This is a genomic window from Bacillus cereus group sp. BfR-BA-01355 (assembly GCF_022663675.1).
GTDB lineage: Bacteria > Bacillota > Bacilli > Bacillales > Bacillaceae_G > Bacillus_A > Bacillus_A thuringiensis_S.
In genome coordinates, this window is the sequence record NZ_JAKUFY010000003.1 from 1 (window position 1) to 115,343 (window position 115,343).

The window sequence follows — 115,343 nt, forward strand, 5'->3', positions numbered from 1 at the left end:
TACGAAACGGATTAAGGCAAAATTAAAAATGAGCCCGGTACAATACCGGACTCACTTTTATCAAGCTGCCTAATGAAATAACCGTGTCTAACTTTTAGGGGTCACTTCATACCATCTCTATTTTTAAACAACTATATTATTTTTTAAACATCTTTATTATTTGTGAACACTAAAGTTGATATGATAATCGTTCACCTAATCCAGATAAATAGAAAAAAAGCTCGAAAACAGAGTTTTCTGAGCTTTTTATATCATGACTTTCATTAAAAAATTCGTATATGTGGTAACTATCAATATCTATTAAAATATATACTTATATATGCTTTTCTTCAAGAAAAGTCCTCTGCATTTTTGTAAAAATCTTCAGCTTCCTGACGAATTACACTCCAATTTTCAAATGCTAATTCAAGCTCTAGTGCAGCAATAATATCAGGAAGACTAACTAAATTCTCACTCATGTTCTCCCCTAATTCTTTTAAATCATAAGAGATAGCACTCCATATTAAATGGATTTTTCGAATTACAGGTAAAATCTTTGTTTCAGAAGGGATCACGCTACTAATTGCACCTAATAAAAAAGTTACCGTATTATGTACAACGGCATATTCAAGATGATCTCTTATCGCTATCTGTGAAATTAGATTTAGACAACTTTGATGCGTATCTTTACACTCTCCAATGACTGTATAAAAATTAGATAGATATGTCAGCATCGTTTGAGACTGCAGATGATACCTTAGGGCGTGTTCAGATAAATCATTACATATATTTATAAACTTAGTTTTAGTATTTGGAGACATATTTCCATTATGTGCTTCTAATAGAACTTGATTAAGATCATCACGGTGTTTAATACAAATCAGATTTGCATAAGCTACAATATTTTGAGCAAGAGTAATTATTGCTGCACGTCCTCCAGTGTCCCAAAACCTAGAGGCTTCTTTTACCTTAGTGGTCATTTCTGTACCTGTTAATACCAATGTAGAATATGCGGTACTTCTTTCTATGAGGTTAAACCAACTTTGTGTTAATTGTCCGTTATTTATATTAGATATTCTCTCCTGTAGAATGCTTTGAGTAGTTGGTAGTGAGATGCATTTTTTCATATAATTAGAAAAATTTCTCCATTCTTCTACTGAAAGGAGAAATGGAGAACTTTTCCCTCCCAATTCATGTGTTGAAAAAGCTGCAGCATAATTCATATAAAACACCTCACTATTCCTTTTTTGATTAATAAATCATTTTATTTTAAAAATTTATCTATACATGTTTAAATAAATTAGGGATTTTTTCTTATAATTAGTAACAAGAGAACCTGCTAATGCCATTATGATTTTTGTCACATTAGAAAGGTCTGGCCCTAACACAACTTTAATTTTCAAAGTTGTGTTAGAGTTAGGAATAAAGTAATCGTAAGCAAATTCCTCCACAATGATTCCATCAGTAATAATTGTATCTCCTTGATAACTAATTCCTCGATTAAAGGATTCCAAATTAAATTGAAAATTTTCTTCATATAATTATTATAATAGTGTCCTGAATTCGTAATCCGTATTTGTACTTTAGAAGTAGCGTCAATTCCATCTAACCAAATTCGCACTAATTTGAGACGAACACGATACTCATTTTCAAAAAGAGAATGGTTTAAGTTGATTTCCCACGAAGCTCTCTTTGTTCCTTCAATGACTCTAAAATTTTTGAATCTGTAATTTCTACTATTCTATTTTGAAAGAGTTGAGGAGGTAGATTAAATTGTTTAAAGGCCTGCATACAATCCGTTTGTATTGTTGCCACATCCACTTTTAGTTCGGATACATCTTTGGATCAAAATCTAGATACACAGATCGAACAACTCATTAAAAAATCGCATTTATGGTAACTATCAATATTTATTAAAATATCTACTTATAAATGCTTTTCTTCAAGAAAAGTTCTCTGCATTTTTATAAAAATTTTCTGCTTCATCCCGAATTGCTTTCCAATCTTCAAAGGCCAATTCTAGCTCTAAAGCAGCAACGAACGCTTCTAGATTTTTGATATCCTCAATATTGTCTGCTAGTTCTTTTAAATCATAAGATATAGATCCCCATATTCTATGAACTTTTCGAATAACAGGTAAAACGTTCTCCTTATACTTAACCGAATGCTCGACTGGAATTACTAAATAGAGATTTGTGTGTTGTGCAACAGCTAAATCATCTGAGGTGCGCAGTGCTAATTGTGACCTCAGATACGACCAATTCTGTACTGTGTCTTCATGTTTTTGAATCTCTGAATATAATTGGGAAAGGGATGTTTCCATAGATTGAGACTGTTGATAATATGTTTGTGCATGACTAGATAAATCTTTACAAATATTTATAAATTTAGCTTTAGTATTTGGAGATAATTTACCATCTTGAGCTTCCAAGTTTATCTGATTAAGATCATTATAATATTTAATAGTAATCATATCTGCAAAGGCTACAATGTTTTGAGAAAGAATAAGTATATCTTTACGTCCACCATTGTCCCAAAACCTACATTTTTCCCTAATGATTAACTTAGTTGCCATTGATTCTTCAACCAATCTACGAAATGCAGAGGTTGTGATGAGTCTATCCCAATTTTGTTTGAATATCCCGTCGCGTATGTGATATATTGCCTCCTTCACTTGATCGATACTAGTAGGTTCTGACATCCAATCGTTTAAATATTTAGCAAACTTATGCCACTCTTCTATTGTAAGGAGAAAAGGAGAATCTTTCCCTCCTAATTCACGTGGAGAAAAGGCTAAATGATTCATATGAACACTCCTCTAGATATTTTTCAGTTATATTACCCATCCTATTTTAGAGCGATTCTATTAAATTATTTAAAACAGGATTATTTTTCTTATAATTAGTAACAAGAGAGCCTGCTAACTCCATTCTAATTTTTGTCACATTGGAAAGATCTGGACCATCCTGAACTTTAATTGTCCAAGTTGTATAAGGGTTTGGAATAAAGTAATCGTAAGCAAATTCGTCCGCAATAATTCCATCAGTAATAATTGTATCGCCTTGATAACTAAAACCTCGATTAAAGGATTCCGAATTAAATTGAAACTTTTTCTCCATATAGTTATCATAATAGTGTCCTGAATTCGTAATCCGTATTTGTACTTTAGAAGTAGCGTCAATTCCATCTAACCAAATTCGCATTAATTTAAGACGAACACGATACTCATTTTCAAAAAGGGAATCATTTAAGTGTATTTCCCACGAAGCTTCTCTTTGCTCTTTCAATGACTCTAAAATTTTTGAATCTATAATTTCTACTATTCTATTTTGAAAAAGTTGAGGAGGTGGATTAAATTGTTTTAAAGCCTGCATACAATCCGTTTGTATTGTTGCCACATCCACTTTTAGCTCGGATACATCTTTTAAGATATTTGGGTTTACGTCTGAGTCTCGGAGAGCCCAATATTTATAAGCATGTTTGTAATTTGATAATGCTACAAATAGAATTTGCTTCATGTCTATATAACGTTGATACAACTTTTGCTCCATTTCTTCATTTTCAGATTCTTGCCCCTCGAGATTTCTAATATACTCTTCTATTCTTGCAAGATCAGCTTGATGGATATGTTTTTCAATTAACAAACGGAATAGTTCTTGACTACAACGAATGACAGCTACTTGATTTGAAGCGAGTGTTTGTCCATATACAGCTAAAATGTCCAACTCTAGTAGATATGTCCTAGCACCTTCAATTTCTTTCTTAATTGCATCATCTAAAGCTGCAGCTGTCTTTAACTTAAATATATCCCAAGTTACTTTACCAGTTAAATCTTCTTGAGGAATATCCCACTCAGAATCTTTAATTTTTTCAAATAGATCATCTGGGAATTGCATATCTCCTGATGCCTCAGATATATCTTCTGCTAATGCATATACCTTGTTAATTAATTCAACGAGGTCATTTAGTTTCTCCATATTTTCTTTTAATGCTTGAGCTAATGCTGATAGCTCATCACCAGCTTCTATAATTTCCTTTAGGGCATTAATTATCCCTATTATCTCTCCAGGGGCAGAAGCTCCTCCTGAAGCAATTATGGAACCCATAGATTGTGCGAAATTTAGTACAGTACTTACCATTTTAAAAGCTAATCTCATCTGTTGTTCATATTCATATTTCTTAAGTCCATACTCGAACTCAATTTTAGCTAATGTTAATACATTTTGCTGTTTGTCAAATTGGCGTAAAGATGTCTCAATTGCATCTCGAGAATTTTTCAAATTGTTTTTTGCTTGATTAATTAATGTTTCTTTAAATAATAAGGTATCTTGTTCATGCTTTAGCATGAGCAAGGCTGCATTTTTACGATCATCAATTGCCAAATTTTTATCTAAGTAACGATGATATTGCGCCTCAAATTGCTGCGCAGCTCCTAAAAAAGCATTAATTTCATCTTTGTAGAGTTCTTTATCTAAACGGGGCACAAACGTATTATCACCACGATTAGCAGTTAATATAGCCATCAATGAAGTGCTTTGTACACACAATGAAGTTAGTCCGTCATATTGGGTAGTAAACATCTTTAACCAATTTAACTGATTGGCTGCAATATCAGGTCTTGATTCAAAAAATAGACATGCTACTTGGAAAACTGAAGTAAAAAGCTTTGGAAGTTGTGATGTTGGGACTACGTGTGTAATTTCTTCTGCAGTAAATATTCCATCCTTATCGGACAATCTTACACCTTTATTTGTGAGCTCTATAGAATAAGGAGGTGGAGAACTTTGATTATAAATTGGAGTTGCATGTAACACTCCAGAAAGTTCAATACCATATATGGTCAACTGAGATAACTTCCCTCCATTCTTATAATCCAGTAAAATCTCTGCGGCCCCTTCTGATTGTATTTCCACTCTTCTTGCTCGAATAACTAATTGCATATCTTTTAAAGTACAGCTGAATTTGTTAGGAATTTGGACTACATCCGCAAAAATTGAAATCATACTTGGTGTTAATTCACTGTCTTCAATAGACTTAAATACTTCTCTTAAATCAACGAATAAATCACGAATCTCATATTTTGTTCTTGTTGCATTTAAGTAAGATGTTCCGGGAATTTGTTGATTTGTTAACAATTCCTCATACAAAACTTTATAATCAATACTACTGACCATTATGAATTCCTCCATTTAAAAAATGAGAGACAAAAGAAAGAATGTATGGAATAAATGAAAATTTATCCTTCTTATTCTTCTTTTGTCTCTAGATTTTTATATCCCGAACTGTATTTTTATCATTTATTCCTATATAAGAGCGGTTTATATTATAGGTGACATTACTATTTCATACTTAAGCTGTGTATTGTTCAACAACAAATCCAACATCTGCATTAACTCGGAAGTCATCCGCTTGTTTTCCAACAGCTTCCCACTGCATAATAGCCAATTCAACTCCAAGATCAGCAAATTCTGGATCATCACGAATATCTTCCATAACAATTTTAGATAGTTCATCAAGATCACTATGAAGAGAATTCCAAATGCCATGAATTTTCTGTATGATAGGTAACGCAGCAGCCATTTGTTCTTGGATTTTATCTGTTCCTGTATCTGTTTTATCAAGTAAAGACATCAGATAAACATTTCTTTGTATTATTTTACCGGATTCTTCAATTTGTTGTTTTGTAGCATCAATTCTCGCTTTTAATGCTTTACCTTTTGTACTGTCGAGAATTCCTTTTAATGCAAATCCAAAAACAGGTCCAAGTAACAGCGATAACCATGATTGAGATTGATAGTCTTCATACTCATCCATATATTTCTCTAGATCTTCTCTTAATCGTTCTACCGAAGCTCTAAGCTGTTTTACTTCGTCACTATGTTCTCCATACTTTTTATCATATTTATCCTTAACCACTGTTAAACTCTGATAATCATTTGCCGTATCATTTGCAAATGTTCCAATCATGGTTGCCAATGCACCGGCATGATCACCAAATTCAGCTGCTTCCTTTGCTAACCGCTCACATATTTTCTTAAACATTTCTAAAGCTTCAGTATCGCCATCTATAATAGCGGGTAAATAATCGAGTAATGGCTTATAGTAAACTTTTGCTCTCCTTGCATAATTTACAATTTCATTAGCAACTCCAAGAACTTCTCTATATGTGTTATCTGTCCAATTTTGACAGTGACTTTTAACATTTGTATAAACAGAATATAATTCATTAAAATCCGGCATCTCATCTGAAGATGAAAGTGCTAAAGCTTTACGCATCTCAGCTTCATTCACAGGCACATATGCTCCATCACCTGTATATTTTTGAATCGTAATCCATTCCTCTTTAGAAAGTAAAAATGGGGAATCTTCTTTACCTCCAAGATCTCTTGGAGAAATATCTCGTTTTACCATTACAATACACCCTCTCTAATGTATGAAATATTATATATAAACTTTCTATTTACAAATTCATATAATTACCTCCAGTGTAAATATTTGATAATGAAAATTATATATGAATCCGAAGAGGAATATATCTATGATATGAAAGGTAGGTATGTTTTTCGTTAAAATTCAAAATATTCAATTAAAAATAAAGTGTAATTCTGTGCAATACATATTTATCCCAATAAAGTAAACCCTGTTTGGATGTTCTATTGAATCTGGTAAAATGCTACTTCAGAGTGGCCCATATGCCTTGTTTCAAGACTTTTGTTCCGTACCTCCCAAAAAAACTGCCACTTTTTGTTTTTAACTGCTCCTAAAATGACATCTCTAAGGCGGCTTAATTTATGGTGATTTTTTAGCGTACGATATTCACATTTTGTTAACGATAACCCTATGAATGAAAGTAAACTTCTGGCTAAAAGTTTACATTGGATTTTTGAATCATCTTTAGCTAATTCGACAATAAATTTCTCAATATTGATATACTTTTTAATTACGATTTCAATATTCTAAATTAACAAAAAATAAAATATAATAAAAATATGATGGTTATCCCTTTGTTTACTCCTTGTGCTGAAGATAAGATCGTGTTCCCGGATCTTATCTTTTTATTTGTAGATTTTAGATACAAAAAAGGAATCCTCAGCAAAAGGATTCACCCCAGGAAATATGCATAAATAAAAAGAACTAAGTTGATTATAATATAAAAGTAAACAAAGCATATTGAGAAAAAATAAGATTGAAGTTTGATAGGAAAGAATAATGTTTGTTATACTAAATGTGCAAAAATATATGCAAAATCACAAATAAAATAAGGGCAGCCATATCAGGCTGCCCTTATTTTATCTTTAATCTTATAATCTGCTATTTAGTTTGAGCTAATTATAAACCTAGTACACTAACAATCTGGCATGCTTTGGAATTTGCAATATGATAGTACATCTCTAACCCTTTTCTTTCCGAGCGTAGAATCTTGCCACGCATCTTAGATAAATGCTGAGATACGGTTGATTGCGGTACTTTTAATAGATCTGTTAACTCTGTTACATTACAAACTTTGCGACGTTCTAGTTCTTTCACGATCTGTAATCTAACTGGATGGGCCATAATCTTTAATAATTCTACATCCGCCTCTGGGATTTTGTACATGTCATTACTTACTTGCATTGTTGTCATTTCTAATTTCTCCTTTTTTAATTTCATTTTTATTATCAATTCATAAGTATTTTTTCGTTTAAGTATATAGTTCTTAAATACTATATTGTTTGGTCTCTGTCTCCCTGTCAGGTTTAATATATAAAAGAATTATGATGGCTAAAAACCCAATAAAAGATAGCATAGGAATCGAGATGAAACCAAACAAATTCAAATGATCTTCTGTACAAGAAACACCTACTGAACATATCTTCAGTTCACTTGTTGGAAAAGCCTGAATCGTAATTTGATAGACAGCTATTATTAATCCAATACATGCAAATGGAAATGCATATACACTTACATTAGGATCTTTTCTATACATTCCTATTCCCAATATTAACACTAATGGATACATGGCCATCCTTTGATACCAGCACAAATCACATGGAGGCAGCTTCATCCACCCACTAAAAATCAAACTTATGAGCATTGCACTAGTAGCTATCGTCCAAGCAATTGCAATGTGATACTTTTGAATGATCGACATCTTATTTTCGCCTCACCTGTTTTTTTAATGCAAAACATTTGCTAATATATGACTAGTTTATTTCCGTGTTTCGAGTACCCTATTTCAATAGACTGTATCCAATTGTTGATATCTTCCCAGTCATCCCTTTTTTCTTTTTAATACGGGTAAGGAAACTATGAAACCTTACTGTATTAATTCAACAGATTTCCTGTTTTTCCGCTTTGAAAATACAAGAAAACGCTCATCATTACAATATTAATTACACCAGCTGCAGCACCAATTTTTAAGATAACATACACATATTCATTACTACTAAATGGCAATAGACTCGCGAAAATAAATATTATTGAAATAATAAAGGATAAGATCATATTTCTTTTGTTCTCATTCATTCATGAAACCTCCATTTTTATACGAGTAGTTGTATTACAACTGATTAAGTATACATTGAGCACTAAGCCACATCATGATGGTTATAAAGCTGTTAGCTGTTTCTTTTCCTCTACAACATCTTATATACTCCACACGCCAACCTTTGATACTTTTGCTTCCTTTTCGCTTTCTATCATTTATGGCAGCAGCGTAGTGTTAGTTTTTAAAATATAGGCTACAATGCCATTTCCTAATTTGACCTTCAATTCGTCTATATGTATTACTTCACAAATATATATGCTAATTTTCTGTCATACTTGTCCGCTTTTAGTCCACGATCATATTACCTTTTAGTTGATTCTTTTATAATTAAGATGCTTCCTTTTACATCTCTTCAGTTTAAATTTTTGAGATACAGATTCAAGTCTATCTAGTAAAAGTAATTTAACGATATGCTTTTTCCTGTTTATGTTCACGTCTGTATCTCCATCTTTTCCATTTACTACCTTACCTTTAACTGTTTCTAAGTTTTTTAATTTAACCCTTATAGGCTTCTGGAATATCAACAATACGTTGCCCTTCTACACTCTGTTGTATACCCTTTTGCATGGTTTGGGCAGGTCTCGAGTCATTTGTTGTTTGCGTCTTACTGCTACATGCAGTCATTTAAAAAACTAATGATGCAATGCAAATAAACTTAATCCAAGATTTCATTAAGTATTATTCTCCTAATAAACGTTTCGCTCTACCTAATAAACAAATGGAATATAAATTGAATTGACCGCTCGATAATTACAACTACAAGTCTGAATCCAATTCGGGTGATCGTTAAAAACAAGTTTAAATGAGGGATTTTCAAATTCCGGACATTCCAATACTGTGCCTCTGTCATTCTTTTTTTGCTTTTACAATCTTTTTAAAGGTATATTTACCGGTGTAATTTCATTAGTACACAACATATATCTCCCCTTTTGTTTCCGAGGTTTTAAAACAAATAAAAGGACACACCTATGGCATATGTATGCGTAGGTGTGTCCTTTTGCAAGATAGTTTTAGAAGTATTTTGTTACTTTCATCATATCATAATTCTTATTAATTTTATATATAAAATTAAGGATTTTATAATATTAAATTCTTATATAAAATAGTATGTTTGGAAACTTATTTAATTTCTACCTTGTACTTTACATGAGACACGTTCAATTAATTGAGTAGGGTATACCGAGTGTATTTTTGTAAATAATAAGGTTGTGAAACGTTAAGTTAAGGAGGAGTTTTATGCAAGATCATAAAAAAGCTATAAAAAGTCCTGGTTCTGTTATGAAAGCAGATTTTGCTGAAACTGATGCACAAAAAGTGAAACAAGAAATTCAAAATGATGTAAGAGCCGGACAAGGAGCAATGACTTCCCGAGAGGCAGGGGCAATGCGCGATTAAGAAAACACTCCTTATTGGTTTTTTCTTCTCTAGAACTTTAGCCAGTAAGGAGTTATCCCAAAACTATTTTAGCTTTTTACGTTTATCATTTAGAAACATAATACGTTTCTGTTGTAGGTCATATGTTAATTTCACATCAAATTTCTCTCCATTAAATCTCTTTTTTCAAACTAAGATTATTTTCTTTCAGATAATTTATTGCATCTTTGTTCACCGCCCGTAAATCTATACCTTGTTTTTCTGCTGCAAATGAGCATCCACAATAACATTGACGAAAAACATCATATTCATTACACATTTCAATAGAACGCTGATATCCATTACTTTTTTTAAAATCACTCGGTAAATAACGTGAATCATAATTTTGTTGCACACCAACTCCAAGTTCGTTTATTAATTGACTATTTTTATTTTTAGAAAGAGTAATTGCACTACCAAAGTAATCAAATCCTCTTTCTTGTGCTACCTCAGCTGAACGATCCAATCTCATATCAAAGCATGCTGCACAACGAAGTCCACCTTCTGGCTCTTCTGCCAAACCTTCTTTTTTTACCATTTTAAAAAATACATTCGAACGATAGTCATCTTCAATAAATCCTACTGTGTGCCCTGTACGGTCATTGAACTTTTCTACAAAAACCTTTTGTTCATTCGAGCGGCGCATATATTCACTTTTCGGATGGATATTCGAGTTTGAGAAGAAGATTGTAACATCTGCATGTTCTGCAAGAAATTCCAATGAAGCAGTACTACAAGGAGCACAACATGAATGAAGTAACACTTTTGGTCTTTCGTTCCTTGCCCCCCAATCTTTAATCATTTTTCTTAATACTTTGTCATAATTTATTTTCTGATTCTTCATTTTCTTTAAATACGTTTCAACATCTAACACTTCTTTCACAACTAAACCTCCTGTTTATTTTTATTTATTTTATCACCTACATCCATCAATAGGTATATAGTGAGATATGTATTTATTGATTGTAAAACGGTTCTTATGGCCTTTTGGTGACGTCCAAAATAATATACGTATTCTATTACCTCTATTACTAAAATATATCCTTAATCCTTCTTTTTCATCACAAAATCTTTTGAGTTTCCTTTTAACTGGTAATACTTCATGTTAAGACGAATAACTACTACGATAATTACCAAAAATCCAATTATATATACCATGTTCCTATCTCCATTTCTTATTGTTTAGCAAACTTATTCTGTAAATACTTCACATGTTTATTCTTAATATCCTTATCGGTAATATTTGCTCGCAAAATAGTTTGGTAGATATGCTCGACCTCGTCCTTTGTTAGTTTCACATCAATATAGGATTCGACACATTTTTTTAGATCGTTATAATATAGGACATGTTTATGTTTAGAATGAACATTTACTCTTTTTAGACTGCATTTTGAATGAAACGCTGCAATAGAAATACATGGCAGCTGTTGATCCATCACCCATTCAATTGCTTTCATGTGTTTATAGTTTTGTCGAAATGGATTTTGAAAAGAGTGTTTCTTTCTAAAAATACCTTGTGTCCATCTTGCTGCCTTCTCACTTCCATAGATCCGGCCCTCATAGTTCTTCGTCTCTATAACAAATATACCTGTTTCCGCGATTATAATATGGTCAATTTGAGTTGTATCACCATACTCTGTATGAACCGTCACATCATGTAACACCCGATACCTTTCGTGATCTAATTTGCTTAATATACGTTTTACCATCTTTTCTCCGGCTTTCCCTTTCCATTTTGGTGCATGTTTTTTGACCATAATATTAATCGGTATCAGAAGCACAATTAGAATTAATTCAAATATTAGTACTTTCATAATATAAGCCTTCCTTTCACACTCTTGTGTTTCTACGCATTAAACGATATACATGAGTTTCTAATCCTAAAATATAATATGAGATACATAAACCTTTTATCACCATCTCTATGAATCCTAATGCTAATGAAACAATGAGTCCGCCCCGAAATTGAAACGGTCTTGTCACCCTCCGGTTCACTGGCTTTTCAATTACTCCAAAATTAGCCCAAGTTGGCAAACGCTTTTCTACATTCTTTATAGTGCCCATTAATCCGTATTTTAATGACAAAATGAAACATCCAATTAGTAAATATACAATAGAAGAAAAATAGATAGATAGGCCCATAGTGATAATTGTGAGCAGCCAACCTATCAAGATAGAATTTCGTAAAGCGGCATATTCTTGATTTCTTTTCAAAACAAGCAATCCTTTCAAAATAAATTAAGTCATTTTTAAACACGAGAAATACTTTTCTAAGTAAAATATTATTTTAGTTTCTATCTTCCTCGTCTGTTTTGTAGGCATACCAACTCTAATACAAGGAGTGTTCATTCTACAAAAGGAAATCCTTTACAAAAAAAAACAATTAAAAATTGAACGAATTATCCCCTATATCAGAGGAAATATTTGCAAAATATGAAAGGAAAAATCAGATGGGTTGATAAAAGGTACTGAATGTTCATTCAGTACCTTTTGTATCTATATATATTTCTTTACATATTCGCAAATAACCATGGAGCCAGTACGGCTAACATACATAGCAAACAAGATCCCGTTATAACGCGATTAGACCAACGATAATACTCAGGTTGTTTTGTACTCTCATGAATTCTTCGTAAACGAATTCCTGCAATTAACATAAAGGGTGTAAAAATAAGTGCTGTTGATTTAAACAGGTCTAAAAAATCCGTAAAAATGTTCATAAACGAAAATACATCCGAACTAAATAAGAAATATACACTTAATCTCATCGCCATCATACTAACGAACGAGAAAATCATACTCCCTGTTGCCCATTTCATCCATTGACCATTCTTTGTTATTAACGCCATAACCATGACAATAACACCTAATATGAAAGAGATAGAAAAGATATTTACCCCTACTTTAAAAGCTGGTGCATACATACCCTCAACTTTTTGTATAATTGATGACCCAAATGAATCGTCTTTCTCTGTCGTTTTTGTTCGATTGTTTAATCCTTCTTTAAAAGATGAAGAAACATCATTTCCTTTCAATTCATTAAAATCCACTTTTACAGATGCATGAGCTGTATGTAAAGGTATGAGTACTAAGATCATAAAAACAAATGTACATAAAACTCCAATCATCCTTTTTTCTCGCTTCACAACACATCACCCGCTAATTTTGGCTTAATGCTCTTTAATTTGATTTCATTTCCTTCTGCAACATAACGGAGATCTGCGGAATAATAGATATTGGCTTTTGTATACGCCCCCATAATCGCATTTGCAATTTCTTCTTTTTCTACTGCTACATATATTTCTTTTTCATTATAAAACTCTATTTCGATTCGATTAATATTATTATTTAATACTGTTATATGTAACTCCTTTAAGCTATTCAAACGATTTCCTAAACCACACACTAGCTTAAATACCTTACTCGCAAGTGTAGGTGGCTTAACATACGTCGTATTAAAATGAATAGTTTCATCATCTATAACACCATCTTCCTCAACTGCGCACGTCATAATGAAAGAATGGTTTTGTTTTTCAATTTCTTGCTGATTTAACTTGCGGTCAATGACATATTTCAGACTTGTTGAAAGGTTTTCTATATATTCATCCAGTTCGGTATTTGAAATTTTAACCTCTGAGAATTCTGGGAAAATCATGTAAGCGTGCATATTAGAACTACTTTTACTTACACGTAATACCTGTACCTGTTTCTTTTCATAGCGCACCGTTTGTTCCAATTTTTTTACTACATTGTTGCTTATATGATCTATTATCATATTTCATCAGCCTCCAGTAATTTTAATAAAATAATTTTTACAATCTCATGTATATAAAGCATTGCAATATTTTGCTGAGGTCTCGAAACTCATATTTTATGACTAATAATCACTTTAATCTTAAAACATCTTAATATTACAATGACGTACAATGTTTCATTATAGTCGAATATTCTTATATGGTGAATCGTTCTGTTTCACTCATTTTTATAAAAATAAAATGATATTTTATCCTTATAAAAATGAGTGAGAACATACTATATTTCATGCTATTTATCTAAGAAAATTCAACTGAGAAATGGATGTTAGATAATCCTGAGTTATCTATTATTTCATTCAACTAATGTATAGAAATTGGGTAGATTCACCTCAAATTTTACATACATTCATATATTTTCTAGTAATATTCCTCCTTCTGTATAAATCCGATAGCACTTCTTATTAGATATGTTTATAACTAATGTTAGTCCTTGTTCTCTTTCTGTCACTTTTTCAGTCCACTTTAACGCTTTTATCTCTTCTGCTTCTAATTTTCACTATTTAACAAAAAGAACAATTTCTATTATTGGTGCAATCACAATTGTTCAAGTTCTAGAAATGTCGTTCATGTTCTCACTTAGCATTTACTTCTCCATCCAAATTCTTTTAGACCGATGTAACAAATAAATTGTAAACACTGACAGACCCTTTTCTAATGTAATTTCCTTTATAAGAGTAGTAATACGCTCTTACTCTCCACTAATCAGTCTGCATTCTCTTGGTCAGCAAGAAACAAGACGTTTCACCAATACATTTCCCCTCTCGATTATGCAAATGAATCGTACTTCAACTAGCCCTTTATGAATTTTTTTACTTTTTCTTCTATTCATTGAAATTAAATGAAATTTTTCCGCTAAATCATTTTTATATGTATAATCATTCATTCTAAATCTCTAGTTGCAATAAAAAAGGAAGATCCAAGTATTCCTATCACTTAGTTCTTCCTTTTCCCCTGTATAAACTACCTTCACATGATTAAAATCGTAGTTCTTCAATCGTACTCTCCGCTAACTTATCTATATCAGTAAATATATCATTCGGCTCTTTAGATTACTCTTTGGATCAACTAATACTATTCAAACATTATCTCTTTTCATCTTGTTATGTTATGAATCATAAATAACCCCACCTGCAAACTTGAAAACAACAAAAAAAGGCTTCTTCAAGTCGATTAAAAATGTGCATAGCAAAACAAGCTATATGTGCACTAATCGGCTCAAAGAAGCCCTTTCACAATTGAAACAAGAACAAAACTTGCTTCTACAACTCAACCACAACACATAAGGTGTGGGAATAAACAAAATTAAACGCAATAATAATATACCTATATAGTATACAATTTAGATTTTCATATCAAGATTTTTTTAATATAAATGCACTCTTCTCTTAAGAGCTACCTTAAAAATTCTTATACTACACCACTATATCAGAAAATTTCTAATTGAAGACACTCAATTTCTTAAATTACATGTAGGCTTATGCCTACCAAGATTCATCTCTCCGCTAAAATTGGTGTTTCACCCCTTCACATTTTAAAGAAGAAATCTTATGTTAAAAAAAGGATAAATAAAAATATGCTATTAATTACAATCTATAGCTAAGAATACAAAATCATATTGTAGGTAAGATTTAAAAATAAATTAAGGAGAAAATTATGCAAATTCGTTGTGGAACATTTAACTTATATCAATTTTCCAAACCACCCATGGCATGGTATAAGCCTGGTTCAGTTTATTCAAGCGAAGCATGGGAAAGTAAGAAGAAATGGATAAAAGACCAACTTTTAAATATGAACTGTGATGTTATAGGTTTTCAAGAAGTATTTAGTGTCGATGCTCTAAGAGAATTAATTAAAGAGGCTGGATTTACTTATTTCTCAACAGTTGAGATGCCAACTACAGATCCAGCAAATAATACAGTATATACCTCTCCTGTAGTTGCAATTGGTTCAAAATACCCTATTACTTCTGTAGATCCAGTAATAGTCCCACCTTTCACTAGAGACGATCTCCCTATAACACATGATTTTAAATTTAGTCGAACACCAATCAAAGCAAAAATAAATATTCAAGATATTGGAGACATTATTTTTTATGTGGCTCACTTAAAATCTAAGCGTCCCGTAATTAAAACTCCCGATTTTATACCTAACGAAGCGTGGGATAAAATCGTATTGGACACACTAAGAAGCAGATCCCAAGGACATATAGCCTCCTTATTACAGAGAGGTTTAGAAACAACAATTTTATATCATGACGTAACAAACGTATTACAAACGCATAACCGCATTCCAATTGTAATACTAGGTGACTTAAATGACGATGAACATTCAATTCCTTTGGAAGCGTTAACAAATAGAGAACGTGTGTATGAAATAAATGGGATACCCTATAATAATCTTACATTGGAAGCAAAACAAAGTATATATAGTTACACAATTTATGATGCTTTTGATATAGCCCCTAACCCTAGTGGACAAAAAAGGATACCAACACATTATTATAATAAACTTGGTAATGTTTTAGACTATATCCTTGTATCTAATGCTTTTAATGAAAGAAACCCTTATAAGGTTGGCCGAATTACAAACTATAAAGTTTTAGATGACCATTTAAAAGCTGATGGGATTAAGGATGACAAACAATCTGATCATGCTCAAGTCGTTATAACAATAGAAACTATCTAGCTGAATTACTTACCTCTTTACGACTTTTAACAAATCAAACGAGCCCAAAGTCAGTTTCGTTCAATTATCTATCCTGACAATATTCCGCTTTCTTTGACTTGTTGTATAAAACCAGACTTTTGTTCGTTTAAGATTCAATTGTGAAGAGGTATGTTGTTTCTTTGAAAAGCAGGTAACAATATCTGCTAGTTATTTTCATATAGATTGAAATGCAAGACTTTTTACTTCTATTAACTATACCCTATTTTCATTCTTTTTTAATTTAGTCATTTAGGAGAAGCAAGAATTAACTGTTGATTAGATCCAAACTCATTTATCTTTTTCCACACATAGCCAGAAAATAATTTAATACTATATACCTGCAAGAGCTGCAATGAAAGAGTAGCCGGAACAAAAAATCCCGCTAAACAAGATTTCGGATATCACAAAGCTGGATCCGATTTAGTTGATACTTTAAAAGCTAGGCTTGTGTTATAAAATTAAATAACACCACTTCAAAATGAAATTTTTCAAGCTTCCATACTAACTTTATTTTATACTTTTATTGTTTGGATCATCATATGTTCGGAAGAATTCTTTCCCTACCTGTTTGCCAGATGTTATTAATTTCTCTTTTAAATCCTGAAATGATTAGCTGTAATTGCTCCTGCAGACATATCTCCAAACCTTTCAATGCTTGATAATATATTTTTACAGTTTCTAAATATTCTAAAGCTCCTACATATCCAATACCTTTGATTCCCCCTCCCTCAAAAACTAAATTTTCAAAAGGATAATTCATTTATATACCTCCTGAAAGATTTTCAAATAATCACGTAATGCCAATAAATATAATCGCTTTATTACAAAAATAAGTTAACTATTACTAAAATGGTTTACGGCTATATAGACACCTATAAACTAAATTTTTATATTCATATTTTTATATGTTCAACTTTGAATCTCTCTTCACTTATTTTTATTAAATACGCATCTGGTGAAGTTAAGCTCCATGCTTTATCAAAGCCAAATTGCTTATCAAAATAATGTAATAAGAGTAAAGCGGGAATTCTGTGTGTTACTAAAATATAATTATTTTTATTATTTTCATTTATTATGTCCCTTATCACTTGATGTGTTCGTTCCATAACTTGATGAATTGATTCTCCGCCTTCGCCTTCAAATTTTGAATTTACACATTCAAAGCGTTTTTTTAATTCTTCCTTCAAATTTTCTTTACTACTTCCGATATTAATTTCATTTAATCTCGGATCTTTACAAAAATCCAAATCCAAATGTTTAGCAAAAATTTCAGCTGTTTCCACAGCCCTTTGATATTCACTAGAAATTATTTTGCATTCTTTTATCTCTTCTGTTTGTAGAAGAGATACTACCATATTTTCCACTTGTTTTATTCCCTCTGATGTTAATGGACAATTGAAATCATTATCTTTCGCTTCACCATGACGAATAATAAATATCTTTTTTTCACGCATTATTCTTTCCTCCAATATATGTTGATTGAGCATATCAACATATATACTCACCCTCTTTTAATTTTTATATTCCTATGTAACTTAACAAAGCCAATTTTTAATTTAGATTGTCTAATAGTACACACTTATACTTTCCATCTCTGTATTAATTTTTATCCTAATCTATTTTTTGAGAAACATATAACTGATTATTCAAACAGGTATATTCGATTATTTTCAGGAGATACTGGGGGCTGAATCTTAAATAAAAAGGAGTGTTTTATATGTGTCAAAATCACAAGGGAGTTAAATGTAGTTTTATTCCCCCATCTATCCTAGCCCATATGGCAAGAGCTGGCGTAGACGGATCACAAATGAGCATTAAAGAGAGTAAAGACAGTCGTACAAAAAGAAAACAAAAAACGATTCATGTAACAGAATTAGAAGCAGGTTTTACTGATAATACAACTGTATCATTACAATCAACTGGCGGATCTAGACGTGAAATATATGATTGCCAAAATCAATGGGTACAACGAATAAAATTAGTTCGCTCTGAAGGAGAACCTGATACTCAAGATGACATAGTTAATAAAGTATATGAGTACTCTGGTATTGTACGCGATTATTTTAAAAACGTTTTAAATCGAGATTCCATTGATAATCGGGGCTTAGATTTAATTTTAAATGTACACTATGGCACTAACTTTCTAAACGCCTTTTGGGATGGGGATGAAATGACTTTTGGTGATGGGGATGGTAACATCTTTATTAATTTTGCTAATTCTAAAGATGTAATTGGTCATGAATTAGCACATGGAGTAACACAATACACTGCTAATCTAGAATATTCTTGTCAATCTGGTGCTTTAAATGAACATTTCTCTGATGTTTTTGGCACCGCTATTAAACAACATTCAAACGGTCAAACAGCTCACGACGCAGATTGGTTAATAGGAAATGATATTATGGGCCCTAGTTTATTTGGTGAGGCATTACGCTCTATGAAAGCACCAGGAACAGCATTTGATAATCCATTAATGGGCACAGATCCACAACCAGATCATATGAAAAACTATTATGACGGATGTTCTGATAATAATGGGGTTCATATTAATAGTGGTATCTTTAATAGAGTTTTCTATTTGGTTTCTATGGAAATTGGTACTGATAAGGCTGCAAAGCTATGGTACCAGGCATTACAGAATCTATGGCCAACTGCCAACTTTAAAGATGCTGTAAAAGTATTGGTCAGAGTCGCTCAAATACTTACGAAAAATGGAGATGTTCCTTTTGGTACAACACAAACAGTGCGTTCTGCATTTAGAGAAGTAGGTCTATAGAGAGTGCATTAAGAAAAATAGAAGATTATATTTTTGAACTCCCCCCACTTTCACTTCTAAGCGAAGTGAAAGTGGGGATTCCTTGCGGTTAGAAGTCTTATCACTTCATTTTTTGAATTGATACAAGCAAATCCCCTATACCAATAACATTGTGTTTTTTGATGATTTCAGGTAATAGTTAGTACTCCACTCCCCCTCTTTTTTTACTCCTTATGCCACCCTTGAACTTTACAAGAGACAAAAAAAGAAGAGGGATTTCTTCCCTCTTCACCAATAAAATCGAACATATTTACATTTAAGGAAGGGCATACATTCATCAAAAGATGAAAGGAACAATAATAGTTCACCTAGTGAATTATAACATAAATACACTCCCATTAATAGATAATATTAACATTTATGGGGTGATTGTGACAGAATTGTTAAACATCTTAATATTAAAAGGCCTTAGATGTATATAAATAGAAAACGGATAGTGTAGGGATAAAATATAAGGGGGATATATGATGTTTACAAAAAAACAAAAATTAGTAACAGCCGTAACAACCTTAACATTAGGATGTGGATTTACTTTCGGATTAACACCAGCTTTTGCAGATTCCAATAAGTCGTCGGTAAGCGCTACACCAATTCATTCTATTCAGAACCAAGAACAAGAACCTTTTACTGGATATGTTATTTCAGTAGATAATCATTACTTTGTAGTTGCTGCTACTTCTACAAAGGACGAAGCACTTGCTTATCAAAATGATTGGTGGGAGTTAGTTTCTCAGAATAAGATTTTAAGAGTTCCTATTTCAAGTGGTGAAGACTACACAATAGGTGATAAATTAAACGTATATGCAGTTGGTTGGACTGCATCATTACCACCAATTGCTGTAATGCCTACAATTGAAAAAGTAACTCAGTAAGTAATGTATAACATGATCAGGGCATCATTCATAGAATGATGCCCTTTATTTTATCAACGTTTCCCCTTTTTAATAACTTTGTCTATTGTTAGATAAGGAAATGCTTACCGCAAGTAAATCCCACACCCTTTATTTAACGAATTCCCCGAAAGAATTCTCCTTCCTCAAGCATGTGAAGGGCGTAGACCAACGGTAGGTGGGAGATGAATTTCAGTTTGGCGTACCCAAAAGGTTTTGCATTTTATGTTGCCTCTGATATAATCAGTCTTATAAATGATAAAGGTTGGTATATTAATGAAATTAGATAGTAATAACCATTCAGTATTCTTGTTGTATTATCATCTTGTATTGGTCGTAAAATACAGAAGAAATGTATTTGATGATGGTATGTCAGACTATGCAAAAGAGATGTTTGTTCGACTATCTGAAAGCTATAACATAACATTAGTTGAATGGAATCATGATATAGATCATGTTCATATTTTGTTCAAGGCACACCCTAATACAGAAATGGCAAAATTCATCAATGCTTATAAAAGTGCAAGCTCTCGTCTCATCAAGAGGGACTTTCCACAAGTGAGAAAAAAACTATGGAAAGAGATGTTTTGGTCAAGAAGTTTTTGCTTACTAACCACTGGTGGTTCATCAATAGACGTAGTAAAAAAATATATTGAAAATCAAGGTGAAAAGTGAGGTGAAATGATATGACAAAGTATAATAAAGCGTATAAATTCCGTTTGTATCCAACAGAAGAACAAGCACATCTTATGCGTAAAACCTTCGGTTGTGTACGTTTCGTGTATAATAGAATGTTAGCTGAACGAAAAGAAGTGTACGAAAAATACAAAGATGATAAGGAACAACTCATGAAACAAAAGCTTCCCACTCCTGCGAAATACAAAGCAGAATTTGAGTGGTTAAAAGAAGTTGATTCATTAGCATTGGCAAATGCTCAACTAAACTTACAAACTGCCTATAGGAATTTCTTTCGTGGTCAAAATGACTTCCCAACATTCAAAAGCAAAAAAGACAGAAAGTCTTATACAACGAATGTAGTGAACGGAAATATTATATTGCTTAACGGTCATATCAAATTGCCAAAACTGAAAATGGTACGTATCAAGCAGCATAGAGAAATACCACAAGACCATGTAATCAAGTCATGTACGATTTCTATGACACCTACTGGTAAATACTATGTGTCTATCTTGACTGAATACGAAAAAGCGATTGTACAAAAAGAAGTAGAAACAATTGTTGGATTAGACTTTGCGATGGATCGATTATACGTTAGTTCTGAGGATGAGAGAGCCAATTATCCTAAGTTCTATCGTGAAATGTTAGACCGATTAGCAAAGGCACAACGAGTATTATCAAGAAGAACAAAAGGTTCTATTCGTTGGAATAAACAACGTATCCGTGTAGCTAAGTTACATGAAAAAGTAGCGAACCAACGTAAGAACTTCCTTCATCATAAGTCTAAAGAGTTAGCTACTCATTTTGATGTTGTAGCTATTGAAGATCTAAATATGAAAGGAATGTCGCAAGCACTTCATTTTGGAAAAAGTGTCGCTGACAATAGTTGGGGTATGTTCACTTCTTTTTTAGCTTATAAACTACACGAACAAGGCAAACAACTTGTGAAAATAGACAAATGGTTTCCTTCCACAAAAACATGTAGCAGTTGTGGAAATGTGAAAAATATGTCATTGTCTGAGCGAGTCTATTCTTGTATATGTGGTGTAAATCTCGATAGAGATTATAACGCAGCTATCAATATCAAAAATGAGGCAATACGCCTATTAGCGTTAGCATAGATAGCAATAAAATAACCCTTGGAACGAGGGAGTTAGCTCGGTTGTCTTAGGACGAATTCGTTAGCTATCAAAAGTAACGACTAACCGAGAAGCCCCCACTTCAAACAGTCCATTAGGACGTTAAATGGCGGGTAGTTCACTAGTTTCAGTATTATTCTCCAACGATACAGTTCTCTCAATCTCTTCAACAGAAATACTTTCCAATAGTTTATCACAACTATTAACATGTTTAGGTGCTAAAGGCTCAGAAGAGCTTTCTGCAAAACTTACTGAGGATGTCTGCAAAATAAAAATTAAACATACTAACGACGACACAAACTTAAAAAGAAAATCTCTTTTTTTCTTCACATAACCACCTCTCTTGTGAATTTTTAACATAAATTAACCATACCTTTTATGGATATATTTGCAAACTGATTTAATGTCATAAAATTTTAACGGAATTTTCCGTTAATTAACAATTTCATTCTTATTATTCATCTGCATAGTTTATCGATATTATAGTGGAACAGCATTCGAAAATCTCCCTAACAATATAAATCCCCCCCTTCTCCAATTCCCCTGAAGCTGAGAAATTCGTACATCCTTACTGCTCTTTTGTTTTTATCGTCACCTTTTCAAATCATCTTCATATGTTGTATATAGATATCTCCTTTCAAATTGCAATGATGCCTCTTTCAAGTCCTAATGTACGCCGTACAAAGAGCACTTTTGAAAAGTGCTCTTTGTACTTTCTAATACACTCACTCGATAATAAAGTAATTTTAATGTATGAATTGTAACGATTTGCACACACTATAATTGGAAGGCTTGAATCATTGTCATTGCAAAATGTTCAGCGCTTCCGCTCCTTAAGATAACAGTCTACGCAACTGTTCTCTTTTCCTTTTTTTACAAAAATAACAAGGACAAGCATAGTTAACTATGCTGCGATCGATTGCATTGCAATATTTTCAACGTTCCCTCAACAATTTCTCAATATTTTTCATGGACAATAGCACACTTCCTCAACGTTATTAATATCTTAATATTAAATACTGAAGGAGGTGCTAGAAAATGACTTGGTTCATTATTTTAGGATTTATGCTTATTTTAAGTATAGGTGGCTTTCATACACATAGTATTCATATCATTTTCAAAATAGATTCAGATATAAAAGCTATGCCAAGTTGGTCTTTCGTTAATAAAATAAACTTTCGAACATTTAAAGAATTGTTAAAAAACCCAAACAGGAATAAACTCAAAAGCCTTACCATAGGAGAGCTGTTTATCCCTTTAAGTCTATTCAATAAATTATTTGGCAAAACATTAATTTTTCTAATCCTATTCTTCTATTCTCAATTCTTAAACTAAATATAATATGAGATGAGTAAAAGAATAGCAGTCGCCGACCATAACAAACAACAGACCGCCTATTACAGACGGTCTGTTTTAAAACAAATTGACTATATCAACAAAATAAGTACGCCTTTATTATTCACGAAAAAAATCGTAGTTAATTATAAACTATCTATTTCCTGTTACTATCAGATCAAGCCTTTACAGAGAAAAGGGGGATATTATGACTGTTCAAGAAAAAAGTAATAAGCAATTGATGGAATTATTAAATGAATGGTATGAAAAAATTCGTTTATAACATGTAAAAGAAAGCTTAAAAGTAATAGAAACTGATCCATATTTATCATTTTATTACTCACTACTAGATTTTAGATATAAAGTCTTGGTAGATGGAGTGAGTATTACAAAAGATTCCTTTAAGAATATAGAAAAATTCCCTAATATCGAAGAGGATTTTTTATTTTTAGCTTATTATTATCATTTCTTTAAGGCAATCCACTTTACAATTATAGCAAATTATACTGAAGCGAAAACACATTATGAAAAGGCGGAAAGGCTTTTCATTGATATACCTGATGAAATAGATCAGGCCGAGTTTGAGTATAGATTTTCAACTTACTGTTATCAATCTTATCAACCATTTGAAGCGATTCAACATGTAGTAAAAGCCAAAAAAATATATTTGAACCATGTAGGATATGAAATTAATACTGCTTTATGCGACAATGTATATGGTTTAACCTGTATAGATCTAAGAGAATTTGAAAAAGCGGAAGAATGTCTCAATACGGTTATTGATGTTTTTAATAAGCATAATGAGGAACATTTATTATGCTTACAATGTATTAGCTAGATTACAAGATCGCAAATTATACCCACCCTTTGGATACCTAAAGGCGATGGGCTTTCTCGTTCGGAAAGGACTGTAATTTCTTCTCTTTTTGAACTAAGGCCTTTAACTTTTTTAAATAATCGATTTCCATACGTAAACATTCATTTTCATCTTTTAATGCCGCTATAACCCCTTCAATAGCTGCATTATTTAACTTTGATTTTGTTTTTTCCATAGCTGCCCCCCCCCCTTTCTTCTTTTTATATAGGAATTCCACGACTTTTAAATCATATATTTCCCTTCATCTACGAACTATTCCAATAAATCCTTTAACAAAAACAATTAATTTATTTCATTTGTTTTTATTTTATTTATCAAAATTTCAGATATATCTTTTGAAAAATCCTCTGTATCCCTTCCATATCTATCTCCCCTAGATGAATCGTAATACATATTATACCTAACACATTTATAAGCTTAATCGTATTTTTAACAAAACCTACTTAATTTTAAGCAGATATAACACTTTATTCTGTCAACTCCCCCTATATCGATAAATATGAAATATAAAATATATTTGACATTTCCATGACTTGTGACAGGAAAATATATACATTAAATTAAACCTTATGTATCTTTGATTTGTAAGTCGTAGTTAGTTGGCCAACTTTCAATACACTTTAATAATTAAAAATAAGGGGGATTTAAAATGAATCAAGTATTAAGGAAAAGTAAGAAAAAAATGATGTATCTAGTCGGTTCACTTCTAATTTCTCTATCAATGTTTTCAACTACAAGTTTTGCAGCTACAGAAGGTGCTGTAAAAAGTGTCACAAATGGTAGCTATACCGGTATTGCAGCTGATATAAATCTACCATAATCAGTTGTTGTCAAAGATGGATATGTGAATTGGTATTTAGGTATTGGAGCATCTAAAGTTGAAGGTGGTATTTCAAAAACACCAAGTGGATATAAAGTATTTCTTAATTCAGGAAATAATGAATCAGGTCAAAACAATAAGTATTGGAACACACAATATGATACATCAATTAAAGATGGTGATCGAGTAAACCTTAAAATAATTAATAACGGCAATGGTACGGTTACTATGTATGTAAATGGAAACCCTAGATATACAAATCAGCCTGTATATGGCTCATTTTCTCAATACGAACCAGTAAAAATGGTTCAGGGCGTTGAAGATACTGGACGTAATTCTTTTAGCCAAGCTAGCTTTTCAAACGTACTTCTAAGAGCAGATACATCTGGATCTATCTACAAGAGTTGGAACGGTTCAATTTCTTCCTCATTTTCTAAACATGGTACTTATAGTAACAATTTCACAGTTTATTCTCAAGTACCATTAAGCGCAAGTTTACGCTAAAGTTGTTCTTGTATACGAATGATTTTGTAAAAAAAGGTAGCTGTACTTTTTGTACAGCTACCTTTTTCATATGGTGAATTTTTAATAGATATTCTATCAGCCATAAGTTACATTCTTCATATTTTAGCTTCTTTGAATTAAATAGTACTTAATCAGCTTGTCTTATTACTTCACTTAACGTAACGAGATTCAGCTTATAGCAACCACAACACGCTTTATTATTAATACTACTATTATTATTTTAACTTTAATTCCATCGCATTGATTTTTTAATAATAAATATACAACCTATTAATGATAATACATATACAATAAGAATAATATACAACTGTTTTGGTTCAATGCTATCGATATAAAGACTCATAATTGGATATGACCAAGGAAATAGTATCCAATAGTTTGTATGGGAGATAAAAAAACTACCCAGTCCACCTATAACTCCTACTAATAACGAAAGTAAGGGGATTTTATAGAATATTATATTTATTAAAAAATGTAGATTCACTATAATTAGAGAGCTAATTACCATAAAAAGTATAGAAAAACTTAAACTTTGATAAACAGTCCCGAGACTATCAACCGTTAATACTATAGGTATACTAGTTATGACTAAAGCACATATTAAATAACAAAAAGTAATTATTAAACAAAACAAAAACTTATTACTTAATATAGTTTTTAAAGTAACTCCATGATAAATAGCAGACATATATCCTTTTCTTCTGAATTCGTTTACAAAAGAAAATGACACTAATAGACCTATCGCAATAGGTAAAAATAATCTACAAAAAAGGCTTAGAATCGCTATATGCATGAAAACGCCATCTTTTGATTGAGATGATACAGTTAGTAAGATTTGAAAACTAATTGGTGTCAACAGAAACAATAGTAACAGGATATACAATCCATTATGAAGACTTTTTTTATATTCACCTAATATACCCACTTATTTCACCCTTTATTATTCATATGTATAATATTTAAAACTCACAGTCAATAACATAATCCCCAAAATATAGATTGAAGAACTTGCAAGATATAATAAAATAGTTGTTTCTTTCATCATTACGTCACTTACTATATTTAATGCATAAAATATTGGAAATATCTTTGTGAATACTGCAGGAAATAATCCATATGTTACGCTAAAAAAAATCCATATAACTGATAAGGACGCCGCAAGAATTCCCTTTTTTATAATTAAATGAAAAAGTAATTGAGAATATGGTATTGCTAAAGATAGAATTGTACAAAGTAACAACATTTTCAAAAAATAAAGTATAGATATTTCATATCCATTTATAAAAATATAGATACCCATAACTGAAAAATTTAAAATATTAAAGATTAAATAGAACAGTATAAACAATAAATTTTTAGCTACCAATAATTTAAACTTTGAAATTGGCTTTGTATAAATAATGGCCCAAGTGCCATATTTATTTTCAGAAGAAATGATAAAATACCACATACAAGCAGAAAAAATGCTTAACGTTAATGTATTAAAGTTTACTGTAATTGCTATAAGATTCGTAGATTGAAACATGTCAGGATTATTCTTGTTAAAAATAAAATAACTTATACACAAAAAGCTTGATAATAATGAAAAAAACAAAGAAAATAACAATAATTTTCTCCCACCAATTTTCCTCATCTCACTATTCACACTTTTAAAGATAAATTGCATTATGATAGTAACTCCTTTTGTTTAGTTAAAGATAAAAATACTTCCTCTAATGTTAGCTTTTTAGGGCTAACTTCAAAAATATCTATATCATTTTTAATTAATATTCTGGTTAAATTAGGAACACTATTTTGATCTATCATTAGTTTGAATACCCCTTCTTTTTCTATGCTATAAGGTATATCCTCTGTATGTAAAATCCTTTCTGTGGCAGTAGTGTCATTAACATGAACAATATATTCTCTAGAAGTAATAATACTGTTTAAATTCCCTTCATAGAGTATGTTACCCTTATGTAGTAATGCTATGTGATCTGCTATCATTTCAATTTCAGCTAAATTATGACTAGAAATAAATATTGTCTTCCCCTCATTTTTTACTAAATGAAGTAATAAGCGCCTTATCTCGTGTACTCCCTCTGGGTCTAATCCATTTGTCGGCTCATCAAGAATTAGTATTTTAGGATCATTAAGAATAGCAAAGGAAATACCTAGCCTTTGTTTCATTCCTAAAGAAAAATCTTTCACTTTTTTATCTTTTGCTTTATATATTCCTGTGATTTTTAATACTCTGTCTATTTCATCTAAAGGCTTATTAATCATTTTTTGTACATAGGCTAAATTTTCATATGCTGTCAAATTAGGATAGTAGGTAGGTGAATCAATAAAACAACCCACATTTTCAAATAATTCTTCTTTCCATTCTTTGATATCTTTATTATTAAATAATATCGTTCCTTTATCTAATGGTATTAACCCTAATAGCATTCGCATTGTTGTTGTTTTTCCTGCACCATTTGGTCCAATGAAAGCATATAAACTTCCTTCAGGAACAGATAAGTTTAAATCTCTTACAATGGATTGATTTTCAAAAGATTTCGTTAAATTTTTTGTTTGAATTGCTAATTTCATTTTGTTCCTCACTTTCTCATTCTCAAATAAAAGTAAGTATCTATTATATTCTTGATCAATTAGATATTCTATTTATCCTTTACCTGATGTTTGCAATTTGGATTTAGAAAAGGTTTCTCTTTGTTCTAATTTTTTATCAGTAAGTTCATAAACTCTATCTACACGCTCTAAAATATTTTCGTCATGAGTGATAATAATTTTAGTGGATGGTATGGCAAATATACTTTCAATAACGGCATTTGCCGTTTCTCTATCTAAATGGTTAGTTGGTTCATCTAAAATAAGAATTGGATATTCTTTCATGAACAGGCGTAACATAGATAATCTTTGTCTTTGACCACCAGAAAAATTTGTTCCTCCCTCAGTGATAAAAATATCATTTATACTTTGAAATTGAATATAATTACTTAGATTCAATTTATCTATAGCATTCTGAATTTTTGAAGGATCATAATTTATATCAAAGTAAGATAAATTTTCGGATAGACTTCCTCTAAATAAAACTCCATCCTGGGTCATTAGTCCTACCTTTTTTCTTAGTTCCTCACTATTCCAATCTTTAATATCTCTATCGTCTATTAATATATTACCCTTATTAGGAGTATGCAATTTTAATAATAAGTTAGCCAAAGTGGATTTACCACTACCACTTTCTCCAACAATAGCAATACTTTCGTTATTTTTAATGTTCAAACTTAAGTTTTCTATTATTTTTTTGTCATCAAAACTAAACGAAATATTATTAAATTGAATTGAGCCTCTAAGAATGTTTAATTTAGTATCTAATCCATCTTTTTCTAGTTCCTCTTCCAAGATGTCTAAAGTTCTTAATAAAAGTGGTTTAACTGAATTCCAATTTAAAATTGATCCTATAATTGTTGCAACCGGAGAAAATATAATACTAGATATGGCAATAAAGAAGAAAATATTACTTAAATCCCCTTCTCCTTTACTAAAATTATAAAATCCTACAGCAAGCATTATGATAATAAATATTGTTGATAGGGAACTATTAAATGATTCTAAAGCATTTTGTTTTAGCACTCGTTTATGTACCGTATCTAGGTATTTATCATAATCTTTTTTCCATACAGATTTAATTCTAGAAAAAATCCCTGTGGCCTTTACATAATACATTGCTTTTAATGATTCATTAATTTTCCCTCTATGTTCTCCTAGGTAATACGTTTCGACTAAATTAGCATTATATATAAATTTCCCTAAAGAAATATTGATAAATAGAGAACTAGCAATAAAAAACATCAATATTAAAGTATAAAAAGTCTCAGTATATAATAGATACATCAATAACGGAATGATAACTACTATTGATATAATCATTTCAATTAGATCTTCTAAAATATATCCTCGTATTGACTCTAAACTCATGATTCTTACATTTAAATCCCCTGCATGACGTGTAGTAATCTTCTCTATGGGGATACTAAACATATGCTCAAAAACTTTTGTTGTACTTTTTCTATCAATTTCTTTTTGAAATTTTACTTTTATAATTGAAGTTATAGATTTTATCCCTATAACAACTATTAAACTCCCCAATAAAATTAAAAGGTACCTAGCATCCACTTCCTTTGAAGCATTCAAAATATCCATAAACTTTTTCAAAATAAAAGGGAAAGCAAAAATTGAGATTTGTGCTAACAATGCTAATAGTGCTAGTAAAATAATCTGGCTAGGGGATACAAAATGATCAATATATCTAAGTAGTATATGTTTTTCAAGCTTTTTAATATTTGGCTGTATATCTTCTTTGTTTTCTATTACTAAAATATAGTTACAGAACATCTCTTCAAAACTTCTTATATTGATTACCATTGGACCTGCCTTAGGATCTACAATATAAAATTTATTTTCTTTAACCCTTTCAATAATTACAAAATGATTAAAGCCCCAAAATGCTATCATCGGCTTTTGTATCCTTTGTAAATCAGTTATATTTTCTATCCTATATGCAGTTGCAGAGAGTCCATACGATTCACTAACTTTTTTTATATCCAACAAACTCCATGACGATTTTTTATTGATAATTTTACTATTTCTAATTTCCGAAGCTTGTACTGCTAAACCGTAATAATGCATAATCATTGCTAGACAACTAGGCCCACAATCAAAAGATGTCATTTGCGGTATAAACTTGATTTTCTTTCTTAACATATTTATCACCTATTCTAGGCATTAAAGTATAAAATGCTATTTAGTTTATTATTCTCTAACCTTTGTAAAAAATACAAAACACTTCCTAGACCTGTAAATAATGCAATTTTATGAGGATTAAAATCTTCTATATCAAAATTATTCAAAAAGTTATTTGTTACTTTCATAACAATTTGTTTTTCATTTCGCTCTAGCATACCTCTATTTTCTAACTCCAATAAAAAGTCTAGTTTCCCCATTAAACCATGACATAAACAATAATCACTGTTTTCATGCAATGTACTTAAGATTTGATTTTTAAAAAAGATTAAATCTGATTGTATCTCTTCATTTTGATATGATTCTAAAATTTTAATTCTTGATATTCCCATTCCACTAAACCCTTTACACCAGCTATCTGTATACTCATATTCACTCATACTCATTTTCTCACTTTTATGTATTCCATGTATTACTCTATCGTACTTATTGGTTTTTAATATGTCTTTCAACTTATAAAAAGCGAGAAGTTGACCTGATAATCCATGAACAAATCCCTTTAATGAATCTTCTAAATTTAGAGTATCGTGAGCTTTCCAATATACAAATTCATCATGTGTTTGCATATTATTGACAATGTAGTCACCGAGATTTTCAGCCACTTTAAGCAATATTTTATACTTAGGATTAACTTGATAGAACTTTACTGCAGTTAAAATTAGACCAGCTGAACCCCCTAATATATCAAAATGTCTATCGTTATATTTACCTTCATTGATATCAGTGTTGATATCCATAAATATTTGCAATATCACCTTTTCATTGAGAGAGGTGATATGCGGTAAATTTGTTAAATAGTAAGAAACAATAGCATTAACACCATTTACAAAACCATAATTATTTTTATTTTTGTTTAGTATTTCTTGCAATGCTTTTTGTTCAAGTTTATTTATAATTTCAATGTGATTAGGATCAGCATTATTTCTCAATAATGAATTTATTCCCAATAATCCATCATATATTCCATTATTCAAATGGTTTATCTCAAGCTCTCCTTGCCAATTTGTTTTTAATCCAATAAAATCTACATCACCATCTTTTGATATATAACTACCATCAAGAATTTTCCCTGTAATTGCTTCCTTTATTTTATTTGTAGGTGAATTAGTCTGAACATTAATTGTTTCCTTTACTGTATTCAGCTTATATAGATTATCACTTTGATTAGAAAGGGATATTTCTATAATTTTTCTTTGTAATAAAAAGTCAGCATATGATATTTTTTTGAATTTCATTTCTAAATCTATTTCATTACATGATAAACTCTCACAAAAGCCCCATTCATACTTATTAAAGAAATATGGAACATCATAGGATAATAGTTCCTCTATCTCCTTTTGAATAATGTCTTTCCTAGTAGCCAAGTAGATATTTTTCCCAAGAATATTTTGCAAATATTTTACAGTCTTTAATTTACTCTCTAATAAATCCGGAACATTTAGTCTATCTAATAAAAGAGAATAAACTTTTGTATTTCGATATACTTTTCGATAATTCCATTTAGAAACACTGTTTTTTAATATATACATATATTCCTCTTTACTTTTTAAGACTGTATTATATGCATCCCCAAAACCTTTAATAATATCTTTTATATAATTATCATACTCGTATATATCACCGTTAAAAAACGGTAAATTCCGAGCTGTATCTTCTACTATTGTCTCTTCTTTTATTTCAATTGGGTTCGATGTAAATTCATTTTGTATTTTAATTGTTTTTACCAACTTCTTCATTACTCTCCCAATGGCACTGTAATCTCTTATTACCTCTCTACCTCCACTAAACTTTATAGGTAGCATTCCAGAATTTAATACTGAATTAGATAATATAAAACTACTGGTTTCTTCGGTAATACTTGAATTTAATGTACTTCCTAATGTCTCAAAATCAATTATGACTGGTGAGAATTGTTTAGCTATGATATTTTCATTATGTATATCACTTCCATTAATCAAAAATATTACTGAAAGCACTACACCTAAATTATAATAATAATCTTTAATTTGCTCATTAGATTCACATGATTCATGATTAATGTATTCCATATATCCATAATTTTTTTTATTAACAACTTGTGGAATAAAGATATCTGTATTTAAATCCTTATTCAGTTGATTTATTACGCTATGATATATGATAGAATTTTTCAAATCAACTGGTTTTAAAATTACCTTATTATTAAATTTATCTTCTAAAAGTATTGTTCTCTTTCCATTATTATGATAGTCACCTAGGTTAATAACTTTTTCTACATGCATAATATTAAAACCCGAAATTTTATGAATTTCTTTTTGATCTTTTTCAAGAGCTCCTTGTAACCAAATCATATAATTCATTTCATTTTTAATTATTGTAAAAATTTTTTCATTCAGTAAAGGTAACATTTTAAAAAAATTCATATAGAATTTTTTTAAGTGAAAGAAATTTTTTGTAAAATACTTATATTCTTCATTAGTATCCATTCCTACTAAAGCGTTTTCTACTCTAAGTTTATTTATGTATACAATTAAGGATGGCCTTAATACTTGGTATAATCTTTTTTCTAAATCAAACATTATCGATTCAGAAACCCCCTCAACATTACCAAAAAAATCAACTTTATTTATTATCATATTTTTAAGGAATACTACATATGTTTGTATTATTTTTTGAAAGTTATAGCTTTCATCTTTCTTAATGACATCATTACAAGAAAAGCCTTCTAAAAAGATAACAAAATTTTTTTCTAGGTATTCTTTTGTTACTAAAGAATGTGATCCATTATCTATTGTATTCGAAATTCCATGTGAATTATTTTTCATAATAACCTCTTCTTTTTATAGGTAGGAGGAATAGATAGAAATTCATTATCATTAAAGAGAGTAAGGCCTTCCGCCTTACTCTCTTTAACTATTAGCGGCATTTTTTACAGATTGTTTGTCCCGCAATTGTGATGCATGCATAAGGTTTATTCGCAGGACAATCTTTAGTTAACGTTGCAATCCAACCAGGTCCTACACCACCAACTAATTGTTCAATCTCTTCATCTTCTACGACTTGTAAATATTTTTCAGTTTCCATTTCGATACCTACCTTTTTATTTTTTTGAAAATGATGTTATAAATTCAATAATTTACCACAACATTGTCTTAAAATAATATACCATTAAATATTAATAAAAAAAAGATATATTTACAAAAAATAAAATAATAGGATATTTAACTATATTAATATAATAAAAAGAGACTTACTTATTATATCGTTAAAATTTAAGAGCTATTTTCCCAGCTGATATTTTTATAATTTTATTATAATCAATGCTGATTATTAATTTAAATAATTCTTCTAATACCTGAATAACGATTAAGAATGGCAATTAAACTTGTAAAAAAATTAGATTTATAGAAGATAAACCTTAAGAATATTTTACCATAAAATAGGATAATCAACTCTTTTTTTAATTGTATAAGGCTTCGCCAAAAAATTTTAATCATGAAATAACTTTAATACATTTAAATTCTCTTACAGAATTTACGCTGCCTAAAAGTCTTTGCAAGGATCTAGTATCAATCTTGAATTGCAAAAAGCGTGTTAAAAACAAAAAGATGAAATTGCAAGTATATTCACTTCACAATTCCATCTCTTCTAAAAATTGTATATCATCACTTTTCTTGATCCTCGCAATTCTACCAAATTAATAGCAACACATTATTTAGTTATAAGTTCAAACTATTCTACATTTAAACACATACAATAACCTCTATGCTTTGTTATTTCGGTGTGAGACTAATTCACCATATATCTCTTTCTCTATATTCTTTAACAGAATTTCCAATCTATTCTTTGTAGCTTGATTAAAATGTGGATTTAGTTCCTTTATTATAAATTCAAGTATCTCAAAGCTTATGTAATCGCCTAATTCAAGTGAATATTGATCAGCCAAAAAAACTTTTAATTTTTTAGAAATCTCCACTTTGTCCTTTTTTGTAATATTTACCCCCATTCAATAACAAACCTCTCTTAGATTAGTCTTAAGTGCTAGTTAAAAAACTTTTATAATATAATTAAATATTTCAAAGTTAATAACTCATATACAATAAACCTTTTTATAAATAAGCTAGTAAAAAATATATATTAAGCATCATAAACATATATTGGCTCGTCATAAAGGCGTAAACATTTTGACCAATTTCCACATAACGTTTCCCATTCACCAGCAGGATATACTTCCGTACGCAATATATGAAGTGGTATACGTAAATTCAATAACCGACCACTAAGCGTCGTACGAGTAACTCCCGCTGGCATTAAAAACTTTGCTTCAATTACCTTTTTCAGTTCCATCAACGAGTATTCTGGATAACTCATCAATATTTCATTTGAATGAGGCCAGACCTCAGTATCATTTGAATGACGGCGTACCGTATACTCATGTTGATATAAGCCGACAATACGATGCCATATCTCTAAATGGTTAAATAAATCGCTATTTAAATCCCTTGCATATAAAAAATGTTCTTGTTTATTTGCTTCTGTAATTTTTGCAAGCAAACGTTTATTAGCAATAATCTTACCTGACCAAATTATTGTAGGTTCTTTCTTTAAATTATTTACCCATTCCCCCATTGGTAATAAATGATTCCAAGCACGAATTTTTATTTTTTCATCAGGTACTACCTGTACAGCAACGCGTTTACAACCTAATGCCATCATAGCCTTCATACGATGGGCACCATCAAGTAACAGATAATTACCATCACTAAGCTCAGATACTAAGGGAGGATTCCGTAAAACACCTTCGCTTTCCATTACACGACAAATTTGTTCCAATCTTTTGTGTTCATATGATTCATGAAAGCGAATTTGCTTGGGATGTAAGAGATCTAAGGCCGAAATAATTTCACTCATAAAAACAGCTCCTCAAATAATTACATAAATTCTAAGCTTATCAAATAACTAATTTTCTATAATGATTAGTCGTGTTTACCGATATTTAGCAGCTATTAAACAATTATTTCAAACCGCGTTTTAATAATTTTACTAGTCTTCTAATAAAACACCAATTTCATTTTCCCTAGCCCTTTGATAGTAATAAGCAGCAATGGCTACATCAAATATGGCCATACCCATTGGATTAAATAATATTGCTTTGTCATAAGGGAAGTTTTGCAGTGCTCCTCGGATTACAACGTCAGCAATTGATACTGTATCTTCTTTTTGTAAACCTCTTTCAAGGTGCATCCTTTCAACATCAGTTTTTTCACGACAGACTTCTTCCCAATTATCAACAACTAGTGATTTTGTATATTCTAAGATATCAGGCTTAAAATCACGAAGAGAAACATTGAGTAGTAGCGCCCCATCTTTAGGTTTCTTATCAATATAACCTTCTGCAGAAACAGTACAAGTAATAAAAATATCAGCATCATTATAGGCTTCTTCATATGCATTAACCTTTTGAGTTTTAGAATAAATTTCCTCAGGAATTAATTCGTCTTTAATTCCATTGATATCATATAAGTAAACACTTTCGATTTTATCGCCTAATAGGGCAGTTACCATCTTTAAATGCATCTGACCAATAGGTCCAAATCCAATAATTCCAACTTTAACATTATTTAAATCTCTTAACTTGGCAAACTCTCGAATCATTAACCCTGTAACAGAAGCTGTTCGTATTACACTGATCATTGCTGTATTAAGTGTCGCAAATGGTTTTCCAGTCATAGCATCATTTAATATAGTAACTGAATGAGCACGTTGAATACCTTTCTCAATATTCTTCGGAAAACTAGCTATCCATTTGATTCCTGAAACCTTAAATTCTCCTCCAATATAAGCTGGCATAGCAATAATTCTATTAGCCGGATCATCGAAACGTAAGTATGGCTTAATTGGCTGAGAAAAATCTTCTGAATCAAGACTTTTTACTGCCTTTGAAATGACATTTATTGTTTCTTCCCAATTAACACCCATTTCATTGATATGTTTAGTATTTAAATACATCATAATTGCTTCCTCATTTCTATATCATTTTTATAAAGAAACTAATTGATCTTCTACTGATTTTTGTGTATTAAGCCATTCTACCCATTCTACATTGTAAATAGTAGATGTGTAAGCTTGACCATTATCAGGACATAAGAAAACAACATTAGGGGTATTTTGAACATCTCTATTTTCAAAATACTTTTGGATTGCATAATATGAAGTCCCTGATGATCCACCGGCAAATATTGCATGTTTATTAAATAGCTCATAACAACCTGCAACAGTATGAATCTCCGGTACAATAATTACATCATCAATCACTGCTTTTTTAACCATTCCAGGTATCATACTGGCACCAATTCCTGGTATGTATCGTTTACGAGGCTTATCACCAAAAATAATGGATCCTTGACTGTCTACCGCAATAATTTTAATATTAGGGAATTTTTCTTTTAATCGTGTAGATACTCCAGCGATAGTTCCTCCAGTACTCACTCCAAAGAAGGCATAATCTAACTGTTTAAAATCATTAGATATTTCTCCACCAATTCCTTGATAATGAGCTTCAAAGTTATCGGCATTATTATATTGATTTGTCCAGTATGCATTAGGAATAGTATTTAAAAGTTCTTTCACCTTATTTAAACGGGTTAATAAATAGCCACCTGTTTCATCTCGTTCATCCACTTTAGCTACTTGATAGGAAGTTGCCCTCAAAAAATTCACATAACTATCATTAATATTTGGATCAATAACTGGTATGAATTTCAGACCAATATACCTACAAAGAGTAGCAAGAGCAACCGCAAAGTTACCAGATGAAGATTCGATAATTGTAGAATTTTCAGTCACTTCACCGCGATTTATTGCTGACTTTAAAATATGGTAAGCAGCACGTACTTTAACACTATTCATTAAATTGTAATATTCTAGTTTTGCATACAGATTAATCTTTTCATGCTCTAATTTAATCATAGGTGTGTTGCCAATTACCCTTTCTAAACTCTCTAATTTCTTGAGCATAATTTGCTTCCTTTCTTGGTTAAAATCTAAAAAAAATAATTAAAGATAAACATTTTTAAATTCGAATATAAATCATCTTTAAATAACTTATATTCAGATTTACTTTAAATGTTCTTTCGAATGTACCTCTAATAGAACTTATACCTGAAAGACAATAAATGCTAGATTCTTTAGTATCGATAAGCTAAGCACCATTCAAGTACTGCCATAGCACTATTTAACTTATTTTCGGCCTGGGTAAATACAATACTTTTCGGTCCATCAATAACTGTTGCTGCTACTTCTTCACCTCGGTGTGCTGGAAGGTCATGCATAAAAGTAGCTTCCGGATATAAAGTCAAAATTTTCTCTGTCACTGCAAATGGATTAAATGCATCTTTCCATAAAGGATCTATTTTGCTTGTCCCTGTTGTTTGCCACCTTGTTGTATATACAACATCCACTTCACTAGGTAACATTTTTATATCATGACATTCTATAACTTTAGCACCAGAAAATCGTGCATATTCTTTTGATTTTTCAAGCACACTTGGAGACACTCCATAACCAGCAGGTGTAAAAAGATATAACTCCGTACCTGGAAAACGAGATAAAGAAAGAGCTAGAGCTGCTGCACTGTTATTACCTTCTCCCATATATAAAACCCGTAATCCAGCTATTTCACCAAATTTTTGTTTCATTGTTGTTAGGTCTGTTAGCGCTTGTGTTGGATGTTCTTCCGCACTCATTGCATTAATGACTGACATACGACTTTGAGATGCCAGTTTTTCCATTTCCTTTTGACTATCTGCAGTTCTTGCTACTAGTCCATCCAGCATTCGCGAAAGTACTTGAGTAGTGTCTTCTATAGACTCCCCTGTATTTTCTTGCAAATCATTTGGACCATACGTTACAATTTGTGCACCCATCTTTAATGCTGCAACAGAAAATGCCGATCGAGTTCTAGTTGATGTTTTACGGAAGTAAATCCCAATTATATTTCCCGCTAATATTTGATTAGGTTGCGATTTACCTGTGGCAAACTCTACCCCACGAGTTACAATTTGGTTAATATCACTATCAGTAAGATCCTCAAGAGTAATTAAATGTTTTCGAATAGCCATTATTATATTACCTCCCTTTTGAATAATTGCATGTAACAAAAATGTATTTACATATGCATGTAAATACAAACTATTAAACAGCTAAGGTAAAAAATAATAGATTGCAAATATAATTCATGTGGATCCATTACCACACTTTTCTATATTTGTTTTTAAACTAATGTAAAGCAGTTGATATATAGCCTATATGAACTCGAATACTATTTTTACTCATAAATACTTAAATATAATTCTATTGTTAGTCTATATTCCTATTTTTTATGATATAGCTCTGCTGAATATATTACACACTAAAACACTAAAAATATACTTAAAATACTGAATTTTCAGCTTTCTCAATTCTTTTATCAATTTTCTGTCAATTCATACTATAATTTTCTTTTTTTACACATTCTATACATAAAAATATTTTCTATAAAGATTTCATGCTTTCTATTTTTTTAACATCTTTATTACTATAATTGGAGATTTTCCTCATCTTTAAAATAATGCAACCAAGAATAAAAGCAAAAAATGAAAATATCCCAAAGGTAATATTTATAGTATTTAATGATAAGCTCCAACTAATTAGAAAGGAAACTAGAGCTCCTCCCAAACTTGCCGATGCAATGAATAAACTAGTCACTTCATCAATATTATTTTCCATAATACGGGAAGCTAAAATAAGTGTTATCGGAAAAATGCCAGCTATGACTAAACCAATAATGAAGATTACAGATAAATACATACCTGTACCACGAACAAAGGGGAATAGAAATAAGAGAATTACTAATGTGAAGCAACTAGATGAAATATATATCCAGTAATTAAACTTATGAACAAATTTACCTACAAAAATCCTTCCGATAACTATTGCTAGCCAGAAACAAGATATACTTATTGAACTAATTAATTCATTATTAGTAAGAATCATAATTGTAGATAAAAAATTTGCAAGATTGGTTTCTATACCTGCATATAAGAATGCAAAAAGTGATATAAATAATATAATTTTTACTTTTCCATTTTTAAAGCTAACAGTTAATGGAGATAGTGATATTTCCTTTTCATTCTTTTGAGGAGAGAGACTATTAAATCGACTACTCCCAAGCAAGTACCAAACCAATAGTGTGAAGATAAGAAATAGCAAGATTCCATATAAAATGAAATACCATGCATAAAATTTTATAAAATAATTTACTAATAAAGGAAACCCAAGTGCTCCAATCCCAAACCATACTTCAAGAATGCTGAATTTAGCAGCACTATTCTGTTCTGCTGAAATAACAAAGGAACCCATAGTAGTTTCTAACAAACCTGCTCCATACCCCAATCCAAATGCAATTACTGCTAAATATGCCCATTCTTTAACAAATAAAAAACCTCCTAAAACTACTAACATTGCTAATATCCCAAATGTTAGAGTTTTAAAATAATGATACTTTTTTACTAAAACAGGCGAACTAAGAACACCAAATAAAAATCCAGTAAATTGAAAAAATATTAATATTCCTAGTTGATCAGGTGTTCTTTCATAATATTGTAGTAACGAAGGAATTAAACTGCCCATACAAACATGTATTACTCCTACAATAAAATAGAACAAGCACCCAAAATAAAATATTAACCGCACTTTTTATCAGCTCCAATTCAAAAGAAAAAGGGATTTATGTTACAAATTATAAATCCCTCTTTTTACAATAAAACTAAATAGTTGTTACAGATAGTTCTTTGTTACGTTTGTTTTTATTGAAGAATAAATCTAATATAATTTGTGAACGTAGTCCATCTTCAAATGTTGCAATCGATTTTTTAGAACTACCTTCTGCTGCATTAACCCAGCTTATAATTTCCTTTCTAAAAGAATCCGCCCATTCAAAAATCTCGTTTTCCGGATCAACTAATAACGGTAAAGGTAAAAAGATTTCTTGTTTTTCCAACCCATCAAAAGTTATATATTTATTAGGTTCTTTAGAAGAATACTTGTATTCTTTTTTAGTACCTATTACCTCAATACTAAAGCCACAATCTTCAGGGAATGAACTTTTAGACGTTGTAATATTAACAAATACTTTATTGGTTAATTGACCATAAACCTCTGCATAATCATCTACAAATACTTTTTGTTTTTCTTTTTCTTTAACATTTGTTTTAATTTTAGTTCGAACAGTATCCTCTCTAAAATCACTTTCAAATAAAAACCAAAGTAAATCTATTAAATGAATGCCTAAATCCCCCAATGCCCCACTAGTTTTATTACTTTGATTGTCATCCCGCCAAGTAAACAAAGTTCTTCGAAAAGCGCTATTCTTTTTAAAATGTAGCCTTATTACTACTACCTCTCCTAATTCCCCATTTTGAATTAAGCTCTTCAAAGCCTTAATATAGGACAAGTAACGATAGTTAAACCCCATTGCAGCAACTACATTAGTATCCTTTGCTATTTTCATCATATATTTTGCTTCTTCACAAGAAATTGCCATTGGTTTTTCAACTAAAACATGTTTGTTTTTTAATAACGCTTGAACAGCTTGAGACTTATGACAAAAATTAGGGGAAGATATTATTATCCCATCAACAACTTCAAGTAACTCTTCATAACTATTAAAAACTTCCCCATCATAATCTTCTACTAACTCTCGAGCATTCTTGTAATTAACATCATATACTCCAACTAATTTACAATTATCAATTGTTGATAATGCCCTAGAATGAGCTTTTGCAATACTACCTGCACCTATAATTCCAATATTCATTATATGAACATCCCCTTTAATTAATAATGTGCTTTAGAGTATTTAAAATTCCAATTGAGTATTCACCTTGAGCTAGCATTGCGTGTGTGTGTTTAGCCTCTTCCGTTGCATTTTCTACTAAGTAACCATGTCTTACAGCTTGTAACATCCTTAAATCATTTCCACTATCTCCAAAAGCAATTGCATTTGCTTTATCTAGTTTGTACTTATCTAACATAAATTTCACAATTTCATCTTTACCTGTTCCAAGTGGAATAAAATCTACATCATAGCAATTTTCTGGATCACCAGCTAATGGATTACATTTGTTAATATTTACCCCCACTTTGTATAACTTCCCGATTTCTTCTATCTGTTCTAAATTGTTTGAATCAATAGCTTCATTTTGCTCTTCATAATAAAAATTAAATTTGTACTTAGAACTTCCTAATTGTGTCTGAGGTCTTAAAAAAATTTCATATTTTGTTTCAAGCAATTCGATAATTCTTTTAATTTTCGCAGAATCAAAACCTCCCTCTACTATTCTCTCTTCCCAAACTTGATCATCCGTAGTAGTCCCATTACTATCAAAGTACGTTATTTCCGTACCTAATCCACTCGCCACAAAATGAGGGAAATATTTAATACCACCTTTTTTCATTTTCTCAACAATTGATTCTAAACTACTTCCAGTTACCCAACCAATGACCAAATCTCCTTTACTTGCGTGTTCATACAAGTATTTTTCTAATAATTTCATATTACTTCTTCCATAATTATCCATATTATGAGGGTAATAAGTTTCGTCAAAATCACAGAACACTATATATTTAGGATTTTTAACCTGTGGTAACCTTTCAAAAACTAAAGACTTTAAAACTTCATTACTTATTGACATTAATTAATCCCTCCAAAACAAAATTTTGTTCCTCTAACAACATATTTGGATGTAAAGGTAAATGTAATATTTCCTTATGAACTTGCTCTGTGTTTATTAAAGTATCCTGCATATATTTTTCCTTTACCAGCTTAGTATTATGTTTATGAGATAATACTGGATAATAAATATCTGTTTCAATGTTATACAACTGGTACAATTTATTTTTCACCTCATCTCTTCTTCCATTTATAATTCTAATCGGAAAAAGATGCCAAACATTATCTTCTGTCATCCTAGGTAGCTTTATTAATTCTCTATCCTCTAATTCTTTTAAATTACGTATATATCGTTGAGCCAAAAATACTCTCTTTAAATTGTTATACGATAGGAACTTAATTCTCTCTAAACCAATAGCTGCTTGAAGGTTATCAATTTTAGAATTAAAGCCAAAATCTAATACCTTTTTATTTTTTTTATCAACTTCAAATCCATGATAACTATATTGATTGCAACGAGTTGCAAGATTTTCATTATTAGTAACTATTGCACCCGCCTTACCACATACACCAAAGTTTTTATATGGATTAAAACTCAGAATAATAATATCACCATATTCTCCAAGTTCTGAGGAACCAATAGCCTGACATGCATCTTCAATAATTCTTAACTGATAAACATCTGCAATTTCACGTATTCTTTTCATATCACATTGTTTACCATACAAATGAACAGGTAAAATACATTTTGTTTTTTGGGTTATTGCTTCTTCTATTTTAAGTGGATCAATACAATAACTCTTGTGATCAATATCTATAAATACCGGTTTTGCTCCAATTGCTAATACTGCATTTTCAGTAGCAGCAAAACTATTAGCTGGCATAATTACTTCATCGCCTGGCTGAATACCAATAGATAACAAAGACACCATAAGTGCGTCTGTTCCACTACTTGTTGCAATTACATACTTCTTGTTTAAATAGTCCCCAATTACTTCTTCTAATTTTTTAGAAAATGGTCCACTTGTGAATTGACCTGTCGGTAAAACCTCTTTTAAAGTTCCTATTATTCCGTCAATTTCACTTTGAGAAATCAACCGATTAACTGGCATAAATTCTATTTTCTGTATATTTTTTCTGCTATAATTGAAAATATCTTTCTCTATATCAATATCTATTTTCAATTTATTTTCTCTAAATAATTTCTCTTTCATTTTGTGATTCGGTAATACATTACTAATTTCAAATTCTTTCTCTTTCGTTTCTCCCTGCAGGCACTTTAATAAAGCTAAATTGTCTTTGCTATGGCCAGAAATTGTAGTAAGAGTTTTCACGTAAAATCACCTCTAAGAAATTATTTTGAAAATCATGAGTAGACTATATTTTATGTTATCGATTACATGTCAACACTTTTTTTTCGGAGGGATTCTTTATGGTAACAATTAATGAAATAGCTAAATTATGCAATGTTTCAAATGCTACAGTTTCAAGAGTTTTAAATAATCATCCTTATGTAAATCCAGAAAAACGTGAGAAAATAATACAAATAATGAAAGAATTAAACTATACTCCTAGTTCTATCGCCAGAAATCTTAGGGTGAACAAGACACAAACCATCGCTCTATCGATCCCAAATATAGATCATCCTTTTTTCGGAAAATTAGCTAGAGAAATTTCTAAAGAACTTCTAAAACACAATTACAAATTACTGATTTATCAGACTTTTTATGAAAAAAAAATTGAGCTTGAATTGCTTTCATTACTAAAGAATAAAGCGGTAGATGGTGTTATTCTCGCATCCTTAGAAAATGATTGGGAAAATATAGAGCATTATTTAGCATATGGCCCAATATTACTTTGTAATGAATATGAGGAAAATGCGCCTATCCCGATAATTTGCTATGATGAATTTGAAGCCGGATACAAAGCTGTAAAACATTTAATAAGTAAAGGACATAAAAAGATTGGCTTTTGTTTTGATTCCCTTAATAGTCAAGCACAATTAAAACGCAAACAAGGATACCTGCGTGCATTAAAAGAACAACAATTATCATACAAAAAAAGTTGGTTATTTGGAGATGCAATTACTATTAAAGATGGAATTCGAATCTTTGAGAGATTAGATAAATTAAAAAATAGACCCACTGCGCTCTTTACTGGAAATGATCAAGTTGCTGCTGGAGTAATTAAAGGTGCTTCTTTAAAAGGATATACTATCCCTACTGACCTTGCCGTTTGCGGTTATGATAATCAATTAATTTGCACAGTTACAACTCCAACAATTAGTACAATTGATATTCCAATCGTTGAGCTAAGTAAACGAACTGTTAGTGAGATACTACTATATATAAATGAAAAGGAATCTATTAAGCGTAAAATTATCGAATATCCAGCAACCTTAATTATTCGTGAATCGACATAAGTAAATGAAAAGCGTCATTTCAAAATTAAAATGACGCTTTTCTATAATACCCTAAAATTCCTACGAATATTTTATGTAATTTTCTGATTTTATTTTCTAAAAAATTCCTTCAACTATGGGAACACGAGCCATTTTAAACTAAGTAGAAGTCTTTATTTTCGATAAAATAATAACACAAATCAACAAAATCAATTTCAATTATTGATTCTGGAAAACTATCTAAAGAAGCACAACAAGAAAGCTTATAATCTTTACCAATAGTAAACTTTTTATAATAAACCTCATTAGATAGCATGTCACCATAAAATATTGTATTTTTATTAATAACAAAAGAGTTTAAAGGTATAGTTAGTCCTTTCCCCATCCATTTAACAAAGCTTTCTTTTATAGTCCATAATTCATAAAACACATCTAATTGTTGTTCTACATTTAATGAATTTAAATAATTAAATTCTTCCTCAGTAAATATATTTTTAATCATTGTAGTATCTATGGGCCGGACTTTTTCTACATCTATTCCTACTTCTTCCTCATGAATAGCTCCAACAACCCAACTTTCGGAATGTGATATATTAAAATGAAAATTATTTAACTCATCAACATAAGGCTTTCCGTACTCATTGTATTCATATTTAATATCTTTATTTTCTTTTGAGAAGTTTGTAGTAATTAAATATCTTATTAAAATGTCTCCAATTAAGGCGCTATATTGATCGGGCTTTCTTTTATATTTCTGTATTTTCATCTGCTTTTCTTTCGAGACCAAACGTATAAGCTTCTGCATAATATCATGTTCTATATTTCCTGGCACACGTACCTTATATATATTCATTATATCCTTACCACCTAATCCCTTATATAGATACAAAAAACTCACAATGAATAATTCCCATTCATTTTCTAACCTCTTTATGTTTATTATTGAATAGGCTCAAAGAAAAAAGCCTCATAATATGTTATACACGAATTTATGAGACTTTTAGAAAATTAATAGTGTACAATTTTAAATAATATTTCACTTATTTACATGTGCTAATAAGAGCATTTGTTTAAAACTCCTTTTTATACTCTTTACCAATTCATGAATATGCTGTTTCTCTAACATACTCAGATGGGAACCTGGCACTTGCATAGCGTATACTTCCCCTGATGTATATTCATTCCATCTGTTACAATCTACTAGTGGGTGAATGTCATTAATAGATGCATTAAATAGAAAGATATCTGCTTTTATTTTTTGTTTACAATTATATTTTAGGTATGCATATCTATTAGCTATCATTACTTTTAACTTATTCATCATTAGATCTTCAAAATTTTGCTGAAAACTATTTTCATTCAATTTAAATTTTTTCAGTAAAGATTCTATTAATTGTTCTTCACTCATTTGTTCAAAACTAATTTTCTCAATCCCTAACTGATCATTGAATTTTTCCAATTCTTCAAATGCATTCTTAATATTTAAACTAAGAATCTCCCTACCTTGTTCAATAGGATGAACATCAAGTAAACCTAGAAAACTAACTTTATCACCTAGTTCTTCTAATTTTCTAGCCATTTCAAATGCAACTATTCCTCCAAAAGACCATCCTAATAAGGTATATGGCCCTTCTTTTTTTACTTGTTTAATCTCTTCTATATATCTTACCGCCATTTCCTCTACAGATAAGTTTGGAAATCTACTATCATCATATCCTATAGATTGTAACCCATATACAGTCTTATCCTCTCCTAATTCTCTAGCCAAATCATAATAGTTTAATATACCCCCGCCTTGCCCATGAACAATGAACCATTGACTATCCTTGTTTGTTCCATTTTGAATTGGAATTAAACACTCACTGTCTATTCCTTTATTCCTACTTATTACATCACTTAATTGTTCAATAGTAGCCTTTTGAAATAATAAACTTAATGGCAGTTGCACATTAAACATTCTCTTGATATTTTCGAATAACTTTAGTCCCTTAAGAGAATGACCACCTAATTCAAAGAAATTATCATTTATACCAATATTATTTACGCCTAATATACTACTCCAAATATCAATTAAACTACTATCTATTTCATTTCTTGGTGGTACATAATTACTATTGCTTAGTGTATTTAGCTTCGGTAACTTACTTCTATCTATTTTCCCATTTTGTGTTAATGGTATATTGTGAATTGGTATAAGTTGTTGAGGTATCATATAATGTGGTAACTTTGTTGCCAAATATGCTCTTACCTCTGGAATAGGAATATCTTTTTCGGTAACTACGTATGCACATAAATACTTTTCTCCAGCTTCATCTTCTTGATCTATTACTACGGCGGTTTTGATTGTCTCATATTTTAACAAACTCGCTTCTATCTCACCTAGTTCTATTCGATATCCCCTTATTTTTACTTGATGATCGACTCGGCCCAAGTATTCAATGTTACCATCAGGTAGCCACCTTGCTATATCTCCTGTTTTATATAGTTTCTCACCTGGTTCAAATGGATGATCAATAAATTTATCTGCTGTTAATTCTTTTCGATTGATGTATCCTCTAGCTAACCCTATGCCAGAAATACATATTTCTCCTGGAACACCTATAGGTTGTATCCTGCGAAATGAATCCAATATATAAATTTTAGTATTTAACAATGGCGAACCTATCGGTACGTTTTGTGTTGTAATTTCTTTATCACTCTCATATCGATAAGTTGTACAACAGACTGTAGCCTCTGTAGGTCCGTATCCATTTAATATTTGGAGGTTCCCCCTAAATAGATGATCGTATTTTGCGAGTAATTCTGTTTTAATTGGTTCTACTCCTACAAGTAGCTTATTTAACACTATCTTCTGGTTATCTCTAACAAAATAATCATATATTTCATTTAATAAAGTAGGTGGAATATATGATAACGTGACCTGTTCCTCAAGGATGACTTGTACAAGTTTTGGTACATCAAACTTCTCACCTTGATAAATAGTCATTCTTGCGCCATATACCAATGGGACAAATATTTCAAATATGGTAACATCAAAAGAGATGCTACTAGAGAATAGAACGTTATCAGATATTCCTATATCTTGAGAGAAATCTTCATACATTGCGCACAAAAAATTAGTTAAGGAACGATGTTCAATCATTACGCCTTTAGGTTGTCCTGTAGAACCTGATGTATAAATAACATACGCTAAGTTGTGAGGTTCTATCATCATTTGCATGTCTTCTCCTTGCTCTTCTTCAAAAGACATATCCATTAGATCTATTACATTACCTTGGAATTCTATCTCCTTTATAATAGAGTTTTGATGTACTAATACATGTGAACATCCACTGTCTATAAGCATATACTCCACTCTTTGTTTTGGTAAGTCAGTATCAATTGGTAAATACGCCCCACCTGCTTTTAAGACACCTAATATACCTATAACCATCTCGATGGAGCGTTCCATCATCACTCCAACAATGGATTCTCTTTTAACCCCTTGGTCTAATAACCTTCTCGCCAACCGATTAGCTTTTATATTTAATTCATTATATGTAATTCCTCTTTCATTACATACAAGCGCTATTTGATTAGGGTTCCGTTTCACTTGTTCTTCAAACATTTTATGCACTAAAAAATGATTAGAATTTGAATTCTCTTTTTTGTTAAATTCATTCATTATACAATGTTCTTCTTCTACAGATAACATATTAATATTACACAATCGTATTTTAGGGTTATTAGTTACTTCCTGAACTATATTTGTAAAATGTACCATTAACCTTTCTATTGTCTCCGCTTTAAATAACTTAGTACTATATTCTACTTTTAAATGAATGTTATCATCTATTTCCGTTGCTACTAATGACAAATCAAATTTTGAAACTGACTGCTTAAATTGATACGGTGTAAATTCTAATTCACCAATAGATATTGGATTCATATCCATGTTTTGAAAAACAAACATGGTATCAAATAATGGATTTCTACTTGTATCCCTATGCAAGTCTAAATCTTCTAATAGTTCTTCAAAAGGATAGTCTTGATTTTCATAAGCTTCTAGTGTATTGAGTTTTAATCTACTCAAAAACTCAATAAACTCATCGTCATTTTCTAGATAATTTCTCATTACCAAAGTATTAATAAACATACCAATCATATGATTAGTATCAGAATGAGACCTTCCAGCAATTGGTGAACCTACAATAATGTCTTCTTGACCTGTGTATCTAGATAAAAGTATGTTATAAATAGCCAATAAAATCATATATGGCGTGGTACCAGTTTCAGTTGCTAGCTTATTTACTTTAAAAGTTAAATCTGTTCCCAAATTAAAGGAACAAACCTTACCTTTAAAGCTTTGTATAGTCGGTCTTTGAAAATCGGTTGGAAAATTTAAAACCGGGAGTTCTCCTTTTAAAGTTGTTAACCAATAATTCTTTTGTTCACTAATTAGATTCTTATAGTAAGTTCCATTTTGCCACATCACATAGTCTTTGTACTGCACTCTCAATTTTGGAAGTTCATTTCCTTTATACAATTCTACAAACTCTTTTATTAATATCCCCATTGATAAACCATCAGAGATTATATGATGCATATCTACTACAAGGATATGTCTTTCTTCTGCTATCCTTAAAAGCAACACTCTTAATAATGGAGCTTTTGATAAATCAAATGGACTTATAAACTCATGTATTAAATAATCCGCATCTTTTTCATTTACATGAACGTATTTAATATTGAATTCTACATTAGGCTCAATTTTCTGCACTAATTCTCCATCTAAAATTTGAAAAGAAGTTCTTAATATTTCATGCCTTTGCATTAAAGATTGAAATATATTTTCAAACTTATCTTTACAAATATCCCCTTCTACTTGAAGTATTGTGGGCATATTATAAGTTGTATTTGTACCATCTTCGAATTGATCTACTATAAACATTCTCTTTTGTGACGTAGAAGCTAAATAATACTCTTGTTGTTTTATAGGTTCTATGGAAATATAATTACTTTTTTCCATTTCTAATATACATTTTGAAAAATCAATCAAAACAGGAAATTTAAATAGGGTTTTAATAGATAATTGCACATCAAATTCTTTATTAACAATAGAAATTAGCCTAGCAGCCTTTAATGAATGACCACCTATCTCAAAAAAGTTATCCTGTATTCCTACCCTTTGAATTCCTAAAACCTCTTTCCAAATCTCAACTAATTTTCTTTCTGTAGAATTTGTCGGCTCTATATGACTTGATTTTAAATTATAAGTAGGTTGAGGTAATTTTTTTCTATCTATTTTTCCATTTTGTGTTAACGGTATGTTTTGAATGGGTATGATCTGTTGAGGTATCATATAATATGGTAACTTTGTTGCTAAATATGCTCTTACCTCTGGAATAGGAATATCTTTTTCGGTAACTACATACGCACATAAATACTTTTCTCCACTTTCATCTTCTCGCTGCATTACTACGGCGGTTTTGATTGTCTCATATTTTAACAAACTTGCTTCTATCTCACCTAGTTCTATTCGATATCCCCTTATTTTCACTTGATGATCAACTCGTCCCAAGTATTCTATGTTACCATCAGGTAGCCATCTCGCTATATCTCCTGTTTTATATAATTTCTCACCAGGTTCAAATGGATGATCAATAAATTTATCTGCTGTTAATTCTTTTCGATTGATGTATCCCCTAGCTAACCCTATGCCAGAAATACATATTTCTCCTGGAACACCTATAGGTTGTATCCTGTGAAATGAATCCAATATATAAATTTTAGTATTTAACAATGGCGAACCTATCGGTACGTTTTGTGTTGTAATTTCTTTATCCGTCTCATATTGATAAGATGTACAACAGACTGTAGCCTCTGTAGGTCCGTATAAATTTAATATTTGGAGATTCCCCTCAAATAGATGATCGTATTTTGCGAGTAATTTTGTTTTAATTGGTTCTACTCCCACGAAAAGTTTATTTAACAATATCTTCTGATTCGCCCTTACAAAATAATCATATATTTCATTTAATAAAGTAGGTGGAATATATGCTAACGTGACCTGTTCCTCAAGAATGACTTGTACAAGTTTTGGTACATCAAACTTCTCACCTTGATAAATAGTCATTCTTGCGCCATATACCAATGGGACAAATATTTCAAATATAGTAACATCAAAAGAGATACTACTTGAGAATAGAACATTATCAGTTATCCCTATATCTTGAGAGAAGTCCTCATACATTGCACACAAAAAATTAGTTAAGGAACGATGTTCAATCATTACCCCTTTGGGCTGGCCTGTAGAACCTGATGTATAAATAACATATGCCAAGTTGTGAGGTTCCATCGTTATCTGCAAATCTTCTACTTGTTCTTCTTCAAAAGGAATATCCATTAGATTTATTACACTACCTTGGAATGCTACTCCCTTTATAATAGAGTTTTGATATGTTAGTACATGTGAACACCCACTGTCTGTCAGCATGTATTCCACTCTTTGTTTTGGTAAATCGGTATCAATTGGTAAATACGCCCCACCCGCTTTTAAGATACCTAATATGCCTACAATCATCTCAATAGAGCGTTCCATCATCACACCAACAATGGATTCTCTTTTAACTCCCTGGTCTAATAACCTTCTCGCCAACTGATTAGCTTTTATATTTAATTGCTTATATGTAATTTCTTTTTCATTACATACAAGCGCTATTTGATTAGGATTTTGTTTCACCTGCTCTTCAAATAATTGAGGAGCTGTTACAGTCTCACAAAGTAATGTTTTATAAACTCTAGTCGTATGATTGAAATCATATAATATTTGATTCTTTTCTGTTTTAGACATTACATCTAGATCCATTGCAGATTTATTTGGATCTTTCATTAATATATCTAAAATATTATATAAATGATTAATCATTCTACTAACTAATCCTTCACTATATAAAGTAGAATTGTAATCCACTTGAACCTTTAACTGTTCTTCATTTTTCATAAACCTAATAACCATATCAGAGTTTATTTTATCTGTACTCTCATAACAATGAATACCATCTAACATTACTATTGTATTTAATACGGGAAGATTATTACTCTCTCCATCTAGACTTAATAATTGAGTAAGTTTATTAAAAGGAAAATGACAATGTTCATTTGACTCTAAAATTGTTTCTTTAATTTTATATATTATTTCTTTGAAATTATCTTCTTGATTTATTTGAGTACGTAATAATAAAAAGTTGTTTTGAAAAACCGTCTCTTCTTGACTTTGCTTAAAAACTGGCATTCCAATTACTACATCATCCCTATCGGTATATCTACTTAAGAGATATTTCACACCTGATAATAAAATCGTGTACAGTAACATATCAGAATTATTGCTAATTGCTACAGCTCTCTTCGCAATATCCGATGGGAATTGACAATAATAACTTTCTTTAGAAGCCTGAATATTATTTAAAGACAGACAATCACAAGGAAATCTACTTAACTCAACATCACCTGATAACTTGTCTAACCAATATTCTTTTTCTTTTTTAAATTTTTCACTAGACAATAAAACCTGCTGGGTAAATTTATCAAGCATTTTTTCTTCCCACCATTCTCTATGATATTGATACTAAATACTACATATTTAGTGGTTATGTTCCCCATAGACCTATCCGTTTTATCATGAGGGGGCACAATCATACTCGTCATTGGGAGTTTTCTTCCTCAGTAATAAAACTTCCCAATGACGACCAATTAGATTGCTACTTTAGCGATAGAAGTTTCAGCATAAAGCATAGAAATACACTTTTCTCTTACTCAGATACATCTCTTAATTTTTTTACTTCACAGATTTTACCCTATCTAGTATTTTCATAATTAACTCGCCCACGATGTCAGCTTGATGTAGTAAAAACATATGACCACCATTAACTATTAGAAAATGAACCTCATTGCCCCATTCTACCCACTTCTTAGCCCCTTTTACTGTATAATTAGAGTCTGTTGTTCCACTAATAATGTATAGGGGCGCTTTCAACAATGTTGTGTCATTATTTATATAATTCTCAATGGCGCGAAAGTCTGATCGAATGACTGGAAGGATATAGTTTAAAAGCTCCTGATGTTGTAATACTTCATCCGGTAATCCTCCCAAAGACTTTATATAATCTATAAAGTCTTTATCATCTAAATGATTTGTTTTTCTTCTTATTTCTGGTGGATTCATAGCTGAGATAATAACATTTTTAGGATTTATACCTTTACTTTCTAAAATTTGAGCCATACGGTGAACTATAATTCCTCCCATGCTATGGCCAAATAATGTAACTTCTCCCTCTAAAATTGGTTGCATCTCCATTAAATATAAATTAACAAGATCATCTATGTTATCAACTAGTGGAGAAAGATTAGGACCATGGCCTGGAGGATCAAATGAAATAAGTTTTATATCTTTCGGTAAATAATTCTTTAAAGGTAAAAAAGAATTCGAATAGCCCCCAGCATAAGGAACACAAACCAAATATTTGTTACTATTCAATCCTGGCGATAAATCTTTCATTAATTTTCTCAAGTGACTTCTCCTTTATTAAATAAAATTTTCATCAAATAGTTGTTTAGTCAAACAAATTATCAATTTCTTCATCACTAAGGTTTAAGGTTTCAAAATCTGATGAAGTAAATTCTTTTGTTTGCATTTGACAACAGGATTGGATATATGTCTGCAGTCGTTCTAGATAATCTGAAAATAAATTTTCTACAAAATTCTTTTGAAAATGACTTGTACTAAATGTCACATGAATTTCTAAGCTTTTATTTTTAACCATGGCCACAATATCTAATAATGCAGTAATATGATTATCTTTTGATTGTTCACTGCCACTTTGATAATCAACAATAGTAAACCATCCATCCCCGAGAGAATTATCTATCTCTCCTAAATAGTTAAAACGAATTGTATTTTGAGTTAAATCTTTGCAAGAAGGAAACTTCTCTTTAAGAATTCCATATCCAATTCCCTTATTAGGTCTTTTACGAACCTCTTCTTTAACACTCTTTATTTGATTAGCAATATTATGCGAAACTTGTAATACAATAGGATACATTGTCGTAAACCACCCTACTGTACGTGAAATATCAAGATGCTCAAATAATTCCTCTCGACCATGACCTTCTAACTCAAATTTAATTTGATCTTGGTTTGTATATTTACCTAAATTTTCTGTCAATACAGCGAGTAACAACTCCATTGGCTGTGTATTGTAAGGCACATTTGCAGTAGTTAATAGTTTTCTTGTATCATCTGCATTCAATGTAAAGGTAAGAGTAGTACAACTTTCAACAGTACTATTTTCTTTTTCTCTATTAATTTGAAAATTATTATCTAGCGTGTTATCTATGGATTCCCAATAATCTAATTCAGCACGTACTAAATTAACTCCTCGACTATTTAAAGCTTCAGACCAATCTTGGAAAGAGTTAGTTTTTAATGGTAGCGATGGAACTTCTCCTAAATACAAGCTATTCAAACATCGGTTTGCATCTTCAATTAAAATACGCCAGGACACAGCATCAACAATAAGATGGTGTGCAGTTAATAACAACAACTGTTGATCATTTGAAAGCTGGAATAAGGCCCCTTTAAATAATGGTCCTACATTCAAATTTAAACTTCCTTTTAACTCTTCACCTTTTATATGAACTTGATTCAAAGCCATTTCAATTGGAATTTCAGACAAATCAAACATGGTAACCTTAGAATCAGCAATGGACATATCTTCGTCATAATAGAAGTAATCCTGCTTATCCTCATACCTTAGCCGTAACAAATCATGATGATGCATGATCGTATTTAACATCTCATTAACATATTCTTCTTTAACCGGCTTCTTCAAAGACAGTAATACCGATTGATTCCAATGATGCGGGTTCTTAAACTGTTGATCAAGGAACCAACGCATAATAGGAGTAGGCTCTACCTTTCCTGTTACCAATGTTTGTGAGACTGTAACATCTTTTTGTTTAACTAACATTGCTGCCAATTCACTTACAACTGGATAATTTAGTACATCTTTAACTCTAACTTTCCATCCCAGTTCTTGTAATCTAGCGCTCACTTGGATCGCTTTAATAGAATCTCCACCTAAATGATAAAAATTACTATGCAATTCGATTCTATCAGTCTGTAATATTTCCTTGAGAACTTCACTAACCATTCCAGTAACATCTTCATCTACTTCTTCTAAATGAGTATGGTTAGAACCGTTATTTAACATCGGATCTGGCAACGCTTGACGATCTACCTTTCCGTTGATAGTAAGCGGTAGCTGATCCATATAGATAAAAAATGAAGGAATCATATAACTTAGTAGCATATGCGAAATAAAACTGCGTATTTCTATATTTTGAACACTGTCTTTCAAAACAATGTAAGCAACTAGATGATTTGAATTATCCTCACCTTGCCAATTCACCACTACTACATCTTTAACAGACTTGTGTTGTAACAGTGCATTCTCAACTTCCCCTATTTCAATACGATATCCTTTAACTTTCACTTGAGAATCCATCCGTCCTTGATACTCGATTAATCCATTTGGCAACATGACAGCTAAGTCACCACTTCGATACATCTTCTCACTCGAAATAAATGGATTGGATAAAAAACGTTGCGCTGTTAAATCCGGACGATTTAAATAGCCTTTAGCTACCCCATCACCCGATATATAAATTTCTCCTTTTACACCAATAGGAACCGGCTGAAGATTCTTATCCAATAAATATATTTGAACATTATCAGCTGGTGTACCAATTGGTACGGATGCTCTTCGATCTAGATCTGGATCATATCGATGAATCATACATCCAACCACAGTTTCAGTTGGTCCATATTCATTAATTATTTCAACTTTACCGCTAAAAAGATCATATATCTTTTCGGCTACTGAGGTTTTCAAATCCTCTCCACCCACAATCAATCTGCGAAGAGATGAAACTCTTGGGGGTGAATAGTTATTTAACAATGCTAAATGTGAAGGCGTAACTTTCAACACTGTTACTACATTTTCCTTGAGTATTTTTGACAAAATAAACTCATCTTCATTATCATGATATATTACTAACAATAAACCACTTATTAAAGGAGTGAATATTGAAGTTACTGTTAAATCAAAAGAAACGGATGAATATAATGCAAAAACATCATTTTCACTACTAATATAGTTCTTTTTAGCCCAGGAAATATAGTTAACCAAACCACGTTGAGTGATTACAGTTCCTTTAGGATTCCCCGTGGTTCCAGAGGTATAAATTATATATATTGGATCATTTGGTGCAGTTACTAGGGTTAGATTGGCATTATCTCCTTCATAAAGTTTCTGATCACATATATTAATTTTCTCACCTAAATATTCTAAATTACCGTCATTTGTATAGTCAGTTAAAAGTAATATTGTGCCGCTATCATTCAAAATATAACGAATTCGGTCCTCTGGGTAGGAAGGATCTATAGGCAAATATGTACCTCCAGCCTTAATAACTCCCCAAATTGCAATTACTATCTCAAGTGAATGTTTAGCTAGTATACCCACGACTTGACCATTTTTGACTCCTTTTTCTCGTAACTTTCTTGCTAACTGATTAGATTTCTTATTTAATTCAAGATAAGTCATTGATCTATCAGCATGTTGAATTGCTATTTTTTCTGGTGTCTGTTTTACTTGTTCTTCAAATAATTCTTGAATAGTTTTTTCTTTCGGATACACAAAAGCTGTATTGTTAAATTTCTCTAACATAAACTTTTGCTCATCATCCGATAACAAAGATAATTCTTTTATCGATTGATCTTCATTACGTAAAACTTGTTCTATTAAAGCTAAAAACCTCTCATGCATACAATTGATTTGATCTTCTTCAAAATCCGCGACTTTATAATCATATTGAATTTCTAAGCCTTCATCTGCCCATTCCTTAATAACTAACTGCAATGAATAGGCTTGGTAACCACTGTAAAACTCCACGTTTTCTAAAGAAAATCCATCAATAGTATTTTTAAGTTTTGTATTATAGTAATTCACACTATATTGAAATAAACCATCGTATCCTTTACTAGTCAATTGCAAGTCTTTTACCAATAAGTTATAAGGATAACGCTGGTGAAATAGACATTGTTTTATTTCATGATTTACTCTTTTAATGAAAGATAGAACACTCTCATCTTCATCCACATTTAACCGCAACGGCATTGTACTAGTAAACATACCTACTATTTTCTTTTCTAGTACACCTGAACGATTTAATACAGGAGAGCCGATGATTATGTCGGATTGATCATACATTTTATGAATATAAATAAGCATAAAGGTTGAAAATAATGTATTCATAGATATTCTATGTTTTTGTATAAAAGACTGTAGAGCAACCGATTTTTCTTTTTCAATTAAAAATATCTTTCGTTTCCCTTCTAGAGAATGAGATGTTTTTGATAAAAAGAAATCTGGCAGATTCATAAATTTCTCATTCCAATAATTCTTATTTTTTACGTATCGAGGGGATTCCAGATATTTCTCCTCTGCTTGTAAATAAGACAGATAAGTAGATTCAACCGTATCATTTATATGCTCATCATTCTTTAACTTAGAGTAAAAATCGATAATTTGACTCGTCATAAGTTGGATTGTCCAACCATCAGCTATAATATGATGAAACTTAACAAAATAGGAGCTTTCTACATCACTTATTTTCAAGAGCACAAATTCAAACAGAGGGCCTCCTTCAAGTGGAATTTGTTTTTGAAATTCATCCTGGGCCCATTTTCTAGCTTCTAAACTTGGATTATGATGATTAGAAAAATCAATTAAACGTATTGGTGTAGGTTCAAATGGTGATATATATTGGTGGGGTTCTCTATGTTGTTGAAAAATCCGTAGACGTAAACCATCATTTTTCTTAATGAATAATTGAATTGCTTTTTCTAAAATTGTAAAATTAATTTCCCCATTAATAAGAACCATCCCTCCGATGTTATACATAGATGTGTTTGGATAAATTTGTTCATTATACCAAACTCTTTTTTGTGGATGCGTAAGAGAATGTTTTACAATTGTTTGTTGCATATTTCCACTTCCCCTCTATCCACATCCGTTGGTGTTTCCGGAAATTGTATATTAATATAGTGAGGATAAGGATTTATATTCTCAAGATTATGTTCTAAAATTAATATTCCATTTTCGTTGCTAGTTTCCTTAAATCCAGCTAATCGGTACGTAACAAACATCATACGGTTACGGTCAGTCTGTCGAAACTCAGCCAAAAAGCGTTTACCTGCCTGTTTTGTTCTTTCCATTAGATATGTGAGGAGTATAGTACCAACGCCACGGGACATTACACGACAAGACATGAGAAGAAGTTTTAGGCAGTCGGCTTCCTCCGTCCTTTTTACAAGTGTTAAACCAATCTTCCCATAGGAGCCATATTTATCTGATAACTCACAAACTAATAATAAATAATCTGGATGATTACGATAATAGTTTAATTCATCATAATCATAGGTAATACCAGTCGAATTTAATTGATTCGTACGTACTGTTAACTCCTCTGCACGCTGCAAATCTTCCTCACGAGCCTCACTAATCACAAAATTCATCCCAAGTGAAGCTAAAAATTCTTCTTTTGGGCCTTCATATTCTTCTTCATCCTTCGTTCTCTTAAGATTTTCTAAATACATCAGTCTTCGACGACCTGAATCTTCTGTAATTCTTTTTGGTTGTAGTCGTGGCAAGTCTAATAACGACTTATATTCATTTACATGTATACACAGAATATCATTATGAACACTCTGTACTTCTTCTAATTCAAAAGGTTGGTCATCAATGAACGCAAAAGTATCAATACCTATGTTTAAATTTTTTCTAATTTTCTCAATGGAACTAGATTTAGAGTTCCAATGAATCTCCGGATATAAAAAATACTCTTCTATTCCAAATTCCCGTAATTTAGCTATTGCATCTTCGTAGTTATTTTTACTAGCAACTGATTGCAGTATTCCACGTCGATCTAATTCACATATAATTTCATAAATTCCAGGTTTTAAAGTAACTGTACCACTCTCTAATAAAACACCATCCCAAATTGTACAATCTAAGTCCCAAACAACACATTTAATTTCCTTACTCATGATAATGCCTCCTTTGTTTTATTCACTTTCACAGTTCCCATCTCCATCACTATAAGCTTATCTGCCAAATGAAAATATTGATCGTCGTGAGTAATAGCAATAATACATTTACCCTTCGCTCGCATTTGAGGTAACAATTCTTCATAAAAGAAGCGTCTATAACCAGGATCTTGATCCGCTGCCCATTCATCAAATAAAAGTATAGGTCGATCTTCCAAATACGTAACCAGCAATGCCAACCTTTTCTTTTGTCCAGTTGATAGTTGCGTAGTAGTAAAGCGCCCATCCTCAATGCCAACCTTGTCACTCAGTTGGAGAAGTTCTAAATAATGATCGATTTCTGCTTTCATTCCTTCTGTATTAATTCCATATAGCCTATCAAAAACATGAAAATCACTCAGGATAGCTGAATAGTATTGATTCAATTCCTCTGGAGCTATTTCTTTTCCATTTAATAAAACGTTACCTTCATTAGGTTCATATAACCCAGTAATCAGTTTTGATAAAGTAGATTTTCCGCTCCCATTACCACCAGCAATAAAGACTATTTCTCCAGAATTAAACTCCATGTCTATCGGACCAATACCAAAACCAGTAAAATCTCCATCTTTATTCTTATACTTATAACTTACATTTTGTAGCTGCAAACAAATTGGCACATCTAAGTACTCTTTTGTTGTCGCGATTTGCTCATTTGCCTTTATATGATCTACACTCTTCACCATTTGTTGAATACGTTGCCAAGAAATACGTACATTTACGAGCTGAGGGATACCGCCCAGTATTTCATTAACTGGACCTGTCATATACAGAAAAACGATTACATAGTTACTTATCGTCTCTTTCGGCATATTAACAAAAATTTCTGGAAATACGAAAACTACAATACCAATAACAAAAATGAATAATAGTTCTCCCAGAACAAACACATTTGCAAATTTAATATCTCCTATCGTTCGTTTAACACGATAGTTATTACAGCTTTCATTCATAACTTCTCGAAAATCGTTTCGTTTTCCAGTATGAAGCCTAAGCTCTTTGAAACCATGCCTTAGATCACCAATCAAACGAAAATATACATTCTGAATATCTCTTGTTTCATTCCAAACTTTATCTGCTTGTCGTCCGATCAAAGAATATACCCCTGCAGTAATAAAGATGATACACAAGGATAGTAAAAAGGCATACATATTCATTACACCAAGATAGAGAAAACAAAATAGTAACGTTAATAAACTTGTTCCAGCAGTAACTAATAGATTGAGAGAACGAGAGATAACTTCCGTATCGTTATTTAATGTCGCCTCTATTCGGCCCTTCTCAATCAACTCCAATTTGTAATAAGGAGTCTGTAACAACTTATCTGTTAATTCCATCCTTTTTTCATAAACTAGCTCGTTTGTATACGATACAATGCTAGTTCTAATAATACGTTGTGAAAAGACATACATAACGATTCCAAGTACAAAGTAAAACAACAAGCCATTTTCCAAATTATTTGATCTAACAAACGTTTCATTAATCACAAAAATGAGAAAGGCATTACCAAATCCTGATATTAATCCCAAAACAATTAAAGTCAAAAGCGACTTTCCCTTTTGTCTTGGAAAACAAAGATTTAAGAATGTATGGATAACATAGGCCAAACCCCCCCCACCAATTGCATATATTGCAAGTACAACAGTTGAAGGAGCCCAAACTTTTATAAATGCCCACGGAAGCCCTCCAAACAAGAGATTTGGTAGTTGATAAAGTGCATAAATCATTAGCCCATATATCGCAACAACTAATACCATATGTAACCATGTTTTTCCCGTTGGTAATATAAATTTTCTTTTTCTAAAAATAATCTCCCTGATTAAATGAAATAACATGACCAATAACGTTAGTAAACACAAAGATGAGATCACAAATAAGGCTGTTCCTATTTGATCCGTTTTCTTATATTCATCATAGAGTAACGGTTTAACTTCTTTATCTATCATCATATTTAAAAGACTGCTACCGATATAGTAAGTGTAATTACTATTCAGATTTGCTAATACTACGACCCCTATCTGTTCCTCATCACGGAAACCAATATACGATGAATAATTTGGGTTACTTCCACCATGTGAAATTTCCCCTCCACCACTTTGATAGACCTCCCATCCAGCTGCATATGAAGCTCCATTGTTATCTGGGGCAACCTTTCTATTCGCTTTATGAGAATCGTTAATTAATTCCTCCGGAAACATCCTAGACTTTTCAACCCCAAGCTGTATTTTTAACCATCTTTCCATATCATTTATATTTGAAATAAAATATCCAGCCGGTGTATTCCCCCTATAATTAGGAGCGTCATAGGGTAATGATTGTAAGAAATTACGCTTGTAACCTTGGGCCATGTTATCTAATGGGGCCATCTCACGTCCAGCGTATGTACTCAATAAATCCAACTTTGATAGCACATGCTCTTGAACATATCTTTCAAATGATTGATTAGTTGCCTTCTCGATTACTAAGCCTAATAGATCGTAGTTAACCGTAGAATATTCAAAACTGCTACCCGGCTCTCGGTTTAGTCCTATTGGCATAACATTTCTAATTGTTTTCTCAATAGAATCTTTGCCATTGGTTATAGGAATATATCCAATGGCCTTTTCCGGTATTCCACTAGTATGGTGTAATAAGTCATAAAGTGTAATTTCATAAGGTTTGCCTTTATACTCCTTTTCAAACCATGAAACATATTTAGTTAAAGAATCACTAAGTTTAATTTTCCCTTCTTTTTCTAGCTGCAATACAGCTAATGCCGTAAAAGCTTTTGAAGTAGAACCTAGCTCGAAAAGCGTCTCATTCGTAACTTGACGTTTTTTGTCTGTATTGGCATAGCCATAATTCTTCTTATAAATCGTTTCGTTTCCTTTTACAATTACTACTGAAAGTCCAGGAATACCCGCTTGAGATAGTTGTTCTTCTATATGCTTCTGTATTTTCTTCTCATTAAACTGTACTGTTTCCTGTGCATCCACCTGTCGATAAGGGAGTACTATTAAAGTCATTAAAATGATAAACTTCAACCATACGTTTAACTTCATATTTTTAGCCCTCTTTTAGTTAACTTGGATTAACTTTTCAATTTTCTTTTTAAATGGTTGCACAACATTTTGACCAATACGTTCAATTTCATGCTCACTAATCTGAGAAGTAATAAGAAAATAATTTGCCCCTATTTCCCAAAAATCAGTTAACGTCGAGATGACTTCCTCATAGCTACCAACAATAGAAATTGAATTAGATGGGTTAACTAAACTTAGACCTCCCCAAAGATGATCATCTATCCACATACTATCTTTTGTAATTAAATCTTTGTATCGGCGAAGTCCAACAGAATCTGCATTATCTAAAAATAGCTTAGTCATCCTCTTTAAGGCTGCTGGTGTTCTCTCAAGTAATTCATATGCTTCTTCATATGCTTCTTCCGAAGTCTCACGAGCAATGATGTCTACTAAAATAGCACATGGAATTTTCTCGCGCCCATATTGCTTAGCGTAATTATTAACTGTTTGATAGTGTTCTCTAAGACTTTTGCGGTCTGTTGCATAAAGTATATAAGCATCACCATACTCTGCAGCTATTCTCATTGCCTCCTCGGAGGACCCCGCTACAAAGTAGCGGGCACTTCGAGAGAGATCTTCCTTTGGATAAATATCACTATTTTCTACTTGATAAAACTCACCTTTATAGCTAGTTACTCCTCGTCTTAATTGTTGTAACAGCTCAATATATTCTTTTGTCCTAGCATATCGGACATGGTGCGGCTCTGGTAATCCATCACGCGCAAGGACAAGCGAGGCACTACCAGTTACAATGTTAATATCTGCACGATTACCAATTAAACTATTTAAAGTATTCAATGCTTTTGCTGTTACAGTAGGAAGCATCTGGTTTGTATTTTGTGCAACCAAAATCTTTACAAACTCCGTATTCATTCCAATCATAGACGCTGCTATCATTGGATCAACAGATGTTGGCGCAATGGAAACCAATACCGAGTCAAAGTTATTCTTCTCAGCTCTTTTAGCTTGATTAACATATTCCTCTAGAAGTTCTTTTGTTTGTGGTGTTGGAATAACAGGTAATCCCCAGCAAAACTCAACTTTTGACGGAACTACTTCTTTATTACTCATGTTGTTCCCCTCCCTTTACTACTTTCTACTTTTTAAAGCAGATAATGTATTTTTCATAACCGATTTCGCTTTCAATAACTCTTTTTTATTTGTTAAATTGTTATTTACTTCTTGATTACTTAAATATTTAGCAAGAGATTTAATTGACGTATGCTCATAAAGAACAACTATAGGTAAGTCTCGTTTAAAAGCTTCTTTTAATTTCACATTAATACGAACAAGATCTAAAGAACTCATTCCTAGATCGAAGAAATTATCGTAAATTCCTATTTCTTCAATTCCAAACATATCTTTTAATAATTCGTATAATTGTTGTTCAATTTCATTAGTTGGTGGTCTATACGTTGTGGAAACATCTGAACGATTCTGCTTTAATCTATTCTTACTTCCTTTTTCCAATAGTTCATTATAATAGTTGGCACCATTTAAAAGTTTCCAATGTAAATCTATTGGAGAAACCACAACTTGTTGTTGATTTCTATTGATAATACTACGGAATACCTTCAAGCCCTCTTCTACAGTTACACCATCATGTAATACACTTTCCATATCCATATTAAATTGCTTTGCCCATATTTCAGCAGACTTAAGTGACATACCCACCTCTTGCCAATCTGGCCAGTTAATAGCTACAGTGAACACTCCATCATGAGCCCGCTTATAAAATGCAAATGCATCTAAAAATTCATTCGCTGCATTATAACCACTCTGACCAAATTTCATATGATACGCCACATTACCAATTGATGAACATAGTACGAAGAAATCAATTGGTTCATCTTTTAATAAAGCATCGAGCACTAGTGTACCTTTAATTTTCGGAGCTAAAATTTTATTATTAGATTCTTTTTCACGATTCATCATAATACCTAGATAATCAGCGACACCTGCTGCATGAATTACGCCATTAATAGAACCAAAACGAGATTTAGCCTTTTCAATTGCCTGTTTCATATCATCTTGATTGGAAACATCAGCACTTAGGATCATGTATTCTGCACCTTGAGACTCCATTGTCAACAAATCAGAAATAACTCGGCTTACACGCTCGTCTTTATTTTCTAGGTACTGTTCCCATTGATTACGAGGTGGGAACTCTGAGCGGCCAATCAATATAAGTTTGACATTTGGTACTCTATTAGCTAAATCTTTTGCAATTTCAAATCCAATTCCACCAAGTCCACCAGTAATTAAATAGGCGCCACCCTCTCGTAATCTATCAATTTCTACATCTTCTTCCTCAAAAGGACTTTGAATAATCGTTTGCGCCCATCGATGACGTCCTCGATAAGCTACAACTATATCAGTAGAATCCACAAAACTCTCCATTAAACCCGCTTCTTCAAACATTTGTTGAGAATCTGTATCCATATCAATGGTACGACATTTTATATTTTGAAACTCAAGATTGCATATTTTTGAAAAGCCTAGAATTGTAGCTTGCTCTGGTTTTAAATTCAGCTCTGTACCTGTAACTTCGAACATACGGTCAGTAAAGATATTTAACTGTAATGCTCCCTCATAATTAATTTTCCCAATTGCTTGTGCAATATAAAGTAACGAATAATATCCTTCATCCATTGATCGTTCAATTCTCTCTTGATCGAGAATAACCTCATTAACTGGATTAAAGCTCCAAGCATGTATAATCTTATTTGGTAATAAATCTTTTTGTTCTAATTCTGAAAATAGCATTTCATAATGCATTTTTTGAGATGGACATATCGTATATAAACCGTCGGATTTTTCAGAGAAAATACCGCCTGTTTTAACTTCAATTACATCATGACCTTCTCTTTTTAATTTTTCTATCAGTCGATTGAATCTATTTAGATGATCATTGAAAATAAGCCATTTATATTTTTGTTCTTTCTTTATTTGTATAGATTTTAATGTTTTGCGTTCCCAAGAAGGCAAATAAAACCAGTCTTTAATAGTAGCCTGTTTATTATGGCCTCTTGTTTCCTGAGTTAAACTCCGAGATTGAGTATTAAAAATTGGATCAGCTTTAAATCGTTTTTTCATGAAAGGATACGTTGGTAAATCTAATAACCTTTTATTCTCAATGTTATTAAAAGTATTCCAATTTATAGTTCCACCTTGCATCCATAACCGTCCCATTTGTTTACATAAATGCTCGAAGTCATTTGATTTATCCAGAGGATGACGTAAAATGTTTAAAGCCAATTGATCTTTACTTCTATTTAAATGTTTTAATACAAAAGTTGATAATGCATTACCTGGGCCAATCTCCAGGCAAATTACATTTTTTAAATGAAAAATTTCAGATAATCCCTTTGAAAATTGAACAGTACTTCGTAGATGCTGTGCCCAATAAGAAGGTGATGTGGCTTGATTTGCTGTAATCATTTCACCTGTAATATTAGATATATAAGGTATTTTAGGACTTGATAATTTTATATTTCCTACAGCTTGCTCAAATGAATCTAGAACTTCATCCATCATTCGAGAATGGAAAGCATGCGAAGTAAATAGACGTGTTGTCTTTACTCCATGATTTAAAAGTAATTCCTCAATCTTATTGATTGAAAGTACAGTACCAGAAATTACTGAATGTTGAGAGGAATTTACAGCTGCTATATCTACATCATCTGTTATATAGGTTTTTAATTCTTCAACAGATAAATTTACACTTAGCATAGCGCCTTCTGGTACGCTATTCATTAACTTCCCTCTAATCATTACTAAATGTAATGCATCTTCATAAGACATTACTTCTGCTAAACAAGCTGCTACAAACTCACCAATACTATGGCCAAACATGACCCTTGGATAAACTCCCCAATTCATTAGAAGCTTGGCTAATGCATATTCAATAGTGAATAGTAGAGGTTGCGTCATTGAAGTTCTATTTAACTGTTCAGTTCCTTTATCCTCTGTCTCCTTTGTAGGATACAAAATATTTTTCATGTCTATATCTAACCAATTCGAGAGTAAGGCTAAACCTTGATCAACGTGTTCACGAAATACAGGTTCATTTTCATATAAATCTCTACCCATATTGATATACTGTGATCCTTGCCCTGAAAAAAGAAAGGCTAAAGGTCTACTCTCCATTGCGTTTGTTTTCTCTAGTCCCGTATCACCAAGTTTTTCTATGGCATCCTCTATTCCATTAGCAACTACAGCAGTTCTATATGGAAATTCACGACGACCTTTTTGTAATGTATAAGCTGTATCAGATAGTGATATCTCTGGATTCTCCTTCAAATGCAATAATAGATCGTTAGTAGCTTTATCTAAGGATTCCTCTGTTTTTGCTGAAACAGTTAATAAGTTCCAAGATTGTTTTTCAAAATTCTTAGCATTGTCAGGAACAGACTCTAACACTATATGTGCATTAGTTCCACCCATCCCAAACGAACTAACACCCGCTCTTCTTACCTCTTCTTTCCATGGGATAAGTTCCGTATTTACACGAAACGGATTTTTTCCAAAATCAATGCTAGGGTTTGGGTTATTATAATGAAGGCTCGGCGGAATTTTCTTGTTTTTCAAAGCTAAGACCGTCTTTATAAATCCTCCAACTCCTGCTGCAGCATCTAAATGTCCAATGTTCGTCTTCACTGATCCAATTAAAACTCTACCTGGTTCTTGCTTACCAAAAGCTAACTTCAATGCTTCTACTTCTATAGGATCACCTAGTTGCGTACCAGTACCATGAGTTTCTATATATGAGATTTCTTCAGGCTTAACGCCAGCTATTTCATGAGCCGATTTTATAACAGCAGCTTGTCCATCAACCCCTGGCGCTGTAAATCCAGCCTTATTGGACCCATCATTGTTTACTGCAGCTCCCTTAATAACTCCATGTATTAAATTCCCATCTCGAAGAGCGTCCTCTAACCTTTTCAGTACTACAATACCAGCACCATTTCCACCCACTGTTCCTTGCGCATCCTTATCAAAAGCTCGACAATGACCATCTGGTGAGAAAATCATACCATCTTCATATAAATATCCTGTTTTTGTTGGATAAGTTATACTTACTCCCCCGGCCAAGGCTATATCGCATCGTCCATCGATAAGATCTGCCCATGCGTTTTGAATAGCAACTAAGGAGGTAGAACAAGCAGTTTGTACTGTAATCGCTGGTCCTTTTAGATTTAATTTATAAGCCAATCGAGTAGCAAAGAAATCTTTTTCGTTTAACAACATTGCTTGGAAATCTTCTAATGTATTAGAAGATTCACTAGCAATAGAACGAAGCCAGTGGAAATTTGGTGATCCTCCAACATAAACTCCTGTATTCATATGAGAAGAATTAACCTCACCTGCTTGTTCTAGTGCTTCCCATGCGCATTCATGAAGTATACGCAGTTGTGGATCCATCATTTCAGCTTCTTTTAGACTGTAATCAAAAAATTCATTATCAAATGCATCTACATCTTCTAAATACCCTTTAGATTTTATATAATTAGGCTTTTGAATCACTTCTTTTGGTATGCCCATCTCACTAAGCTCTTCATCTGTAAATGTTCGAATGGATTCTATCCCTTGTTCTAAATTTGACCAGAATTGCTTAAGATTAGAAGCGCCTGGCATACGAACCGCCATACCAACCACTGCTACATCATTTTTATTCATAGATAAAAGATTTTCTTTCTTAACTTCTTCAGGTTGGCAGTCCATATCATTATCAATTCTAAAGTAGGAAGCTTGATCATGAACCGTTGGGTATCGGAATAACATAGGCATTGTAAGTTCTTTTTCAAACTTGCTTCGTAAACGAGAGAACAATCGAACCATTTTTAAGGAGTTCCCTCCAACATCAAAGAAATTATCATACAATCCTACTTTTTCTACCCCCAAAACTTCCTTCCAAACATCAGCTACTGTTGTTTCAAGCTCATCTAGCAAATCATTTGGTTGTACTAACTTAGTAGGCTTAGGTAAAGCACTACGATTAACTTTTCCATTCGTAGTTAATGGCATTTCACTTAAAAGCACAAAATACATAGGTATCATATACGAAGGTATTTTGTCAGTAAGATAATAACGTAATTCATTTTGAGATATATCTTGATCAGTTAGTATATAAGCACACAGTTCTTGCTCCTCTCCAAAAGCAATAGATAAAACTACCGCTTCCTTCACATCCGCATGCTGTTGTAAATGATGTTCTATTTCTCCTGTTTCGATTCGATAACCACGTATCTTCACTTGATGATCACTACGACCTATATACTCCATCTCGCCATTTTCAAGAATACGAACTAAATCTCCTGATCTATATAATCTTTCACTTGGATTATAAGGATTCTGTATAAAACGTTCACTGTTTAGTTCAGGACGATTTAGATATCCCCGCGCAACTCCATATCCTCCAACATAAAGTTCCCCTTGCATTCCCTTAGGTGTAGGATTCATATGTTTGTCAAATACATAGCACGAATACGTAGGAAGAGGCACGCCTATAGCACTAAGATTACTGTGCATTTCTTTTTCTCCAATTTCCTTATAAGTAACATGTACTGTCGTCTCAGTTATTCCATACATATTTACTATGACCGTATTAGGTGAACGCTTAAACCAACTTTGCAGTAAACCTGGCTTCAGCATTTCCCCTCCAAATGTAATTAACCTAATTTTAAAAGTGAGTTTAGGCATCTCTTCAACTACTTGTTGAAAAACATAGAATGCAGATGGAGTTTGATTCAATACCGTTACTCCCTCATCTGCAATCAACTGAGCAAGTTTATACGTATCACGGATTGTTTCTTTTGTTGCCAGGACAAGACGTCCACCATAAGTAAGTGATCCAAATATCTCCCAAACTGACATATCAAAACAGAAAGAATGAAATAGTAACCACACATCATTACTAGAGAATTTAAAACTATTTGGTTGATGCATGACAAGTTGTATTACATTACTATGTTCAATCATAACCCCTTTAGGACGTCCTGTTGTTCCAGAAGTATAAATGACATATGCTAAATTATTTGGGGCAACATCTACTCTCTCGAAATCTTGCATCGGTATCTCATTAAGTTCTTCAATAAAAAGCATTGTGCTATCAAATTTAACTTTATCCTCAAATAAATTTGAGGTTATTATTACATTTGAACCACTATCTTGAAGAATAAAATCAATTCGTTCCTGAGGATAATCAGGATCAATTGGAACATAAGCCCCACCTGCTTTTAAAATACCAAGTAGAGAGATAATCATATTAAATGAGTAATCCAACATGACAGCTACTGGAGAATCTAAAGTTACACCTTCTTTTAAAAGAGCAAATGCCACTTTATCCGCACGCTCATTCAACTCTCCATAAGTCATCTCACTATTCTCAAATGTAAGTGCTACTCTCTCAGGATGCTTTTCAGCTTGCATCTCAATTAATTGATGAAGTGTTGTGTGTGGGAATGTAGCACTTTGATTTTGACCACCTTGAAGCAAAAACTTTTCTTCTGCCTCATCTAACATTTTAAGAGTTTGTATTGGTTGTCCTTCATCTAAAAGCATTGAATCTAATAGCTGTATAAAATGGTTAGTTATACTGATAATAATAGATTCATCAAATACATCTTCAGGCCACATCATTGCAAGTTTAATAGAATCGAAACACTCTATTGAGACGGTTAAATCATAGTTGGTCATTTCATTTACTTCATAACCTGAAATTCTTACACTTTCATCAATTTCTTTCAGCTTTTCTATATCAAGAGGATAATTCTCAACTACCATAATAGTGTCGAATGACACGTTTAAATCAACAATTGGAGTCGTTTCATATTCAGTTCTTCTTTGGACATCACTTTGAATTCTTTGTAAAAGATCTGAAACAGTCATTCTCCCATCAGCACTTACACGAAGTGGTGGTGTATTTATAAATAAACCTACCATTTCACTCAGACCGTGCATTGGAATTGAACGCCCGGATACTGTTGTACCGAATATTACGTCCTCTGAATTTTTGTACCTTTGTAATAATAGACCCCAGGCTGTATAAAATAATGTAGCCAATGTTACACCTTGATTACTTGCAAAACTTCGAAATCTATCACTTCGCTCTTTATCTATCTCTTTTACATATGTTTTTGCTTTTTTTAGTTGATTAGAATTTTTATTGGATAAATTTATTTGTTCAGTTAATTCATTTAAATATTGTTCCCAAAAAAGCTTTTGTTTTGATTTATCTTGTTTTTGTTGCCATAGTATATATTCTTTAAATTTCTTTTTATTTATAGATGATGGTACATCTCCCTTTATTAACTCTCGATATACCTTAATAAACTCTTGTAAAATAATACTATTACTCCAACCATCAAACAAAATATGATGATGACGTAAAACCATTTCATATTCGCCTTCGTTCAAGTGGCATAGTTCAATAGAAAAGGGAACTGTTTGTAAATCAAAGCTTTCTATATCATTAGAGACTTTACCATCACTATATATAATGTTCGGAGTATGCTCTTTTAGTATAAGTTGTACAGGTTGTTTAACTTTTTCCCATCGAAAAATTGTACGCAGCATTTCATTTTCCCGCGTTACATAATTCCACGCCTCTTCAAACTTTGGAATATTAATTTTTCCAGTTAAGCAAAGTCGAAGTTCTTCATGATATAGCTTTCCTTCGGGTTCTTTCAAATAATGATAAAGAATACCTTCCTGCACTGGTGTAAGGGCGATTACATCTTCAATATCTTCTTTATGAATCTTTACTGCTTTCCTCATTAACAGAACCTCCTACAAGTGTGGTATGGTGGGAATATTTATCGGAACCTAATAAGGCAAGTACTTTTCTATCTATCTTTCCGCTATCCGTTAATGGCATTTCATTTACACGTACAAAACTGTTAGGTATCATATAATCTGGTAAAAATAAGCGTAGATATTTTTTTAACCTCTCTAACTCAATATCATTTTCTGACTCATAGAAAGCTATTAACTTAACTACCATCTCAGATTCTTGTCTTACAATTACCGCACATTGTAAAACTCCTTCACAAGACATTAAACACGATTCTATTTCCCCTAACTCAATACGAAGCCCATTAACTTTAACTTGAAAATCAATTCTTCCATGAAACTCAATATTTCCATCCGATCTTATTAAAGCTAAGTCACCGGTTTTATATATACGGGTATCAAGGGAATATTGTACAAACTTTTCTGCCGTTAATTGCGGCCTATTTACATATCCACGTGCTAATCCTATACCTGAGATACATAATTCTCCTATATGGCCTTCCGGAAGTTTATTACCATATTTATCAACAACAAACATCTCAATATTCTTAATTGGTCGCCCTATTGGAACGCTCCCTTCTGTAATCTCATGTGTCGGACAATCATAAGCAGTCACATCAATGGTTGCTTCAGTAGGCCCGTACAGATTAGTAAGAAGTGTACCATTAGAGAAATTTAGCAGCTTGTTAAAACGGTTTATATGTTGAGACAGTAGTGCCTCACCACTAACAAATACTTGTTTCAACGATTTTATTCGGTTAGTTTCACCTGTCACATCAAGATAGTGTAAAAATGCACTTAACATAGATGGTACAAAATGCATGATTGTCACGTCATTACTTTCAGTTGTCTCAATAATAGCCTGTGGAAACTTCTCCATCCCCGGCGCAAGAATACATACTTTGGCTCCAACTATGGCCCACCAGAACATCTCCCATACGGATACATCAAATGTATAAGGGGTCTTTTGTAATATAGTATCCTTTGAACTAATTGGATAAGCCTCTTGCATCCACTCAATTCGATTTATTAAGGCCGAATGCTCAATCATAACACCCTTAGGTTTCCCGGTTGAACCGGAAGTGTATATTACGTACACAAGATCAGAGGGTTTGTTAATACACTCTAGATTTTGACTCTTTCCTTCATAGGAAATCGAATCTAAAGCCAACATATCAGCTTTCAAACTATCTTGAAAACGATGTAGGATTTGCTTTTGCGTAAGTATTAATTTAGCACCGCTATCTTCTATAATGAATTGTAATCGTGATGATGGATGATTCGGGGAAAGCGGAAGATATGCTCCGCCCGCTTTCAATATCCCGAAAATTCCGACAACCATTTCGATAGATCGCTCTACCATAATACCTACAACTGTATCTGGACCAACTCCACCTTCACGTAAAAGACGAGCTAATTGGTTACTTTTTTCATTTAATTCCTTATAGGTTAATGTTTCTTTTTTAAAGATAACAGCAACCTCATCTGGCGTACGGACTACTTGTTCTTCAAACAGCTTTTGTATACATGTACTCATCCGGGTTGTATCACTCCTTTAGTTACAGGTATTTTTTCAATGGCACGTTTCGCTTTTTTAGCAAATCCCTTACCAAGTAATAGCTGATGAATCTGATTACTCCCCTCAACGATCTCCATTGTTTTAGAATCTCTAAAGCACCTTGATATTGAATAATTATCATTACAACCAAGTGCTCCCATAATCTGTACAGCATTCGTTGAATGCCTTGTACCTGAGCGCGATGCAAAATATTTTGCAATCATAATCTTTTCAGTAGCATCAGCTCGATGTTCATTTTTGGCCTTACAAGCTTCTAAACTAAGGAGTATAGAAGCTTCTAAATCTACTCCCATATCCGTAACCATATGTGAAATCATGCCATGATCAATTAGGGCGTTACCAAATGCGCTTCTATGTAATACATGATTCCCACAGATTTCTAAACAAGTACGTAATACACCAAGAGCAGCAAAGGCAATTGAAATACGCCCAAATTCTAAAGCATACGGTGCAAGGTAAGTAAAAGCAAATCCTGGTCTACCAATGATATTTTCTAAAGGTATTTCTACATTATTGAATTCAATTTCTGCCAAATATGCAGCTTTAAATCCAAGCATGTCTCTTATATGAGTAACATTTACACCCACACTATCTTTTGGTACTAAACAGGCAATTGGTTGTTCACCATTTAGTTTTCCAAATACCAAAAACACATCAGCAGCTGCACCAAAAGTGATCCACTTCTTCACTCCATTAAGGATTAATTTATCCCCGTGTTGATCGAAGTTCGTTTTAATCATATTTAAATCTGATCCTGCTCCAGGTTCAGTAAGAGCTAATGCAGCTATTTGATTACCAGATGCAAGTAATGGTAACCACTGATTTTTTTGATTTTCTGTTCCCCATTTTAAAATCGTTTCTGTTACCATCGTATGGACATTAAATAATCCCGAAAGAGAGACACTACCTCTTGCTATCGCTTCAGTAAATAACCCATACGTTACATAATCCCATTCTAATCCACCATACTCCGCTGGAAGTGTTCCACCTAAATAACCATTTTTAGCACAAGTCTTTATTATGTCTGATGGAATGCCTTGTTCAATCTCCCAACTATTAGCATGAGATTCTATATATTCACAAACAAAATCCGAAAAATTCTGATACATTTTATATTGAGATGGCTCTAAGTATTGTTTCATGTCCATTACCGAACCATTTGCTTATTTCTTATAAAATTACTAATAGAATTTACAGACTTATAGTTATCCATATCTAAGTCATCCATAGTTACCTTTATGGCAAATTCTTTTTCAAGAAAAGTCATCAATTGGATTGCAAATAAAGAATTAACTAATCCTTCTTCAAAAATCTCAGTGTCATCATTAAATTCAATACCTACATGATCTTGAATATACATATGAATAATTTGTTCTAAATTTTTATCTTGCATTTTATACACCCCTATTTATTATTTTTAATAAGCGTAAAAACCTTTACCACTCTTCCTACCACATTCACCAGCATCCACCATCTTTTTAAGTAACGGACAGCATCTAAACTTTGGATCTTGATATTCCTCATAAAGTACATTCAAAGAATGTAATACTGTATCTAATCCAATTAAATCTGCTGTTTCTAATGGACCCATTGTATGTCCAAAGCATTTTTTAAATATATCGTCTACCTGTTTAGGCGTTGCTACACCATCCATTACAACCCAAGCTGATTCATTCATGAATAAGTGGGAGATACGGTTAGAAACAAACCCAGTCTGATCATTAACCACAATTGCATCTTTATCTAATTGTTTGAGGAAAGATTGAGCTTTCTCGACCGTTTCATCTGAAGTTAAATACCCTCTAATAACTTCTATAGATGGTTTCATATATACCGGATTCATAAAATGCATTCCTATTATTTTATCTGGACGCTTTGTTACTCCTCCTACTTTTGTTATTGAGATACAAGACGTATTGACTCCGAAAATTGTATCCTTTTTACATATCTCATCTAATCTTCTATAGATCGGCTCTTTAATTTGCCAGTTTTCTGGAACATTTTCTACTATATAATCACATTCAGCCACTTCATCAAGATTAGTAGAGCTACTTATTAACGAAAGTACTTCTTCCTTATGCATTCTAGGAAATGCTTTATTAATTAGAGGAGCAAAGCGAACTGTCTCTAATATTTTCTCTTCCGCTATTTCTAACTGCTCTTCTGTAACATCAATTAATACCGTTTCTAGACCATGCAGCACTAAATCTACTGCCATGCCGATCCCCATTGTTCCAGCACCTACAATACCAATTTTCTTGAACATTTATCCATCATCGCTCCCTTAATATATTTATAATTTATATCTAAAAACTTTTACATTGAAGAACTCTTTGCAGGTAACGTTTTTGTTCTCTCTCTTTAATCTGTTTTTCAGTAAGTGCTGTTTTCATCATTTGGATTGCTTCTTCTACATCACTTTTCTCCACTGAATACCCCGAATTAATTTTTTCTTCCAATTGACTTTGGACCTTTTGAAATGGGAGTACTACCTTTTTCTGATAATCACTTAAATCTGTATTATAATTTTTTGTACTTACAACTACAGTTAAACACCCTGATATAACTTCTTCATAATCAGATTCTTGTAATGTAAAAGAATTTTTTGTATTTAGGATATCTTTCTCCCTTTCATAATTACATGTCGATATAGCAGGGTTAATAGCTTGCAGAAGATACTTCAAGACTTCCTTTGGTCCCATTTCAATAGCTTTCATAGACCCTTGATTCATTAGATAGTGAATCATGTCCAACCATTTCACAGGCTTTATTAATTGTAAGTAAAGGTTTTCTCTTATATTTTCTATACCTTTATACATTGAACTATCATGATTCGCTATGACAGGTACTAATGGCTGTTTCATATCTATATTTTCTAGTACACTCTTATATTTTTCAGCAGCAGGTTGCATCATAGGAGAATGAAATGGTCCACTTAATTTAAGGGGGATTGCAATTCCCCCATGCTCTACTACCATTTCACAAGCTAACTGAACCGCAGAGTTTGTACCAGAAATTGATGTTTTATTTGGAGTGTCATAAGCCGATATATATACTTCCTGTCCCTTGGTTAACAATTCTGAACAAATACCTTCAACAATTTCTGGAGCAAGATTGTTAACCCATGCCATAGTTCCATCTATAGTCAATGCATAGCTACTCAAAATCGTACTACGTTCTTGTACTAATTTTAAGGTATCTGAAAATGCAATTGCTCCAGAAGCACATAGAGCTGTATATTCTCCCAAAGAATATCCAATCATTGCCTCTGGTTTATTGCCTATTTCCTGTTCAAAAACTCGAAAAGCTGCCATGCTAGTTGTTACTAAAGCAGTCTGTGAATTTTGTAACTTTTCAAGGTCAGCTTTGTATATCTTCTCCATACAAAGGGAAGCCATGTCTATTTTTAGAGTGTCACTTGCTTCTTCAAATATCTCACGTGCTACAGGGAAGTTTTCATAAAGGTACTTACCCATTCCAGAATAATGAGATCCTACGCCAGGAAACATAAATACAATATTCATTTTTTTATCTCCCTTTTTTTCATCTTAAGCTATCTTCAACTCTATCTAATAAAGCTTGTCCCTCTTCAGTTTTTCTTAAATTCACTAAATCAACTACATAGCGAATATCTGATACATCATTCCATCCTAAATCCAGTGCAAGATTCATATGCTTTAACGAAAGATCGATTCTATCAATTAATGAATAACCACATGAAAGTAAAAAGTGATGCCATGCATTTAAATCTCCTACAGTACGAGCTTTTTGTACAAACTCACTAGCTTTATTAAAATCTGAATAGTATCTTAGTTGATGGTATGCGGTAAAAACGAAATTATCTAATTCGTTATAAGGAAACACATAAGCTGTATAGGTTTGAAGATTTGTGAATCCAACTTTTCCCGCTAGTTTAATAGATGGAATACGAAAATCCTCTGTCTTCCAATGTGGTGTTCTTCCTTGTTTTAAACAGTCATCCAAGAATGCTCTTGCAGCCAACCAAGCATACCCTTTACCTCGCTGGAATAAATCATAAGTGTTAATTCCAATTTCCACATCAGTATCTGTCGCAAAAACCGATAAGCAACTAGTTACAACTTGTTCATTTACCATTACTACATAACCAAATCCATTTCGAATGAAATCCTGAGTTGACTCCCAAAAATCAACAATATCATCCCGTACCATTGCGAACTTTTTATCTGATAACATGTCGATTGTAATACGTTCCACCGTTACCTCATCAGGCATATTAGGTTTAGATAACTTATTATAAGACTCCGGATCAAAAGTAAATGTTACTCGAGTGTAAGGTTTAGGAATAAACATTTGCAATTGTTCCTCGACAACCTGTTTCCATTTTGATTCGGGTAATAATTCAACCTGAAAAAAGTCATCCCCTATCTGCTGAGCCTCAGGTGCAATTACTTCTTTAATAAAAGTTGGTAGACTTGAAACAAAATTACTTGTAGGATCACCTAATAAATAAAAAATTTCTTGTTCTGCCCATACAAGTGCACATCTAGGGTTATTAGGATTATCCACATAAATATGTCCCTTATTGTAACCATGAGCTATACCATTAAGTATTGGATGGTTCTTATAATCAACGAGAAGTGGAGATATTTGTTTGAATTCATCCTTTTCTTTTACCAATTCATAAATCATATTCTTAAAAGTCCTCCCTTTTGAGAACAAGTGTGAAGTGCATGCTGCGCAATAATTGGCTGAAGTACCTGCGAGGTACCTTCAATAATTTCTAAAACCTTTGCTTCCCTAAATAAACGCTCAACAGGATATTCTCTTGAAAACCCGTTTCCACCAAACACTTGGACAGCGTCTGTGGCTACCTTCATAGCCATCTTTGAGGCAAAATATTTTGCAATGGTTGTTTCAATTACAGCATCAGTATGTCTATCCTGACGCTTTTTCCCAGCCTCTTGGCATAACGAACGAGCTGCTTTTATATTTACACTTGCTTCTGCTAAAATTGTTTGAATTGCTTCATATTCACATATATATTTATTTCCTTGTTTTCTTCTTCTTGAATAAGCTACCATTGCTTCTAGTGCTTCTTGAGCAATGGCTACTCCCGCCCAGGCAATACTATATCTACCATGATCAAGAGCTGTGTTAACTACATAACTCCATCCACCCCCAATTGGTCCTAACAAATTTTCAGCTGGTACCTTTACATCTTGCAAATGAATCTCAGCTATATGCGAGGAATTACTTGCTAACAGTTTACTCATTTTATTTGTAGAAACACCCGTCATTGACCGTTCAACAATAAAAGCGCTAACTTTTCCCTCACTAGACGCAAAAACTAAAAAACAATCCGCAATGTCAGCAAAAGAAATCCATTTTTTGTGCCCATTAAGAATAAAATGATCATTAACTTGTTTATAGGAAGTTCCAACCGTTTTTGCATCAGAACCAACCTCTGGCTCAGTTAGGGCAAATGAAAATAATAGGTTCCCCTTTGCCATCTCAGGTAACCATTTTCTCTTTTGCTCTTCAGTCCCCCACCTTTTAATTGACTCCCCTACTAAAGATACATGAACTGTAAGTAATTCACGAACCGAATTACAAGCTTTACCAATGATTTCAGTAAGACGACCATAATCTAAAGAATCAAGAGAAAGCCCACCATATTCTTTTGGTATCGTTGCACCCAATACACCATAACTTGAGATTTCTTGTATCACATCATAGGGAAGCTCTTCATTACTTTCAAACTTACTTGCTCGAGGCCGAAGCTTCTTTTCCGCAAACTCATCAACTACTCCCAGAATCTCTTCTGCATTACTCATACTGTGAAATTCCCATTCTTCTTTTTGTTAATTAGATCAACCATATTATTAATAGTAGAAAAGTTAATAATATCAAGTTCATCATTATCTACTACTATATCAAACTCCGTTTCTATGAAATTTAACATTTGCATAGCAAAGAGCGAATTTACATAACCTTTTTCAAATATGTTTTCATCATTAGCAACAATAGTTTCCTCTGCATTAAAAATAATAAGATTTTTTTTAATGTATTGACGTATTTTTTCATGATTATCCATGTAATTACTCCTTCTGAGACCTGGGAAATCAATTAACCTATATCCCAATTAAAATCAGTCTCTATTTTTATTTTTTCTTTCTCCTGAGTCGCAGATAAAACAAGTTCTTTTTCCTCACTTGTTAACATTTGAATATCTTTTAGACTAACATTAGGATGAGTTGTTATTTCTTCTAATAGAAGGTTAAATCGCCGTCCAAATTCTACTATTGTTGATTTATCAAATAAAGATGTAGCATATTCAAAAGTGAATTCATATATATCTTTATTTTCTTCAGCAATAAGAGTTAAATCAAACTTACTTGTTAGTGTATCTGTGTTTGTTTCCGTGCTAATTTCTAATCCATCCACAACTGTATGTTTTTCATCAGAATTTTGTAATACAAACATGACATCAAATAAAGCACTTCGGCTTAAGTCTCTAGAAAGATCTAATTTTTCCACTAACTGATCAAATGGATACACCTGATGTTCGAAAGCTTCTAACGTATCGTTTTTCACTTTTTTCAAGTGATTAATAAAAGATTGATCTGGATTTATTTGATAACGTAATGCAATTGTATTTACAAACAGCCCCATAAGAGGTAACAGATCAGCATGCGGCCTACCTGCAACTGGTGATCCTATAATGACATCCTTTTGTTCCCCATGCTTGTACAGAAAAATAGTGAAGGCAGCCATAAGTAACATAAAAGGTGTCGTATCAGTTTCTAGTGCTATTTTTTTTATTTTTCGAGTAATTTCCTTGTTTACTTGGAAATTATATTGTTCACCCTCAAAACTCTTTACAGGTGGTCGACCTCGATCATATGGTAATTCAAGAACTGGTATATCCCCTGAGAATAATTCTTCCCAGTATTTCTCATGGATATCAAATTCTTTAGAAGATAATAATTTTTGTTCCCACACAGCATAATCTTTATATTGCAAACGATTTTCCGGCAATGTTTCCCCAGCATATAGGGCCTTAAAATCATGCATAAAGATACTTAAAGACACGCCATCTGTTATGATGTGATGAAGGTCAATTACAAGTAAATAACTATGATCTTTTAACTCCTTTAGTCCAGCCCGCATTAACGGAACCTTAGAAAGATTAAATGGTTGTAACCATTCTTTATACTCTCCCTTTATCATTTCTAGCTCAAATGTTACCTGTTCTAATACTCTCTGTACTAACTGATCCCCCTGCCACTCAAACTGTGTTCTGAGTATTTCATGGCGTTTAATAAGCTTTTCAAAGACTAATTCTATCCTTTTCCGGTCCACCGTTCCTTTAAGAATAAAACAACTTGGTACATTGTATGTCATCTGTGCCCCATCCATCTCTTGTAATAACATCATTCTTTTTTGAGTCGATGAAACCGGGTATACCATAGATTCCGGTACTATTTCTATATCTTGCAACCTATTTTCTTTTGAATTTTTAATAAAATGACTTAAAGTGCTTATTGTTGGATACTCAAAAAGATTTGCCAATGATAATTGTACGTTAAATTCTTTCCATATTTTAGCGTTGATTACAGTAGCATGAAGGGAATGACCACCAAGTGCGAAAAAATTATCTTCCACACCAATACAAGGATTACCTATAACTTCTTTCCATATATCAACTAGCTTTCTCTCCATATCATCGAGTGGTTTTACATAATTAGTAGTCTCCATCGATGGAGAAGAATCTATAATTACATTCTTTGTATTACCTTCTATAACAGAAAAAAGAAATGTCATTATTTGTTCAGCTAAATTTTGCTCGTATTCTGCAGCATGGTGAATTTTATCTGAAATGTTTACTATTCCTTCTTTAGTTACTGATTTTGTTAAGTGCATTTTTATCAATGATCCACGAATTACTCCCCAATTGGCAGCTGCTGTCTTCATAGATTCAGCGATAGTTTGGAAGTCCGAGTGATAACGCTCACCAAGAAACGAAAGCATTTTTGAAAACTTCACTCGGCCATCTACAACTTGACCTAAATGTGAGAATAACGGGACATCATTAAAGTCTAAATATCCATCTGTCTCTTTATTTAAATCAAACCTACTTATTAGTTTCGTAGCAAAAAGGTGCATTTGTGAAAAAATATGTTTTTCATCTTTTATATGTTTTATCCAATTTGACAAATCGGTTGTAATCGATTGTATGTCTGTGATTTCATCTTCAGTAACTTTTAAAGTACTTACTTTTTGATAACCCTTATGAAAAAGTTCTGTTGAAAATTGTGCATTTTTAACCATAAAATATGGATCGGTAATAATTAAACAGTCTTCTTCGGGCTCATATCCTACAATAACAAATGAATGAACAATATGATTTTTTAGATAATTCTCATCCCAAGGAAGCCAGTATGCATTCATGGTTACCACCACAGGAAATCCCGAGTATAATTGTTCTAATATAATTTCAAATCCTTCATCGGATGAATCTGTATCAAATATAGTACTTTTTATACCATGATATTTTTCTAAATCACTTACAAAATAACCAGACTCTGTATATAAACCATCCCCTAGATTTCCATTATCGACAGGAGAAAAACCAAAATCCCATAATCTAGCGTACATTAAATAATGTTTACGCTTAAACCAATTAGCTAACGTAGCAATTACATCATCAATACAATTCTGTTCAGAACTTTTACAAGGCTCTACATCATATAAAATTGAAGAAGTATAATTTCCCATTTACTCACCTCTATATTTTTACCAACAGGAAAAACTATTGTAATTTGGTTATTTCTCTATACTAAGTTGACAGAGATATGTATATATTCTTTAAAAAGCTATCAATTATTATTAACGCATTTCATATAAAGAATCTTATTTCTCGAATCACTTTTTTATTTTAATCATTCTATAATAGGGAGGAGAATTCCCTAACTCATATTCACCAGAATAAACACTAACATTCTAGAAAGCTAAGAGGGAAAGCTCCTTTAATCCCACAGTATAGCAAGTGTAAATTTAAACTCTTAAAAGTCGTGTTTACAATATGAAGTAATACTAATTATTTTTCTTTTCTGCTATATAAGCAGCTAGTTGTTTAATATTGCGTTTTGTATATGCGACTAAGTCGTCCGTATTAAGATTCTCGTTTTCTAAAGCAAGATCAAGCTCAATAGCTAGTAGAGAATTTCCTCCTAAGTCAAAGAAATCATCCTCTACACCGACAGCTTCAATCTTCAATATACTTTTCCATATTTCAACCAAACGAGATTCTAACTCATTACTAGGAGACATCATACTCTCCTCCTCATTCTTAGGTAAAGACCTAGGTGAAGGTAAGGAATGTCGATCAACCTTTCCACTTGGTGTTAATGGTATGTTTTCAACTTCAACAAAGAAAGTAGGTATCATATAACTCGGAACTAATTTCGCAAGATGCAATTTCAAATCAGAAATGGATACAGGTGATTTTGCTACGAAATAAGCTACAAGTTTTTTCTGCCCATCTTCATCTTGAATGTCTACTATCACTGCTTCTTTAATTGCATGATGTGAAGATAAAGCATCTAAAATTTCCCCTGGCTCAATTCGATATCCTCTAATTTTTAATTGTTCATCATTTCTACCGAGGAATTCTATATTCCCATCAGGTAACCAGCGTGAAAGATCTCCTGTCCAGTACATTTTCTCCCCTTTTACAAATGGGTCTGGTAAAAACTTTTCTTCAGTTAATCTCATTTGATTTACATATCCTCTTGCAAGCCCTTCTCCCGCAATATACAGCTCTCCTACCGCGCCAATAGGCTGAAGTCTCTGTTTTTGATTAAGTATATAAAGCCTTACATTCGGAATAGGCTTTCCAATAGGAATAGTATTATAGTTTTCACTTTCTTGAAGTGAAAATGTACTTGCGATAACCGTCGCCTCAGTAGGACCATACATATTTTCTATTTGAGTCGATAGTCGATGCTTTTTAAATTTATTAACCACCTCATGTGTCAAAGCTTCACCCGCAAGTAATATATACTTTACTTTATTTAAAACCTGGCAATTTTCATTATTAAGTGTATTTACGAATGCCCTAAACATAGACGGTACAAAATTTAATAATTTTACATCATATTTATCTATAGTTCTTAAAATTGCCCTTGGGTTTCGATGTTCCCCATTTTCCATTATTACTAATTTACTACCTACTATGGTCCACCCAAACAACTCTAAAACAGATACATCAAATATATAAGGCGTCTTCAGTAAATACGTATCTGATTCATCCATAGGATATAAATGAGTCATTGAAAATAAGAAATTCACAATACTACAATGTTCAATCATGACTCCTTTTGGTCTACCTGTAGAACCTGAGGTATATAAAATATAAGCTAAGTTATTTGGTTTTCCAGTAACCTCCAGGTTACTTGTATCACCAACGTACAAATTTTCTTGCTTTAAATCAATAATCTCTCCTACAAATGGAATTTCACCTACGTATTTAGATTCTGTAAGTACAAATTGAGGATTACAATCCCCTAAAATATGTTCCATTCGACGCTTTGGATATTCAGGATCAATTGGTACATATGCAGCTCCAGATTTTAGCGCAGCAAATATAGCTATAATCATTTCTACGGATCTTTCCACAACGATACCAATTTTAGTTTCCTGATCTACACCTTTTTGTCTAAGAATACGAGCAAGCTGATTTGCTCGATTATTGATATACGAATAACTGTACGGTATATCATTTGAAATAACTGCGATTTCTTCTGGTTTATTTTCAACCTGATCCTCAAAAAATTGATGAACTAATTTACCCTGAGTAAAATCTAATTTTGTATTATTAAGTTCATTTAACATCCTTGTGGATTCACTTTTACTTAAAACATTAACGTCTTCAATTTTCGCTTCAGGATTAGCTACCATCCACTCTAGCGTATTTATAAAATGCTTCATAAACCGCTCTATAGTTTGCGGATAATATAGTCCTGTCGCGTATTCCAATTCTAATCGCAGACCCTCTTCTTCCGGAAATACTTCTATACTCATATCTACCTTTGAAGCTTGATGCTTAATTTCGTATGATTTAAATGTAATATCTTTTATTTTTTCTGATGTTCTTCCGATATTCTGCATTACTAACATGACATCAAATACAGGATTTCGATTAGTATGATAAGCCATGTCTAACTTATTTACTAACTCATCAAATGGGTATTCTTGATATTGAAATGCTTCTAGCGCATTTTCTTTTACTTCATTTAAGAATTGAATTATCGTCTTTTCCGCTTTAGGATGATTTCTCATAGGTAGAGTATTTACAAACATACCTATGAGAGGCTCAAGATCATGATGAATTCTTCCTGCAATTGGAGAACCTACTATAATATCTTCCTGTTGCGTATACACATGCAATACTATATTTAGTGACGAAAGAAGTACCATATATAAAGTAGCTTCTCTTTCATCCGCAAAGGATTTTAATTTATTAGAAAGTTCAGGTGTTAAATGGAATACTAATCTATCACCTTCAAAAGTTTGATTTAGCCCACGTGGCTTATCGGTTGGGAACATAAGAATTGGTAACTCACCTTTAAACTTCTCTACCCAATACTCTTCAATTTCTTTCAGCCCTTCATCATGTAAACGGTTGGTTTGCCAATTGGCATAATCTTTGTATTGTATTTTAATAGGCTCTAAGGTTTTGCCTGAATATAAATCTATAAACTCTTTTTCTAACTTCGCTAAAGATACTCCATCTGCTATTATGTGATGAAGATCAAATAGTAACAGATATTGATTGAATTCTAATTTCATTAAACCGACGCGCATAAGTGGAGCCCTATCTAACTGAAAAGGACGAACAAATTCCTGTATTAGCTCTTCAATTGTTGATCTATCAGATTTATATAAATGTTCAATTCTAATATCTAAACTATCATGAATAAATTGAACTGGTTCACCTTTAATAAATTGGAATGAAGTTCTTAATGATTCATGACGTTCTACTAATTCTTTGACACATTGTTCTGCCTTTATAAAATCAAACTCACCTTCTATTAACATTGCACCTGGTATATTGTAGGCAGTTCCTATTCCAGCAAAGCGGTTTAATATATATAATCTTTTTTGTGAAGAAGAAGCTTGATAAAATTCTCTATCAGGTACGATCTCAATTTGAGAATAATTTTTCTTCCCTTCATATTTCTCTATATACTCCGCTAATAGCATAATTGTAGGCCTTTGAAACATTTCACGTATAGGTACATCTACACCTAAACGTTTATATATGTGTGAAACAACAGAAGTAATTTGTAATGAATTACCTCCTAATTCGAAAAAGTTATCATTCACACCTATTTTCTCTATTCCAAGTACTACTTTCCATATCTCAGAGAGCATTTGTTCAATTTCATTACGTGGTTCAATAAATAAAGCTGTGGATTGCTCCCAAATTGGATCTGGAAGAGCTTTCCGATCTATTTTACCGTTTGATGAGATTGGAAACTGCTCAATCGGGATGATGTATGCAGGAATCATATAAAAAGGTAAATACTCTCTAAGGAATTGGCGTACCTCTTCTACTTTAGCTGAAGAATTCATAACAACATATGCACATAAAACCGGAGCATCTTCTCCCTCTTTTTTACGTGTAATTACAATAGCTTCACCAATTTCAGGATATCGTAATATCTGCTTTTCTATTTCTCCCAATTCAATTCGTAATCCACGAATTTTGACTTGATCATCCATACGGCCTAAATATTCAAGATTTCCATCTGGTAACCAGCGTGCCAAATCTCCAGTACGATATACCTTGTCATCTATAATAGAAGAACCCTCTTTGTTGATTTGTATAGGAACAAATTTCTCCATAGTTAACTTAGGTTGATTTAAATAACCTCTTGCTAATCCTTCTCCTGAAATACACAATTCCCCAGGAATTCCAACGGGTTGTAATTGTTGATTATCACCCATAATATAAACTTTTTGATTAGCTAGAGGTCTTCCTATTGGTAATTGATTCATAAATTCTAACTCAGCGTGCTGAACATGATAACATGTAGAATCTACAGTTGTCTCTGTAGGTCCATAAGCATTTGTTAAATTTGGTCGGCAGTTTTCATTAAATAAACCAAGGAACTTCCGTGCTAATTTCGGTGGTAATTCCTCTCCAGCAATAATAAAATGTTTAAATGAATATTCTACCTCTTCATCTATAAAATTAGTTAATAATCGAAGATGCATCGGCGTTCCATCAGCAATATTTATTTGCTTTTCTTGATAAAAATTAATTAACTCCTGCCCATCAGTTCTTGCTTCCTCAGGTACTATAAATAAACTATTTCCTAATAGAAGCGCACCAAACATGTTTTGTACTGAAGCGTCAAACTCAAAAGGTGAAACTAACCCGATTCGCATAGAGGAACTATATTTATCATATATTTCATTTTTTAACCCGAATATTAAATTTACAACACTACGATTTTCAACCATAATTCCTTTAGGATTACCTGTTGTTCCAGAAGTAAAAATAACATATGCCAAATCGTAAGGTGTACTTACTGAAGGGAAACTAACCAATTCTGTTTCAAGTAGTTCATTAAAACTTACCATACTACAAGCCTGGATTTCCCTTGTAAAATCTTCACTAATAACTTCTGGTTTTACTATACAAAGTGGAGATTTACATTCTTTTAGCATTGCCTCTATCCGTTTATACGGCAAATATATGTTAATAGGTAAATAAGCAGCCCCACTTTTTAAAATACCTAGCAATGCAATTACTGCATCAATTGATCGATTCATCATAAGGCCAACAATGTGTCCTTTTCCAATTCCTTTTTTATGTAGAGAACTGGCAACCAAATCTACCTTTTCTTTTAATTGAGAGTATGTTATTTCTCTTTTGTCATCAGAAACAGCAAGCTTATTTGGATTATGCATGACTTGTTCTTCAAATAACTGTATTACCGTTAAATGATGCGGGTAATCTAACTCAGTTTGATTAAATGTAATTAAATCTCTTACGTCATTATCACTAACCCAATCTAACTCTATATGTGGTGTATTCGGTTGTAGTAAAGCTTGCTCTAACAAGTCTATAAAATGATGACCAAATCGCGTAACAGTAGATGTTTTGTATAGATGCTCATTAAAATATATACCACCTTCTATACACCCATTTACTTGACGGAAAGAGAATATAATCTCAGCATTGCTCTCACTTAAATAATTTAAATCTTGAATTTCCTCTAGCAAAATTGCAGTACGGAATGGATAATTACGCCCCTCTGGAAGGTAGTTACTCAAAACCGGTTGTAAACTTTCCAATGGGAAATTTTGATGTTCTAAAGCATTAACCATTACTGTACTAACTTGCTGGAGAATTTGTCTAAATGTCATATGTTCCTCAAGACCATGTCTTAAAACTAACAAAGTATTAATAAGGTTAGTATCACTGTCTTGTTTTAAAACAGGTGTACCAATGCATATATCTTGCAATCTAGTATATTTATTTAACAGTAAAGTAAGTCCAGCAGTAAGAATCATGTGCAATTGAAGATCTGATCCATTTGCTAACTTTAAAATCTTCTCAGACAATTCCTCTTTTAGTTTTATGCTAACATTTGATAAATTCACCTGTTTGTTTGATGTCCGGTAATCATAAGGGAAATGGCAGTCAGCCAGTTCCCCTGATAAGTTTTCTAACCAAAATTCTCTTTCCTTTATTCGTTCATTTGCGGCAATTACTTTATCTTTATTCGCTATTCGTTCAACCATAGTTACTCACTCCTGACAATAATCAATTAAAAGTTAAAATCCCCAAAATCTACTGATACCTTAACTGGTTGCAGTTCTTGAATTTCTTGTTTAAATGAAATATCTTTTAATAAAATTTCAGGATGATCTACAATTTGTTCAAAAATCTCAACATAACGCTCACATAACTTTTGAACCGTGTCCCTAGTATATAAAGAGGTTGCATATTCCATAGTCAGTTCAATTGTATCTTCCAATTCAACCACTCTTAGCAATAAATCCATTTGCGCGCGCTTAAAGTCGTGATCATATGTCTTTAGTTCTAAACCATCGATAAACATATGATCTTCATCCATATTTTGCATAACAAATGAAACATCGAAAAGTGGGTTCCTATTATACGTTCCTTGAAGTCCTAATTGATTAACCAGGTCCTCATATTGACATTTTTGATGTTCAAATGCTTGTAAGACCTGTTCTTTTACTTCAAATAGGAATTGAGTAAACCTTTGTTCAGCTCTTGGATAGTTCCTTATCCCTAACATGTTTACAAATACTCCTATAATATCTTGTAAATCCGCATGTGGGCGACCAGTAATTGGTGAACCAATAACAACATCCTCTTGGCCAGTATATTTACCTAGCAAAATATTATATACAGAGAGCATTAGCGTATATAATGTAGTTTCTTCTTTTGCTAATAAACGCTTAATTTTCTTGGTAACATTTGAATCAATAATAAAGGATATTTTACTACCTTTCAGATCTAATATTTCAGGTCTTGTATAATCAGTAGGCATATTCAAGACAGGTACACCATCTTTAAATTGCTCTAGCCAATACTGTTCATGTTTGAGAGCAATTTCTTTTTCTTTTTCACTCTGCTGCCATTCTGAGTAATCCTTATACTGTATTTTTAAGCTTGGTAATTTCTCTCCAGAGTAAAGCGCAAATAGATCTCTAACGAAAATATCATAGGAAACTCCATCAGTTACTATATGATGTAAATCAATAATTAAAATATGTTTTTGTTCTTCCAATCTAATTAACCCTACACGGAAATATGGAGCATTATTAAAATTAAATGGGCGAATAAACTCATTAATTATTTGTTCCACTTCAGATTCAAAGCCCTTAATTTGAGTAATATGGAAATCAGCATGATCATGAATAATTTGTACCGGTTTATCATTTTTCATTTCAATAGTAGTTCTAAATATCTCATGACGCTTAATTAATTGAGTGAACGCCTTTTCTAAACGTTCAATGTTTAATTTTCCATTCAAAAGAATAACGGAAGTATCATTATAAGCTGTACTTTCTGGATACAATCGGTGTAATACATAAAATCTCTTCTGAGCTGAAGAAAGCTGATAATGAGATTTAGGTTCAGCTGGAACAATAACATCAAATTCACTCTTATCTGCCCTTGAAATATAATTTGCTAGTTTCTCAATATTTGATAGAGTAAAGAGTTCTTTAATAGGAACTTCAACATTAAACTCTTTATGAATTTTTGAAACAATAGTAATAGCCTTAAGTGAATCTCCACCTAGTTCCAGAAGATCATCATGAACACCAACTTCTGAAACTTTAAATATATTTCTCCAAATTTTTGAAAGCTTTTCTTCTACCTCATTACGAGGTGCTACATATTCAGTCAAGAGTTGTGGTCTAGAATGGTATAACGTAGAATCTAATTCTTCTTCCTTCTCATCATTGAAAGAATTTAATAACACCCATTGATCAATACGCGCTTGCAGTTCTCCTGGAGAATGAATCAGTACTTCCCCTTGTTTCCATGACAGTGCTATATTAAAAGCCTGAACTCCTTCTTCAGGTGTCATAGATAATTCATGTACACTTGCACCTATCTGCATATCTTTTTCTTCATCATCCCAGTATTTCCAATCACTCCAATTGACACTTATCCAAGGCAGGTTGGAATAACGATTTATATATTGTGCAAAAACATCCATGTATATATTTGAAGCAGCATATGATACATAACCTAATCCACCTAAGACCGCTGAAATTGAAGACATTAGAACACAAAAATCTAAATCTTTATTTCGTAAGCACTCTTCTAAATTGAGAAGACCATAAATTTTTGCAGAAAATTGTTCCTCACAGTCCTCTTTTTCAAGTTCCTGAATTAAATTAAAAGTCTTTCCACCAAGAATACCTGCACCATGAATTACACCATTAATCTTTCCAAATTCTTGTTCTGCCTTATGAATTGCTTCGTATAGTTGTGATTGATCTGTAACATCAGCAGCAAGTACATAAACTTTAGATCCCGTTTCTTCTATCTCTAAAACTTTACGAATTCTGTCCGAATACATCGTATTTTCCTTCAAATGCATATCCCACTCATCACGATTTGGCAGACCTGTACGTGTAAGAAGAACTAAGTTGGCTTGTACAGTTTGAGCCAAGTGTTTCGCAAGAATTGTACCAATACCTCCGAGTCCTCCTGTAATAAGGTAAACTCCATTTTTTCGTAACGGCAGTTTCTCTTTAGCTGGCTGTTCTAGTTGTAAAGGCTCGTAAGTTTGAACAAATCTTTTATTTCCTCGATAAGCAATCATCTTATCATTCGTATTTGAAAGACATTCTTCTACTAATTGATTTATTAACCTGCTCTTCCATTCTTTGTTTAGAGGTAAAACAACATCAACACTTGAACAAGAAAGATAAGAATACTCTTGTGGAACAACTAATGACGTTCCAAGTACAGTTGATTTTTCTGGAATTAATTCTTCATCACCAATCACTTGTTGAACACCATTTGTAATAATTCGAATTGAGATTGAATCAGAGATATTCTTGTCTCCTAGTGCCTGAGTTAAGTAAAAAATTGAATAGAATCCTAAGTTTTGTTTACAATTTACATATTCAATTGAGGCTTGTCTTTCCTCATCCGTAATTCCCCACATATGAACTATTCTTGTAGGTAAACCACATATTTCCTGTACTTCATCCAATAACTTAACGTAATCTGTACGTTCTTCAGGATTTATAATGAAACGATCGTTATTCTCCTTATTAAAAGCAAAGCCAGGTTCTACTGTAACTACTCTCTCCCCTTTATTTAATAAGTCCTTAACTAGTTCATTACCTAATCCTTCTTGATCCACAAAAACAATCCATGTCTCATTCACATCATGATTTGGTTCAAACAATGTAGAACTTTTCCATTGCGGTGTATAGAACCATTCAGAAATGTTGTTATTCTTACTAATTTTAGATTGCTTACTATTAAGCTTTTGACCTAAATCATACGGATTACCTTGTAATTTATAAGATATTTTATTGAAAGAATACATTGGTAATGGGATACGTCTTCTCTTCTCATCTTTATAAAATTGTTCCCAATCTATAGAAATACCTGTTACCCACATTCGAGTGATGTGACTAAATAAGAAATACATATCTGATACATCTTGTTGAACAGATCGAACCGTATTAAATATTCTTTCATTACCATTTTCATAGTCTAAAAGGCGACTAGTAAGCCTACTAAGGTCATTTCCAGGACCAATCTCTATGAATAGACTTGTATTGTCGCTATTCAACTCTTGAATTCCATCAGAGAATCGAACAGTTCCACGCATATGTTTTACCCAATAAACTGGGTTTGTTGCTTCTTCAGGTCGTATCCAAGTACCAGTCAAGTTTGATAAATAAGGTATTTTAGGTTCTCTAAGTGTCAATGTACTAACATAGGAAGCATACTCGTCCAGAATTGAATCCAGTTCGTGTGAATGTGCTGCTCCTTCTATTGTTACTCGCATACACATTAAACGCTTTTTCTTTAATTCATTTTCAAAATCTACAATTGCTTCTTCTGTCCCAGAAACTATACAAGCTGGACCATTAACTACCGCTAAAGAAATGGTATGTTGATATTCTTTTTCAAAAGAATTAATTAAATGAATTAATTCCTCTTCTGGAAGCGGAACACTAAGCATTACCCCTGCAGGGAGACTACTCATTAGCTGACCTCTTTTTACAACTAATTTAAATGCATCTTCCAAAGTAAATACTTCTGCTAAACAAGCAGCCACATATTCGCCAAATGAATATCCAATCATTGCTTCAGGTTTAATTCCCCAACCCATTAATAGTTTCGCAACTGAGTATTCAAACGCGAAAAGAATCGGTTGACTAAATTCCATTTTTTTCAATTTTTCCGTTGCCTCATCAATACTGAAAGTAGTTGGGTATAACACTTCTTTCATGTTTACATTCGTAACAGATTGAAGGATTGCAAAGCATTCATCCATAGCTTCACGGAAAATTGCCTCTTGTTCGTATAATTCTAACCCCATGTTTACATATTGCGATCCGTTCCCAGAAAACAGGAAGTTGATTTTAGGATGTTCCTCTTTTACATTTGCATATTGTACTCTTCTTCCGTCTGGCTGGTTTAATTGTTCAATTCCTTCTTGAGTACTGGAACAAACTAAAGCTCTCCTATGCTTGAATTCCTTACGTCCAATTTGCAATGTATAACTAGCGTCTGCCAAATTCAAATGAGGATTCTGTTCAAGGTGATTTCCTAAATTCAAAGTCATACGATCCAAAGCATCTTTCGATTTTGCCGAAATCATTAACATCTGGTATGGTCTACTATTTGAGGTTGCTTCAAGCTTTGGTGCCTCCTCCAAAATAATATGTGCATTTGTACCACCAATACCAAATGAACTAACACCTGCACGTAATGGTTTATTATCCTCTTTCCACTCATTTAATTGTTGATTTACATAAAAAGGTGTCTTTTCAAATCCAATTTGCGTGTTTGGTTTTGTGAAATTCACACTTGGCGGAAGAACCTGATCTTTCATCGCAAAGACCGTTTTAATTAGACCAGCAACACCAGACGCTGCATTTAGATGACCTACATTTGCTTTAACAGATCCAATTGGTACAGATTGTTTTTCAATAGAGTTAAACACTTCACTAAGCGCCTTGATCTCAATGGTATCTCCTAGTTTAGTAGCAGTTCCATGTGTTTCAATATAGGAAATAGACTCAGGTTCTATATTTGCTTCATGTTGCGCCATTTTAATAACTTCTACTTGGCCCTCTACACTAGGTGCAGTGTAACCAATTTTCCGATTCCCATCATTATTGATCGCCGTTCCTTTTATCACTGCATGTATAGTATCTCCATCATTTATAGCGTCCTGTAAAGGCTTCAGGACAACAATGCCAACTCCGTCTCCAAAAAGCATTCCATTTGCATTTTCATCAAAAGGACGACAATGACCATCTGAAGAAAACAGCATTCCTTCTTGGTAGGTATAACCTGCTTTTTCAGGTTGAGTTAATGTAATACCCCCAGCTATGGCAATATCACAATGCCCCTGTAATAACGCTTGGCATGCATTATGAATAGCCACCAATGATGTTGAACATCCCGTAAAGATATTCATACTTGGTCCTTTTAGATTGAATTTGTAAGAAATTTGAGTACTAAGCGAGTCTTTGTCGTTAAGTAATGAAATTAAGAATTGTCCAGCTGGTTCATTTGCCTCTGAAAGAGTAGATAACACTTGCCAATATAAGTTAGGAGATGCCCCACTATATACACCAATTAGGCCCGGGTATGTCTCGATATTATATCCAGCATGTTCAAGGGCAGACCACGCACATTCATGAAATACTCGTAGTTGCGGATCCATTAACGATGCATCTTGAGGTGTATAATCAAAGAATGGAGCATCAAAATTATCAGTTCCCTCTAAATACCCTTTCGCTTTAACATAATTAGGGCTTTTTACTTCCATAGGATTCACACCAGATTCAATTAACTCTTCATCTGTAAAAAATTGAATAGACTCTGTACCAGACTTTATATTATTCCAGAATTCATTTACATTCTGTGCTCCAGGAAAACGCCCATCTATTCCTATAATTGCAATATCGTTATCTTCTTTCGTTTTTCGATTAAATCGTTTTGTTTGTTTAACTTGATTCTTTTGCTTATCTCCACTTAAGTATTTCGCTAAAGAACGAATACTTGGATACTCAAACATAACTCCAATTGAAATATGTTTTTCTAATCTATTAATTAATCTCTCATGAATTTGAATTATATGAAGTGAAGTTGCACCAAGATCAAAGAAATTTTCATTTACATTTACAGTATCAACACTGTAAAACTCTTTCCAAATCCCTATAATTATTTCTTCTACTTCATCTTGATTTCTGAACTTATCTCCCGTTTTCGTTTGAGTTTCCAATTCAGAAATTCGTTTACGAGAATTCAGATTGATCCATTGATCAAAACGTTTATTTAAATCTCCTGAAGAAATAATTACCTGATTTAAACCACTTAAACCAAGCACACATTGGAATGTTTTTTGCCCTTCCTCAGATGTCATTTCAAGTGCTTCTATACTTTGAGCATTGAATATTTTATTAACCTGTTCAGTTCCCGTGTACTGCCAATCTCCCCAGTTAATACTAGTCCATCGATTATTAGATGTATTACTCACTTTGTCTGAAAAACTATCTAAGTAAAGGTTTGCTGCTGAATAGGCTACAAAACCTAATCCACCCAAAATAGGTGAAAGTGATGAAACAAGATAACAAAAATCAAGATCATAATTACTCAATAACTTATCAAGAACTAGCACACCATGTACTTTAGGAAGAAATTGCTCTTCACATTCAATCCTACTTATCTTTTCCATTGGACACTGAGCTGATTTAACACGTAAGACACCTGCTGCATGAATTACCCCATTTATGTGACCAAAATTAGCCTCAGCCTGATGAATCACGTTTCTCATCTGCTCTTCATCAGCTACATCTGCAACAGCTGTCATTACTTTTGCTCCCAATGACTCCAACTTCTGAATATGGTTAATACGTTGACATAATTGTTCATTTTCAATCTGTGATTGAAGAATTTGATCCCATTCTTCACGATCAGGAAGAGCTGTTCTACTAACTAATATTAGTTTAGCCTTTACTGTACGCGCCAAATATTCTGCTAATTTAAGGCCTACTCCTCCCATTCCACCAGTAATTAAATAAACCCCTTCCGATCGAATATTCGGAATTTTTGAAGCTGATTCATTTTCATTTATTACTAGCATTTCACTTACTTTTTCATCAGGTATAGGCTCATAAATTCGAATGTAACGAGTATTATTTCGAATTGCTATTACAGTGTCAATAATGTCCGTTTGAATCTCAGAATATAAGTTTGATATTAATGCTTCTTCATTATCAGACAACATAAAATCTACACTACGGCATCTAATATTTGGATACTCTTGCGGAAATACTTTTATAGGAGCCAAAAGAGTAGATTTTTCTGCAATAATAGACTCGGCTCCTACTACCTTTTGCATATTATTCGTCATAACATTTATATTGATAGGATAAAGTAAATTAAATTTACTAACTGTCTTTGCAAGTGATATTAATGAATAGAATCCAGTATCTAAGGTCTCGATACCTAAATCCTTATTATCGACATTCCATAGGTGAACAATCTCCTCTGGTAAACATTCTTGTTTTTGTAGCTCATTAAATAACTGATAATAATCTTCTTGTTCAGTAGGGCATATTGTAAATTCATTTAAACTAATCTTTTTATATGAAGGACCCACACCGACTGTTATAACACGATGTCCATCTCTTTCAAGTTTTTCTTTAAGAGCTAAGCCTATATGCTCATTGTCTAAAAATAACAACCAACTTTTAGTAGATCCTTTAGTTACATCTACAATTTCTTTTTCCATCCACCCTGGAGTATAGAACCACTCAGCTATATTAGAACGTTTCTTTATCGATGTTTCTTCATTATTAGTTATATTTTGCTGTTCAGCTGGATCTATCCAATATCGTTTTTTCTCAAAAGGATAAGTTGGTAAGGCAATACGTAATCTATATTCCTCTTCATACAGTTTACTCCAATTAATTTCTACCCCTAACTCCCACGCTTGTCCCAATACCTCTAACAAGTCGTCTCGTAAAATAATCTGATTATTATTAATTTCAGAATTTAATAACTCTCCAATATGTACAATCACAGAATTAGGATCTACATCCTTAACTTGTGTTAGAAGTTCTACTTTTTCTCCATGCGTCCATTCTGTCTGTAACTCTGTATAGTTCTCAACTAATTGATTCAGGACACCTTCTGGCTTAAAAGATTTATTATAAATATCTGAAACCATTCCAGCTAAGCCTGTACCAATAATGTTAGAAGGACGTACATCACATTCAATTAATACATCAATAATCGATTGCAAGCAGACGAAAAAGGTTAAATCTTCAACCAAGCTATCATCTGTTCCTTTAAAGAATGCTTCTTTCAATGCTTTTCCAGTATACATTTGGGCATCAGTCATATTACGCTCAAATACTTGTAAAAATAATGGTTCCTTTTGGTATAGTTCTTTTACATTCTCAATAATTGATGAGTATTCGCTAGGTAACACAAATACCAAATCTGGATTTTCTTGCATTTTCACGTGAAAATCTTTAACTGTTTTTAAATTGCCTATGGCGCTATCTATATCCTTACATAAGACCGCTCTTCTATACGGAAATGGTCGACGGCCAGTTTGCAATGTGTATGCTACATCTGCTAATTCAACATCTTTATTAGATTCCAGATATTGAACCAAATTTACTGTAGCATTATTTAAAGCTTCTTTTGATCTAGCAGAAAGAACCATTAGTTTTTTCTCTCTAGTAGAAACAGAACTTTTAACTTTAGGAGCTTCTTCTAGTACAATATGAACGTTAGTTCCACCATATCCGAAAGCACTTACACCAGCTCGAAGAGGATCATTATCATCACTTTGCCAATCCACCAAATCTGTATTGATATAAAATGGGCTATCTATAAAATCAATTTTCGAGTTAGGGCGCTTCACATTTAAAGTTGGCGGGAGTTGTTTATGTCTCATAGATAAAACTGTCTTTATAAGTCCCGTTACCCCTGCAGCTGTATCTAAATGACCTACATTACTCTTTACAGAACCAATTGCACAAAACGATTTCTTGTCCACATCTTGAAACGCTCTCTTTAAAGCCTCTACTTCAATAGAGTCCCCTAATGGTGTTGCCGTCCCATGCGTTTCTACATAACTAATAGTAGAAGGATCAACTTCAGCAAAACTATGTGCTGCTTGAATTACTTCAGCCTGTCCCTCAACACTCGGAGCAGTATAGCCTACTTTTCGACCTCCATCATTATTTGCTGCTGATCCTTTAATTACACCATATATCGTATCTCCATCAGCAATCGCATCTTCTAATCTCTTTAGTATTACCATACCTACACCATCACTAAAAACTGCACCCTGGGCTTCTGCATCAAAAGTACGTACTTTTCCATCAGGTGAACTTGTCATTCCTTCATGATATTTATAACCATTCTTTTTAGGATACGTTATAGATACTCCACCTGCAGCTGCAATAGAGCATTCTCCAGTTAACAATGATCTACATGCCAGATGAATGCTCAAAAGAGATGTAGAGCAAGCTGTATACAATGTAAAACTCGGTCCCTTAAGTCCCAACTTATAGGATGTAAGCGTTGAAATTGCATCTTTATAGGAAAGAGTACCCGCCTCTGAAAACTCAACCACACTATCACTGTTTAATAATGGCGTGTGCTTCATCCAATTAAAATTAGTAGATGCTCCTACGTATAACCCTATTAATCCTTCATAATCAAATGGATTATAACCTGCCATCTCTAATGCTTCCCATGTTGTTTCCTGTAACATACGGATTTGGGGATCCATTATTTTCGCTTCTCTAGGTGTATAAGCAAAAAAGGATTCATCAAAATATTCTACTTCCTTCAAATACCCTTTTGCTTTCACAAAATTAGGCTGTTGTAAAACATCTAAATTAACACCTTCTTTAATTAACTCATCTTCAGTAAATGTAGAAATTGAATCAACACCATTTTTTAGGTTATCCCAGAATTGGTTTATTTCATTTGCACCTGGAAATTTACCTGCCATTCCAATAATCGCTATTTCCAAACCAGTTTTACTATCATCTTGATGCTTCATTTTCACTTTCCTCCTATTTTGTTTAATTCGGATTTTCTATGCTTTACATACTCTTAGCTACAATACTTAGAGCTAATACTGCTATTTCATAAACTTAAGCAAAAGAAAAAACACATGAAATTACCCATAAAGTAGCTAAAGTGATTTACATACCTGACAGAAAACAAAAAATTTTAATTACATTTCTATTCCTGGATTTCAATGATATTTTGAGCACTCATTTTTATTCTAAAAACCTAATACTTTGGTAATAATTCTGTTAATATTACACGTTATGTAGTTAGTAACATATTCACAAGAAGTTCTCTTTAAGAAATTAATTTGTAGAGTAATAATTTTGTAGGGGATTTATGTTATAAAATTAAGCATACTTTTTCCAATATCATATAGAAAAAAACAAAAAAGTGACATACAGTGAATATTGAGAAATAAAATTCATTTATTCCATATCTAACCAAAATAGAACGAATTTTCAATTTTAAATTGGATTTTCTTGCATTTATAATTGCATTCTCTATAAATCATCTATGGTGAGCTTTTAAACTTTAAACATAAATAAAGTTATATGCGAAATTTTTTAGTTTAGATGAGGATCTATAAGTGAATTCATTCAAACGTTTTAAGAAAATATTGAGGATGAACATTGTTAGTGGAGCGCTTACTATCGAAGGCAAACTTATTTCTAGGATTGCTGACTTACAATTTCGCTTTGTACGACTCCTAAGACAGATCAAATAATTTCATATGCTACAGTACTGTTTATCTTTCCGTTCATGTTGTTGATTTTCCGTTATGTTTTGATATGCACATACAATATTTTCATCTTATACCCATTACTATTGTCCTGCAGACACTTTATATTATCTTCAAACCCACTATTTCACTAAACTGTAAAATTAAAACCGATAAACTTCCGAATAAACTGAAAACTTATGAGAAATTGACAAGAATCCTTAATAGGATCTTTTCAATATATATTAACTTCAAACGCATGGAATCAGGACTAAATAATGATGCTATACAGGGGAATATTCTACTTAATCACTTTTCATATTGCTCTACTCCAATTAGGCTGTTTGATAACAGTATATTAATGATAACTCCTATACTAGGCTATTATTGATTATTGTTTTCGCGAATTTCTTCGGAAGGTTCTTCCGTCGGATCTGGCTCATCTTCATCAACTCCATTGCAACCACATAACAAACCTACAGATAAAACAGTAGACATAAAAGCAAGTAAATATTTTCTTTTCCTCACGGATTATTCCTCCTTTCAGCTAAATATTTATGCTATTATCATCTACTTTTAAAAAAAGAATATGCTGAAGTTTTTTCAGTATTTTTCCCATACATCCAATTAAAATTAAATATAATTATTGAAAAGGTAAGATTTTAAGATATCTGTAAGCCTATCATAAAATGGAAAAGGGAGTTAACAATCATAATTACTCTGTATACGAAATTGTTTTTTTCAAATACTTTAAACAAAAAACTTCAATAGGAGTGAAAAAATTGATAAGAAACAAACGTACAGTGATTCACCTATTTTTATTATTGGTTGTTATCGCTGTTTTTATATGGTCTGTTATTAACCCCGCAAAATACTCGACATGGGCAACAGAAGCTATCCCTGCTATTTTCGGTTTATTCATTGTAATTACAACGTACAATAAGTTTCGTCTCACCACTCTCTCTTATATGATTATTACAATATTATCCATAACAATGTTTGTCGGTGGTCATTACACATACTCAGAGGTGCCTCTTTTTAATTGGATACAAGATATTTTTGATTTAAAACGAAATCACTACGATCGATTTGGACATCTGATAAAAGGTTTGTTTATCATTGTGATAAGAGAAATCTTATTACGGAAAACTCAACTAACCGAAGGCCCTTGGTTAATTACGATTAGTATAAGTATTTCACTTGCTATTGCTGCATTATACGAAATCATTGAATGGTTAGCTTTTCAACTAGCAAAGGGAGGAAAAGCAGCAAAAGACTTTTTAGGTATGCAAGGCGATATATGGGATGCACAATGGGATATGTCACTTGCCTTAGTAGGCTCGATTTTTGCGTTACTCACCCTCTCGACATTACATAACCGGCATTAAAAAAGAATTTATAAAATTCCAGTTCAATAATATATAGCTTTTCATCTCATTTTTGAATTTCACATAAAATATTTTTACATATTTTCACAAAAATACTCTGGTAACATTAAAGGTTCCAATTTAAAAATCAAGAATTATTAGTATAAGTTGGTATTATAAATTTCTATAAAATATCGCATTATAAATAATGTGGAAATGAACCTAGTGTTTCTTTTTACGATTTTTTATAGGGGGGACAAAATTGAATATACTTAACTTTTTGATGTCATCATTGAATTATAGGAAAATAATCCAACGAATACTTGAGTTATTCGGAAATAAAAAGAAGAACAATAAAGGATGGATTTGGGCTTCTTTACTAGGATTAGGAACAGTTTTAGGGGTATTGGCAACACGTAATTCAAGTATGATGAAACCTATAAAACATACGTTCCAAGGTTTTCAAAATAAAACAAGATCATTTATTCCATCCAAAGTAAATTTAGCAAATATGGAATTTGCTGATGAAATTACACCTAACAACCAAAAGAGACATGGTAATCAAACTAATAATCATCACCATTACAAGACAAAAATCCCATCAAAGCAACAGTAAATAGATAGCCGGTTCTTTATCTTACAGGGAACCGGTTCATTTATGTCTAAACGTACAATCTTCTTTTTTGAAATGGTAATCCCTAATGCATCCTTAAAGTAATCATTGATTTATACAAAAAACTGCAAATTATCATTATATATTTTTTATATCTTTTATAAAAATGAGGATACTACATTATGAAGAAATTTTTAAAGTTTAGCTTGATAGGAATATTAAATACATTTATCACACTTATTAGCTACATAGCTTTGGTTAAAGTTAGTATTAATTACCTTACCGCTAACTGCTTTGCTTATTTAATTGGTGTTATTAACAGTTATTATTGGAATAAAAATTGGGTTTTTGAATTCAAAAATAAAGAGATATCATTATTTTTGAAATTCCTAACCGTAAATATAATTGTATTAACTTTTAATACAATTAATTTATTCATATTAGTTGATAAACTTTTTATAAATAAGTTTATCTCACAACTTGTTTCTATCAGTGTTGGTATGATAATGAATTTTTTCCTTAATAAACTTTGGACATTCAACAAGCAAAATCATTTGCAATAATTTAATATATTCCTACTGCAAGGAGGATAAAAGCTTGGAGAAACTTATTTCAATTATCGTTCCTATGTATTTTGAAGAAGAAGTAGCACAAGAATGTTATAATTGCTTAAAGTCTGTTATGCTACAAAATAATATTGATTATGAATTTATCTTTGTAAATGATGGTAGTACCGATCGGACGATGGAAATTTTAAAAGGTATTTCAGCCGAAGATTCTCGTGCTAAAATCATAAACTTTGCTCGTAATTTTGGACATCAAATAGCTGTAACAGCAGGAATTGATGTTGCTAAAGGTGATGCTATCGTAATCATTGATGCTGATTTACAGGATCCACCTGAAGTCATCCCAGAACTTATCGCAAAATGGGAAGAAGGTTATGAGGTTGTTTACGCGAAAAGAAAACGGCGTGATGGTGAAACTTGGTTTAAACTTGTAACAGCTAAATATTTCTACCGTTTCTTAAATTTCATGTCTGATATTAATATTCCTAAAGACACAGGTGACTTCCGTCTTATTGATTGTAAAGTAGCAGATGTATTCAAACAAATGACAGAACGAAATCGTTTCGTACGTGGAATGATGTCTTGGATTGGATTCCGCCAAACATATATTGAATACGTAAGAAATGAACGTTTTGCGGGTGAAACAAAATATCCCTTAAAGAAAATGATGAGATTTGCCTCAGATGGTATTATTGCATTTTCTACAAAGCCACTAAGAATGGTTATGACTTTAGGTTTAATTTCTGTATTAATTTCTATTGCAGTTTTAATATACTCAGTTATTGTTAAATTTATTGGACAAGATATTCAAACTGGATGGGCTTCACTTATGGTTGCTATCACATTCTTCAGTGGTGTGCAACTTCTTGGCCTTGGTATTGTCAGTCAATATATTGCTCGTATTTATGACGAAAGTAAGAATCGACCAATCTATGTTGTAAAAGAGACTGTAAATATAGAAGAGGATATAGCTGTAGACGATAAAGACAAATTGAATAAATCTTAAATATACTAAAAAGAATTGTAGCACGTGTATTTCACTGCCATAATTCTTTTCTTTATTTAGATTAAATAATGGCTGCAATCTAGTCTTTGAGCCACTTAACTGTTAAGATTTTTCTTTTTTATAAAAATAATCAAAATTAAGAAGTAAATCCATTTCCCTCCGGTATTCTTCCCTCTTTCACACTTAAGTTTATACAAGAAGTTTCTTAATTTATATAAATCACAACATCTTATTAACCCAGGAATAATTTCTTTCGTTTAGGAAATTTTATAAATAAACTTTTTGAAATTTTTCGAGGTGTTTTCAATGTTTTTAAAACAGAATAACAAAGAAATAAAGTTACTGGTTTTTGCAGCAATCATACTCATTCTTTATTTGTCTCCTTTATTTATTCTTGGAGAAAATGCGCATATTCGCGTTCATGATAATCTTGATTCCAATCTGTCCTGGTATAAGGTTTTGGCAAGGAGCGGAGAGATAATAGGTCCGATTGATGCTACCATTCCACAGGTGATAAACAATCAATTGTCAAGAAACGCATTTAGTACGGAATTTAGTGGTATCGTTTGGTTGTATGCTTTTTTTCCAAATATGGTTGCGTATGCATTGAGTCAAACGATTACAAGAGTGGTTGCATTTATAGGGATGTATATTCTTTTAAAACAACATTTTTTACCTAGAGAGGAATGGAGGGTCATTGCAGTAGGAGTTTCATTAGCTTTTGCTCTTACTCCTTTCTGGCCGTCAGGAATGCTTAGTACTCTCGGAATGCCTCTTGCACTTTGGGCATTTTTAAATATTCGAAAAGGAGAAAGGTCGTGGAAGAACTATTTCGTACTCACTCTTATTCCTCTATACTCGAGTATTGTTTTAGGTTTTTTCTTTTTTTTAAGCGGAATGGGAGTCCTTTGGTTAGTGGACTTAGTAATAAAAAAAGAATGGAACTTTCGTTTTCTTTTTTCAGTTATTTATATGACGCTCATTTACATGATTGTAGAATATCGCTTAGTATCTTCCTTCTTTTTATCTACTGCACCTAACAGTAGAGATGAATATTTTCATGCAAGATTATCGTTATGGCGATCTCTCCGCCTCACATTGAAAAATTTCCTTCTAGGACATACCCATGTCATGACAGTCCATACATTTGTTATTTTACCTGTCATACTTATTGCGTTGTATTTTATCATTACTAAGAAACAATGGAAGCAAGAAAAAGTCTTTGTTTTTTTGTTTTTGTTTAACATAGCTTTGTCAATTTGGTATGCTTTTTGGTTTTATAAAGGTTGGCTTCCATTAACAAAACGTTTTCACATTTTAGATACATTTAATTTTGCACGTTATCATTTTTTACGCCCGTTAGTTATCTATGTTTTATTCGCTCTTGGATTAAAAGTTTTATGGTTACAAGGGAAAATATGGAGACCCGCTGTAACAGGTTTTGTGATTGCTCAAATTATTTTGTTAAGCTTTTATAATGAGGAAATTATTCTTCAAAATAAACCTTCAGTAAAGGAATTTTTTGCAGAAGAACAATTCCAGAAGATAAAAGAGTATATCGATTTACCTTTGGAACAGTACCGTGTCGCTAATATTGGTTTACATCCTGCTATCGCTCAGTACAATGGATTCTATACACTTGATACATACAATAATTTTTATCCTCTATCGTATAAATATGAATTCCGAAAAATAATCGAGAAGGAACTAGCGAAAAATGAAACGCTTCGTACATATTTTGACGAATGGGGTGGCCGCTGTTATATTTTCACCGAGGAACTTGGAAAACACTATATGTTTACAAAAAAATCGAACAGACGCTTGAAAAATGTAGAACTAAATATAGAGCATTTCAAAAAAATGGGTGGTCGTTACATATTTTCTGCTGTCCCAATTGAAAATACAGCAGAAAACAATTTATCTCTTGAAAAAATATTTACATCAAAGACATCGGCTTGGGAAATTTATTTATATGAAGCAATCTAGATACTTGAAATAAATTGCCTCTCTTGATATAAAATAATAAAAACCAAACAAATATTTGTTTGGTTTTTATTATTTTATATCAAATTGAACTACTCACCATTTAACATCCTAACAGGCCATTTGAAATAAAAAATTCCTAAGTAAAAAACAAGCGGTTTCTAATTGAGTATCCTCTTTTTTTAAATTAAGATTCTTAACAGTATTTAAATCAAATTACATGAATTCAAAATTAATTGTATGCTTAAAAAGATTGATTAACAGGTTGGTATATATTAGCTAAAGTTTGCACTTCTGATTCTGGAGCTGTAGATAATGGATAATATCCTTTTTTGACCATATATTGCCAGACATCGTATGCATGTCTACCACTATTTAAGAAAGCATTTTCTAAGAATGTTCTTAAGCTAGGGTTTGCACATTCTAATACAGAACCAGCATAATTTAAAGCTGCCGACTTTTGATTTAATAAGTATCCAGTTGCAATTGCTCGGTCATTAGGTGTTACTCCGTTTACATCCGGAGTAACAGGTGGCAACTCTTCAACAGGTGCTTTTAAGTAAGAAGATAGTACAGACGTTAACTTAGATGGCTGAAATTTTTCAATATTTGGTTCACTTTGACTCTGTACGAATTCAACTTTTAAATTATAATCCTGCACATGTAATGGAAAATGTTGTTGCAATAATTGTTTTAATTCTGGATCTTGTGCTTGCTGAATGTATGTACTCATCATGTTAATTGTATTATAACAACCAGCAATTAATTCACTTAAATCACGTAATTCATGTGTAGCTAATTGCATATTTTATTCCTCCTTTTTCACATCAATTCTATGTTTTACTAAAACAATAGAAATTATGATTAAAATAAAAATAAATTTTTATGAAAAATGAAAGATATAATGAATTTCAAAGAAATTGAACATATTTCTTGCTACTAAGATCAATTATAAAGATTGAAATACATATGGAATTAGTAACTTTTATTAAATTTTCGGGGTGATTCCATACATGCCAATGGTAGATGTAGACGGTAGTAGTTTGTATTACATAGTTAACACCTATTATTTTTATTCATCCGTCTACTTTGAATCATGAAAATTTTGAATATCAAATAGTTGATTTGTCTAGAAATTTTAAAGTAATTGCTTTTGCTGTTAGAGAACATGGAAAAGTCTTAGTTCAAGTCAAACAATAACGTATTTACTAGTTAATTAAGAAAAATACAATAACATATCAAAAATCGAAACAAAATAGTTGATTATTCAAGGAAAACAAGTGAGGTAATGGTGTGCCTTAATAATTACTACCTGTGGTTTCACGTTATGGAAGACGAAACAGCTGGTATTCATCATCTCAAAAAATCCAGTAACTTCATCATAAAAATTGCGCCTAGATTTATCTAAGCGCAATTTTTATGAAACATTATTTTTGATTTGCTTATGAATCACTTTATTATAGCAACCATGTTTTACTACTTGCCTAACATCATCTACTTCAATTCCCATTACCTCTGTAATATCTACTACAATTGTATTCTGTAGAACACTCACTACATATCCGATTAACTGTAAATTAGAATTTTTACGATAAAAAAATTGAACGTAATCCCCAATTGTTACCTGTATTTTTTGCTCCATTTGGTACCCCCTTAATTTTCATTAATTATTCGTTAGGGTTCCCTTTTTTTGCTTCTTCATACTGTTTAATAAATTTACAAAATAAAGAACGCTTATGTCATGTTTCTTCATAGCTTTTAATACATTAATTGTATCGCAAAGTTTTAGTTAGCAAACTAGCGATAAATACTTTATTATTGTTTGTACTATATTTAAAAAGCTTCTACCCTAAATACAATAAGTAAAGCAAAAAGAACTTGTAGGAATCCTACAAGTTCTTTTTCAGATAATTTATAAAAGGTGCATCAAACTACCTCATTACTCGTAACGGAGAAACCATCTTACATATGGCTTGATTTCATTATATAACAAATCTTAACATGTGGGATTTTATTTTCAGAAAATTATGCGAATTAAAAAATAACAGAGATTATCAAGGTTTGTATTCCTAAAAACTCCAATTAAATATTTTATACAAAAGACTTTTAAATAATATCAATCTCATAATAAATTATGGAAAATATAATTATAGGTAAATAGAGAGGAATGGTGCATTCTTACAAAAAGCTATATATTTATATTTAAAGTTTATTAACTTTAAAACTTTTTCTAATATTCGAAACCGTTATTTGTAATCCAATCCATATTTTGTTGATACTAATATAATTACAGGTATGCTAAAATTCATTTAAAACATTGCTTTTGGGAATACAATTGCTATCATAATCGCGATTTATTTTCTACAACCTGATTGGGTTTCAACCCAAATTGCGGTGTTATTCCGCAGTCCTTAATAAATTGTTAAGGACCTTTTTTATTTGTCCTTTAGCTGCGAAAATATAAAATTTTCATAATGGGGGTACTTCATAATTTTAGATTGATAACGATCTGGCGGGAGTCCTTATTTAACATAAATATGACAATAACATAGTTAGTTTTTATACAAATAAATAATTAAGATATAAGATGATATAATAAATAAATGAAATAAACACCCCTACTTATTCTTAAGGCAAGTAAGTAGATTTTATTTCATTAGTTTAAAGCTATGTACAAAAAAATAACCCCTAGGGGTTATTTTTTTTGTACATAGCTTTATTTTTCAAATTCTTTAAAAGTATCTTTTAAATCATTATCTGTTATTTTTATATCTGCTTTCTTGAATAAATCTTTAAAGAATTGTTGTTGCCATTGTTGATCTTGTGAACGCTTCTGTTCTAGTTCCTTACGAATATTATCTTTTTCTTGATCAAAAGGTTTTAACTCTTTTTTCTCTGTTAATTTAATAATATGGTAACCATAAGAAGATTTTATTGGATCACTTACTTGTCCAGCTTCTAATTTATAAGCAGCTTCTTCAAATTTAGAATCCATTTCACCTGGACCAAAATCAGGTAATTCTCCACCTTTTTCTTTTGAACCAGGATCTTCTGAATATTGTTTTGCTAATGCTGCAAAATCTTCTCCATTATTTAATTTTTCTTTTATTTCTTTCGCTGTTTTTTCATCTTTTACTAAAATATGACTTGCCTTTAATTTTGGTTTATAGTAATCTTTCATTTCTTTTTCCGTAACTGAAGCTTTAACAGCTTTTTCAAAGGCTATTTGCGTTTTTATTTTTGTTTTAAGATCATCTTCATCTTTAGCACCAGCTTGTGTTAAATAGGATTTAAAATTATCGCCCATTTGTTTTTTTAATTCTTCAACTTTTTTCTTTGCTTCATCATCTGAAACTTTATATTTATCTAATAAAATCTTGTCTAACATTACTTGTTGTAAAACAGGTTTTCCTGCTGTTTCTTTTAACTTTTTATTAAATTCTTCTTGTGTCAAATTTCCTGATTTCGATGTAACAAGATTATCAGAATTACCACATGCAGATAATAATAAAATACTACTCATTGCAGCACCTATAAAAATATTTCGTTTATTCAATGTATTATACCTCATTCTATAAATTGATTTATAGTCTAGTATATTTTATTTCCTTAATAAAACAAAATTTTTATAAGAAAAAGTTTTTGTTTATTTCCATTAAAAATGTAATATAGATTCACTAAAAACAAAGGTATTCACCCTGCTTTTAAGTATAAACTAATAGCTGGATTAAGATCTAACAAAGGGATTATGCCTTTTCCGTAGACTTAAAACTCCAAAGTAAACTTTTGGCTAAAAGTTTACTTTGGAGTATTGAATCATTTATAGATTATTTTGTAATAATTTTCTCAATATAGATATACTTATCAATTATGATTTTAATATTCAAAATTAACAAAAATTGAAGTATTATAAAAATATGATGGTTATTCCTTTTGTTTACTCCTTGTGCTAAAGATAAGATTCTGTTCCCGATCTTATCTTTTTTTATTTGTGATTTTTGATATAAAAAAAGAATCCTTATCATAAGGATTCTGCAACAGGAAATAACATATATATAACAATAAAAAGAGTTACTTATATTATAATTTGAAAATGAATATTTTAGAGTACGTATTAAAGATTTTTTGAGAATTAACATGAAAATTCGATTATTTATCCTATTCGAAAAACACTTATACTAGCAGACACTGCTGTCAAAGCTCCTCCTCCATTATTCGAAAGGGTTACAGTTCCTGTTGTAGAAGTATTGTTAACCAAAGTTAATGTAGAAGGGACAGTTGTAACTGTGAAAGCAACATTACCTGTGGTTTGAATACGGTTTACAGTTGTACCATATCTTCCCCCTGGAATTGGTGTACCATTCAGTGCAAAAGAAAATTGATTTGCCTGTACAGCTGTCAAATTAAATTCAGCTACATATGTTCCTGTTATATTAATTATAATATTTTCAGTTCCTGCTATGTGTGTCAATGCTGATCCTATTATAGGTCCATTTGTATTGAAGGTAATAGCACTTCCTACTGAAATTAATTGATTAGTTGTATCATAAGTATATAAATAGTTTGTTATCCCTGAACTATTGTCTCCAGTTGGTCCCGTATCTCCGGTTGGTCCTGTTACTCCCGTTACTCCTGTTACTCCTGATGGTCCCGTTACTCCGATCGGTAGAGCTGTGACGTACTGTAAAGCTACATCGTCTATAAGTACCCTGGAACTCCCAGCCTGTCCTTCTTTATAAATAAGTAATATAGCTTTATCTGCTAAAGGTGGAGACGGAGAAGTAATTTGATATATCTCTAACCAATTACTTTGATTACCATTCGGAAGATGATTTAGTGGAATACTCATAATTAAGCCTTGTTCCAAAAAAATAGAATTATAATAGTAAGCAAGTTTAATAGAAAGCGGAGGACTTGGAGCACCCCCAATTTTAGCAAGTGAAATAAGAAATTCAAAACTTTCATTTGGAGGTATAGGGATTGCTTGTATGAGCTGAGCATTAGCTTCTCCCCCAATTAAGCTTGCACTATAGATGCCCGAATGACTATTTGTGTTAACAATTTGTACATTTGTTGTAATGAACGGAGCAAGAGTTCCACTTTCAAAGCTTCCATTAATTATCAAGTTAGTGATCAAAAAAATCACCCCTTTCCAAAAAATATTTTATGAAAAAATCAATTTCTTTATGAATTTATATAAGAATTAAAACTTTTATAACTAAAAAGAAAATCATTCTTGGGTATTTTTTCCTAAATATCTGAAAAGGGAGTATTTGCTGAATTTATACATTATGTCAAATGAAAGTAAACTTTTGGGTAAAAGTTTACTTTGGAGTTTTGAATCATTTATAACTAATTTTGTAATAATTTTCTCAATATAGATATACTTATCAATTATGGTTTTAATATTAAAAATTAACAAAAATTGGAGTATCATAAAAATATGATGGTTATTCCTTTTGTTTATTCCTTGTGCTAAAGATAAGATTCTGTTCCCGATCTTATCTTTTTTTATTTGTGATTTTTGATATAAAAAAAGAATCCTTATCATAAGGATTCTGCAACAGAAAAGAACAAATATATAATAATAAAAAGAATTACTTATATTATAATTTAAAAACAAGACAAATATGTTGAGAAAATTCATAATGGATTGAATATTACTATACGCTTATATATAATTGATTAAGAGTTGGAGTAGTAATCTGTCATCTGTTCCTTTTTTTGAAGAAGATTGATCTCAATCTTCTATTTTTTTGTTTTTTCCTCTTCCCTCGAAAAAGGAAAAAGAATTACTTAAGAATTGTGGAAATTGCTTGCTTGTAGACTAGTTGTTGCTTACCATGAGCAATCATAAGAACGGTGAATTTATCCATTGCAAGGATCTGCCCACGTACTGGAACGCCATTCTTTAAAAACACAGTAACTTCCTCTTTTTTCTCTTTCAATTGTTCATACATATCTTCTTGTAAGTTATACATGAAATGCGCCCCCTAATTTTATCTACTTATCTTCTAATACTTGCTGCCTCTCATTGTTGTCTATATACAACTATCGTATCACATTTAAATTAAAATACGGCCCTAAGAAGAAATTAAGCCGATCCTTTTGAAAATAAAAAAAAGACGCGATAAAGCGCCTCCCATTTGGGTAATTAAGAAGTAAGGTTTCCAAGATAACTGAAAAAAATAGAACAGGTGCTTAGATTTTACCAGATTTTTTCGCTGAATGAACATGCATTATTGCATGCTAACAAAAATCCTGCTATTTTCCATTTGGAGGCACCCTACCATTTCGAGAAAATTGTACGTGTAGTAACATTTTTGTAACAATTAAACCCTGTGTCTGTGCAACATACTTTTGGTAAAGGTTTATGGTAATCGTTTTGGGGAACAATCAATTTCTTAAGTTGCTGGCGATGCGGCGGTAACCAAGTACTGACATTCTGACCATGTATTTAACGTAAGAGCAGTCTTCCTTCTTGAGGGATGGGCAAAAACACCCTTCTTCAAATGATTTTGTTAGCTATTCTTTTTAGTATCTTTGTTATAAATACGTTGGCTATAAATGTTTATATACGAGTATGAGAACGTCTTTTTTGTTTTGCTAGTCCCTCAATAATGTGAGCAGTCGGCATATATAATAATTGGGCTTCTGTGGAAGAAGTGATGCCAGCAAACGGATAATTATCTTGATAACAAAATGAATCATATACAATCTCATTCAGTTGAATCGCTTGATATTGTCTTGTCCATAGTTTATTAGAGATTTTATTGGTACATGCTGTGATAATATTTGATTGATTCTCCGCCATTAATGTTACAGCATGAGAAATGAGCATATTGATGGCGCTCATGATTCCTTTTCCCATCCATTTTGGATGGCAGGCTCCCATATCAAAATAAATCAAATTTCCCTTGGGTAATTGTAAAAATTCCGCGGATTTTGCTTCTAAATCTGCTAGTAGTTGTAAAATGGGTGCGACTGGTGGACATATTTGAATTGCTGTTTGTTTATCTATTAACGGTCTCTCCGCTTTTCGGCATAAAATGACTGCCACCATTTCATCGTCCTTCATAGCTACCCATGACATCTTTTGCTGAATAGCTCGGGCCACCATTTCTTCACATATTTTCTTATAGGAAAATAAGGGAACTTGTATATAACTTACTAATGGTTCATTCTGTACAAAGGCTGTTGCAATCAAATCCGTTGCCTCTTGTATATGTTTTTTCTCTAACAACTCAATTTTCATATAGGACTCCTCTTTTCTGTATTCAAGTTGGATAACAACCTATTACAACAGGTATTTGAAGTTCCTTAGGCATTAAAAACCCCCATCGATTTTTTGTTTGATATTATTCAAAACACCGCTGTGTAAATAATTATAAAGCTTTACATTATATACCCATATTGAGAAAAAAGATGAACTTAATTTCTTTATAGTGGGCACGACACACATTCATCAACTTAAGAATTTTATAACACCCTAAAACAAAAAAATGTACATTTTCACCTGGAGATGTACATTTTCTCGTTTTAGGGTATTTGTTTATCTTAACTTGATGGTGATATGACGAGACCCCTGTAGTTAAAATTAAAATTGATACACCTAGATTTTGATTTTATACTCATAAATTTGTTAACGGGGGAAATCCAAGAAAAAACGGCTTGATCTTTTATAAAACAAGCTTTAAACCGATTGCTGCTCCTAAAACCATAGCAATAAAAATGATTCGTCTCCAGTCTTTTGATTCTCCATATAGAAGCATGCCTAAGATCGCCCCACCTGAAGCGCCGATACCAGTCCAAACTGCGTATGCTGTTCCCATAGGGAGCGTTTTCATTGCATAAGCAAGGAATAGAAAGCTTATTCCAAATCCAAAAATTAGAAAAAGTAAGGATTTCCAGCTACGATCATTGTGCAATTTGTTTATCATTGAAATCCCTAGCATTTCAAATAAACCAGCTAGAATTAAAAACAACCATGCCATTAGGAATCGCCCTCCTTCTCAACTTTATCTTTAGTAACTAATTTCAAACCAATTACACCTGCTAGTAAGAATAAAATTAATAGAATTTTACTCAACTTAAATTCTTCTCCAAAAAATAGGATTCCTGAAAAAACAGTTCCTGCTGTACCTATCCCTACAAAAACTGCATATACGGTTCCTACAGGGATTTTTCGTCCGGCCATTATCATTAAATAGAAGCTAATGATAATAGCAATAACAGTTCCAGTCCAGGCCCAAAAGTTATCTGCGTATTTTAAACCAATAACCCAAAAAATTTCAAAAAAAGCTGCAATGAATACTTTCATCCAGTTTTTATTCATTTCATTAACACCTCCAATATTATTCTTACCAAAAAATAAAAAAAGTCTAAGAGAATAACTGTAATAATCAGTTTCTCCTAGGCTTCTATCCTTCCGTAACATCCCTCATCTTCTTTACCGTTCCTACTTAACACCACCTGAGATTTACTGATAATCCTCATTATTCTCCATTCTATATCCCCTTAATTAACAAACATTTTAGATGCAGTAGGATTAATTTTTTAAATAAGTTAATTATTATATAAATATATAAAGATATAAGGGGGTTTTATACTAAGTAGTAAAAAAATAATTTCTTACCATTCTCTTCTCCAAACTCATTATATAAAGGAAATGCCATGGAAATACTTCCAAAAAAAAATTATTAAAATATTAGCTAAGAAGATTTGCAGTCTTTGAAAATTAGTTAAAAATTTCTTTTCAATATCTGTAATATTAAAATTATTAATCATAAAATAGATAATTGGGATTAAGAATGGAATAACCCCCATTTTCGTTACTATATTTAATAATTCTGTTAAATCATCCAACTAACTCCACACCCTTTTCTCAAACAATTAAAATTTTAATTTATTAAAATAACTAATTCTTATAATAACTCCATTTTCTCATCTCCTTTATAAGCGATACTTTAATTTTCTCATTCTGATTAAATTATACATAAAATACCACAAAAATTTCATTACACCATACTGTTTGTAAAGGTGATTAAGTTTATTTTATAAACGTTTTTTCAATGAATACCTTTACAAACCTTCGTCTTTAATTAACTCCAATATTGTATTCAAAATCTTTTCTTTCGTTGATATGTTTTCATTTCCCCTCAACTTATCTCCCCCCACTCTAGAATACAGAAATTAAGCAATGTTTTAAATGTCATTTAACTTCAAAGTATCATCTTCGATTTTTAATATTAATAAATAAATTTCTAAAAATAATTTAAAACTATCTATCAAAAACTTTTCAACTATATATTAAATTTTATTACTATAAAAACGCATAATTGTGTATTCATATTTTCAATAGTGCGTTCCCAACCCTATTGAGAAGGAATCTGTTCCGTACCACTAAGTAGTTATCTTTCCAGAAAAAGAGCCTGTTCCCAATAGAAAACAGGCTCTTTTTTGTTCAAAATCGATAGAGTATACTACAACAGTATTGGTTCTTTAATTAGTGGTAAATACCCTATACTCATAGCATAATTTAATAACACATTGATGTATTCTTGATTTGGCTCTAAACAATGTATATTCTTCAAATATCCTTGCGTGTATAAACAAGATGGTATAGCTACTGATAGCTCTTCTACAGATTCTAATAAAGGCATTATGAGCTCTAAAGCTTTCTGTTCATCAGTAGTTAGATTCGTATAAAAAAACTTCTCTATATACTTCTCTTGTTTCATTAACAGGATATCGTATCCAAAAGCTTGTAAACTATTAATAAATTGGTCCCATTTAAGCTGATGTGGATTACAAATATGCATGGTTTTATTTACTGTATTGGCCTTATAAGATAATTCAGTAATAGCTAAACTTCCATAGTCTACAGGCGTTAAATCTACATACGTATTAACGTCTGGAGCTATGCTAGATAGGCATATCCCTTTTAATAATCTATAAAATGCGTTTTCATTAATATTGTATTGAAATTTACCTGTTTTAGAGTTACCCACTAAATTCCCCACACGGTATATCGTGGCACGAACTCCTTTTTCCATTGCTTCTCTGACCATTTTCTCGCCTTGAAACTTACTTTCCAGGTACAGATTATCTAAATTTTGCCCTCTATCAAAATTAGACTCAAAGAATTCAAATTCTTTTGGATCGCTTTCAGCCTGACCTACTACACTTAAAGTCGATATATAATGAAAACGTGCATTTGTGTTCTTAGCTAATTCCAATAAGTATTTTGTAGACTGAACATTTACCTTTTGAAAATGCTCACGTTCTCCATAGTGTCTAACTTCTCCACCACAATGTATGATTGACTCTACCCTATTCTTTAAATAGTCCAATTGCTTTGAATCTAGACCTAGATTCATCAAAGATAAATCCCCTTCAATTAATTCTACTCTCTCCTTCAACTTTTGGAGAATTTCTTTACCGAAATAAAACTCCATTCTTTCTTTTAACCTTGCACCAATTACTTGATCCTCATTTTTTCTTACTAAACAGTAAATAGTCGTAGATGGTAACTGTAATACTCGTTCTAAAATATGTGCTCCTAAATATCCTGTTGCCCCTGTAAGGAAAACTGCTTTTGGATAATTCACCATATCTAACTCACATTCTTCTAATTTAGTTGTTTCATAAACAGGAGTCGTTTTCGTTTCATTTTCCCTACATGCTACATTCATATTTTTCTCTTTCTTGAACGACATATCTTCCATCTCTTCAATATGAGAGGCTAATTTTTCTATTGTTCTATACTTAAAGAAATCTTGAATTTTCAAGTTAGGGTATAACGGTTTTAATTTGACTAATGCCGGCATAACTTTTAAAGAATGTCCACCCAAATTAAAGAAATCATCTTTTAACCCTATAGATTTTACGTTTAGAACTTCAGACCATATCTTTGCAATATTCTTTTGCACTTTAGTTTGAGGTTTAAGTTTACACTCATCGTTTTTCTCATGATCAAACTCTATTTTTGGCAGTTTTTCAAAATCAATTTTCCCGTTCGCCGTTATTGGGATTTCTAACACATGAGAGTAATATTTAGGGACCATATATTCTGGCAATACATTTGATAAATGTAAAGCTAACTTATTTTTCTCTATCCCTATACCGTCCACTGTTTTATAATAAGCTTGCAGTAACATTCCATCTTTCGTTTGTGTTACCACAGCCTGACTTATCCCCTCAAGTTGTAACATTGCATCTTCTATTTCTCCTAATTCAATTCTGTGCCCTCTAATTTTAACCTGCTTATCTTTTCTTCCCATAAATTCTATATTTCCATTTGGTAACCACCTTGCTAAATCACCTGTTCGATATAATCTTTTACTATTGTCTTCTGAAAATGGGTTTGAAATAAATGCCTGTTTTGTTTTTTCTTCCTGCTTCCAATACCCTTGAGCCAATCCTAAACTTTCAATATATAATTCACCCATAACCCCTACCGGACAATGTTGCATATATGAATTCAATATATGAACCTTTGTATTAGAAATAGGAATACCAATTGGTATGCTTCCTAAAAGATTATTGTCGCCTTCTAAAACTGGTATGAAATAATACATTGCTGAAACGGTTGCTTCAGTAGGGCCATACTCATTTACCAGCTGTACTTGGTTTTTAAAAGTATTTTGCCAACTTCTAATAGCATTTGTTGATGCAGCTTCCCCTCCCATTATTATAAATCTTAAAGAACGTATCTTTTCGCTATCCAGTTTAGTTAATGAAGTTGATAATTCATTGAAAAATACTGTTGGTAAGTCAGAAATAGTTGCTTGAGTTTCTTGAATGGCTTGAGCATATGCGACAGTTGAATAGCGCTGTTCATCACTTAATACATATAGTTCCGCCCCATTTAACAAGGTAGAAAAAATTTCCGATACAGAAGAATCAAAACTATGGGAATAAAACTGTGTTACTTTATCATTTGGAGAAATCTGAAATACTTCATTTCTCCATTCAACTAAATTTAATACTCCTTTATGCGTTAATAATGTACCTTTTGGTTTTCCTGTTGATCCTGAAGTATAAATTACATATGCCAAGTCATCTGGTTTATTTAACATTTTCACATCATCATTTATAGTCGTACGATATATATCCTCTATTATTGAAACCTTATAATCACTTACATTCAAATGACTTTTGAATTTGTTACTCGTTATAATTCTACATGCCTCACTGTCACGAACTATATAATTTAT

At 32.0% G+C, this 115,343-nt stretch carries 72 protein-coding genes and 7 pseudogenes (1 of these 79 running past the window's edge); 16 read left to right on the plus strand and 63 right to left on the minus strand.

Annotated elements, in window-relative coordinates; translation table 11 throughout:
• Positions 1 to 329: 329 nt before the first annotated feature.
• From MR167_RS01740 to MR167_RS01780, 9 genes and pseudogenes are all read right to left on the minus strand, one after another.
• Positions 330 to 1,202 carry a hypothetical protein gene (locus tag MR167_RS01740; RefSeq protein ID WP_242313757.1) on the minus strand — a complete coding sequence of 291 codons (873 nt, stop codon included), beginning with the start codon at positions 1,200 to 1,202 and terminating at the stop codon, positions 330 to 332.
• 54 nt (positions 1,203 to 1,256) lie between these two features.
• Positions 1,257 to 1,821: pseudogene (locus MR167_RS01745) on the minus strand (hypothetical protein); the annotation flags it as partial.
• Positions 1,822 to 1,921: 100 nt separating this feature from the next.
• A complete protein-coding gene (locus MR167_RS01750; RefSeq protein WP_242313758.1) occupies positions 1,922 to 2,785 on the minus strand; it encodes a hypothetical protein in 864 nt (287 codons plus the stop codon).
• Between the two features lie 46 nt (positions 2,786 to 2,831).
• Positions 2,832 to 5,153 (minus strand): hypothetical protein, encoded by a 2,322-nt coding sequence (locus MR167_RS01755; RefSeq protein WP_242313760.1) that lies wholly within the window; start codon positions 5,151 to 5,153, stop codon positions 2,832 to 2,834.
• 175 nt (positions 5,154 to 5,328) lie between these two features.
• Positions 5,329 to 6,390, minus strand: coding sequence for an alpha-xenorhabdolysin family binary toxin subunit A (locus MR167_RS01760; RefSeq protein WP_000240775.1), 1,062 nt, complete (start codon positions 6,388 to 6,390; stop codon positions 5,329 to 5,331).
• Between the two features lie 918 nt (positions 6,391 to 7,308).
• Complete coding sequence (locus MR167_RS01765) at positions 7,309 to 7,602, minus strand: ArsR/SmtB family transcription factor (RefSeq protein WP_044307632.1); 294 nt, start codon at positions 7,600 to 7,602, stop codon at positions 7,309 to 7,311.
• A 73-nt stretch (positions 7,603 to 7,675) separates the two neighbouring features.
• On the minus strand, positions 7,676 to 8,110 hold the full coding sequence (locus MR167_RS01770; protein ID WP_242313762.1) for a disulfide bond formation protein B: 435 nt from the start codon (positions 8,108 to 8,110) through the stop codon (positions 7,676 to 7,678).
• Between the two features lie 173 nt (positions 8,111 to 8,283).
• Positions 8,284 to 8,484 carry a hypothetical protein gene (locus MR167_RS01775; RefSeq protein ID WP_242313764.1) on the minus strand — a complete coding sequence of 67 codons (201 nt, stop codon included), beginning with the start codon at positions 8,482 to 8,484 and terminating at the stop codon, positions 8,284 to 8,286.
• 180 nt (positions 8,485 to 8,664) lie between these two features.
• A pseudogene (locus MR167_RS01780) lies at positions 8,665 to 9,130 on the minus strand (thermonuclease family protein); the annotation flags it as partial.
• A 612-nt stretch (positions 9,131 to 9,742) separates the two neighbouring features.
• On the opposite strand from MR167_RS01780, the gene MR167_RS01785 reads away from it, so the two are divergent.
• Entirely contained in the window at positions 9,743 to 9,901 is a 159-nt protein-coding gene (locus tag MR167_RS01785; RefSeq protein WP_001150989.1) for a hypothetical protein, read from the plus strand.
• A gap of 151 nt (positions 9,902 to 10,052) precedes the next feature.
• Here MR167_RS01785 and MR167_RS01790 read toward each other — a convergent pair whose 3' ends face one another.
• From MR167_RS01790 to MR167_RS01810, 5 genes are all read right to left on the minus strand, one after another.
• Positions 10,053 to 10,793: an epoxyqueuosine reductase QueH gene (locus MR167_RS01790; RefSeq protein WP_428993836.1), complete on the minus strand. Its 741-nt coding sequence runs from the start codon at positions 10,791 to 10,793 to the stop codon at positions 10,053 to 10,055.
• Between the two features lie 301 nt (positions 10,794 to 11,094).
• The gene (locus MR167_RS01795; protein ID WP_242313766.1) at positions 11,095 to 11,733 is read right to left on the minus strand and encodes a nuclease-related domain-containing protein; all 639 of its coding nucleotides are present in this window, start codon (positions 11,731 to 11,733) and stop codon (positions 11,095 to 11,097) included.
• A gap of 16 nt (positions 11,734 to 11,749) precedes the next feature.
• Positions 11,750 to 12,133: a hypothetical protein gene (locus MR167_RS01800; protein ID WP_088363876.1), complete on the minus strand. Its 384-nt coding sequence runs from the start codon at positions 12,131 to 12,133 to the stop codon at positions 11,750 to 11,752.
• A gap of 296 nt (positions 12,134 to 12,429) precedes the next feature.
• Complete coding sequence (locus MR167_RS01805) at positions 12,430 to 13,065, minus strand: hypothetical protein (RefSeq protein WP_142287906.1); 636 nt, start codon at positions 13,063 to 13,065, stop codon at positions 12,430 to 12,432.
• Positions 13,062 to 13,694 carry a hypothetical protein gene (locus MR167_RS01810; protein WP_242313768.1) on the minus strand — a complete coding sequence of 211 codons (633 nt, stop codon included), beginning with the start codon at positions 13,692 to 13,694 and terminating at the stop codon, positions 13,062 to 13,064. The genes MR167_RS01805 and MR167_RS01810 overlap by 4 nt, the downstream gene beginning before the upstream one ends.
• Before the next feature lie 1,693 nt (positions 13,695 to 15,387).
• On the opposite strand from MR167_RS01810, the gene MR167_RS01815 reads away from it, so the two are divergent.
• Positions 15,388 to 16,419, plus strand: coding sequence for an endonuclease/exonuclease/phosphatase family protein (locus tag MR167_RS01815; RefSeq protein ID WP_242313770.1), 1,032 nt, complete (start codon positions 15,388 to 15,390; stop codon positions 16,417 to 16,419).
• Positions 16,420 to 17,051: 632 nt separating this feature from the next.
• On the opposite strand, the pseudogene MR167_RS01820 reads toward MR167_RS01815, so the two are convergent.
• Both MR167_RS01820 and MR167_RS01825 read right to left on the minus strand, forming a co-directional pair.
• Positions 17,052 to 17,200 (minus strand): annotated as a pseudogene (locus tag MR167_RS01820) (patatin-like phospholipase family protein); the annotation flags it as partial.
• A gap of 133 nt (positions 17,201 to 17,333) precedes the next feature.
• Entirely contained in the window at positions 17,334 to 17,894 is a 561-nt protein-coding gene (locus MR167_RS01825) for a histidine phosphatase family protein (protein WP_001208318.1), read from the minus strand.
• A gap of 263 nt (positions 17,895 to 18,157) precedes the next feature.
• Between MR167_RS01825 and MR167_RS01830 the strand changes: the two genes are divergently transcribed.
• From MR167_RS01830 to MR167_RS01845, 4 genes are all read left to right on the plus strand, one after another.
• A complete protein-coding gene (locus MR167_RS01830; protein ID WP_063549897.1) occupies positions 18,158 to 19,216 on the plus strand; it encodes a M4 family metallopeptidase in 1,059 nt (352 codons plus the stop codon).
• Between the two features lie 506 nt (positions 19,217 to 19,722).
• Positions 19,723 to 20,127: a DUF3221 domain-containing protein gene (locus tag MR167_RS01835; protein ID WP_086398266.1), complete on the plus strand. Its 405-nt coding sequence runs from the start codon at positions 19,723 to 19,725 to the stop codon at positions 20,125 to 20,127.
• Positions 20,128 to 20,421: 294 nt separating this feature from the next.
• Positions 20,422 to 20,820 carry an IS200/IS605 family transposase gene (tnpA, locus tag MR167_RS01840; RefSeq protein ID WP_086398265.1) on the plus strand — a complete coding sequence of 133 codons (399 nt, stop codon included), beginning with the start codon at positions 20,422 to 20,424 and terminating at the stop codon, positions 20,818 to 20,820.
• A gap of 11 nt (positions 20,821 to 20,831) precedes the next feature.
• Positions 20,832 to 21,944, plus strand: coding sequence for an RNA-guided endonuclease TnpB family protein (locus MR167_RS01845; RefSeq protein WP_000170526.1), 1,113 nt, complete (start codon positions 20,832 to 20,834; stop codon positions 21,942 to 21,944).
• 120 nt (positions 21,945 to 22,064) lie between these two features.
• Here MR167_RS01845 and MR167_RS01850 read toward each other — a convergent pair whose 3' ends face one another.
• The gene (locus MR167_RS01850) at positions 22,065 to 22,292 is read right to left on the minus strand and encodes a hypothetical protein (protein ID WP_000730190.1); all 228 of its coding nucleotides are present in this window, start codon (positions 22,290 to 22,292) and stop codon (positions 22,065 to 22,067) included.
• 708 nt (positions 22,293 to 23,000) lie between these two features.
• On the opposite strand from MR167_RS01850, the gene MR167_RS01855 reads away from it, so the two are divergent.
• Complete coding sequence (locus tag MR167_RS01855) at positions 23,001 to 23,297, plus strand: hypothetical protein (protein WP_000219738.1); 297 nt, start codon at positions 23,001 to 23,003, stop codon at positions 23,295 to 23,297.
• A 208-nt stretch (positions 23,298 to 23,505) separates the two neighbouring features.
• Positions 23,506 to 24,114 (plus strand): annotated as a pseudogene (locus MR167_RS01860) (response regulator aspartate phosphatase); the annotation flags it as partial.
• Between the two features lie 58 nt (positions 24,115 to 24,172).
• Here MR167_RS01860 and MR167_RS01865 read toward each other — a convergent pair.
• A complete protein-coding gene (locus MR167_RS01865; RefSeq protein WP_000416083.1) occupies positions 24,173 to 24,349 on the minus strand; it encodes a hypothetical protein in 177 nt (58 codons plus the stop codon).
• A 474-nt stretch (positions 24,350 to 24,823) separates the two neighbouring features.
• Between MR167_RS01865 and MR167_RS01870 the strand changes: the two are divergent.
• Positions 24,824 to 25,498 (plus strand): annotated as a pseudogene (locus MR167_RS01870) (hypothetical protein).
• Between the two features lie 247 nt (positions 25,499 to 25,745).
• Here MR167_RS01870 and MR167_RS01875 read toward each other — a convergent pair.
• The 15 genes from MR167_RS01875 to MR167_RS01945 form a co-directional block, all read right to left on the minus strand.
• A complete protein-coding gene (locus tag MR167_RS01875) occupies positions 25,746 to 26,444 on the minus strand; it encodes an ABC-2 family transporter permease (protein WP_086398263.1) in 699 nt (232 codons plus the stop codon).
• A gap of 15 nt (positions 26,445 to 26,459) precedes the next feature.
• On the minus strand, positions 26,460 to 27,185 hold the full coding sequence (locus MR167_RS01880; protein ID WP_086398262.1) for an ABC transporter permease: 726 nt from the start codon (positions 27,183 to 27,185) through the stop codon (positions 26,460 to 26,462).
• Complete coding sequence (locus tag MR167_RS01885; RefSeq protein WP_086398261.1) at positions 27,185 to 28,093, minus strand: ABC transporter ATP-binding protein; 909 nt, start codon at positions 28,091 to 28,093, stop codon at positions 27,185 to 27,187. Before MR167_RS01885 ends, MR167_RS01880 begins: the two co-directional genes overlap by 1 nt.
• Before the next feature lie 72 nt (positions 28,094 to 28,165).
• Positions 28,166 to 30,268: a peptidase domain-containing ABC transporter gene (locus MR167_RS01890; protein ID WP_242313774.1), complete on the minus strand. Its 2,103-nt coding sequence runs from the start codon at positions 30,266 to 30,268 to the stop codon at positions 28,166 to 28,168.
• A 14-nt stretch (positions 30,269 to 30,282) separates the two neighbouring features.
• Positions 30,283 to 33,111: a type 2 lanthipeptide synthetase LanM gene (lanM, locus tag MR167_RS01895; protein ID WP_242313776.1), complete on the minus strand. Its 2,829-nt coding sequence runs from the start codon at positions 33,109 to 33,111 to the stop codon at positions 30,283 to 30,285.
• Positions 33,112 to 33,202: 91 nt separating this feature from the next.
• Complete coding sequence (locus MR167_RS01900; protein WP_000447116.1) at positions 33,203 to 33,370, minus strand: type A2 lanthipeptide; 168 nt, start codon at positions 33,368 to 33,370, stop codon at positions 33,203 to 33,205.
• A gap of 679 nt (positions 33,371 to 34,049) precedes the next feature.
• Positions 34,050 to 34,292: a DUF2164 family protein gene (locus tag MR167_RS01905; protein ID WP_242313778.1), complete on the minus strand. Its 243-nt coding sequence runs from the start codon at positions 34,290 to 34,292 to the stop codon at positions 34,050 to 34,052.
• Positions 34,293 to 34,423: 131 nt separating this feature from the next.
• A complete protein-coding gene (locus tag MR167_RS01910; RefSeq protein WP_001289605.1) occupies positions 34,424 to 35,197 on the minus strand; it encodes a ParB N-terminal domain-containing protein in 774 nt (257 codons plus the stop codon).
• 132 nt (positions 35,198 to 35,329) lie between these two features.
• Positions 35,330 to 36,298 carry a 2,3-diaminopropionate biosynthesis protein SbnB gene (sbnB, locus tag MR167_RS01915; protein WP_086398258.1) on the minus strand — a complete coding sequence of 323 codons (969 nt, stop codon included), beginning with the start codon at positions 36,296 to 36,298 and terminating at the stop codon, positions 35,330 to 35,332.
• 27 nt (positions 36,299 to 36,325) lie between these two features.
• A complete protein-coding gene (sbnA, locus tag MR167_RS01920; RefSeq protein WP_242313780.1) occupies positions 36,326 to 37,303 on the minus strand; it encodes a 2,3-diaminopropionate biosynthesis protein SbnA in 978 nt (325 codons plus the stop codon).
• A 170-nt stretch (positions 37,304 to 37,473) separates the two neighbouring features.
• Positions 37,474 to 38,406, minus strand: a complete 933-nt coding sequence (locus MR167_RS01925; protein WP_086398256.1) for an ornithine carbamoyltransferase — start codon at positions 38,404 to 38,406, stop codon at positions 37,474 to 37,476.
• Positions 38,407 to 38,818: 412 nt separating this feature from the next.
• A complete protein-coding gene (locus tag MR167_RS01930) occupies positions 38,819 to 40,018 on the minus strand; it encodes an MFS transporter (RefSeq protein WP_033690382.1) in 1,200 nt (399 codons plus the stop codon).
• 73 nt (positions 40,019 to 40,091) lie between these two features.
• Complete coding sequence (locus MR167_RS01935; protein ID WP_136983362.1) at positions 40,092 to 41,141, minus strand: Gfo/Idh/MocA family protein; 1,050 nt, start codon at positions 41,139 to 41,141, stop codon at positions 40,092 to 40,094.
• 16 nt (positions 41,142 to 41,157) lie between these two features.
• On the minus strand, positions 41,158 to 42,018 hold the full coding sequence (locus MR167_RS01940) for an HAD-IIB family hydrolase (protein ID WP_000028135.1): 861 nt from the start codon (positions 42,016 to 42,018) through the stop codon (positions 41,158 to 41,160).
• On the minus strand, positions 42,005 to 43,330 hold the full coding sequence (locus tag MR167_RS01945) for a DegT/DnrJ/EryC1/StrS aminotransferase family protein (protein WP_137075294.1): 1,326 nt from the start codon (positions 43,328 to 43,330) through the stop codon (positions 42,005 to 42,007). The genes MR167_RS01940 and MR167_RS01945 overlap by 14 nt, the downstream gene beginning before the upstream one ends.
• Positions 43,331 to 43,428: 98 nt before the next feature.
• Here MR167_RS01945 and MR167_RS01950 point away from each other — a divergent pair, with 98 nt between their 5' ends.
• The gene (locus tag MR167_RS01950) at positions 43,429 to 44,418 is read left to right on the plus strand and encodes a LacI family DNA-binding transcriptional regulator (RefSeq protein ID WP_000256367.1); all 990 of its coding nucleotides are present in this window, start codon (positions 43,429 to 43,431) and stop codon (positions 44,416 to 44,418) included.
• Between the two features lie 133 nt (positions 44,419 to 44,551).
• Here MR167_RS01950 and MR167_RS01955 read toward each other — a convergent pair whose 3' ends face one another.
• From MR167_RS01955 to MR167_RS02050, 20 genes are all read right to left on the minus strand, one after another.
• A complete protein-coding gene (locus MR167_RS01955) occupies positions 44,552 to 45,250 on the minus strand; it encodes a 4'-phosphopantetheinyl transferase family protein (RefSeq protein WP_086398253.1) in 699 nt (232 codons plus the stop codon).
• 183 nt (positions 45,251 to 45,433) lie between these two features.
• On the minus strand, positions 45,434 to 51,970 hold the full coding sequence (locus MR167_RS01960; protein ID WP_242313782.1) for an amino acid adenylation domain-containing protein: 6,537 nt from the start codon (positions 51,968 to 51,970) through the stop codon (positions 45,434 to 45,436).
• Positions 51,971 to 52,213: 243 nt separating this feature from the next.
• On the minus strand, positions 52,214 to 52,945 hold the full coding sequence (locus MR167_RS01965) for a thioesterase II family protein (protein WP_240523724.1): 732 nt from the start codon (positions 52,943 to 52,945) through the stop codon (positions 52,214 to 52,216).
• A gap of 43 nt (positions 52,946 to 52,988) precedes the next feature.
• Positions 52,989 to 57,485, minus strand: a complete 4,497-nt coding sequence (locus MR167_RS01970) for an amino acid adenylation domain-containing protein (RefSeq protein WP_242313784.1) — start codon at positions 57,483 to 57,485, stop codon at positions 52,989 to 52,991.
• Entirely contained in the window at positions 57,467 to 58,546 is a 1,080-nt protein-coding gene (locus MR167_RS01975) for an HAD-IIIC family phosphatase (RefSeq protein ID WP_000031543.1), read from the minus strand. Before MR167_RS01975 ends, MR167_RS01970 begins: the two co-directional genes overlap by 19 nt.
• Positions 58,543 to 61,626, minus strand: a complete 3,084-nt coding sequence (locus tag MR167_RS01980) for a cyclic peptide export ABC transporter (protein ID WP_242313786.1) — start codon at positions 61,624 to 61,626, stop codon at positions 58,543 to 58,545. Before MR167_RS01980 ends, MR167_RS01975 begins: the two co-directional genes overlap by 4 nt.
• Before the next feature lie 15 nt (positions 61,627 to 61,641).
• The gene (locus tag MR167_RS01985; RefSeq protein WP_086398249.1) at positions 61,642 to 62,718 is read right to left on the minus strand and encodes an LLM class flavin-dependent oxidoreductase; all 1,077 of its coding nucleotides are present in this window, start codon (positions 62,716 to 62,718) and stop codon (positions 61,642 to 61,644) included.
• Positions 62,719 to 62,736: 18 nt separating this feature from the next.
• Entirely contained in the window at positions 62,737 to 70,425 is a 7,689-nt protein-coding gene (locus tag MR167_RS01990; RefSeq protein ID WP_242313788.1) for a non-ribosomal peptide synthetase/type I polyketide synthase, read from the minus strand.
• Positions 70,400 to 71,977, minus strand: a complete 1,578-nt coding sequence (gene zmaJ / locus MR167_RS01995) for a zwittermicin A synthase ZmaJ (protein WP_098578151.1) — start codon at positions 71,975 to 71,977, stop codon at positions 70,400 to 70,402. The genes MR167_RS01990 and zmaJ overlap by 26 nt, the downstream gene beginning before the upstream one ends.
• The gene (locus MR167_RS02000) at positions 71,974 to 73,167 is read right to left on the minus strand and encodes an acyl-CoA dehydrogenase family protein (protein WP_242313790.1); all 1,194 of its coding nucleotides are present in this window, start codon (positions 73,165 to 73,167) and stop codon (positions 71,974 to 71,976) included. Before MR167_RS02000 ends, zmaJ begins: the two co-directional genes overlap by 4 nt.
• Positions 73,167 to 73,412: an acyl carrier protein gene (locus MR167_RS02005; RefSeq protein WP_001152971.1), complete on the minus strand. Its 246-nt coding sequence runs from the start codon at positions 73,410 to 73,412 to the stop codon at positions 73,167 to 73,169. Before MR167_RS02005 ends, MR167_RS02000 begins: the two co-directional genes overlap by 1 nt.
• A gap of 24 nt (positions 73,413 to 73,436) precedes the next feature.
• Entirely contained in the window at positions 73,437 to 74,285 is an 849-nt protein-coding gene (locus MR167_RS02010; RefSeq protein ID WP_000473347.1) for a 3-hydroxyacyl-CoA dehydrogenase family protein, read from the minus strand.
• 40 nt (positions 74,286 to 74,325) lie between these two features.
• Entirely contained in the window at positions 74,326 to 75,543 is a 1,218-nt protein-coding gene (locus tag MR167_RS02015; protein WP_086398245.1) for an ACP S-malonyltransferase, read from the minus strand.
• A 19-nt stretch (positions 75,544 to 75,562) separates the two neighbouring features.
• Positions 75,563 to 76,690, minus strand: a complete 1,128-nt coding sequence (locus tag MR167_RS02020; RefSeq protein ID WP_098400523.1) for a GNAT family N-acetyltransferase — start codon at positions 76,688 to 76,690, stop codon at positions 75,563 to 75,565.
• A complete protein-coding gene (locus MR167_RS02025; protein WP_242313792.1) occupies positions 76,687 to 77,835 on the minus strand; it encodes an acyl-CoA dehydrogenase family protein in 1,149 nt (382 codons plus the stop codon). Before MR167_RS02025 ends, MR167_RS02020 begins: the two co-directional genes overlap by 4 nt.
• The gene (locus MR167_RS02030; RefSeq protein ID WP_000368640.1) at positions 77,832 to 78,095 is read right to left on the minus strand and encodes an acyl carrier protein; all 264 of its coding nucleotides are present in this window, start codon (positions 78,093 to 78,095) and stop codon (positions 77,832 to 77,834) included. The genes MR167_RS02025 and MR167_RS02030 overlap by 4 nt, the downstream gene beginning before the upstream one ends.
• A 32-nt stretch (positions 78,096 to 78,127) precedes the next feature.
• On the minus strand, positions 78,128 to 80,779 hold the full coding sequence (locus MR167_RS02035; RefSeq protein ID WP_002083440.1) for a condensation domain-containing protein: 2,652 nt from the start codon (positions 80,777 to 80,779) through the stop codon (positions 78,128 to 78,130).
• A 318-nt stretch (positions 80,780 to 81,097) separates the two neighbouring features.
• The gene (locus MR167_RS02040) at positions 81,098 to 86,821 is read right to left on the minus strand and encodes a non-ribosomal peptide synthetase (RefSeq protein ID WP_242313793.1); all 5,724 of its coding nucleotides are present in this window, start codon (positions 86,819 to 86,821) and stop codon (positions 81,098 to 81,100) included.
• Between the two features lie 26 nt (positions 86,822 to 86,847).
• Positions 86,848 to 96,858 carry a type I polyketide synthase gene (locus tag MR167_RS02045; RefSeq protein WP_242313795.1) on the minus strand — a complete coding sequence of 3,337 codons (10,011 nt, stop codon included), beginning with the start codon at positions 96,856 to 96,858 and terminating at the stop codon, positions 86,848 to 86,850.
• A 1,116-nt stretch (positions 96,859 to 97,974) separates the two neighbouring features.
• Positions 97,975 to 98,118, minus strand: coding sequence for a hypothetical protein (locus MR167_RS02050; RefSeq protein WP_001231640.1), 144 nt, complete (start codon positions 98,116 to 98,118; stop codon positions 97,975 to 97,977).
• Positions 98,119 to 98,372: 254 nt separating this feature from the next.
• On the opposite strand from MR167_RS02050, the gene MR167_RS02055 reads away from it, so the two are divergent.
• The 5 genes from MR167_RS02055 to MR167_RS02075 all read left to right on the plus strand — a co-directional run bounded on the left by MR167_RS02055 (position 98,373) and on the right by MR167_RS02075 (position 103,128).
• Positions 98,373 to 98,978 (plus strand): DUF2238 domain-containing protein, encoded by a 606-nt coding sequence (locus MR167_RS02055; RefSeq protein WP_242313797.1) that lies wholly within the window; start codon positions 98,373 to 98,375, stop codon positions 98,976 to 98,978.
• A 241-nt stretch (positions 98,979 to 99,219) separates the two neighbouring features.
• Complete coding sequence (locus MR167_RS02060; protein ID WP_242313799.1) at positions 99,220 to 99,573, plus strand: hypothetical protein; 354 nt, start codon at positions 99,220 to 99,222, stop codon at positions 99,571 to 99,573.
• Between the two features lie 179 nt (positions 99,574 to 99,752).
• Positions 99,753 to 100,133, plus strand: a complete 381-nt coding sequence (locus MR167_RS02065) for a GtrA family protein (RefSeq protein WP_242313801.1) — start codon at positions 99,753 to 99,755, stop codon at positions 100,131 to 100,133.
• A 34-nt stretch (positions 100,134 to 100,167) separates the two neighbouring features.
• The gene (locus MR167_RS02070; protein ID WP_242313803.1) at positions 100,168 to 101,142 is read left to right on the plus strand and encodes a glycosyltransferase family 2 protein; all 975 of its coding nucleotides are present in this window, start codon (positions 100,168 to 100,170) and stop codon (positions 101,140 to 101,142) included.
• Positions 101,143 to 101,448: 306 nt separating this feature from the next.
• Positions 101,449 to 103,128: a DUF6044 family protein gene (locus tag MR167_RS02075; RefSeq protein ID WP_242313804.1), complete on the plus strand. Its 1,680-nt coding sequence runs from the start codon at positions 101,449 to 101,451 to the stop codon at positions 103,126 to 103,128.
• Positions 103,129 to 103,369: 241 nt separating this feature from the next.
• On the opposite strand, the gene MR167_RS02080 is transcribed toward MR167_RS02075, so the two are convergent.
• Entirely contained in the window at positions 103,370 to 103,930 is a 561-nt protein-coding gene (locus MR167_RS02080; RefSeq protein ID WP_242313806.1) for a spore coat protein, read from the minus strand.
• 208 nt (positions 103,931 to 104,138) lie between these two features.
• Between MR167_RS02080 and MR167_RS02085 the strand changes: the two are divergent.
• A pseudogene (locus MR167_RS02085) lies at positions 104,139 to 104,339 on the plus strand (alpha/beta fold hydrolase); the annotation flags it as partial.
• A gap of 203 nt (positions 104,340 to 104,542) precedes the next feature.
• On the opposite strand, the gene MR167_RS02090 reads toward MR167_RS02085, so the two are convergent.
• From MR167_RS02090 to MR167_RS02130, 9 genes and pseudogenes are all read right to left on the minus strand, one after another.
• The gene (locus MR167_RS02090; RefSeq protein WP_242313808.1) at positions 104,543 to 104,767 is read right to left on the minus strand and encodes a DUF2187 domain-containing protein; all 225 of its coding nucleotides are present in this window, start codon (positions 104,765 to 104,767) and stop codon (positions 104,543 to 104,545) included.
• Between the two features lie 1,074 nt (positions 104,768 to 105,841).
• A complete protein-coding gene (locus MR167_RS02095; protein WP_242313809.1) occupies positions 105,842 to 106,681 on the minus strand; it encodes a peptidylprolyl isomerase in 840 nt (279 codons plus the stop codon).
• A 597-nt stretch (positions 106,682 to 107,278) separates the two neighbouring features.
• A complete protein-coding gene (locus tag MR167_RS02100) occupies positions 107,279 to 108,262 on the minus strand; it encodes an NTTRR-F1 domain (RefSeq protein ID WP_242313812.1) in 984 nt (327 codons plus the stop codon).
• Between the two features lie 655 nt (positions 108,263 to 108,917).
• On the minus strand, positions 108,918 to 109,106 hold the full coding sequence (hfq, locus tag MR167_RS02105) for an RNA chaperone Hfq (RefSeq protein ID WP_242313814.1): 189 nt from the start codon (positions 109,104 to 109,106) through the stop codon (positions 108,918 to 108,920).
• A 590-nt stretch (positions 109,107 to 109,696) separates the two neighbouring features.
• On the minus strand, positions 109,697 to 110,380 hold the full coding sequence (locus MR167_RS02110) for a hypothetical protein (protein WP_242313815.1): 684 nt from the start codon (positions 110,378 to 110,380) through the stop codon (positions 109,697 to 109,699).
• 424 nt (positions 110,381 to 110,804) lie between these two features.
• Positions 110,805 to 111,119, minus strand: coding sequence for a DMT family transporter (locus MR167_RS02115; protein WP_242313817.1), 315 nt, complete (start codon positions 111,117 to 111,119; stop codon positions 110,805 to 110,807).
• On the minus strand, positions 111,119 to 111,460 hold the full coding sequence (locus tag MR167_RS02120; protein ID WP_242313826.1) for a DMT family transporter: 342 nt from the start codon (positions 111,458 to 111,460) through the stop codon (positions 111,119 to 111,121). The genes MR167_RS02115 and MR167_RS02120 overlap by 1 nt, the downstream gene beginning before the upstream one ends.
• A 752-nt stretch (positions 111,461 to 112,212) precedes the next feature.
• Positions 112,213 to 112,287, minus strand: a pseudogene (locus MR167_RS02125) (TetR/AcrR family transcriptional regulator); the annotation flags it as partial.
• Positions 112,288 to 112,607: 320 nt separating this feature from the next.
• Positions 112,608 to 115,343, minus strand: partial view of a non-ribosomal peptide synthetase gene (locus MR167_RS02130; protein ID WP_242313819.1) — the end only. It continues 4,863 nt past the right edge of the window; 2,736 of the gene's 7,599 nt are visible here — the last part of the coding sequence; its start codon lies beyond the right edge, outside the window; it ends in the stop codon at positions 112,608 to 112,610.

Bases quoted from the DNA above. Each gene is read 5' to 3' on its own strand.
- MR167_RS01740 (WP_242313757.1), bottom strand. From the start codon at position 1,202: ATGAATTATGCTGCAGCTTTTTCAACACATGAATTGGGAGGGAAAAGT.
- MR167_RS01750 (WP_242313758.1), bottom strand. From the start codon at position 2,785: ATGAATCATTTAGCCTTTTCTCCACGTGAATTAGGAGGGAAAGATTCT.
- MR167_RS01755 (WP_242313760.1), bottom strand. From the start codon at position 5,153: ATGGTCAGTAGTATTGATTATAAAGTTTTGTATGAGGAATTGTTAACA.
- MR167_RS01760 (WP_000240775.1), bottom strand. From the start codon at position 6,390: ATGGTAAAACGAGATATTTCTCCAAGAGATCTTGGAGGTAAAGAAGAT.
- MR167_RS01765 (WP_044307632.1), bottom strand. From the start codon at position 7,602: ATGACAACAATGCAAGTAAGTAATGACATGTACAAAATCCCAGAGGCG.
- MR167_RS01770 (WP_242313762.1), bottom strand. From the start codon at position 8,110: ATGTCGATCATTCAAAAGTATCACATTGCAATTGCTTGGACGATAGCT.
- MR167_RS01775 (WP_242313764.1), bottom strand. From the start codon at position 8,484: ATGAATGAGAACAAAAGAAATATGATCTTATCCTTTATTATTTCAATA.
- MR167_RS01785 (WP_001150989.1), top strand. From the start codon at position 9,743: ATGCAAGATCATAAAAAAGCTATAAAAAGTCCTGGTTCTGTTATGAAA.
- MR167_RS01795 (WP_242313766.1), bottom strand. From the start codon at position 11,733: ATGAAAGTACTAATATTTGAATTAATTCTAATTGTGCTTCTGATACCG.
- MR167_RS01810 (WP_242313768.1), bottom strand. From the start codon at position 13,694: ATGATAATAGATCATATAAGCAACAATGTAGTAAAAAAATTGGAACAA.
- MR167_RS01815 (WP_242313770.1), top strand. From the start codon at position 15,388: ATGCAAATTCGTTGTGGAACATTTAACTTATATCAATTTTCCAAACCA.
- MR167_RS01825 (WP_001208318.1), bottom strand. From the start codon at position 17,894: ATGCGTGAAAAAAAGATATTTATTATTCGTCATGGTGAAGCGAAAGAT.
- MR167_RS01830 (WP_063549897.1), top strand. From the start codon at position 18,158: ATGTGTCAAAATCACAAGGGAGTTAAATGTAGTTTTATTCCCCCATCT.
- MR167_RS01835 (WP_086398266.1), top strand. From the start codon at position 19,723: ATGTTTACAAAAAAACAAAAATTAGTAACAGCCGTAACAACCTTAACA.
- tnpA (WP_086398265.1), top strand. From the start codon at position 20,422: ATGAAATTAGATAGTAATAACCATTCAGTATTCTTGTTGTATTATCAT.
- MR167_RS01845 (WP_000170526.1), top strand. From the start codon at position 20,832: ATGACAAAGTATAATAAAGCGTATAAATTCCGTTTGTATCCAACAGAA.
- MR167_RS01855 (WP_000219738.1), top strand. From the start codon at position 23,001: ATGACTTGGTTCATTATTTTAGGATTTATGCTTATTTTAAGTATAGGT.
- MR167_RS01865 (WP_000416083.1), bottom strand. From the start codon at position 24,349: ATGGAAAAAACAAAATCAAAGTTAAATAATGCAGCTATTGAAGGGGTT.
- MR167_RS01880 (WP_086398262.1), bottom strand. From the start codon at position 27,185: ATGCAATTTATCTTTAAAAGTGTGAATAGTGAGATGAGGAAAATTGGT.
- MR167_RS01885 (WP_086398261.1), bottom strand. From the start codon at position 28,093: ATGAAATTAGCAATTCAAACAAAAAATTTAACGAAATCTTTTGAAAAT.
- MR167_RS01890 (WP_242313774.1), bottom strand. From the start codon at position 30,268: ATGTTAAGAAAGAAAATCAAGTTTATACCGCAAATGACATCTTTTGAT.
- lanM (WP_242313776.1), bottom strand. From the start codon at position 33,111: ATGAAAAATAATTCACATGGAATTTCGAATACAATAGATAATGGATCA.
- MR167_RS01900 (WP_000447116.1), bottom strand. From the start codon at position 33,370: ATGGAAACTGAAAAATATTTACAAGTCGTAGAAGATGAAGAGATTGAA.
- MR167_RS01905 (WP_242313778.1), bottom strand. From the start codon at position 34,292: ATGGGGGTAAATATTACAAAAAAGGACAAAGTGGAGATTTCTAAAAAA.
- MR167_RS01910 (WP_001289605.1), bottom strand. From the start codon at position 35,197: ATGAGTGAAATTATTTCGGCCTTAGATCTCTTACATCCCAAGCAAATT.
- sbnB (WP_086398258.1), bottom strand. From the start codon at position 36,298: ATGATGTATTTAAATACTAAACATATCAATGAAATGGGTGTTAATTGG.
- sbnA (WP_242313780.1), bottom strand. From the start codon at position 37,303: ATGCTCAAGAAATTAGAGAGTTTAGAAAGGGTAATTGGCAACACACCT.
- MR167_RS01925 (WP_086398256.1), bottom strand. From the start codon at position 38,406: ATGGCTATTCGAAAACATTTAATTACTCTTGAGGATCTTACTGATAGT.
- MR167_RS01935 (WP_136983362.1), bottom strand. From the start codon at position 41,141: ATGAATATTGGAATTATAGGTGCAGGTAGTATTGCAAAAGCTCATTCT.
- MR167_RS01940 (WP_000028135.1), bottom strand. From the start codon at position 42,018: ATGTCAATAAGTAATGAAGTTTTAAAGTCTTTAGTTTTTGAAAGGTTA.
- MR167_RS01950 (WP_000256367.1), top strand. From the start codon at position 43,429: ATGGTAACAATTAATGAAATAGCTAAATTATGCAATGTTTCAAATGCT.
- MR167_RS01955 (WP_086398253.1), bottom strand. From the start codon at position 45,250: ATGAATATATATAAGGTACGTGTGCCAGGAAATATAGAACATGATATT.
- MR167_RS01960 (WP_242313782.1), bottom strand. From the start codon at position 51,970: ATGCTTGATAAATTTACCCAGCAGGTTTTATTGTCTAGTGAAAAATTT.
- MR167_RS01970 (WP_242313784.1), bottom strand. From the start codon at position 57,485: ATGCAACAAACAATTGTAAAACATTCTCTTACGCATCCACAAAAAAGA.
- MR167_RS01975 (WP_000031543.1), bottom strand. From the start codon at position 58,546: ATGAGTAAGGAAATTAAATGTGTTGTTTGGGACTTAGATTGTACAATT.
- MR167_RS01980 (WP_242313786.1), bottom strand. From the start codon at position 61,626: ATGAAGTTAAACGTATGGTTGAAGTTTATCATTTTAATGACTTTAATA.
- MR167_RS01985 (WP_086398249.1), bottom strand. From the start codon at position 62,718: ATGAGTAATAAAGAAGTAGTTCCGTCAAAAGTTGAGTTTTGCTGGGGA.
- MR167_RS01990 (WP_242313788.1), bottom strand. From the start codon at position 70,425: ATGAGGAAAGCAGTAAAGATTCATAAAGAAGATATTGAAGATGTAATC.
- zmaJ (WP_098578151.1), bottom strand. From the start codon at position 71,977: ATGAGTACATGTATACAAAAGCTGTTTGAAGAACAAGTAGTCCGTACG.
- MR167_RS02000 (WP_242313790.1), bottom strand. From the start codon at position 73,167: ATGGACATGAAACAATACTTAGAGCCATCTCAATATAAAATGTATCAG.
- MR167_RS02005 (WP_001152971.1), bottom strand. From the start codon at position 73,412: ATGCAAGATAAAAATTTAGAACAAATTATTCATATGTATATTCAAGAT.
- MR167_RS02010 (WP_000473347.1), bottom strand. From the start codon at position 74,285: ATGTTCAAGAAAATTGGTATTGTAGGTGCTGGAACAATGGGGATCGGC.
- MR167_RS02015 (WP_086398245.1), bottom strand. From the start codon at position 75,543: ATGAATATTGTATTTATGTTTCCTGGCGTAGGATCTCATTATTCTGGA.
- MR167_RS02020 (WP_098400523.1), bottom strand. From the start codon at position 76,690: ATGATTTATGAATTGGTAAAAGAAAAGGATGAATTCAAACAAATATCT.
- MR167_RS02025 (WP_242313792.1), bottom strand. From the start codon at position 77,835: ATGAGTAATGCAGAAGAGATTCTGGGAGTAGTTGATGAGTTTGCGGAA.
- MR167_RS02030 (WP_000368640.1), bottom strand. From the start codon at position 78,095: ATGGATAATCATGAAAAAATACGTCAATACATTAAAAAAAATCTTATT.
- MR167_RS02035 (WP_002083440.1), bottom strand. From the start codon at position 80,779: ATGGGAAATTATACTTCTTCAATTTTATATGATGTAGAGCCTTGTAAA.
- MR167_RS02040 (WP_242313793.1), bottom strand. From the start codon at position 86,821: ATGGTTGAACGAATAGCGAATAAAGATAAAGTAATTGCCGCAAATGAA.
- MR167_RS02045 (WP_242313795.1), bottom strand. From the start codon at position 96,858: ATGAAGCATCAAGATGATAGTAAAACTGGTTTGGAAATAGCGATTATT.
- MR167_RS02065 (WP_242313801.1), top strand. From the start codon at position 99,753: ATGAAGAAATTTTTAAAGTTTAGCTTGATAGGAATATTAAATACATTT.
- MR167_RS02075 (WP_242313804.1), top strand. From the start codon at position 101,449: ATGTTTTTAAAACAGAATAACAAAGAAATAAAGTTACTGGTTTTTGCA.
- MR167_RS02080 (WP_242313806.1), bottom strand. From the start codon at position 103,930: ATGCAATTAGCTACACATGAATTACGTGATTTAAGTGAATTAATTGCT.
- MR167_RS02090 (WP_242313808.1), bottom strand. From the start codon at position 104,767: ATGGAGCAAAAAATACAGGTAACAATTGGGGATTACGTTCAATTTTTT.
- hfq (WP_242313814.1), bottom strand. From the start codon at position 109,106: ATGTATAACTTACAAGAAGATATGTATGAACAATTGAAAGAGAAAAAA.
- MR167_RS02110 (WP_242313815.1), bottom strand. From the start codon at position 110,380: ATGAAAATTGAGTTGTTAGAGAAAAAACATATACAAGAGGCAACGGAT.
- MR167_RS02115 (WP_242313817.1), bottom strand. From the start codon at position 111,119: ATGGCATGGTTGTTTTTAATTCTAGCTGGTTTATTTGAAATGCTAGGG.
- MR167_RS02120 (WP_242313826.1), bottom strand. From the start codon at position 111,460: ATGAATAAAAACTGGATGAAAGTATTCATTGCAGCTTTTTTTGAAATT.